This is a genomic window from Kitasatospora sp. NPDC101176, assembly GCF_044768035.1.
In the GTDB taxonomy this organism is placed as follows: Bacteria; Actinomycetota; Actinomycetes; order Streptomycetales; family Streptomycetaceae; genus Kitasatospora.
Window position 1 is genome coordinate 112557 of record NZ_JBIWPA010000003.1, and the last position, 94368, is coordinate 206924.

Below are 94368 nucleotides of genomic sequence, written 5' to 3' on the forward strand. Positions count from 1 at the left end.
TGTGGACGAACCAGTGGGTGCCGACCCCGCCGGCGTGCTCCTGGTACCAGCTGACGTCGGCGTTGGCGTACCGGCCGCGGTTGTAGGCGTGGTCGAGGTCGACGTGCTCGTGGGACTCGTGGCCGTTCACGGCGGAGCGGCTGACGGTGACGCGCACCCCGCCGACCGAGCGCAGCAGGGCCCGGACCTCCTCGGGCACCGGGACGGGCCAGGCGTCCATCCGGGCGTCGTCGATGCCCGGGTCGAGGGCCACCAGCCCGCCGGAGGCCTCGGCCAGCCGGTGCAGGCGGGCCGCGGTCGCGGAGGCGGTCGCGGTCGCGGAGGCGGTGCCCACGGCGGGTGCGGTGGCGGTGGTCGTGGTGGTCTGGTCGGTCATGCGGTCGGCCCCCCGGTTCGTTCGGTATCGGGGTCGAACCTACTCCGGCCGTACGACACCGCGGACCCCGGTCCTGCCGCGGCCCGCGTCAGCTCCCGGTGGCGCGGTCCTCGACGAAGGTCTTGAAGCGGCGCAGGTCACCGCGCACCTGGCGGTCGAGCACGCCCAGCTTGTCGGCGGCCTTCTCGGCCAGGCCGGTGGGGTGGAAGACCATGGTCATCCGCACCCGGGTGCGGTCCGCGCCGAGCGCCTCGAAGTCGACCGTTCCGGTGTGCTTCACGCTCTCGCCGGTGGTGCGCCAGGCGACCCGCGCATCGGGCACCCGCTCGACGATCTCGGTGTCGAACTCCCGGGCCAGACCGGCGATCTTGGTCCGCCAGTGGGCGTGCTGGTCGTCCAGCTGCCGGACCTCCTCCACGCCCTCCATGAACTCGGGGAACTCCTCGAAGGTCGCCCACTGGTCGTAGACGACGCGGACCGGCACGTCCACGTCGATCGACTCCTCCACCATGCTCATCGCCGCACCTCTTCACGTTCGTCCGGGCCGGACCGGGGCGGGCCGCATCGGCCCTCCGGGCGGCCCGGTCGGCCCGGTCGTACGGGACCAGGGCCCCGGGGCCGCGGACGGCGCCGCCCCTGCCAATCTGGGCCCTGCGCCGGGAGGCGGCAACCGGCGCGCCCGGCCCCCGGCCCGATCGGCCCGCCCCGGCGCCCGCCGGTGCCCCTGTGCGGTGAACCGGCCGAGGTCCGGGCCGCCGGACGGCCCGGTCAGTATGCCCGCGCCGGCCGCCCCGGACCCCCGCGGAACGGCCCGCCTAAGGTGCCGCGACGCTCGGCACCGCGGACGGAGCGCAGCCGCCAGCGCTCACCGGGCGCTCGCCGTGGGCCGGACGACGAGCTCGTTGACGTCGACCTGCCGGGGCCGGGAGACGGCGTAGGCGATGGCGTCCGCGACGGCGGACGCGGGCAGGGCCACGGCGCGGTAGGCCCGCATGGCCTCCCGGGCGGTGGGGTCGGCGATGCCGTCGGCGAGTTCGGACTCCGTCACACCCGGGGAGACGAGGGTGACCCGGATGTCCCCGCCGCACTCCTGGCGCAGCCCTTCGGTGATCGCGCGCACGGCGAACTTGGTGGCGCAGTAGACGGCGGCGGTGGGAGACACCTCGTACGCGCCGACGGACGCGACGTTCACCAGGTGCCCGCCGCCCTGGGCCCGCATCACGGGCAGCGCGGCGGCGATGCCGTGCAGGACTCCCCGCAGGTTCACGTCGATCATGCGGTCCCACTCGTCGGTCCGCAGCGCCTCCAGGGGCGAGAGCGGCATCACCCCGGCGTTGTTGACCAGCACGTCCACCCGGCCGTAGCGGCTGCGGGCCTCGGACACGAAGGCCCGGACGTCGGCGGCGTCCGTGACGTCCAGGCGCCGGAACGCCGCGGTGGCGCCCGCGGCTTCGAGCTCGTCGGCGAGCGAGGCGAGGCGGTCGGTGCGCCGGGCGCCGAGGAGCAGGCGGTGGCCGTCGGCGGCGAGGCGGCGCGCGGTGGCCTCCCCGATCCCGCTGCTCGCCCCGGTGACCAGGACGACCTTGTCCCTGTCCTGCGTCATGCCTGCTTCTCCTCTCGGTGGAGCACGAGGTGTTCGTGGTGGAGGACCCCGTCGCGGATGTCGCCGGTGGCGGTGAACCCGGTGTCGTCGACGTAGTCGAGGTGGTGGCCGGTGAGCGTGTAGCGGCCCGTGTAGGCGTGGCGGCGCCCGCCGCGGGCCTCGTCGTAGCGGCCGTCGGCCCGCAGTTCCTGGCGGATGTACCCGTCCGCCGTCACCCAGGTGCCGACCGCGTCGACACCGCTCTGCCCGGTGCTGCCCGTCAAGGACGGACTCCCTTCGTCGCTGCGTGCGGAACCGTTCCGCACAACCGAGTCTGGGCACGCGGGGGACGACCGGCCAGGACGTGCCCCGCCTGGGTGCGGTGCACCCGGGCAGGGTCCGGAGACGGACCCTAGGGTGGGGGCGTGACGGACAACCAGCTGGGAGAGTTCCTGCGCGCCCGCCGTGCGGCGCTGCGGCCGCAGGACGCGGGTGTGGTGAGCCACGGGACGCGCAGGGTCGCCGGACTGCGCCGGGAGGAGGTCGCCGTCCTGGCCGGGGTGAACGCGGACTACTACACCCGCCTCGAACAGGGCCGGGAACGACACCCCTCGGCCCAGGTGATCGACGCGCTCGGCCGCGCCCTGCAGCTGGACCCGGACGGACACGCGCACCTGCACCGGGTGGCGGAGACGGTGCCGGGCCACCGGTTCGCCCACACCACGGACCTGGTCAGCCCCGCCCTGCACCAGCTGCTGGACGGCTACCCGGCCGCCCCGGCGTTCGTCGTCAACCGGACCCTGGACGTCCTGGCGGCCAACGCCCTGGCCGCGGCCCTGCACTCGCCCTTCGAGCGGATGGGCGACCTCGCCTCGATGGTCTTCCTCGACCCGGCGGGCCGGCGGTTCTACGAACGGTGGGGCCACACCGCCCAGGCCGTCGTCGGCCACCTGCGGCAGGCCGCCGGGCTCGACCCCGGCAGCCCCCGGCTGCGGGAACTCGTCCGCACCCTCACCGCGCACAGCACCGACTTCACCCGCCTGTGGGAGTCCCACACCGTACGCGGCAAGACCCAGGACGCCAAACACTTCCTGCACCCGGACGTCGGCCCGCTCACCCTCACCTACCAGGCCTTCGACGTGCGCGACGCACCCGGCCAGCAACTCGTCGTCTACCAGGCCGAACCCGGCAGCCCCAGCGCCCGGGCCCTCGCCCTGCTCGGCTCCCTCCACGCCACCTCGGCCCGGGCCGCCTCCGGGGAGGTCCGGGCCACCGCCGGGGAGGGCCAGGGCCGTTCGCATGGCTGACGAGTGCTTCGGGCACCCACGGCTCGCCGCCGTCTACGACGCCCTCGACCCCGACCGCACCGACCTGGACGCCTACCTGCTCATGGTGGAGGAGTTCGGTGCGCGCCGGGTGCTGGACATCGGCTGCGGCACCGGGGTGTTCGCCCTGCTGCTGGCCGGGCGCGGCATCGAGGTGACCGGGGTCGATCCGGCCGCGGCCTCCATCGACGTGGCCCGGGCCAAACCGGGCGCCGACCGGGTGCGCTGGATCCGCGGCGACGCCGACGATCTGCCGCCGCTGGAAGCCGACTTGGCGACGATGACCGCCAACGTGGCCCAGGCGATCACCGACCCGGCCGCCTGGCGACACACCCTGCGGGGAGCACGGGAGGCGCTGCGCCCCGGCGGGCGCCTGGTGTTCGAGACCCGCGATCCGGCGGCCCGGGCCTGGGAGGAGTGGACCCGGGGACGCTCCCACCGGGTCACCGAAGTCCCCGGCGCCGGCCGGGTGGAGAGCTGGGTGGAGCTGGTCGAGGTGCGCGGGCCGCTGGTGGCGTTCCGCTGGACGTACGTGTTCGGCGCGGACGGGCAGGTGCTGACCTCGGACTCGACGCTGCGCTTCCGGGAGCGGGCGGAGGTCGGACGGGACCTCGCCGCGGCCGGGTTCGTCCTGGAGGAGGTGCGCGGCGCCCCGGACCGGCCGGGACGGGAGCTGGTGTTCGTGGCCCGGCGCCCGTAGGCCCTGGTGGGGCGCGCGGCCCGGCTCCACAACCCCGGTCGCGCCGGGCGGGCCGACGCGCTTCCCCGGCGCCGCGAACGAGCGCCGCCGGGCGGCCCCGCCCGGGATAGCGTCCCGCCCATGACCACCTCTCCCGAGCACCCCGCGAAGCCCGCGGACCCCACCGATCCCGACGTCGCCCTCGTCCTGGCCGCCTACGCCGCCTACGCCCGGGGCGACATCGACACCGCCGTCGCCGACCTGCACCCCGACGTGGACTGGGTGGAGCCCGAGGAGTTCCCCAACGGGGGCGTGCACCGGGGCCGGGACGCCGTGCACAAGTACCTCACCGCCTCGTACGCGATGTGGGGCGAGATGCACTCGGAGCCGACCGCCTACCGGCGCGGTGAGGACGTCGTCATCGTCCACCACGTCCACGGCGTGCTCACCGACGGCAGCCCCCTGGACATCACCGCCGCCGACGTCTTCACCCTGCGCGACGGCCTGGTCGTCGCCATGCACGCCCACGCCGACCCGGCCGCGGTGCTGTAACCGCCTCGGGAGCATCCCGGCCGGATACCGACGCGGCGCCCGGCCGGGACGGACGGTCGACCGTCAGAGCGGGTCGAGGCGGGTGCGCAGGAGGCAGAACTCGTTGCCCTCCGGGTCGGCGAGGACGTGCCAGCTCTCGGTGCCGGTCTGGCCGATGTCGACGGGGCGGGCGCCGAGGGCGAGCAGGCGCTCGAGTTCGGCGTCCTGGTCGCGGTCGGTGGCGTTGACGTCGATATGCATCCGCAGTTTCCCGGTGCGCGGGTCCTCGCTCGGGCTGAACAGCAGGGTGGGGTGCGGGCCGCCGGGGACGGAGCCGGGCGGGCCGATCTCGATGCTTCCGTCGTCGTCCCGGTCGAGTTCGACGTAACCGAGGACCTCGCGCCAGAACGCGGCGAGCCGCTCGGGATCGGCGGCGTCGACGACCAGTTCACTGATGCGGCATGCCATGGGCCGTGAGTCTATGGCGTCGGGGGCGAGGAGGCCGGAAGCCGGCCCGGGTGGGTCCGCCCGGGCCGGCTTCCGGCGTGGTGCTCGCGGTGCGATCGGGATCGGGCCGCGGGGCGGCCCGCCGTCACGGCGCGAAGGCCCACCAGTGGCCCTGCACGAACTTGCAGTCGTAGACGCCCCACTTGCCCTTGGCCAGCACCCAGCTCTCGCACTGCTGGGCGGTGCCGAACGGGCCGTAGGGCGTCAGGCGCGGCGACGCGGCCGCCGCTGCCGACGCGCTGTGCGCCGCGGCCGGGGTCGCCGCGCCGGCGGTGGCGGTGGTGCCGGCCAGGGCGGCCAGGGTCAGCACCCCGGTCGCGGCGATCGCGGCGAACGTGTTCCTCATTGCCAACCTCCCTGGATTTCCTGTTCGCCCTTCCGGCGGAACAGGGGGCCTCGGCGCGAATTCCTCCGCATTCGGGCGTCACCAAGAGGCTTTCAATGAACCGGAGTTCGGCGCAATGCGCGGCGAGTGTTCCTCGGGTGACGGGTGAGGTTTATTTGAGGGGGCGTCAAGCGCATTTCCGGAAAGAGCGGTTGGGGGAATCGGGGCGTCCCGCCGACCTCAGGGGTGGGCGAAGAGGGTGCTGGCGAGGGCGACGTGGACGGCGGTGCCGCCGAGGATGCTCAGGACGGCGTTGCGCCGCCACAGGTGCAGGCCCAGGGTGGCGGCCAGGGCGAGCAGGGTGGGGGCGGCCCGGCCGGGGCTGGTGAGGGGGAGGTCGCGCAGGGCGTAGACGGTGAGGATCACCATCACGCCGACCGGCATCCGGGCGCTCAGGTAGTGGAGCACGGCGCTGGCCCGCAGCGGGGCGAGGGCGGCGAAGGGGAGCGCGCGCAGGCCCCAGGTGACGGCGACGGACACGCCGATGGCGGCGAGCAGGTAGGTCGTGTCAGGCACGGGTCGGCTCCTTCGCGGCGGGGGCGCGGTGCCCGGCGACGGGGCGGGGTCCGGCGGGACTGCGACGACCGGCGAGGGCGCGGCGGGCCAGCAGGGCGGCGGTGAACAGTGCGGTGGCGGCCAGCAGCATCTGGCCGGGCAGGACGAAGCGCGCGGCGAGGGCGCAGACCAGGGCCAGGGCCGGGGTGGGGATGTCGCGCCGGGCGCGGAAGGCGTCGACGGCCAGGACGACGAACAGGGCGGTGAGCGCGAAGTCGAGGCCGACGAGCTTCGCCGGCACCAGCGCCCCGAAGAGGGCTCCGGCGGTGCCGCCGGCGACCCAGTAGGCCTGGCAGAGCACCTGGAGCCAGATGATGCGCCGCCCGCTCCAGGAGCGCGCCTGCTCGCCGGTGGTCAGGGCGTAGGCCTCGTCGGTCATGGCGAAGGTGCTGTACGCCCGGCCGAAGCGGCCGCCGACCCGGTGCAGGGGGAAGGAGAGGGCGTAGAAGACGTGCCGGAAGTTCACCAGGAACGCGGTCAGGGCGATCTGGGCGAGCGGGGTGACCGCGACGACCAGCCCGATCAGCAGGAATTCCAGCGACCCGGCGTAGACCAGCGCGGTGAAGGCGGTGGCCCACCACCAGCTCAGGCCCGCGTGGGCGACCAGCACGCCGAAGGCGATGCCGAGCGGGAACAGGCCCAGGCCGACGGAGCTGGAGTCCCGGAGCGCGGCGGCCAGGTCCGCCCGGGCGCTCGGCGCGGCGGTGATCGGCTGGTCGGTGTGCGGCTCGTCAGCGTGCGGTCCGGGGGTGTGCGGTCCGGCGGCGGGAGGGGGTGGCGGAACGGGACGGGTGAGCGTCCCGCCTGGTGCGGAATCCATGAGAGAAATTCTAGGACGAATTCCGGGTAATATGGTTTCCAATGATTGCCCGGGAGTAGCACTGTGAGCAACAAAGAAATGCTGGACGGCATCGATCGTGAAATCTTGTTCCACCTGCGCCAGGACGGCCGGCTGACCAACGTCGAACTGGCCAAGCGGGTCGGCCTCACCCCGCCGCCGTGCCTGCGCCGGGTGAAGCGGCTGGAGGAGGCCGGGATCATCGCCGGCTACCGGGCCCGGATCGACCCGGCGGCGGCCGGACGGGGCTTCGACGTGGTGGTCGCGGTCGAGATCGGCGTCAACGACCTCCAGACGGTGGAGGAGTTCGAGTCCACGGTGGCCTCCTACGAGGAGGTGGTCGAGTTCCGCCGGCTCTTCGGCCGCCCCGACTACTTCGTCCGGGTCGCGGTCGCCGACCACGCCGCCTACGAGAGCTTCCTCACCGCCCGGCTGATGGGGCTGCCGGGCGTCGCCCGGGTGGACTCCCACCTGACCATGAAGATCATCAAGGGCGACGGCTGACCGGGGCCCTTGAGCAGGCGTGTCCTGACTGTTCGTCACGATCCCTGCGGATCGATACGGGTCATGCCGACCGCGCCGACGACCGCGCGCGGGACTTCCCCGGGGGAAGGAGGCAACCGCCGGGCCGCCCAGGGTGTCTCCCCTCCTGACGATGCACAGCCAGGCCGGGCGCGGGTGACCGGTCGGCCGTCCCGACGATCCGGGGGGATCCATGCGCTCTCGTTCCCTGTCGACGGTTCCGCTCGCCGCACTGCTGGCCGGGCTCGGCCTGACGGCCTGCGGCTCGGGTGCCGGCCCCGGTGCCGCAGCCGGCCCGCCGAAGGCCGAAGGGGCCGCTCCGGTATCCGGCGCCGCGGTGCCGGCCGCTCCGCTCGCGGGCCAGTCCACGACCACGGCCTCCGCCGCGCCCGCCTCACCCACCCCGGTCTCCGCCCCTACCGCCGCTCCTTCGTCCGCCCCTACGGCCACGGCGCCGACGGCCGACGGCGCCCCGCAGGACGGCGAGTGCCGCGCCGAGGAGCTGCGGTGGACGCTCACCCGGCTCACCGCCACCGCCGACCACGACCCGGCGAACGCCGAACTCGTCGCCCTCAACTCCGGCTCCCACGGCTGCACGCTGGCCGGCTACCCGAAGCTCGAGTTCCACCTGGGCAAGGGGCCGCAGGCCACCGGGGCCGGCAGGGGCGGCCCCGTCGCGCTGGCGCTGGGCCCCGGCAAGCGGGCGGTGTTCGCCCTGCGCTACTCGGAGATGAACGGCAAGGGGCCGGACAGCGGGAACTGCAACCCGCTGGTGACCGCCGGCGCCGCCGAGGTGACCGCACCGGGCGGGGGCGCCGAGGTCCGCGTCCCGGTGGTGGACCAGGCCGGCAAGCCGGCCCGGGTCACCGTCTGCGGCCAGGAGGTCCGGCTCGGCCCGCCCGTCGCCCGGTAGGCGCCCCGCCCGTCGCCCGCCCTGGGTCGAACGGGCCGGCGGCGGACGGGCGGGCCCCGCCGGGCGGTGGGGGAGGTCGCTCGGCGGGGCCCGGCGCGGCCCGGGGGCCACGCGGTCAGGTGGTCGGGTGGCCGGGCGCCCGGGACCGGGCGGGCGGCCGGGACCGGTCGGGGCGCCGGCCGGTCAGGCGGCGGGGCGGTCGGCCGGGGTGTCGGGGATCCAGGAGCCGTGGATGCCGCCGGGCACCCGGTGCGGCAGGTGGACGGCGGCGACCCGGTCGAGGCCGCAGGCGTCGAGGACCAGCAGCTGCGAGGCGTCCTGCTTGAGGTCGGAGACGACGGTGAGCAGGTAGCCGTCGTCCTCGCGGGTGGCCCCGGCGGCGGGGACGAAGACCGCCTCGCCGGGCAGCCGGGCGTCGCCGATCTGGTGGATGCGGCGGGCGCCGGTGGAGCGGTCGTACTTGACCACGCCGTAGCCGCCGAAGCCCTGCTCGTCGGGGAAGGAGACGGCGTACTGGTAGCGGTTCTCGACGCCCTGGTACTGCTCGTTGAGGGTCGGGAACTCCACCGCCAGGTCGTCGATGATCTGCTCGTCGACGGTGCCGGCCACCGGGTCGATCACCCAGCGGCGGGTGAAGGAGCGGGTGTTGGGCTCGGTGCCGCGCCCGGGGGCGCCGACCCACCAGTTCCAGGAGAGCCGGAAGCCCTCGCGGTCGACGGTCGGGCCCTCCAGGACGATGCGGCCCCGGCCGTCCTCGTAGGCGTTGGAGACGTGCAGCATGTTGCCGGGCTCGATGGAGAACCACCGCACGTGCCGGGCGCCGTCCTCGCCGCGGGGCATCACGCCGATACGGGCGGGCTGGTCGTCGCGCCAGGCGTAGGGGATGCCGGAGTGCTCCTGCGGGTCGAAGGTGACGTTGCCCTCGATGAAGACGACGTGGCGGCGGGTGAGGGCGAAGTCGTGCTTGAGGGCGGCGCTCGCGCCGGGGACCTCGGCGCTGTGGACGAGCTGCCCCTTGGCGTCGACGACGTGGTGGACGAGGTACGGCGGGACCGGCGAGGAGCCGAAGAAGTGCAGCTCGCCGGTGACCGGGTCCTCCTTGGGGTGGGCGGTCATCGCGGTGCGCAGCTTGCCGTCGAAGTCGTAGGCGCCGACGGTCTCCAGCTCCGGGGTGAGTTCGAAGGGGAGGTTGGCCTCGCAGAGGGCGAGCAGGCGGCCGGCGTGCTCGATGACGTGGGTGCCGGCGGTGCTGGCGGTGAGGTCGGGGCCGGTCTCGGTCATGTAGGGGGCGCCGTCGAGGGCGGGGGTGTGGACCCAGCGGTTGCGGTACCACTCGGCGCGGCCGGCGCGCAGGCGGATGCCGTGGACCATGCCGCTGCCCTTGAACCAGTGGGTGGGGGTGATGCCGGGCTTGGGGTTGTGGCCGTTGCGCAGCAGTCGGCCGGTGAGCTCGGGCGGCAGGGTGCCCTCGACGGTCAGGTCGGTGGCGGTGACCTCGTCGACGAGGGGGGTGTAGTGGCCGGTCAGGTAGGGCTTGCCGGTGGTCATGACGGGTCTCTTCCTTCGGGTGGAGTGATCGGGCGTCAGATTGCTTGCTGTGGTGATGGCTTGGTGTTTCCGGTGAGGATCCAGGCGAGGGCGGCGGTGGCGGCCAGCAGGGCGGCCGAGGCGGTGAAGGCGGCGCGGTAGCCGGCGGTGAGGGCCTCCAGGTGGGGGGTGCGGGTGGCGGCGTGGGCGGTGACGGAGCCGGCGAGGGTGGCCAGGGCGGCCAGTCCGATGGCGCCGCCGACCTGGCGGGTGGTGTTGACCAGTCCGCCGGCCAGTCCGGTGTCCTGGGGTGGCAGGCCCCCGACGGCGAAGGCGGTGAGCTGGACGAAGGCGGTGCTCAGGCCGAGTCCGACGAGGACGCTCGGGCCCAGGACGTCGGTGAGGTAGCCGCCGTGGGCGTCGATGCGGGACAGCCACAGCAGGCCGGCGGCCTCGGTGGCCAGGGCGGCGGTGACCGTCGCCCTGGCGCCGATCCGGCGGGACAGTCGCGGGGCGAGCGCGGAGCCGAGCATGTTGGCGGCGGCGAGCGGGAGTTGGCCGGCTCCGGTGAGCAGCGGGCCGGATCCGAGGACCTGTTGCTGGTACAGCGGCAGGAAGAAGAACAGGGCGATCCAGACGGATCCCAGCAGGGCCATCAGGAGGTTGCCGGCGGCCACCCGGCCGGTGGCGAGCAGGCGCGGCGGGATCAGCGGGTCCGGTCCGCCGCGGGTTCGGCGCAGCTGGAGGGCGGCGAAGGCGGCGAGGAGGGTGGCGGCGGCGCCGAGGGCGGCCAGGACCGGGATGTCGCTCCAGCCGGCGGCGCGGGCGGTGGTCAGGCCCCAGACGAGGCAGGTCAGGGCGAGGGTGACGGTGGCGGTGCCGAGCAGGTCGAGGCGGCCGGCGCGGCGGTCGGCGGTGCGCGGTAGGAGGGCCACGGTGGCGGCGAGGACCAGCAGGGTGCCGAGGGCGACGCAGTGGAAGATCCACGGCCAGCCCCAGGCCTGGGTGAGGGCGCCGCCCAGCAGGACGCCGCCCGCTCCCCCGGCGCCGGAGACGGCGCCCCAGACGCCGAGGGCGCGGCCGCGCCCGGGGCCGGGCGGGAAGAGGTCCATGGTCAGGGCGAGCGCGGCGGGGGCGACGGCGGCGGCGCCGAGGCCCTGGACGGCCCGGGCGGCGATCAGGGCGGCGGGGGTGGTGGCGAGGCCCGCGGCGAGCGAGGCGGCCGCGAACAGGGCGAGGCCGGTGGTGAGTACCCGGCGGCGGCCGAGCAGGTCGGCGGCCCGCCCACCGGCCAGGAGCAGGGCGCCGAAGGCCAGGCCGTAGGCGTTGACGACCCAGGTGGTGCCGGTGTCGGAGAGGCCGACGCCGGTGCGGATCCGGGGCAGGGCCACGTTCACGATCGAGGTGGCGAGCATGACGGTGAACTGGGCCGCGGCGAGCACCGCGAGCGCGGCCCCCGGCCGCCGGGCGCCGTCCGCCCTGCGGATGGACGGTACCCGGCGGATGGACGGCGCCCGGGGGGCCGGGGGTTCGCCGGGGGCGGCGGCGGTGCGCCCCGGCGGTGTGCGGTGGGGGGTCATGACGGACACCCTGGTGCGAGGCGGTGTCCACTCTCCAGGCCCGGCGGGGGCGGGGACTGTCCACTGCTGTCCGCGGCTGTCCACCGGGCACGCCGGCCGGCGCGGCCCCGCTCCCCCGCGGCCGCGCCGGACCCGCCGGACCCGCCGGACCCGTCGTCACCGCGTCCCGTGCAGCTCCCGGCGCCACAGGGCCTCGCAGAGCAGGTCCAGCCCCTGGCGCAGGTGGCGCCGGTAGGTGCCGTACGGGAGGCCGAGGCGGCGGGCGGCGGCCTCCTGGGTCGGGGCGCCGGAGAAGTGGCCCGCCGTCAGGGCCTCGCGGGCGCGCACGCCGCGCGGGTCGGCGGCGAGGTCGTCGACGGCCCGGCGCAGCAGGGCGCGCAGTTCCTCGGCGGGGTCGGCGAGGTCGGCGGCCAGGCGGGTGCGGGTCAGGGCGCAGGCGGCGAAGGCGGACGGGTCGCGCCAGTGGGCCAGTGCCTCGCGCACGGCCTGGTCGAAGGCGCTGCGGGAGAGGGCGGAGGGGCCGGGCCGGGCGGGGGTGTCGGTGGCGTCGAGGAAGCGGCCGAGCCAGGCCTCGACGCCCTCCTCGCGCCAGTCGACGCCGAACACGCCGTAGGTGTGCTCGCCGACGAGCGGCCGGGCCCCGGTGTCCTCCAGGGTGCCCTTGACGCGTTCGGCCCAGGTGTCGGCGTCGCGCCAGACGGCGAAGCCGTAGGCGCGGCCGTGGGCCCGGGCGGCCTCGGCCTGGGCGCGGGAGCTGCTGAGGTCGATGACGCGCGAGGGGACCTGGTACTGCTCGGGGTAGACGGTGAAGCGGCTGACGCCGATGTGTTCGCCGGGGCGGACGGGTGCGGTGGCCTCGGTGTGGGCCCAGGCGGCCGCGACGACGGGGTCGGTGGCCAGGTCGAGGGGGTCGGCGGGGGCCGGCAGGACGAGGCGGGCGGTGAACGCGACGGCCTGGCCCGTGCTGACGCGGCGGTAGACGCTGAAGGCCTGCGGCTGGCGGCGCATCCAGTAGTGGGCCAGTTCGGCGGAGGCGGGGCCCTCGGTCCGTTCGGCCATCCGCAGCACGGCGTCGGTGTCCTCGGGGCGCAGGGGGCAGTCGTGCACCTCGTCCTCGCGGGACCAGGTGCGCAGCCGGGCGAGGACGGGGCTCTCGCGGAAGAGGTAGAACAGCTCGTCGGTGACGGTCCGGACGCGTTCCTCGGGGGCTTCGCGCAGCAGGCGCAGGTATTCCTGGGCGAGGCGTCGGCGGATCGTCTCGAAGGCGTTGGGGGCGCGCCAGCGCAGGTCGGCGGTGAGGGTTTCGCGGGCGGCGTCGTGCGGGTGCAGGCCGCGGGGGGTGGATTCCATGAAGGGCAGGTCGCGCAGCCAGCCGAAGAGGGGGTGGGCGTCCTCGTCGGGCAGGACGGCGGAGAGCAGTTCCTCGGAGGTGGCGTGGGCCTGGGCGGCGACTTCCAGGGCGCGGCGGTGGGCGGCCGTCGGGACTTCGCCGATCAGGCCGGTGAGCAGGGTGCGCAGGAGGTCGGCGGAGGGGGCCCAGACCTCCTCCCGGTTCCAGCCGGTGGAGCCGGCGGCCGCGGCGAGGGAGAGGGCGAGCGGGTTGCCGCCGGCGAAGCCGAGGACGCGTTCGCGCAGTTCGGGCCGGACCCGGGCGGTGGTGAGCAGGCTGCGGGCCTGGTCGTCGGAGAAGGGCTGCAGTTCGCGGACGTCGAGCAGGCCGGCCCAGGCGGGGTCGGCGGTCCACTGGGGCTGGGGTGGGAGGCGGCCGGCGAGGACGACCAGGGTGTCGTCGGCGGCGCGGGGCAGGAAGCGCTGCCACAGCCAGGTCTCCAGCCACTGGCAGTGTTCGAAGGAGTCGACGAGGAGGACGGTGCCGGGGGTGTCGAGGAAGCCGGCGGCCGCGTGTTCGAAGTCGGCCGGGTCGCGGCTGACGAAGCGTCCGTCGAGTTCGAGGAGCGGGCGGCCCGCGGTGCGGGCGCGGTCGGCGAGGGTGCGCAGCAGGGCGGACTTGCCGATGCCGCCGGGGCCGAAGGCGTAGAACGCGAAGGGTGCGTGCGGGTCCCCGGCCAGGGCGCGGGTGAAGCGGCCGAGTTCCTCCTCACGGCCGATGAAGGCCTGGGCCCGGGTCCTGCTCAGTCTCTCTCCCACGGACGCCACGCGGGCTCCCTCCCCTGGTGCGGCCCGGGCTGGTCCGCCCGGGGTCCCCGTCGGTCCGGCCGGGCGGGGGCCGACGCGTGCACGGGGTGCGGGTGCGTGGCGGCGCGGGCGGTTTCGGCCGTCCTGATCGGCATGCACCTGCCCGGATTGAAGCACCGGGCCGGGGCGGCCCCGGAGCCGGGCCCGGCGTCGGGGCGGGGCCGCGACCTGCGGGGAGCGGGGCCGGCACGGCCGGCGTGCCGGCCCCGCTCGAACTGACGGACCGTCAAGGACGGTTCCGGGCAGGGGTCAGCCGGTGGCGCGCTGGGCGGCGTAGCGCTCGGCGGCGTCCGCGAGCCCGCGCACGCGCCAGTCGTCCTCGCCGCCGTGGTGGTCGGCGATGGCCCTTCGGGCGGACTCGAGGTCGCCGCCCAGCAGTTCGCAGACGATCACCAGGGAGTCGGCGGTCCCCGTGTGCCGCTCGGAGGTGTGCCGCAGGACGGCGTCCAGGCCCTCCTCGGCCAGCACCGGCCGCAGTTCGCCGATCAGCGGCGCCAGCCAGCGGGCGCGCAGCAGGACGACGGACGCGGGCCGTCGGGGGGCGCGCGGGGAAGCCGAACGCCACGCCAGGGTCCGCACTCCAGTTCCACCCACTTGGCGGACGGCGCGGACTGGTTGTCGGTCATCGCAGATCGATAGCGGTGCAGCATCTCATCGCTGAACACGTCGCGCCGGTGCTTGGTCACGAAGGGCAAATGAATGTGCACCATCGAAACGAAGGCCTTGCTCGCCTGTAGTCAGTTTCGGGTGCCATGGAGCGGACGATACGATCGCGGTCGTGCAGCTCAGGTACAACTATCGGGTGTATCCCACGTCTGGTCAGCGCATGGCGTTGGCAAGGGCGTTCGGTTGTGCCCGCGTGGTGTACAACGACGGCCTTCGGGCGCGTCAGGAAGCCCACGCTGCGGGGCTTCCGTACATCAGGGACACCGACCTGCAGAAACAGGTCCTCACCGCGGCGAAGCGCACTGAGGATCGGGCATGGCTGGCGGAGGTGTCATCGGTGGTGTTGGTGCAGTCCCTGCGGGACCTGCACACCTCCTACCGGAACTTCTTCTCCTCGGTCACCGGCAAGCGCAAGGGCCGAAGATCGCACCGCCGCGCTTCAGGTCCAAGCGGGACAGCCGGCAGTCGATCCGGCTCACCGTCAACGGCTTCCGCCTGCGGGACAACGGCCTCTGTACGTGGCGAAGATCGGCAACCTCGAAGTCCGCTGGTCGAGGCCGCTTCCGGCCACGCCGACCTCGGTCACGGTCACCAAGGACGCCGCGGACCGGTACTGGGCCAGCTTCGTCGTGGAGACCGCGCCGCATACCACCGCCGACCTGGACTTCGGAGGTGATCTGGACGCCGAGACCGGGATCGACCTCGGGCTCACTCACTTCGCCGTCCTGTCCGACGGGAAGAAGATCGACGCGCCGAAGTTCCTGCGTCAAGCCGAGCGCAAGCTCAAGCGGATGCAGCAGGCCCTGAGCCGGTGCGCGAAAGGCAGCAACAACCGGGCTAAGGCCCGCAGGAAGGTCGCGCGCCAGCACGCCCGCGTAGCCGACCGACGCCGGGATTGGCACCACAAGGAATCCACGCGACTCGTACGCGACAACCAAGCCCTGTACGTGGAAGACCTCGCCGTCTCGGGCCTCGCCCGGACCAACCTCGCCAAGTCCGTGCACGACGCCGGATGGTCACAGTTCCTCATGATGCTGGAGTACAAAGCCGTCAAAAACGGCCGCTACTTCGGCCGCATCGGCCGCTTCGAGCCGACCTCCCAGATCTGCTCGGCCTGCGGGATCAAGGACGGCCCCAAGCCCCTCTCGATCCGGCACTGGACCTGCGAGCGCTGTCGCACTACCCACGACCGCGACGTCAACGCCGCACGTAACATCCTGGCCGCCGGACGGGTGGACAGGCTAAACGCCTCGCAGAGCGCAGGTAAGACCGGCCCCGTTCCGGCGCAGCGCGTTGAAGCAGGAACCCACCGAGACGGCCAAACGACCGTGGTAGGAATCTCAGCCCGCTAAGGCCGAGAGGACGTCAAGTGGTGTTCGAAGTACCGGTGCGGCCCGTGCGCCGCGGCGTCGCCGTCCGTGGCGGGGACGCCCTCGGCCCACGGCGTGGCCTCGATCTTGGTGCGCAGGACGGCGAAGCCGGCCCGGGCCAGCCGCTCGGCGGTGCGGGCGGTCTCCGCGGCCGTCTCCTCCAGGGTGCCGCGGGCGCGCAGGGTGAGCATCGGCTGGGAGGGCGCCGCGCCCCGGGCCAGCAGGATGTGGGTGAACTTCAGGCCGTGGTCGGCGGCCCACGCGGCCAGCTCCTCGGCGGCGCCCGGCCCCACGGTCAGGTGCACCTCGAAGTCACCCCGTAGGCCGGGCGGGTCCGACGGGTCGTTACGGCGCTGGTCAGGACAGGTGGCGAGCATGGGCAGCATGCTGGCAGGCCCCTGTGACAACGCCCCCGCCGGGGCCACCGGCGCCCCGGCGCCCGGCCGGTCCCGCTCGGCGGCGACGGGCTCGTCCGTGCACCACCCGGGGCCGGTCCGGGCGCGGGGCCGCTCCCCCGGGCCTTCCCCCGCCGTCCGGCCCCTCGCATCGGGGCGTGCCGGCCCCGGCAGGGACACCTGCCGCGGCCCCTGGGACACGCCGACGGTTGCGGCGGTTCCGGGCCATCCGGTCGGTGTACGGATCCATAGGGGTCACCCGTCTTGCCGGGGCCCGGGGCGGGTGTTTGCGTCGGATCCATGACCGGACGTCGAGTCACGGATCCGAGGGAACAGCGCAGAAGGAGAATCCTCTTGCTCAGTGTCAAGCAGGCCGCCGCCGTCACCGCCGCAGCCGTCGCCGCCGCCGGTGTGCTGGCGACCGCCCCCGCCGCCTCGGCCGCGGGCGCCGCGGTCCAGGGTCGGCCGGTGGTGGCCGAGAACGTCCGCTTCTTCAACGAGGACACGAACGGAGCGCTGGACGCCAGCACGTTCGGACCCGTCGCCGTCACCTGGGAGGCCAACGGCGGGGCCTTCCAGGACTGGCTCCTGCACCCGTCCCCCCGGGGCTACCTGATCGAGAGCGTGGGCAGGCACGGCAGCTGCCTCCAGGCGCCGGCCAACCCGGGCGACCCGATCCCGGTGGTCAAGTGCAACCCGAACGTCCCGACCCAGCAGTGGGCCTTCAACCGGGTCGGCGACAGGGTCGTCATCGGCGAGATGCTGGACGAGAACTACGTCATCGAGGCGACCACCACCGGCAACGCGGTGGTGAAGAGCTTCCGCGACGACAACCCGCGCCAGCTGTGGGACATCACCCCCTCCTGAGGCGGCTGCGGGAACACGGCAGGGCCTGGCACCGGTTCAGGTGCCGGCCCGTTCCGGCCGCCGACCGCGGGGAAGCAGCCGCTGTTCGATCCGTGATCCAGGCCGTGTCCTGCGACCCCTCCCCCGCTGGTGCGCAGGAAGTCGGCCGGGCCGACTTCCTGCGCACCGGCTTCCGGCTGGCTCCTGCCCCTCCGGGCGCGAAGGCGCCGTCACGCCCGCCCCTCCGAGCCGCGCTCGCGAACACGGGCCCAACCCCCACGGGCGGTGGGCAAATAGGCCGAAAAGGGGTCAGGGGTGAGAAGGATCACCTGCGGGATCCGCGCAGCGGGGCGATGCGGGCCCGGGCCCGGCAGGACTGGTCGGGGGCCGTCGCGGCACGGGCGCAGGGCCCGTCCGCTTCGGGACCTTGGTCACGAATCCGCCCGACCTTCGGCCCGGTGGCGCCCCCTCCCCACCCGGGCAACCGTGGACGGTCGCCCGGTGTGACCGGGCGACGGCGCCACCCGCCGGGCGGTGCCGTTCCCTGCCGTCTACCCGGCGCACGCCGTGCGGGAGCACACCGTGCGCTCCGGAGGACCCAAGACCCATGTCCAGCACCATCGACAACGCCCCGTATACCGCCTTCCACCGCAGGCTGGCCCTGGCCTGCTCCGGTGGACCGCTGCTCGACGGCTACATCCTGAGCATCGTCGGCGTCGCCCTCATCGGGATGCGCCCCGAGCTCGGCCTCTCCACCGCCGAGGTCAGCCTGATCGGCGCCGCCGCCCTGGTCGGCATGTTCGTCGGCGGCGCGCTCTTCGGCGTGCTGACCGACCGCATCGGCCGGGAGGTGATGTACACCGCCGACCTGCTCGTCATGGTCGTCTGCTCGGTGCTCTCCTTCTGGGTGGACACGGTGTGGGCGATCGCCCTGCTGCGCTTCGTGCTCGGCATGGCCGTGGCCGCCGACTACCCCATCGCGACCTCGCTGCTCGCCGAGTGGCTGCCGGCCAAGCACCGCGGGCGGCTGCTCGGTCAGCAGATCGTCGCCTGGTACGCGGGCTCCGTCCTCGCCTACGTGACGGGCTACGCCTTCCTGCGCCTGGCCGGCCCGGGCAGCTGGCGCTGGATGCTGGCCAGCTCCACCGTGCTGTGCGTCGTCTTCCTGGTGATCCGCCGCGGCTCGCCGGAGTCCCCGCGCTGGCTGGCCGCCAACGGGCGGGTCGGTGACGCCGTGCACGTGGTCGAGAAGCACCTCGGGGTGCGGGTGGACGGCCGGGAGCTGATGCCCGACCCCGCACAGGCCTCCGGGCCCGGCGGGCTGCGCCTGCTGATGACCCCGCCCTACCGGCGCCGCACCCTGTTCTGCGGCCTGTTCTTCCTCTGCCAGGTCGGCCCGCTCTTCGCGATGCTCACCTTCGGCCCGCAGATCCTCTCCTCGTTCGGCATGCCGGGCGGCACGGTGATGGACACCCTGGGCACCGGCCTGATCAGCCTGGTCTTCCTGCTCGGCTGCTACCCGGCGCTGCGTCTGATCGACACCCGGGGCCGACGGCCGGTGATCATCTGGTCGTTCGCCCTGATGACCGTCCCGCTCGCCCTGCTGGGCGTGTGGCCCTCCGCCCCCGCCGCCGTCGCGCTGACCGCGCTGTGCGCCTACGCCTTCCTGTGCGGCGGGCCGAACGTGCTCGACTGGACCTACCCCAACGAGCTGTTCCCCACCGAGATCCGGGCCACCGCCGTCGGCGTCGCCACCTCGGTGAGCCGGATCGGCGCGGCCGTCGGCACCTACCTGCTGCCGCTGTCCCTGACCGGGCTGGGCACCGGCCCGACCATGCTGATCGCGGCCGGGACGACGGCCCTGGGCCTGCTGGTGTGCGTGCTGTGGGCCGAGGAGACCCGCGGCACCGCCCTGGGCGCGGCTCCGGCCGCAGCTGCCGCCGGAGCCACCGGGGCCGCGGCGGCTGGTGCACGGGCGGCCGGAGTTCCGGCGCAGCGCGTGGCGCAGTCCGTGCGCTGACGCCCGCGCTCCGGCCCCCGGCCCTCATCCGAGGAGCCCCAGGCGTCCGCCCCCGAGATCCGCCCCCGGTGTCCGTCCACGATGGACGGGCACCGGGGGCGGATGCTTTCGGCCATACCCTTGCGAAGACAGTCGTCGCGGAGATAGTCTGCGCGTAGAGCAAATCGGGAACAGGCGAGAGGGGCACGACCATGTGGAGCCACGAGTACACCGGTGAGACGACCGCGACGCCGCAGGCGGTCTGGGCGGTCCTGAAGGACATCGACGGCTGGGCCCGCTGGGACACCTCGATGGAGTCGGTCTCCCTGCTGGGGGCGTTCGAGGTCGGCGGCAAGGTGTCGATGACGCCCACCGGCCAGGAGCCGATCGTCTCGGTGATCACCGACATCCAGGACGGCGTCCGCTACGCCGACGAGACGGAGTTCGAGGGCGTCGTCCTACGGTTCAGCCACACGCTGAGCCCCAGGGGCGAGGGCGGCACCCGGGTGGTGCACCGGCTGGAGATCTCCGGCCCGCAGGCCGACGGGGTCGGTCCGGAGCTGGGGCCCGCCATCACCGAGGACTTCCCGCAGGCGATGGCCGCCCTGCTCGCCCACGCCGCCGCCCACACCCCCGGCGCCGGCGCGGACGGCGTCGCGGTCGGCGCCACGGACGGCGGCACCCGGTGAGCGAGGCGCCGACCACCGCGGACGGCGGGCCCGACAGCCCGGGCTTCTGGCTCTGGCACGCCACGCTGCGCTGGCAGCGCGAGATCGCCGCCGCGCTGGCGCCGTTCGACCTGACCCACGCCCAGTTCGTGCTGCTGGCCTGCGCGTGGTGGCTCAACGGGCGCGGCGAGGTGCCCAACCAGCAGGAGCTGGCCCGACAGGCGGGCACCGACGTGAAGATGACCTCCCAGCTGGTCCGCAAGCTGGAGGCGAAGGGGCTGCTGGACCGGGAGACCGACCCGCAGGACACCCGGGCCCGCCGGCTGCGGATCACGGCGCGCGGCACGGAGCTGGCCCGCTCCGCCGTCGTCGCCGTCGAGGAGGTCGACGCGGCGTTCTTCGGCCCCGCCGGGCGGGCCGCCGGCCTGGACGGACGCACGGTGACCTCGCTGCTGCGGCACCTGGCCGGGCCGGGCGGGCCGCGGTAGCCGCACGCGCTTCCCGGCCGGGCACCGGGGGCCGGCCGGGAGCCCAGTCCGGGCACGGCTATTGACTACCAGTCCAACAGTGGCGATTCTCGTCACAACCGAGTGCGCGGTTCATGACATCCGGCCCGGACGGGCCGGTCCGCACGTCCCGGACGGTGCCCGGTGCCCGTCCGCGCCACCCCCTCACCTCGGACACGGGTGGTGACCCCTTGCACCGACTCCCCCACGGCAGGCGCGGATTAGCCGCGCTCCTGGCCGCCCTCCTGACCCTGGCCGCCATGGTGCTCGCCGCACCGGCACCCGCCGCACCCGGCGACAACGGCTGGTGGAACCCGACCGCACGGCCCTCGCCCGACTCCCGGATCAACGTCACCGGTGAGCCCTTCCGCGGCACCGACGACCAGGGCAAGGTCCGCGGCTTCGTCGACGCGCACGACCACATCATGGCCAACGAGGCGTTCGGCGGCCGCCTCATCTGCGGCAAGTCCTTCTCCGAAGCGGGCATCGCGGACGCCCTGCAGGACTGCCCCGAGCACTACCCCGACGGCTCGCTCGCCATCTTCGACCTCATCACCAAGGGCGGCGACGGCAAGCACGACCCGGTCGGCTGGCCCACCTTCAAGGACTGGCCGGCCCACGACTCGCTCACCCACCAGCAGAACTACTACGCGTGGATCGAACGGGCCTGGCGCGGCGGCCAGCGCGTCCTGGTCAACGACCTCGTCACCAACGGGGTCATCTGCTCGGTCTACTTCTTCAAGGACCGCAGCTGCGACGAGATGACCTCCATCCGCCTCCAGGCGCAGAAGACGTACGACCTGCAGGCCTACGTCGACTCGATGTACGGCGGGCCCGGCAAGGGCTGGTTCCGCATCGTCACCGACAGCGCGCAGGCCCGCGAGGTCGTCAAGCAGGGCAAACTCGCCGTCGTCCTCGGCGTGGAGACCTCCGAGCCCTTCGGCTGCAAGCAGATCCTCGACGTCGCCCAGTGCAGCAAGGCCGACATCGACCGCGGCCTGGACGAGCTGTACGGGCTGGGCGTGCGCAGCATGTTCCTCTGCCACAAGTTCGACAACGCGCTGTGCGGGGTGCGCTTCGACGAGGGCGCGCTCGGGACGGCCATCAACGTCGGCCAGTTCCTCTCCACCGGCACCTTCTGGAAGACCGAGAAGTGCGCCGGGCCGCAGCACGACAACCCGATCGGGCTCGCCCCCACGCCCGCGGTGCAGCAGCAGCTCCCCGCCGGGGTCGCGGTGCCCTCCTACGCCGGCGACGCGCAGTGCAACAGCCGCGGGCTCACCGAGCTCGGCGAGTACGCGGTGCGCGGGCTGATGAAACGCAAGATGATGCTCGAGGTCGACCACATGAGCGTCAAGGCGGCCGACCGCTCGTTCTCCATCCTGGAGTCCGAGTCCTACCCGGGCGTGATCTCCTCGCACAGCTGGATGGACCTCGACTGGATCGAGCGGGTCTACAAGCTCGGCGGCTTCGTCGCCCAGTACATGAACGGCGCCGGGGCGTTCAGCGCGGAGGCCAAGCGCACCGACGCGCTGCGCGACAAGTACCACGTGGGCTACGGCTACGGCACGGACATGAACGGCGTCGGCGGCTGGCCCGGGCCGCGCGGGGCGGACACCGCCAACCCGGTGCGCTACCCGTTCCGCAGCCAGGACGGCGGCTCCCTCATCGACCGCCAGACCGCCGGCTCGCGCACCTGGGACATCAACACCGACGGCGCCGCGCACTACGGCCTCGTCCCGGACTGGCTGGAGGACATCCGGCAGGTCGGCGGCCAGGACGTGCTGGACGACCTGTTCCGCGGCGCCGAGTCCTACCTCACCACCTGGGGGGCCTCGGAGCAGCACCGGTCCTCCGTGAACCTGGCCGCCGGCCACCCGGCCGCGGCCAGCACCACCGAGTGGTGGAACCCGTTCGTCAGCTACGCGCCCGGCCGGGCCGTGGACGGCGACACCGGCACCCGCTGGGCCAGCGAGTGGAGCGACGACCAGTGGCTCCAGGTCGACCTCGGCGCCACCACCCTGGTCGGGCGGGTCACGCTGGACTGGGAACGCGCCTACGGGCGGGCCTACCGGATCGAGGTATCCACCGACGGCGGCACCTGGCGCACGGCCTGGTCCACCACCACCGGGGGCGGCGGCCCGGAGACCGCCCGCTTCGCCGGCGTCCCGGCCCGCTACGTCCGCGTCCACGGGGTGCAGCGCGGCACCCAGTGGGGGTACTCGCTGCACGAGGTCGGCGTCTACAGCGCGTAGGCGCCGCCGTAGTGAGTGTCCCGTGCCCGGGGCGGGACCCCGGGCACGGGACACTTCGGTGCGCCGGGTCCGGGACTTGGCGGGCCGAGGAGCACCGCCGGAATCGTGGACCGCGGTGTCCACCGCCCGGCCCGGCCGGAGGTGTCAGGGAGTGATTGCGTACTCGGTGAACTGGCCGCAGGCCTGGAACCCGAGCCGGCGGTAGACGGGTTCTCCGTCCGGGGACGCCTGCAGGACGGCGGTGCGGTAGCCCGCGTCGTGGGCCGCGTGCAGGGCTGCCAGGGTGACGGCCCCCGCCGTATCCGCGGCGGCGGTCGGAGGCGGGGGTGGCGGTGTCGTAGATCCCGGTGACACCCGCGCAGAGGAAGACCTCGGCCGAGCGGACGGCTCGTCCGTCCACGTATCCGACGAGGTAGCGCGCCGGGCAGTCGGGGGCCAGGGCTCCGTCGGCCGCATCGGCGAAGAAGCGGCCGACCGTGGCGGCCGGCGGATCCCGGGTCGCGGCCAGGACCACCGCGCAGTCGGCGAGTTGTCCGGGGGTGTGGTGGCGGGGCCGACCCACCAGGAGAAGGGCCGGCCCGTCGCGGTCAGCGTCCGGAGCGTCTCCGCTACCCGGCCGGGAGCGGTGGCGTCGGTGAAGCGCGCAGCCGCCACGATGTTGAACGTGTCGTCGTCGAGTCCGCCGTCGGCGACCACGAGATCGGGCGCATCGGTGGCGGTCGCGTTCTTCCTGCGGCGGTGCAGGGGGCAGGCGCGTTCGGCCAGGTTCCGCTCCATCCTGCCCAGCAGGCCGGAAGCCTCGTGCACACCCTGTTCCGTCTCGCCCACGTCCGACACGATCTCATCCGCAGGAGATCTTTCCGGCTTGCCGCGGCACTGGTGGGCGGGGTTGCGTCCACCAGCGCCGCGGCCTGGCCGGGTGGCGTCCCGTCAGGTGGCGTGGAGGGCGAGGGTCGGGGAGAGGCGTGCGGCGCGGACGGCCGGGTAGAGGCCGGCGAGGCTGCCGATGGCGAGGGTGGAGGCGAAGCCGCCGGTGACGGCCCAGAGGGGGACGGTCCACGGGGTGTGGGAGGCGGTGGCGTACAGGAGTGTGGCCCCCGACCCGAGGACGATCCCCGCGATCCCGCCCAGGCCGGAGAGCAGCAGTGACTCGGTGACGAACTGGATGCGGATCTGGCCCTTGGTGGCCCCCAGGGAGCGGCGCAGTCCGATCTCGTGGCGGCGTTCGAGCACAGAGATGATCATGGTGTTGGCGACGCCGACGCCGCCGACGAGCAGGGCCACGCCGCCCAGGCCGAGCAGGAGGCTGTTGAAGGCGCTCTCGGTGGCGGCCTTGGCCTGCAGGGCGGAGGAGGGGTTACTGACGCCGACGTTCTGCGGGTTCTCCGGGTTGGCGGTGCGCGCCAGCAGGGCGCGTACGCTCTCGACGCTGCCGTCGGTGGAGCGTTCGTACAGGGCGGTCGGGTGACCGTCGAAGCCCAGGAGCTGCCCGGCCGCGTCCCAGCCGACCAGGGCCGAGCGTTCGATCTCGGGTGCCAGGGGCATCCGGTCGAGGATGCCGATGACGGTGAAGTAGCGGTCGCCGATGTAGACCTGCCGGCCGGGGGTGGTGATACCCAGGCGCTGGGCGGCCACCTGGCCCAGGACGACGGTGGGGTACCGGCCGGTGGCCTGGTTGAACCAGGTGCCGGCGTGCAGTGTGCCGCGCAGGGTAGCCAGCAGGTCCTGGTCGGCGGCCTTGACCGCGATGCCGCCGGTGTCGGTCGCCGGGATCCTGTCGCTGCGGCGGACCGGCTGTGGCAGGTCCGCGGTGGCCCCGACGTGTTCGACGCCGTCGATGCGGCCGACCATGGCGGCGGATCCGACGGGCAGGCGGGTGTCCTGGCCGGCGATCATCGCCTGCCCGGGGGTGACGACGAGCATGTTGGTGCCCAGGCGGTCGAGCTGTTGCAGGAGCTGGGCCTTGCTGGAGGCGGAGATGCCGACGACGGCGATCATGGTGGCGATGCCCAGCGCGATGCCCAGCGCGGAGAGGATGACGCGCATGGGGCGTCCGCGCAGTCCGGCGGAGCCGGTGTGGAGGACGTCGCGCGGGCCCAGGCGTGCGGCGGACAGCGGCTTCGCGGCGGTCTTGCCGGTGCGGCCGGTGGCGGGCGGAAGGGAGGCGGCGGTCGGACTCATGCTGAAGGGTTCCTGGTGTCGGCGACGACACGTCCGTCGCGTATGCGGACCTGCCGGGGCAGGCTGTCGGCGATCTGCGTGTCGTGGGTGATCACCGCGATGGTCGTGCCCTGGCGGTTGAGCTCGTGCAGCAGGGCGAGGACGGTCTGTCCGGTGGCGGAGTCCAGCGCGCCGGTGGGTTCGTCGGCCAGGAGCAGGTCGGGTTCGCCGGCCAGCGCGCGGGCGATGGCGACGCGTTGTTTCTGGCCGCCGGAGAGCTGGTGCGGCCGGTGGTCCGCGCGGTCGGCCAGGCCCACGCGCGCCAGTGCGGTCTGGGCGCGCCTGCGGCGCTGGGCGCGGGAGAGACCGCTGTAGAGCAGCCCTTCGGCGACGTTGTCGCGGGCGCTCATGCCCGGGACGAGGTGGAAGGCCTGGAAGACGAAGCCGATGTGCCGGGCGCGCAAGGCCGACAGCCGACGGTCCGTCAAGGAGGCCAGGTCGTGGCCGGCGATGACCACACGGCCGGTGGTGGGGCGGTCCAGGGTGCCCATGATGTGCAGCATGGTGGATTTGCCCGATCCCGACGGGCCGACGATCGCCAGCAGTTCGCCGGCGTGGATCCTGAGGTTCACTCCTTGCAGTGCGGTGAACCCGCCCGGGTATGACCGGGTGACCTGCGCCAGGTCGACGACGGCCTCCGGTCGGCCGACGGGCGGGTGAGCGGCCGTGCCGGTGTCCACGACGATGGGGGTGGGGTGCGTCATGTGCCGGGCACCTGGACCTTCTGGCCCTCGTGGATACCGTCGCCGGTGATCTCGACCCGGCCGCCGGCGAACAGGCCGGTGGTGACCGGCACGGTGGTGGGCGACGCGTCCCCGCCCTCGACCACCTCGACGCCGTAGCCGCCGGCGGGGAGCGCGAGCAGGGCGTTGACCGGTACGGACAGCACCCCGCTGCGAGTCTCGCCGCTGAACGCGACGCTGACCGGGGCCCCGTCCAACTCGGCCGCCTTCTTCGGATCGTCCAGGGCCACCTGCACGTCGACGGTGGCCGAGCCCGAACCGCTGCCGCCACCGCTTCCCTTGCCCCCGCCGGGGTCCGGAACGGATGCGACGGTCCCCACCTCCGCCACGCTGCCCGGCACGGTGCTGCCGTCCGGAAGCGTGATGGTGACCTTGGCGCCCTGAACCGCCAGCGACTGCTGGGCCACCGGCATCTTCACCGTCACCTGCCGCACGGCGCCCGACACCGACAGCACCTCGCCGGAGGCGGCTCCACCCACCGTGGCCTTGAGCGACGTCACCCGCACCGCTCCGTCCTGCACCTTCACCGCGGCCGGGGACACCGTGCCGGTCTGCGGCACCTTCAGGTCCTTCTGCCAGCGGATGACCGCCGCCCGGGTGGCGGCGGAGAAGTGCGCGTTCGCGTTCAACCCGCGGCCGTACCCGAGCTGGACCAGGTTGTCGTTCAGCACCTTCACGTCGGGACCGTCCGACACCCCCTCGGACAGGGTCCGCCACAGCGGGGTGCCGCCGTAGAAGAGCACGACCGGCGCACCGTCGACTGCGTACAACTGCTTTCCCCGGTCGACCTGTTGACCGACCGACGGCAGCCACGTCACCACACCCGAGCCCGAACCGGAGCCCGAACCCGAACCGCCCGCCCCGCCGCCCGCGTCCGCGCCGCCCCCGCCGACACCGGCGAACACCTGCCGCGGGGCCCCGAACCCCAGCGTCCCGTCGACGTTCACCGAGGCCTTCAGGTCCCCCCGGACCACGGGCTGCGACTGCACCTTCGCCTGGGGAGCCACCGGTGCGGCGTTCCCGCCCCAGTCCGTGCACATCGCGCCGACGCCCGCGCCCAGCACGCCCACCGTCACCAACCCGCACACCCACAACCGCCAGCGGGGACCACTCCGACCCTCCCGCGCATCGGCCCCGTCCGCCGGGCCCTCGTCCGCGGCGCCCGCCCCCACCGGGCCCACGTCCGGGTAGGCGCCCGCGGCCGGACAGGTCACCTGGTCCGGACAGGTGGCCTGGTCCGGACAGGTGGCCTGGTCCGGACAAGTGGCCTGGTCCGGGTAGGTGGCCACGTCCGGGTGCACGCCCTGGTCCTGCGGCACCACGACCGTCCCGCCGTCCCAGCCCCCGCTCGTCCCGCTCCCCCCACTCACCGACCCGCTCCCGACCCTGCGCCCGCGCCGCACTTCTGCATGGCCTTGGCCGTCTGTGGGTCACCGAGGTTCCCGGGCAGGCCCAGGGCCTCGCCGGGCTTCGGGTCGGCCACGTTCAGCCCCTCGCCGCGCAGGCACTGGGCGAGCTTGAGCTGCTGGTCCTGGTTCTGGGCCTGTGTCCCGGAGCCCGCGGACCCCTGGTCCGGCAGGTACTGCTTGCACGCGTCGGCGGCCTTCTGGAACGCCGCCTTGTCGAACTGCCCCGGGCCGGTCTGCATGCTTCCGTCGGCCTTGGGGTCGGGCATGTTGATCCCGTTCTGACGCATGCACCCCGCGTACTTGACCGCAGCGTCCTGGACGGTTCCCCCCGAGGAGCCCCCGCCCTGGGCGGCGGGTGACGAGGCCCCGCCCGAAGCGCTCCCACCGCCTCCCGCCCCGCACGCAGTGATCAGGAACGCCGCGCTCAGCACGCCCGCCGACGCGATGCCTATCCGTGTTCCGCGGCTCACCCGACGCGACGACTGGGTACTGGTGCGCATGAGACAGGTCCTCTCCACAGGCGGCGGCCCGTTGCCGCCACGCCTGCACCAGTGGACCGAACCGGAGGTTTCGCCGGCGTCTCCCCGCCCCTTATCCGTTCCCTACCGCCCGTCCGGCGGCTGAGCCCTCACCCGGGATCCGGGGGCGGTCCCGGCCCGAGAACACAGCGGAGCGGCAATCGGCGGACGCCGCCTGCTACACGGCGCATGGGGAGACACCGAGATCATGGCCGCGAGTCCAGGCCGGCACGCAGACGCACCACCACCTCCCCTGATCAGAGGGCGAGCCAGTCCGATGAGGCGCCCGCCCCTGCCCGATCGGTCAACCGAATGGATGACCCTCTTGCTCCTGCACGAGGCGGACCCTGGACAGGGAAGAGAGCAATCTTAGCCGGGAGTGATCATCTCGTGAGCCCTTTACAGCATCAGTCCGTAGGCAGCTGAGAAGCAAGAAACTCGAGCCCACCGGCACCAGTGACGTCTCTGCGGCCGCCAGGCCCGACGGCCACGCCCCTGGCAGAGTCCGAGTTCCGGACTCCTCACTACCCGCGACCGAAAGGGGAAGCCGTCCGCCGCAGCGTCTGATTTCCCCGCCTGGCGTGCGTCACCCCAGGCATCCGGAAACCCACAAGTCGGGTTCTCGGCCCCCTGTGGAATCAAAACCTCAGGAAGGGCTAGTTATTCACTACTAGGGAGCGACGACAATGAAGTGGAACGACCTGTATATCGCTGGCACCGGTGCATGTCTTCCAGGTGTCACGACTGTCAGAGAAGCGCTTGAAAGCGGGGCCTACGACGAGAGATCGGCTCGTATCAGCGGCCACTTGTCCGTCACGGTGGCCGGTGCCGGGGACACTGCGCCAGGAATGGCGGTCAAAGCAGGCAATCAGGCTCTGCAGCGCAGCGGCTATCGGCGGACCGAGGTCGGCGCCGTGCTGCACTCCGTCCTATTTCACAACGGGATCGACGTCTGGAACTCCGGGTCTTACATCCAGAACGGTATAGCCGCCCCCGGATGCTTCTCCGCAGAAGTCCGTTCCGGGTCCAACGGTGGACTCGTAGCCGTAGAGCTCGCCGCCGCCTACCTCGCCGCCCACCCCGAGGCTGCGGTCGCCGTCTGCACCGCGGGTGACGTATGGGCGGATCCCTCGTTCGATCGTTGGCGCTCCGATCGCGTGCTGTTCGGCGACGGCGCCGCAGCCATGGCCCTCTCCCGACAGGGTGGATTCGCCCGAATCATCTCTATGGCCACCTACTCGGAGCCCGGCCTGGAGGCCATCCACCGGGGCGACGAGCCCTTCGGCCCTTACCGGTTCACCGCGGATCACCGAATCGACCTGAACCGCCGTCGCCAGGAGTTCATGGGCAAAGCAGACAAGGATGACGTGTGGAAACTGCTCGAGCAGGGTCTGCAGAAGTCCGCGAGACAGGCCCTGGGGGAGGCTGATGCAACGATACGAGACATGGACATCCTGGTGACCCCTCACCTGGGTGAAGAGATGACCATCCGCCAATGTCTGCAACCGTTGGGTGAAGAAGACCTGGGAAGAACGGCGTGGGAATTCTCCCGCAGAACCGGGCATCTCGGCCCGGCCGACCAGCTTGCAGGGTTCAACTATCTCGCAGAAAAAGGTGTCCTCGCTCCGGGCACCCGGGTACTACTCGTCGGAATCGGTGGCGGATTTACCTGGACGTGCGCTGTCGTGGAGGTCATGGTCAATCCCCTCGGGGCGACCAGCTGGCACGATCCACGCGCAAAAATTCGCTTCCCGTGATCACCACAACCCGTCGTTAGGGAGTCGCGATGCCTGTCGGTATCATCGGCACCGGGGGATACGCTCCCAGCACCGTCATCGACAATTATCAAATAAGCGAGTGGTCCGGAGCGAGCCCTGAATGGATAGCCTCGCGCACAGGGATCAACGCCAGGCGGTACTGCCCTCCGGGAATGAGTACCTCGCAGATGGCCGCCCATGCCGTCGAGGACCTTTTCGCAAATTCGACTGACGGGCGGATGAATATCGGCCTGACGATTCTTGCGACGTCAACCCCGGATCAGCCACAGCCCGCCACTGCCGTTCGAATGAGAGGCACGCCGGCTTTCGATGTCAATGTCGGCTGCTCAGGCTTCCTCCATGCAGTCGACGCGGCCCGTTGCATGATCCGAAAGCAGCTGGACAGCACGGCCTTGGTGATCGGTACCGACCTGCACTCCCCTGCTGTCAACCGCACTGATCGACGCATCGCGCCACTGTTCGGGGACGCCGCCGGAGCAGTGCTACTGGCGAATGTAACCGAGGGCTACGGTATCCATACGATCAAACTCCAAGCCGATGCAGATGGCGACGAACTCGCCGGGGCCAGGGTAGGCGGCACCCGAGAAGCGGCGGACGGCAGACACCGCGGGAAGGGGCGCCATCTATTCCGGCCGCAAGGCAGGGCAGTAGAGGAGTACGCCAGAACAGCCGTTCCGCAGGCAGTCGATGATGTACTACGAGAAGTGGCGTGGAGCGCGGGCGACATTGACCGAGCCTTCCTTCATCAGGGAAGCACTCGGATGATAGAAATTCTAGCAACCGAAAGTGGGATTAATATGAACCGCATCCCACTCTCCGCCCCGCCATTCGGGAGCACCGGAGCAGCATCGATCCCTTTCACTTTGGCAGAAGAAAATCGCCGCCGCCCCATCGAGCAGGGAGAGCGAATTCCGCTGGCCTCAGTGGGAGGCGGAACGACGACCACAGCAGCAGTTCTGACCTGGTTCTAGAGGGCGCAACGGTGAGAGCATGAAGATAGCCATGGCGGTTCTGGGGAGTCGCGGCGATATTCAGCCGATGGCACTTCTCGGAAGTGAACTGGCCGCCCGCGGCCACGAGGTCTCGCTCTCTACCCCACCGGATCTGACGGATTTCGGAGAGGCGCTGGGACTAGCGACTTTCCCGATGGGGCAGCCGGCGCAGGATTTCCTGCGATCCAGCGAGGGGCAGCGCTGGCTGTCGCACGCGACTGATCGGCGTGAATATATGGCAGGCCTGCTGGCATACAAGAGAGCATCTGCCAACTCCCTGATATCCGTTCTTTCCTCGCAGGTCCGTGGAGCCGACATTGTCGTCTCAGGCCTGAGCACCGAACTTGAAGCAGCATGCATGGCCGAAGCACAAAACATTCCATTGGCGTGCGTCCACCACTCCCCGGTGCGGCCCAATCGGAGCTATCCATCCCCACTCTTTCATCAATACAGATACCCTTCCCCAGTCAACCTGTACACGCACTGGCTGGCTGACCAAACCGAGAGGCGTTTCGGATCCGGGTACATGGCAGAAGTGCGGCGGAGAATAGGACTCCCAGAATTTACAGGCAGTCCAAGCGAAATTGTGTCTCGAATGTCCGCCCTTGATATTCAGGCCTACAGCCAACAGCTGGTCGGACGACTTCACCACTGGGGGGATAACCGCCCATTCGCCGGATTCATCCGACCGTCCCGAGAGCAACAGACCTTTCTCTCGACAACCGAAGACAACACCAACTTCCTGAGTTGGCTTGATGCAGACGAACCGCCCGCGTACTTCGGATTCGGCAGTATGCCCGTCCAAGATCTTCCGGCTCTTCTGAGGCTAGTTAATGAGGTGAGCAAAAGACTCGGAATACGCGCTTTGGTGGGCGCTGGCTGGAGCGCTACCGAAGACCCCTGGGAGTCACTGGTAGATCCAGCCAGGATACAAGTCGTAGGCAGAATTAATCATGAGGCGGTACTACCGCGCTGTCAGTTTGCCGTGCATCACGGTGGTGCCGGAACCACCGAAGTGTCGATACGTTCGGGGCTACCGACAATTATCTGCCCCGTCGCCTTCGACCAACCCTTCTGGGGAAGACGTCTGGAGCAGCTGAAGGTGGGCCGAATGATTCCGCTCAGTGAATTGGCCATCGATAACCTACTGCGAGCGATCAGGAAGGTAAATACCCCTGAAGCTCACTCGCGAGTCCTTCGGCTAGCAAAGTCACTCTCAAGCGAGGACGGGCGTTCCGCCGCCGCCGACCACCTGGAGACCCTCGTCTAGACCGTATCTCGCTGTTCAACTTCGTTTACTACTATCACCACCAGGAGAAGTCATGTGGATCCTCGGCCTCAATGCACCTCCCACCGGCTGGCACGACACTTCGGCTTGCCTCGTCGACGAACACGGTCGCGTATTTGCTTTCTGTGAAGAGGAGCGCGTGAACCGGCATCGTCATTCCCTGCACCGCGCACCGTCGGGAGCCGCCGAAGCCTGCCTGAGGCAGGCTGGACTGACTGCTGACGACATCAGCGTCGTCGCTGTGGGATGGGACAGCGAACAGCTTTACCCTGGGAGATTTGCCAACGATCGGGAATTCCTTGCGGAAGCTGTGGGGCTCACCCTTGGGAGTCACCTTCCAGAGGTGGTGCGCGTTCCGCACCACCAGGCTCATGCAGCCTCCGCTTTCTACGCCTCCGGCTTCTCCGAAGCTGGTGTCCTTGTAGTTGACGGCAACGGAGAGAACGAGTCCACCTCTATCTGGCGTTTCCGGAACGGGGAAGAACCGCGTTGCGAGCGTACCTGGGGGCGCACAGCTTCTTTGGGCTACGCGTATGATGCAGCTTCGACGTGGCTCGGATTTTCGTTCCTCAACGCTGGTAAGACCATGGGCCTCGCGGCGTACGGTCGAGCTTCGGAAGTAGATGTCGAACCGCTGGTAAGCATTGACGCGGACGGATATCGTCTCGCGGTGGCCCCCCTGACCGGCGAGCGGGATCGGGCAACCGCTTCTGATATCAAGGAAGAGTATGACGCCGTATCACGGCTGTGGCGTGCCGAGTACAATCGCATCGCCGGAGGGTCAGCGCCTACTCTGCCGGAGGCCATGATCGCCCAGGATGCGAGAGCGGTGCGTGTCGCTTATGCCGCGCAGCGAACCATCGAGGAGGCTGTGCGACACCTGGCGAAGATGACGCGGCAGATCACCGGTATCGACAGTTTGTGCCTGAGTGGTGGGGTGTCACTCAACTGCAGCACCAACGGTACTCTTGACGGGCCGCTGTATGTACCGCCAGTGCCACACGATGCGGGCGTGGCATTGGGTGCTGCGTGGACGGTGCGTCCTCCGCAGGAACAGACGGAGCCGCTCAGCCCCTACCTCGGCCGGGATGTGACTGACGGAACCGTCGGCAGCCACGGTGACCGTGCTCTTGATACCACCGGACTTCTCTCGTACCAGGCCGATGCGGACAAGGTTGCATCCCTCCTGATAGATGGCGCTGTCGGTGCTGTCGCGGTTGGTCGTGCAGAGATCGGCCCGCGTGCCTTGTGCCATCGATCGATCATTGCCGTGCCGAACACCAAGGAAATTCATTCGCGCGTCAACTCGATCAAGAACCGGGAGCAATGGCGGCCTTTTGCCGGGGTGACCCATCGCGAATATGCCGAACAGCTCTGGGAGTATCAGGAAAATCTGAGTCGGTACATGCTGGGCGCTGCCCGAGTCACCGAGGAGGGACACCGGGTCGCCCCAGGCGTGGTCCATGTGGACGGCACAACGCGCCCGCAGGTCATCGGGGACGAGGCGCCGTTTGTTGCCGGTGTCCTGGACTCGTTGGATGCCCAGGGCGTGCCGCCGGTGCTGCTGAATACTTCTTTCAACGATCGAGGCCAGCCGATTGTCGATCTGGCCGATGATGCACTGGCAGCATTTCGGTCGATGGACCTCGACTTCCTGGTCCTCGGAGACCGGCTGCTGCAGAAGAAGTCGAAGAACTAACCGACAGGTGTCGTCACGCTAAAGGCTGTCTCGTAACTCCGTGGGCTGGGCGGCGTTGGTCTGGGTGCGCAGTTGCTGTCGGCGGAGCGTCGTGAGCTCATCGAGGTGTTCACCGGGCTGCGCCCGGCCCAGTTCAGGCGTCTGGTCCAGGCGGTGAAGTACCGCGGCGGGCGGGTGCTGGATCCGTCCAAGCCCGGCCGCCCGTGAACCCTATCCCTGGAGGACCGCGTGTTGCTGGTCGCGGTGTACTACCGGACGAACCTGACGATGCGCCAGCTCGCGCCGCTGTTCGGCGTCTCGCCGGCGGCCGCCCACCGGATCGTCGACCGGCACAGCCCGTTCCTGGCCCTGGCACGGACCCGCCGACACCCGACTGCCGACGAGGTGGTCATCGTCGACGGGACCCTGGTCCCGACCCACGACCGCAGTGTGGCCGCCCCATCGAAGAACTACCAGCACTCGGCGAACCTGCAGATCCTCATCGACGCGCACACCCGCGTCGTCCTGGCCGTGGGCCGACCCGTGCGCGGCAACCGCAACGACTGCCAGGCGTTCGCCGACTCCGGCGTCGACGCCGCCTGCGGCGACGCGATCGTGCTGGCCGACGGTGCCTACCGCGGCACCGGCACGCTCATCCCGCATCGCCGCAAGCCCGGCCAGGACCTGTCCGACTGGCAGAAGGACGCCAACCGCTCCCACCTCAGGGTGCGGGCACGGGTCGAACACGCCATCTCCCGCATGAAGAACTGGAAGATCCTCCGCAACTGCCGACGCAAGGGCCTGGCCGTCTACTGGGCAGCCAGCGGCATCGCCCGCATGCACAACCTCGCCCTCGCCGGCTGAGGCCAGACCCCATGGCCACACCCGTTGCCTCACCCTGCCAGCCGAGTTACGAGACAGCCTTTAGCCGAAGCCGGTTCAAAGTTCCCGACGAATGGAACTCTGGCGCACTCACGGTCATGTGGGAACTAATATGCCATGTCGCCTGCTGTCGCTGGCATTCTCTTGTGGCGTCTGCCGCGCGGATCCGGGCGGCAGACGCCACGGGCCGCGTGCGATGGCGGTGATGTAGTGCCGCGGGCGCCAGGGGCGGTCCCGAGCCGCTCTGCCACCGGCCACATCGCCCTGTCTGACTTGTGGTCAGCGCAGGGTCGGCAGGGAGCGGTAGCAGCCGAAGGAGTCCTTGGTGGACTCGACCATGACGTCACCGGTCCGCGGGCCGACGACGCCGTCCTGCTCCAGCGAGGCCCACTTCTGGATGGCCACGACCGCGCCGTAGGTGTCCGGGCCGAACCGGCCGTCCACGGCGATCTCCTTGTACCCGGTCTGGTAGTGCAGGGAGTTGGACGTCTGCTGGACGCACTTGACGCTGGCGTACGTGTTCGCCTTGCCGTAACCGACCCAGAGCGATGCGGAGTTGGGTATCGCCTGGGCGGTGCCGCCCAGCAGGCCGGCGGTGACGAGCCCGGTCGTGGCGAGCAGGAACGCGCCGCGGCGCGCGGTGGAGTTGCGGTTCAAGAAGGGCCCCCGTAGGTCGATCGGTCGGGAAGACGAAAGATCGTCAGGGTCCGCACCATACAACGGCCCACCGACACTCACCTGCCGTTTTCCCGGCGGGGCCAGGGAGCGGTCACCCGTTCCCCGTTCCCGGCGCAGGCTGCTCGCGATGGCCCGTGGGGTGGCCACCGCGAGATCGATCCCAGTGGACCGCGGGCGGCCGGTCGGGCGCTATCCGGAAACGGCGGACGGCCCCGCCGTTTCCGGCCAGCCGGTGCCGGCCGGCCCGGCGCGCTCACAGGCTCGCGAGCAGCGCGGAGAGCGGGGCGGGCACCCGGTCGGGGGCGAGGGCGCCGGCGAGGAGGCCGCCGTAGCGGATCTTGCGGCCCTTCTTCGTGCCGAGGAAGCGGCGCAGCCGGTCCTGCGGGGGGCGGTCGCGCTGTGCGGGCTGGCGCACGAAGGTCCGCCAGCCCGGGAGGTCGCCCTCCGCGCGCAGGACCTCCTCGACGCCGGCCACGCCCAGGGCGCGGATGAGTTCGTCCTCCAGGTCCGCCGCGCAGACGAAGACCGCCTTCTCGCCTGCGGCGCCGGCCTGGTCGAGGGCGCGGTCGTAGAAGCGCTGCTCGCCCTCGTCGCAGAGGCCGACCAGGCGCAGCCCCAGCCCGGACGGGCCGAGCAGGGCGGCGTAGCGGCCCACGCTCATCGCCCCGCCCATCGGCTGGACGCACACCCCCTCGGCGGGCAGGTCCCGGCCGGTGAGCGAGGCCAGCGCCTCGACGGCCGCGAGGTCGCTCGGGCCCTCCAGCAGCACCACGGTCCGCACCCCCAGCAGCCCGGCCAGTTCCCGCGCGGGTTCGCCGGGGCCGCCCGACGCCCAGCCCGCCACCGCGTCCCGCAACGCCTGCATGTCCACCATGGGCTGATTCTGCAGCTGACCGGGCGGCACCGGCACCGCCTTTTCCGTCCGCCGGGGCCCGTCGGCTGTCGGTGGCGTGTGGGAGGGTGCGGTCCACGGGGCTGCGGGGACGGGGGCGCGATGGGGTACGTGGGCGGGGTCTGGCGGCTGGTGCAGGGCGGGGAGCCGCTCGGCGGGATCGTGGTCGACGACGCCGACTTCCCGTGGCTGCACGGTCGTTTCGTCCCGACGGAGGCGTTCGCGCGGGTGCGGCCGTGGTTCGACGAGTGCCTCGACCTGCTGGAGGCCGAGCAGTTCGAGCGCTTCGACGACTGCTACGACCGCATCGCCGCCGCCCTCTCCCTGGTGTCCCCGTCGGGCCCGGTCCCGGAGTTCCTCCTGCACGTCCGGGACTCCCGCGCCTGGTTCCGCTGGAGCGACACCCCCTTCGGCCCCGCCTGACCCGGCTGGACGTCAGGGCAGGGTGGCCGTCCCCCAGGTCGCTACGATCTGCGCATGACCGATCACGAGACGGAATTCCGGTCCCTCGACGGCACCCAGCTCTTCGGCACGATCAGCAGCCCGCCCTCCCGGGCTCCCGTCGGCACTGCCGTCCTGGTGCACGGCTCCGGCGTCACCCGCGAGGAGGGCGGGTTCTTCACCCGGCTCGCCCACGGCCTCGCCGAGCGCGGGATCACCAGCCTTCGGTTCGACCTGCGCGCCCACGGCCTCAGTGCCGGCCTGGAGGCGGAGCTGACGATCGCCGCCGTCACCAACGACATCCGCGCGGCCTCGGACCACCTGGGCGAGCACACCGACCGGTCCGGCCCGCTTCACGTGATCGCCGCGTCGTTCTCCGGCGGCGCCGCGTGCCTGCACGCGGCGCACCGCCCCGGGAGCGTGGACCGACTCGTGCTGCTCAACCCCCGCCTGGACTACAAGGAGCGGTACGTCACATCCCGGCCGGGCTGGAACGACGACTACCTCTCACCCGGGGCGGCGGATCTCCTGGACCGACAGGGGTTCACCGAGAAGTCGCCGTTCGAACTCAACCGCGCGCTGCTCAACGAGGTGTTCCACCTGGATACCCCGGCCATCCTCGCCTCGGTCATGGCGCCCGTGCTGCTGGTCCACGGCACGAAGGACACGTTCGTGCCGATCGAGTCGACGCACCGGCACCGCCCGATGTTCGGCGGCCCCACCGAGCTGCTTCAACTCGACGGCGCGCAGCACGGGTTCGCGGTCCACGACGACCCCGGATACCTCGACCCGCAGTCGCGGGCGTGGCAGGCCGAGGTCATCACCCGTGTGGGCTCGTTCCTGACTCCTTGACCGGCGGAGGCGAGCACCAGCTGGTCGAAGAGGACGCCGACCGCCGGGCGCCTCCGGTGCGGAGCGAGCATCTGCGCAGTACGGTCCAGCTCGGCGAGGGCCTGCCCGAAGCGTGCCCCAGTGGCCAGTTGCAGCGCTTCCAGTGCGGCCGCAGCAGACTCGTCCGGTTCCCCGGCTTCAGCGAGAGCGCCCGAGAGCTGTGCCCCGAAGAACGCCCGGTCCCGTCGCGCGAAGTCGCCACGGGCAAGGTACTCACGGAACAACTCCACCGCGCGCTCCGGTTGACGGGCTTCGCGGAAGCAGATCGCTGACTGCACCATCAACCGCTCTGCCGTGTACGAGTCTCCGAGCGGGCCCGTACAGGTCACTGCCCCGGCGACCTGCCCGGCCGTGTCGAGGGCTGCGTGCGCCCGGTCCAGGGTGCCTACGATCTCGTCCGATGTCGCACCGGTCAGCGCGAGCGCGCGCGCTTCCTGTTGAAGTGCCTCCGCTCTGGGCCGGGGAGGCAACGTCCAGGGGCCCCGGGTGGCGGCACTGGCGAGATCTAGCATCCGCCCCGGGTCAGTGCGGTCGGCGGCCTGAGCCTGACGTAGCAAGACGTACGCGTGCATCGGCCCGTCTCCGGTCAGGGTCGCCCATTCCTTCGACTGGCTGTGCCAGTAGATGGTCTCGTGCGCCGGAGAACCTGCGTCCCGGTGAAGCCAGGCGGCGAGTTCCGCTGCCCGGGCACCGAGGTTCAGCAGCTCCTTCCGGATGTCTTCGGGGGCTTCCCTGGCGGAGTGGTTGATCGCCGCGAGAATGCCGAGCGATCTCGGCAGAGCCAGTCGGGGCCCGATGACCCCGTCCGTGTGGGCTGTCTCGTCCAGCGCGGCCCGCAGGTGTTCCACAAGTCGGTGGTCGGCGTAGCGACGGGCGTCCCGCTCGGCGGCGGTGATGTGGTCGAGAGCCGCCAGGCCGAGCACGGGCTTGGTTCCGGCCGCCAGCAGACCTCCCAGGAATGTGCGACGGAGCACGCTCCCCCCTTCCTCGTGCCGACCCTGCCTGCAAGTGTCGGCGTGCAGGGCCCGGCCCTCTGCCGAACGGGTCGGACGGACGAACCCGAGGTCTTCCAACGGCAGGCCGAACATCATGTCCAGAATCCGGCGGGCATCCCGGTTGGGCCACGTGGGTTTGTTCGACTCCCACCGCCGCACCTGTCGAACCGAGATCCTGGCCCGCTCGCCGCAATCGCGGGCGGTGGCGTCGTACGCCTCGGCGAATTCCTCCTGCGTGCGCCAGCCATGCTCGGACCTGGCTTTGACCAATCGCCAGTTTCCGTACTTGTCATTGGACATGACCACCCCCGAAGGCCTCTACCGTAGCCATCGAGTTCCACTGAGGGCGGTCGCTGACACCCCTGCACGCTGATGTGTCCTGCGATGTGTCCTCTGGTCCGGCCTCGTCCGATCGCCGGATCCGCGGTGAACTGGTCAACCAGCGACCCTGTTGGGACAGGCGCCGCACCAGGCCCGGGGCCCTGCGGGGTTGCGCCAGTCACCCGTCACGGGAAATACGACCGGCACCCCTGACAGGAAACCGTCTCGCAGGAAGGTCAGACCCCTGATCGAACAGGTCACCACCACGGAGGACGACGCAGCCATGGTCGAGCTCGGCGACGCCGCCGAGCTGACCGAGGGCCAGGGCGGCGGCAGCAGCGAGGACAAGCGCCGCGCCTACAACTGCTGATCCCTGCAGGTGGGGCGCCTCGATCGGCGCCCCACCTCGTCGTCCTGGCCCCCTCCCCCCGAAGGAGACGACGTGATTTTCGGCGGACACAGCACGGCGCACGGCCTCCGGCCGCAGGGCGCCGCCCCCGTGCACCCCGGCGCGTCCACCTGGTGCCTCGGCACCGGTCCTGCCTGCACGGCCACCAGCCCCGACGGTCGACGCCACGTAGTGATCCTGGGCCTGTGTGGCGCATCCGACTTCGAACTGCGATGTCTGGCCGGAGCCACCACGCCCTGCGACATCGAGTGGCGGTGGCCCGGCACCTATGCGGTCGTCGAGGAGAGCCTCGCCGCAATCATCGTCCACACCGATCCGAGCGCCGCATTCCCGGTGTACGCGACCCGCTGGTCCAACGGATGGGCTTGGTCCACCTAGACACGGTTGTTGGCCGCCCTGACCAGTGCCGACGTCGATGCACAGCGCCTTGCCTGCGCGGTCTTCCTTCCGTCCGTTCCCGCTCTCGCCGGGGCTCGCACGTTCTTCACCGGCGTCGAACAGCTGCTCCCCGGCGCCCGCATCGAGCTACCGGCTGATGGCAGCCCACTGCGGACAACCCCACGGTGGCGCCCTGACCAGACAACCGAAGGCCCACCGCACCAGCGCCTGCGGGCCGCACTCACCGCCGCCGTCTCCCTGCGGGCCGACACCGACCCGGGCCTGTCCTGCGACCTGTCCGGCGGCCTCGACTCCACCAGCGTGACCGTACTCGCTGCCACCACGCTGCCCCCAGGCCACGCTGTGAACGCGGTGACCGTCCATCCCGTCGGTGACGAGTCCGGCGCCGATCTGCGCTACGCGCGCCTGGCTGCCGCAGCCCACAGTGCCGGGATCACCCACCACCTGATGCCACTCACCGCAGAGCATCTGCCCTACAGCGCGATCACCGATGTCCCAGCGACCGACGAACCCGCCCCGTCCACCCTCACCCGGGCGCGGCTCACCGGCCAGTTCCGGTGGATGACCGCCACCTTCGGCACCACCACCCACCTGACCGGCGACGGTGGCGACTCCGTCCTGTTCCAGCCCCCCATCCACCTGGCCGACCTGGTCCGCAGCCGTCGGCCCTGTCGGCTGCTCAGCGAGGCTCTCGGCTGGGCTCGGCTACGACACCGGCCGGCCGCCCCCATCCTGCGCGACGCCCAGGCCGCGGCCCGCACCAGTCGGCGCCAGGCCCTTACCGATCTCGCCCACACTGTCGGCACCGTCGGCGGCCGCAATGACCACGGCGCGGTCCGCTGGTTCTCCCTGTTGCCCTTCCCGGCGTGGGCCGACCCGTCCGGGCGGCATCTGCTGGCCGCCGCCGCTACTACCGCTGCTCTCACCCCGGACGCGCACGCCCACGTCGACGCGTCGGTACGGACCCTGGTGGACGAGATCCGCGAAGTGGCCCGCACCGCCGCGGCGGACTCTGTCATGGCCGCCGCACAGGGCATCACCCTGCACAACCCGTTTCTCGACCCGACCGTGGTCGACGCGGTCCTGCGGACCCCACTCGACGACCGGCCACCCGTCCATGCGTACAAGCCGATGCTCGGTCGGGCCCTCGCCGACGTGCTGCCCCCGGCCATCGCCGCCCGCACCACGAAAGGCAGCTTCGACGCCGACCACTACGCCGGGATGCGCGCTAACCTCCCCACCCTGCTCGACCTCGCCGACGGCCACCTCGCCTCCCTCGGCCTGCTCGACCCCACCCGGTTTCGCACCGCGCTCCGGCGGGCCGCCGCCGGCATCCCCGGCCCGCTCGCCACTATCGAACAGGCACTGGCCGCCGAAGCGTGGCTGACCGCCCACCGTCGCGACCCGGTGCCCGCGTGGGAACAGCAGGGGGTGGGAACCGCGTGACCACTGTGCCCCGCTACGGTTTCGCCCATCGTCAGGTCCGCGCCCTCGACTTCGGCCACGTCGTGGTCCTGATCGACTACCGCACGGGCCGCGTGCAGTGCCTGCTCCCGGCCGCCGCTTCCCGGTGGCACGAGGCCGCCCGAACCGGCACCACCGAACCGCTCGGTGACACCCTGGCCCGGCAGCTGTTCGCCGCTACGCTGCTGGTGCCTGCTCCCGCGCCTGCACCGTGGCCTCGGCCACGGGCGGCGCGAACAGCGGCCGCGAGCTGGGGAAGCGCCGAACACGCCGCCGGCACTACCCGGCCCCACCAGATGCCCGCAGCGGCCGTGCTCGGTGCCGGTGCCGCCTTGGCCTCCGTCTTCGCCGCGAAACATGCCGGGAGCCCAGCCCGCGCCATGCACCGCGTCACCGAGGCCGTACGCCTGGCAGCGTCAACGGTTCGCCGCGACGCCACCCCCGCCGAGGCGCACGCCGCCGTCGCCGCCATCCGTCGGGCAGCCTGGTACTCACCGGGCCGGACCGCCTGCCTGGAACAGTCCGCCGCCGCCGTCCTGCTGCTCGCCGGCCGACGGCGTGGCATCACCTGGTGCCACGGCGTGGCCGCCGACCCGGTGCGCCTCCACGCGTGGGTCCAGACTGGGGACGGGACGGCCGTCTCCGAACCGGACTCGACCGCCGCCTACACGCCCGCCCTCACCATCGGAGGCCGCCATCAGCAGCAGCCATGACTCCGTCCTGTGGCTGGCCGACGGTCCCTGCGGCCTCGGCCCCTACCGAGCCGACCTGGTCGAAACGTACTGGCGGTGGGAGCAGGACCCCGCGCTGCTGGTCGGCTACGGCCGCCAGCAGCCCGAGTCGCTGGAAGCCCGCACCGAGGGTATGCAGCACCAGCTACGCGGCGACAACATCCGTTTCACCGTCTACGACCTGACCGGCGACACGCCGGTCCCGGCCGGGGTGGCCACTCTGCTACCCGATCACTCCGTCCGCACCGCCGAGTACGTGGTCATGCTCGCCCCCGAGGCGCGTGGTCAGGGCATCGGCACCGCCACCACCCGCCTGGTCCTCGACTACGGCTTCCACGTCACCAACCTGCGCATGATCTGGCTCAAGGTGCTCGCGCCCAACCTCAGTGCGGTACGGGCGTACGAGAAGGCGGGGTTCCACCGCAGCGGCGCACTCCGCCAGGCCGGGTACTGGCTCGGCCAGGTGTGCGACGAATTGATCATGGATGCCCTGGCGGCCGAGTTCACCGGCCCTTCCGTGGTCGCGAAGGCCCTCGGATCCTGACCCTCATCGAGGAGGAGCAGCCGGTGGCCGGCCGGGAGCCGAGCCGCCCCAGTCGCCCGGGCCTGGTCCGACGAGCCCGGGGCCCGGGCCTCTTGTGAACTCCAGGGTGCTACGCGGGCCGGGCCGCCATGGTGGTGGCCGGGGTGGGGACCGGGGGGCGGGTGGGGCTGGGGAGGGTGGCCCTGCGGGCGTGCAGGAGGGTGGCGCCGAGGGGCAGGGGGGTGCGGTCGAGGAGTTCGAGGCCGGCGTCGGCGAGCAGGCGGGCGTAGTGGTCGGCGCGGCGTTCGCGGCCGCCGGTGTTGCACCGCATGTGGAGGTCCCAGGCGGTGGCCAGGGAGGTGGAGGCGTCGACGGGCAGGACGCGTTCGACGATGAGCAGGTCGGCGTGGGCGGGCATGGCGCGGGCGCAGTGGCGCAGGATCTCGCGGCAGCGCGCGTCGTCCCAGTCGTGCAGGACGCGGGAGAGCAGGTAGAGGTCGGCGCCCGCGGGGACGTCGGCGAAGTCGCCGCAGCGGTAGGTGCAGCGGTCGCCGCAGCCGGCCGCGTCGAGGGCTAGGCGGGCGGCCTCGACGACGTGGGGGCGTTCGAGCAGGACGCCGTGCAGGTGGGGGTGGGCGGTCAGGATGCGTCCGAGGAGTTCGCCGTTGCCGCCGGCGATGTCGACGACGGTCCTGGGGGCGGGTGAGCGGCCGGCGGCGGTGACGGCCGGGTGGGCGGGGACGGGTTCGAACATGCGGGAGCTCGCGGCCATGGACCGGTCGAAGAGGTCGGCGAGTTCCGGGTCCCGGGCGAAGTGGTCGAAGTGGTTCTCGCCGAAGAGGTGGTCGAAGGCGGCTTCGCCGGTGCGCACGGTGTGTTCCAGTGCGGCGAAGGACTGGTAGAAGGGGCCGCCGTACATCAGGGCCAGTGCCCGCATCGAGTCCGGGGTGTCGGTGCGCAGCAGGGCGCCGAGGTCGGTGAGGCGGAAGCCGTCGCCGTCGGGGGTGACGACGTCGAGCATGGCGAGGTAGTGCAGGAGGGTGTCGAGGGTGTCGGGGTGGGTGCCGGTGTGCCGGGCGAGGGTGGCGGTGGTGGTGGCGGTGCGGGGGTTCAGGGCGTCGGCGAGGCCGAGGCGGGCGCAGACGGCGAGGGCCTGGGTGGTCCAGGCGCCGGTGAGCAGGTGCAGGAGGGTTTCGGCGGGCTGGTGGGCGTGGTGGCGGGCGAGGTGGGTGGCGAGGATGTCGGGGTGTTCGCCGCGGACGTGGAGTTCGAGGCGGCGGTGGGCGGCCTTGGCGTCGGCGGGGGTGGTGAAGTAGAGGACGGTGGCGTCCTCGTGGGGGTTGTAGCCGCCGCCGTCGGGGGTGGCGTCGTGCCGGGCGAGGAGTGCGCACAGGCCGCGCAGGACCAGCGGGTCGGGGTGTTCGACTTCGAGGGCGAGGTGGGCCTCGTGCTGGTGGGTGCGTTCGTGGGCGGCGATGCGGGTCAGCGGGGAGCCGGGCGGGACGGTCAGGGCGAAGACCTCGACCTCGCGGGTTTCGCGGCCGGGGCCGAGGACGGCGGGGCGCAGGATCCTGACGTCGAGTTCGGCGGGGTCGTGGTGGTGGCGCCGGGCGAGGCGGTCGCGGACGACGACGCTGGGGATGGGGGGCGTGTCGAAGGCCATGCCGCAGGCGGCGAGTTGGGCGTGCAGGGTGGGCTGGTCGGGCGGGAAGACGAGCAGGGCGGCGTGGGCGAGGCGGCAGTGGGCGGCCAGGGCCCACAGTTCGGGGCCGTCGAGGCCGGGGAGCAGGAGCGGGAGCAGGGCGGCGGTGTCCTGTTCCCGGACGAAGGCGGCGGTCTGGCGCAGGCGGGTCTCGTCGTCGGGGGGTGTCGTCGTCATGGCGGGGCGTCCTCGGTGCGGAGTGCGGAGTGCGGAGTGCGGGGGTGGTGCGGGGGTGCGGCGGTGTTGGCGGTCTTGGGGGGAGGGGCGGGCGGTTCAGACGCCGACGTAGTTCTCGGCGAACCAGTCCTGGTGGGTGCGGGAGGTGCGCAGCGAGGCGAGGCGGGAGCGGCGCAGGGATTCGTGGAAGAACGATTCGCCGTGCGGCGGGCCGGGCTCGGCGTGCAGCAGCCGGATCATCCAGAGGGAGAAGTCCTGGGCCCGCCAGATGTGGGTCAGGGCCTGGGCCGAGTAGCGGTCGAGGGCGCCGCGGTCGCCGTGGGCGAGGGTGTCGGTGAGGGCGTCGGCGAGGAGTTCGGCTTCCAGGACGGCGAGGTTGGCGCCCTTGGCGGCGGAGGGGCTGATCAGGCTGGCGGCGTCGCCGGCCAGCAGGAGCGAGCCGTGGCGCAGCGGCTGGACGACGTCGGATTCCAGGTCGACGACGGTGCGGTGGACGATCGGGCCGTGGTGCAGGGGGCCGTGGTCGGCGGCGCGCATCCGGGTGTCGAGTTCGTGCTGGATGCGGTCCTCGGTCCAGGCGTCGGCGGGGGTGCCGCGCTCGTACTGCAGGTAGTAGCGGGTGACGTGGGGGGTGCGGGCCATGTGGCCGGCGAAGCCGTGGGGGTGCAGGGCGTAGCCGACGGCGTCGAGGCTGGGCGGTGCCTGGGCGAGCAGGCCGAGCCAGGTGATGCCGTGGTCGCGGTGGTGGCGGGCGGTGCCGGGGGGCAGGGAGCGGCGGGCGGCGCCGTGGCGGCCGTCGCAGCCGGCGACGTAGCGGGCCTGCCAGTGGTCGGGGCGGCCGTCGGCGTCGCGCACGGTGACGGTGGGGCGGGTGCTGTGCGGGTCGGGAACGGCGAGGGCCTCGGTCTCGAAGTGGATGCGGCCGCCGGCGTCGAGGTAGTGGGTGAGCAGGTCGGTGACCAGGTCCTGTTGGGGGTAGACGGTGTGCTGTTCGCCCTGGCCGAGGGTGGCGTAGTCGAGGCGGAAGCGGCCGTCGTCGGTGCGGAACTCGCAGGTGCCGTGCCGGTGGCCGCGCCGGCGCAGGCCGTCGGCGAGGCCGTGGCGTTCCAGGGTGCGCACGGTGGCGGGGGCGAGGAAGCCGGCGCGGGCGCGGGTCTGGACGTGGGCGCGGGTGGTGCGTTCGAGGACGGCGCAGTCGACGCCGTTGCGGTGGAGGAGGTTGGCGAGGAGGAGTCCGGCGGGCCCGGCGCCGAGGATGACGACGTCGGCGGTGTTCCGGGGTGCTGGGGTGTTCTGACGTTGCGTCACAGGGAGTGGATCATAATCGGCGCGAAATACATCGAAGTGCAGAAATCACCCGAAGCAGTGAATAGGATGATTTCCTTCGCGGTCCCGGGGTGTCTGGACCCGGCTCCGATGGCGCCTCAGAGCACGAATTCGACCAGGCCCGCGACCAGCCCGACGGCGATGCCCAGCGCCGCCACCCCGCCCAGCCCGACGAAGAGGCCGACCACCAGGGCCCCGCCGTCCGGGGTCCTGCCGCGCCAGGCGCCGATCAGCAGCCAGCCGGCGGGGGCCGCGCCCAGCGCGAGGATCACGGCCGCCACGATGCCCGCTTTCACCGCGGGCGAGGAGGAGGGCTCGTAGGCCACGCCGCCCGCCAGTCGCGCCGTGAGCCGGGCGCCGGCCGGGTGTTCGCCGGTCGCGCCCTTCAGCAGGATCGGCCGGGCCTGCTCCGGCGGGGCGCCGGCGGGCGTGAAGCGGCCGACGCAGTCGGTGCCGTCGTCGCCCCCCTCGCTGTCGTACGCGTCGTAGCAGCGCTCCACCAGCACCACGCCGTCCGCGGGCCCCAGGCCCATGGCCGCCGCCATCCGGTCCGCGGCGGCCCACCAGGCCAGTGACGCCGCGCCCGCCAGGAACGCCGCCGCCAGTACGGCCGCCGCCGCCCGCGCCATCGTCCGCCCCATGCCCCGCCCCTCCCGCACGCCCGCTCCCCCGCACCGCTCCCCTGCCCGGTGGAGGCGGGCCGGAATCAGCTTCCGGAGAGGGTGGCGATCAGGCCGCCCTCCGAGCACCTCGGGCCCGGACTCCGCGACGAGGGGGCGGGCGCACCGCCCCTCCCCTCCCCGTTGCCGCGGCCCACGGGTCGTGTGAGAGAGTCGGCGGCCCGGAGGTGAGGAGAGGGCGATGGACGGGAGCGCGGCAGTGGCCGGGACCGGCGGCGGCCGGGTCCTGGTGGTGGACGACGACGCGGCGATCCGGCGCACCCTGGAGCGCGGCCTGCGGTTGAGCGGGTTCACCGTCGCGCTGGCCGAGGACGGCGAGAGCGCGCTCGCCGTGATGCTGCCGGCCGCACCGGACGTCCTGGTGCTCGACGTGTCGATGCCCGGCATCAGCGGCGCCGAGGTGTGCCGCACGCTGCGCGCCCGCGGCGACGACGTCCCGGTGCTGATGCTCTCCGCCCTGGACGAGCCCGCCGACCGGGTGGCCGGCCTGCAGGCCGGGGCGGACGACTACCTGGTGAAGCCCTTCGCCCTGGAGGAGCTGGTGCTGCGGCTGCGTGCCCTGCTGCGCCGCCGCCCGCCGCAGCCCGCCGACCGGGTCGCGGCCGGGCCGCTGCTGATCGACCCCGGGACCCGGCAGGCCCTCCTCGACGGCGAGGAACTGCGGCTCACCCGGCGGGAGTTCGAGCTACTCACCCAGCTGGCCAGGAACGCCGGGCTGGTGCTCTCCCGCGAACTGCTGCTGGAACGGGTCTGGGGCTACGACTTCGAGGTCCGCAGCGACGCCGTGGACACCTTCGTCAGCTACCTGCGGCGCAAGACCGAGGCCGGCGGCCGCCCCCGGCTGATCCACACCGTCCGGGGCGTGGGCTTCGTGCTGCGCGCGCCCGGCGGGAACGGGTAGCGGCCCCCGTGAGGCTCTCCACCCGGATCGCCCTGTGGGCCGCCGCCGTGGTGCCGCTGCTGGTGGTGCTGGCCGGACTGCTCCTGCTGCCGCTGGTCGGGCGCGACCTGCGCCACCAGCAGGACACCCGGCTGGGCGACCGGGCCGCGGCCGTCCTGCCGGGCGTGCGCGCCCTGGTGGCCGCCGACACCAAGGGGCGGCCCAAGGTCGAGCAGAACCAGCAGCGCAAGGTCCTGGACGCCGCCCTGGACTCGGGCGTGCGGGTCGCCGCCGCGGACGGCACCGTCCTGCTGTCCGTCGGCCCGCAGCCCGCCGACCCGCAGGCCTTCCCCACCGCCCCGGGCGGCCCGGCCACCGTCCACGACCAGGGCGGCGCCTGGCGGGTGCTGACCGTCCGGATCTCCGGCACCGGGGCCAACGGCGGCAGCGGCACCCTGTGGGTGGTCGCACCCGCCGGGCAGGCCGACACCCAGACGGCGGCGGTGCGCCGCCGGGTGCTGCTGGTGGCGGCCGTCGCCGCGCCGGTCGCCGCCCTGATCGGCTTCGCCCTCGCCGAACGCGCCACCGCGCCGCTGCGCAGGCTCAGCCGCCGGGCGGCGCAGCTCGACCCGGCCGCGCCCCCGGCCGCCGGTGACGGGCCTGCCGCCGATGGGAGTCCCGGCGCCGGCGGCGGACCGGTCGGCGCGCAGTTCACCGCGGAGCGCAGCGGCACCGTCGAGGTCGACGAACTCGGTGCCGCCCTGGCCCTGTTGCTCTCCCGCTACGACGAGCAGGCGCGGCGCACCGCGCAGGCTCTGGACACCGCGCGCTCGTTCTCCTCCGCCGCCTCGCACGAGCTGCGCACGCCGCTGATGAGCCTGCGCACCAACCTGGACGTGCTGGCCGCGCATCCGGACCTCGCGCCCGGCGAACGGGCCGAGGTGGTGGCCGAGTTGCGCGAGGACCACGCCCGGCTGCTGGACCTGCTGACCGCGCTCGGCATGCTCGCCCGGGGCGACCTGGTGGAGGCCGACTCCTTCGGCTGGGTCGACCTGCCGGACCTCGTCGACGCGGCCGCCGCCGAGGCCCGGCGCCGCCACCCGGAGGCCGTCCTCACCGTGGACGTCCCGGCGGAGCTGCGGGTGTTCGGGTGGGAGTCCGGGCTGCGGATCATGCTGGCCAACCTGCTCGGCAACGCCGCCGTGCACGGGCGCGTCGGCACGGATCCGGCCCGGGTGGCGGTCCGCCTGACGGCGGCCGGCGCGCTCGCGGTGCTGACCGTCGACGACGCCGGGCCCGGGGTCGCGCCGGGCGAGCGGGAGGCGGTCTTCCACCGCTTCCACCGACGCCGCGACAGCCCCGGGTCGGGGCTCGGGCTCACCCTGGTCGCCCAGCAGGCGGCGCTGCACCGGGGCGGCGTGCGAATCACGACGCCGCCGGACGGGGCCGGGTGCCGGGTGGAGGTCGGCCTGCCGCTGCCGGTCAGCGAGGCGCCGACCGTGGAGCTGCCGGGGCGGCGGGACTGGATCTCGGGCGAGCAGCACTGAGCGACGGCGGCGGCCGGGCTTCGGGCGCCCGCCGAGCCGCCGAGCCGCCGAGCCGCTGTGGGCGTTCCACAGGGAATCCACAAGAAGCCGTCCTACGCTCCCGGTCGTCCGGCGCCCCCGGCCGCACGTCGGGGGGTCGCCGGGTCTGGACGCTCGTCCGTGACCGGCGCGCTGCGCGCCGCGCCCGCGGACGCAACGGAAGAAGGAAGGGACTCCCATGCTCGTCAACCGCATGCCCGTCGCCCGCCGGGCCGCCGCCCTCGGCGCCCTCGCGCTGGCCGGCTCGCTGCTGGCCGTCGCCCCCGCCCAGGCCGCCGGCTCCGGATCCTCGGCCTCCGGTGCCCCGACCGCCAAGGCGGCGCCCACCGGCGACGGCGCCAAGGGCATCTGCAAGCGGCTGCCGAAGACCGAGGAGCGGGTCACCAAGGCGCTCGCCCGGCTGGGCGGCGACGCGACGGTGGTCGGCTCGGTCTCCCGGCTGCAGCAGCGGGTCACCAACGCCAAGACCGCCGGCCACACCGAGATCGAGACGCTCCTGAACGACCGGCTGACCGCCCGCAAGGCCCTGGTCACCACGCTGCAGACCCGTCAGAACGACCTCAAGTCCGTGGCGACCTGGTGCGCCGCCAACGGCGAGGGCGGCTCCAAGTGACCCGCCGCCCGGCCACCGTGCTGGCCACCCTCGTCCTCGCGGGGACGGCCCTGCTGACCGGCTGCGGGCCCTCGGGCTCCGGCGCGGGCGCCGACAAGGGCGCCGGTGCCGCCGACAGCGGACAGGTCCAGGACATGCAGCACAAGCTCGACGCCGCGGAGAGCGCCGCGGCCCAGGCGGATGCGGACACGGCGGCCGACAACGGCTGACCGGGCGGGCGCCCCGGCCGCGCCCCGGACCGGGGTCGGATCCGGGGCGCGGTGCCGGGGCACGGTGCTCTCCGCGGCGTCGGGGGTCAGAGCCCGAAGTGCCGCACGGCGCGCTCGGCCACCACGTCCGGTTCCAGGTGCGTGTTGTCGATCCGCAGGTGCGCCCCGGGGAGGTGGGCGAAGTCGTCGACCGAGTTGAGGCGGTACCTGGCGTCCATGCCGACCAGGTTGTCGTCGGACCACGCCAGGTCGCGCTTGGAGGCCTTCTCCGCCAGCCGGGACTCACCCGCGTTGCGCTCCAGGCGGACGTCCTGGTCGGCGGAGAGCTCCAGGAACAGCACCCGCGCGCCGCGCTCGCGGAACGGGGCCGCATAGCGCTCGACGAGCGCGGCGTCCTCGGGGTCGTCGAAGTCCCACACCAGGGTGAACACCAGGCCCGGCAGGTCGCTGGCGGCGGCCTCGGCGAAGATCTGCTCGCGGAAGCCGTGGTTGAGGCGCTGGAACTGCGGCGACTGGTAGTCGAACAGCCTCAGCAGCGGCTCGATGGTCAGGTGGTTGTGGAAGAGCTTGAACCCGGTGCGTTCGGCGATGGCGCCGCCCACGGTCATCTTCCCCACCGCGGCCGGGCCGATGACGAAGAGCAGGGTCGGGCAGGTGCTGTCGGACATCGGGACAGCATAGGCACCGTCATGATCTTGGTCGACCACCGGACCCCGGTCAGCGCCGTGACCGGGTCCGGCAGGTGCGATCAGCCGCGGACGGGGACGGGGTTGCCGGGGGTGTCCAGCCAGGCGGTGTGGCGGTCGGGGGTGACGGTGAGGCCGAAGCGCCCGTGTCCGGGTCGGCCGCGCTCGTCCCACCAGCGGTAGGCGGCTTCCACCTCGTCCCACAGACGGCGCGGGCCGGATTGGTACACCTCGTACTCGGTGCGGTCCGGCGCGTAGTCGGCGGACGCCCACGACCGTTTGTCGCGGCTGTAGACCCACAGCGTGTACGCGCCGTCGTCGTAGCGCTCGGCGCGCCAGAACGCCCCGGGAACCGCGAGGCCGATGACGAACTGCCGGAACCACTCGCCGGTGTCCCAGGGGGACAGCGCCGTGGTGCTCCGCACACCGTCGGCCGGCCACTCCACGCCGTGCAGGTACTCCTCGAACAGCGGCCTCTCGGTGCGCTGTTGCCGCAGCCGCATGAACGCGGACCCGCCGGTGAAGCGGCCGACCGCCCCGGTCCCGTCGTCGTTCACGGTCAGCCGGACGATCTGTTCCCCGCCGTACTCGGTGCCGAACGGGGCGACGATCACCGCCCCGGGGGCCGACTGCTCCAGCCACGCCGCGGGGATCTCCAGCAGGGAGCACGTGGCGATGATGCGATCGTAGGGGGCGCCCTGCGGCCAGCCCGCCCGGCCGTCGCCCTCGACCACGGTCGGCGCGAGTCCGGCCCGGCTCAGGTTCTCCCGGGCACCCCGGGCGACGTCCGGGTCGTACTCGACGCTCACCACGTTGGCGTCTCCGAGCCGCCGGGCCAGCAGGCCCGCGTTCCACCCGGTGCCCGTGCCGATCTCCAGCACCCGGTCCCCCGGACGCACGTCCAGGTCGCGGAGCATGGAGACGACCATCGTGGGCATGGAGTTGGACGAACTCGGGGTGACCCCGAGGCCGTCCCCGTCGTGGTCGCCGTCGTCCCACTGCGTGGTCAGCGGGATGTCCGAGTAGACCGCCCTGTGCCACGCCTCGGGGTCCTTCGAGCGGTGGACCACGGGGTTCTGCCGGGTGCCGTCCGCGATGCCCGGCCAGATGCGGTCCGGGACGAACCGCTCGCGGGGCACGGCCTCGAAGGAAGGGAGCCAGTCCGATGGAAGTGCGCCGCCGGCCACCAGCGCGGAGGCGAGCCGCCGGGGGCCCGCCTCCTCGTGCGTCTCTCCGGTCACCGGCTACCTACCGCCCGCCGGGTTCTGGCCGTCCGAGGTGTTGCCGCCCTCGTCCGAGCCGCCACCGCCGTGCCCGGAACCCTTGTTGCTGTCGTCCTGCTGCTTGCCGCCGTCACCGGAACCGGTGCCGCCACCACGCTTGCCCATGCTGGTACCTCCGTGCTGATCGTGCCCGGCGGACGGACGCCCGCCGGGTCGTACTGCCCGTCCCGGCCGCGCTTCCCCAGGCCGGCGGGGACGGGCGACCATGGGACCCAGGGGCACCTCTCCGGACTCCTCCGGTGTGGGGACCGGGCGGGGCTCGGACGGCCGCGCGCGGGCGGGGCCACGGGTGCGCGAGCAATCGCGCGAACGGGTTGACCGGCCTCACGTCCCCGGCGTCCCTCCGGGGATGCCTGCGCGGTGCCCTGGTCACTCACCGGCCACCCCCGAAGCGGTGCACTCCCCGTCCTCGATGTGCCGGGCACGATTGCGCGCGAGCATCCGCCCGATCGTCGGGTGCTCGTCCTGCGGGTACTGCGCCTCGGCCCGGTCGAAGTACGCGCACCCCGGGCACTCATCGGTGTCCGGCGGCGGTACCTCGGGCGGGCTGACGGCGATCTCGCGAAGGCTCACCACGCGTCCCTGTCCGGACACACATCCATGCCGCAGGTGCAGGGCTGCCACTCCCGCAGGATTCCGACCCGGTCCGGGGCGGAATCCGCGGCAACGCGGTCGGCTTCCGCCGGTTCCTGTAGATCCGTCGTCTGCGACATTGGCCGTGGCTCCCGTCTCCATCCCTGATTCGTAGTCAGAACAGTAGGGAGTGTGACCAAATCACGGCCACGAAGTTCTATGAGATTCCACGCGAGATGACGGGGTCACCCAAGCAGTGCAGTCGCCGACGTGATCAACTCTCGGGCAGCGGCACCATGGACCGCCAGCCCGGCCAGTTCACCGAAGGTCTCGGCGTAAAGCTCGATCTCGCCAGGCTGGGTGATCGTGAGATACCCGGAGACCAGTTCAACGTTGACCTGGGCGTTGTCGAAGATCCAGAACCCCTCGGCCGGCCAGCGCACTCGGTCCGGCCGCATCGGCACAACTCCCAGGCTGACGTTGGGAAGTGATCCGACCGTGGTCAGGTGGTGCAACTGGTCGCGCATCACGCCACTGCCACCGATACCGCAGCGCAAGACTGACTCCTCGACCAGGAAGGCGAACCGACGATCGCCCTCGTACAACACGTGCTGGCGCTCCATGCGGGCAGCGACAGCCGCCTGAACGTCGTCAACCAGCCCCCGGCGCTGCTGGATCGCCTGAAGCGCCGCCGTCGTATACCCCGGCGTCTGGACCAGTCCGGGGACCAACCACGACGAGTAGGAGCGGAACCGGCGAGTTCGCTCGTACAGTGGCAGCCGAGCCTCCTGCGCGGCCTTGAGGCCCGCGCGCTCCAAACGCCGCCACTCGATGAACGTGCCTTCCGCAGCCCGCAGGGACGCGACCAAGTCCGCTGCGCGCTCCTCCGCACCACAAGCGCGGCACCACTCCCGGATGTCATCCTCCGAGGGCGGCGTGCGGGCGTTCAGCAGGCGGGAGACCTTGGACGGGTACCACCCGCACGCAGCCGCCAACTCCCGCCCTGTCAGCCCAGCGTCCCGCTGGATCTCGCCGAGCCTGTCAGCGAGATTCTGCCGAGCACGCTGGACGCTTGAAGATGCCGAGACAGCCATGAACTGCTACCGATCAGACGGGACGGTACTCCGCGTGGGGAGTCGCCCGTTCCCAAGCCGTTTCGTAGGCCGCCAGGTACCGCTTGGCCAACTCCGGATCGGTCCGGACCTCCATCTTCGCCTCGGCCCACTGTCCGTCGCCCGTGAAGTGGTGCAGGATCACCACCTCGTCGTCCATCACCCAGCCGTCCAGGCCGGGCAGCAGAAGGTCACCGGCGCGGGAACGCGGCAGCCACCGCACATCCTCGCCCGCCGCGACGTTCGGGAACGTCACGTCGTACTCGTACCGGATGTAGTCGGTGACCGGCTCAGAGACCACGCGCAGGCGCCGCACAACGACCCCTCGGCCGGTCGCCTCGGCGACGACGTCCAGCCAGGATCGCCACCAGGACTCACGGTCGGCGGGATCGAGCCGCTTGCCATTCCGCCAGGCGATGAATTCCGGGTCGTCCAGCATGTAGCTGTCCCGCATCTCCAGGTGAACCGCAGAGCGCTGGGCCTTCGCCAACTGCTCACGAACCGCTGTTGCCACCGCTGTTGTCCTCGCCCTCGGGCCGGGGGATGAACTGGATCATGTTGGCGGGCAGCCGGATCATGAACTCGTGGTCCGGGATGTCCGTGGTGTGACCGGGGATCGAGCCGACCTCCTGCGCGGCCCTGATGTCGTCCTCGCTGGCCTTGTACGACTGGATGAGCAGGTCACCGGTCTCCGTATCCCGCCAGATGGTCGGGGAGCCGTCGTCCGGGGTGTTCGGGTAGATCCCCAGGAACTCTAGAGCCATGACTGCCTCCGATGCCGATCAGGTTCTACGTAGTTCCAAGGATGCTGGTCCGACGTGGGCCTGTCAGGCGAACGCCCCGGCCGCCCAGCGCCGGCTGGGCTGCCGGCAGTCAGATGCGTTTGTCCCAGAGAGGAGCAATTGATGCTGTGGTCCGCCGTGCGACTGTGGGCATCGGCTGCGTGGCATCACCCGCAGGACCGAGTTCGGGACATGCCGTCCCCCAAGTACTTATCCAATCCCGAAGGGACCGCGCGGTCAGCGTGCGGCGCGGTGGACGTGCAGGGCCCACAGGGCGAGCGGGAGCTGCAGCGGCAGGCGGGCGGCCGCCAGGTGGCGCCAGGGGGCCGGGCGGTGGCGCCAGTCGCGGGCCATCTTGACGTTCGCCGGGAAGACGGCGGCGAACAGCCCGGCGGCGGCCAGCGCGCCCGCCGCCCTGGTGCGCGGGGCGAGGACGGCGGCGCCGACGGCGAGTTCGGCCGCGCCGCTGGCGTGGGTCCACGCCCGGGGGCTGCCGGGCAGGGCCCGGGGCACGATGGCGTCGAAGGGGCGGGGCGCGGCGAAGTGGGCGATCCCCGCGGAGACCAGCAGGGCGCCCAGGAGGCGGGCGGGCGTCTGGGACGCCGTCTCGTGCGTCACTGCCGTCGGTTCCGTCACTGCCGCTCCTTCGGGTGCGGCACCGCGGTGGGGCGCGGCGCCTTGGTTACCGAACAGTAGCGGTGCGGGCGCCCGATGCGAAGAGGGGGACGGACGGCGGTTCCGGGCCGGGTCAGGCGGCGGGCAGGCGGGTGCGCAGCCGGTTCCGGTCGGGCTTGCCCGCGGCGGTGAGGGGGATGGCGGGCAGCAGGTGGAGGGCGTGCGGGGCGTAGAGGCGGCCCCTGCGGGTGGTGACGAACTCCTGCAGCTCGCCCAGGGTGGGCCGGCGGCCGGGAGCGGGGACCACGGCGGCGTGGACGTGCTCGGCCCGGTCGGCGTCCCGGGCGCCGAAGACCACGCACTGGGCGACGTCCGGGTGGCTGAGCAGCAGTTCCTCGACCTCGGCCGGGTAGACGTGGCCGCCGACGACCACGATCATCTCCTTGATCCGGTCGACGACGTAGAGGTAGCCGTCCTCGTCGAGGTAGCCGACGTCGCCGGTGTGCACCCAGCCGTCGCGCAGGACTTCGGCGGTCAGCTCGGGCCGCTTCCAGTAGCCGGTCATCACGTACGGCGAGCGCACCTGGACCTCGCCGGGCTCGCCGGCGGGCAGGGTGGCGCCGTCGGCGTCCCGGACGGCGATCTCCACGCCGGGCAGGGCCCGGCCGACCGTCAGGTGGCCGCCGCGGCCGGTGCGTTCCTGGTCGCCGGGGAGCGTCTGGGTGATGTGCTGGGTCTCGGCCTGCCCGTAGTAGCCGTAGAGGACGGGCCCCAGGGTGCGGGCGGCCTGGCGCAGCCTGGCCGGGGAGGCGGCGGTGCCGCCGTAGGTGATGCGGCGCAGGCTGGACAGGTCGGTGCTGGGCAGGTCGGGGTGGTCGAGCAGCCGGTAGAGCAGCGGCGGCAGCAGCCAGGTGTGGGTGATGCGTTCGCGTGCGATGGTGGCGAGCACGTCGGCGGGGTCGAAGCCGTGCTGCAGGACGACGGTGCCGCCCTGGTGGAGGGTCAGGTCGGTGAAGATGCCGGCGAGGTGGGCGAGCGAGGTGCAGGCCAGGTAGCGGGGCGGGTCGCCGGCGCCGGTGAGGGGCTGGTCGAGGACCTGGCGGTAGGCGCCGTGGGTGGTGCGGATGCCCTTGGGGATTCCGGTGGTGCCGCCGGTGTGGCGGATGCACCAGTCGTCGTCGGGGCCGGCCGGGCCGTCGAACGGGTGGGTGGGGCGCTGGGCGGCCGCGGCGAGGACGTCCTCGGCGGCGCCGCCCGGGCCCAGGCAGAGCAGCTGCGGGGTGCCGGGGATCTGCTGCAACTCCTTTGCGGTGTCGTGGCGTTGTCCGTCGGCCAGGAGGAGGGAGCAGTCCGTGCCGGCCATGATGCGGGCCATCGTCGAGGAGCTCATGCCCTCGTAGAGGCTGACCACCCGGGCGCCGGCCAGGTTGGCGGCGTAGCGGGCGGCGAGGGCCTCGGCGGTGTTGCCGGTGAGCAGGGTGACGGTGGCGCCGCGGCGCACGCCGCGCTCGGCGAGTTCGGCGGCGAGGCGGTGGACCTGGTCGTGCAGGTCGGCCGCGGTGACGACGCTCCCTTCGGCGGTGGTGACGGCCGGGCGGTGCGGGTCGGCGGCCAGGGCGGCGAGGAGGGCCTCGACGTAGCCGCGGGTGCGCGGGGCGGCCGGGCTCGGGCGGTCCGGGCTGCTCGGGTCGGGGCCGTGCGGGCCGGGTGTGGTGTGCGTGGAGGTGCGGGGCCGGGTCATCGTTGGTCTCCCCCTCGTCGTCGAGGAACCGGTGGGCGCCTTCGACGCTAACGCCGCCCGCTCATGCCTTCCACGACCTGTTCCGGCATGTGCTCATGCCTCCTCGGGCATGAGGGCCCCGCCCGGCACGTCGCCTCTGTCGGGCGGCACCTCTCTTCCGGGCGTGAAGTGCTCGACCGCCAGGCGGCGGAAGTCCTGGGCGGCCGGGGAGAGATAGGCGTCCCGGCGCCAGACCAGGGCCAGCGTCCGGTGGCAGTGCGCGGCGTCCAGGCGCAGCCAGACCACCGGGCCGTCCTCGCCGAGGGCGCGCCGGGCGACCTCGGGCATCAGGCCGACGCCGAGTCCGGCGCGGACCAGCTCCGAGGTGGCGGCCGCCTCGTCGCCTTCGCAGACCACCTGCGGGGTGAGCCCCTCGCGGGCGAACAGCCTTTCCAGCAGGGCGCGTTGCCAGTGCCCGGCGCGGGTGCTGACGAAGTCCTCGTCGGCCAGTTCGGCCACCGTGACGCTCTCGCGGCCGGCCAGCCGGTGCCCGGGCGGCACGGCCAGCAGCACCTCCTCGCGCAGCAGCTCCACGGCGCACAGGTCGGGGCCCGCCAGCGGCTGGGAGGCGAGCGCGAAGTCGACCTCGGCGGAGCGCAGGTGGCGGCGCATCGTGCCCACCGGAGCCTGGAACAGGTGCACCCGTACCCCGGGGCGGTGGGCGCGGAAGGCGGCCAGCGCCCCGGCCAGCTGCGGCAGGGTCTCGGCGGCGACGGCCAGGCGGCCCGGTCCGGCGACAGCGGCGTCGGTCATCTCCCGTCGGGCGTCGTCGAGTTCGGTCAGCACCCGGTCGACCCTGCGCAGGAACGCGGCGCCGTGCTCGTTGAGCCGGATCCGCCGGCCCTGGCGGTCGAACAGCGGCAGGCCGAGCTCGGACTCGAGCCGGATGATGGTGCGGCTCACCGACGGCTGGGCGACCCGCAGTTCCTCCGCGGCACGGCTGATGTGCTGGTGGCGGGCGACGGTCTGGAAGTAGCGCAGGGACAGCAGATCCATAGCCGGTAGTGTCGCCGGATCCGCGGCCCGGCCGGGGGTCGGGGCCCTCGCCGAATCTCGCCGGATTGCACCGTGGGACCGCCGCCGGGCCGCCGCACCCTTCCCCCCTGCCACCGGGCCCCGGCCCGCAGTCCGTAGCCCGGACCGCGCCCGACCTGGGGGCCACGCGGCCGCGCCACTGCGCCGTCCGGATGCCCGGAGTGGGCCGTGGGAGTGCGGGATGGCGGCAAACGGGGGTGGGACGTGTGCGGAGCACTGCGAGTGGGCGGGGCGGTGGCGAGAATGGGCCGCGGGGGCCGGGAGACGAACGGAGTCGCTGGTGAAGGTGGTGCCGGCCGGCCTCGTCGCGCTGCTCGCCGTCCTCGCCCCGGCCGCGGGCCCGGTCCCGGCGGCGCTCCCCGCCGTGTCGGCGGTCGCGGCCCGGGCGGACACCCCGTCACCCTCCCCCTCGACACCGCCCGCACCGTCGACCTCGCCTGCGACCCCGGCCCCGACGTCGCCTTCGGACACCGGGTCCGGCACCCGGCAGCCGGCCCTCGGGCTGGTCCCGGCCCGCGCGCCGCAGCTGGGGACGGTGCAGGTGACGGTGTCCGGGTTCGGTGCCTGCCGGACCTCCAAGGTCAAGCGCCCGATCACCGTCGTGGTGACCTGGGACGACCCGGCCGGGATCCTCACCGACCTCACGGTCGACGGCGACGCGCAGGTCTCCGGCACCGTCAAGGTCCCGTCCGGGGCCGGGGCCGGCCCGCACACGGTGACGGCGTCCTGCCAGAGCGCGGCCACGAGGGCCGACGCGACCGCCGTCCTCACCGTCGCACCCGCCACCCTGACGGCCGATCCGCCGCAGGGCGCGGCCGGCTCGCGCACCACCGTGACCGGCACCGGCTTCGCCTGCCCCGCCGGCGACACCGCCGCCCTGACCTGGGACGGCACGCCGCTGCCCGACCCGGGGCGGCCCGACGGCGGCGGGGGCTTCGCCACGGCCGTCACCGTGCCCCGCGACGCGGCCGCAGGCGACCACGACGTACGGGCCGCCTGCGGGTCGGAGGCGGGCATCGCGGCCACCGCCCGCGTCCGCGTCCGGGCCGTCGCACCGACCCCGCCCGTCACCCCGACCCCGCCGGGGCCGACCCCCCGCGAGCCCGACGGGACGTCCACCGCGACCCCCGGCACCGCGCTCTCGCTGTCCGGCCCGACGGACGGCTGCCCGCGGGGCGGCGGTCCGCCGTGGGTCGTGCTCTCCTGGGACGGCGGCCCCAGGTCGCACCCGATCCAGGCCGACGGCTCGGGCCGGGTCCACGCCCGCGCCACCATCCCGCCGGACGCACCCCTGGGCCCGCACACCATCACGGTGGAGTGCGCGGACACCCACGCCGTCACCCAGACCGTCCCGGTCCTCGTCGCCCGGCAGGTCCCGCAGCCGGGGTCGGACCGCACGACCTGGATCGTGCTCGGCGCCGCCCTCGCCACCGCCGCCCTCGCGGCGCTCGCGCTGCGGCACCTGGTCCGCGGGCGCCGCCCGGCCGGCGCACCGTCCGGCACGCCCTCCGGCACGTCCGGCACGCCGGGCCGGGTGACGGCCGAGATCGGCGCCCGGTGGGACATGGAGACGAAGCTGACCGAGACCGAGCGGGGCGGGGACACCCGGACGGGTCGGGTCGTCCGACTGGAACCGCGCCCGGACCCGGGCCGGCAGAGCCTCGAGGAACCGCCCGACGACCGAGGGAGCACCCCGTGACGACCGTCGCGACGGACGACCCGTACGCCCTGGGGACCTTCCTGGGGGCGGTGGAGCCGTTCGCCGACTCGCTGCACCGCGAGGGGGCGCTGCAGGCCCTGTCCGGCCTGGGCCGGCCGCTGGCCCGGGCCGCCGAGCAGGAGGTCGCCAGCGTCGTCCAGGGCTTCCTGGGGCTGGACATGATCGACCTGCTGGCCGGCGGCTGGCGCACCCACGCGGCGCTCGCCGCCGCCGCGCGCAGCACCTGCGCGGCCCCGGGCAGCGAGGAGGTCGTGGCACTGCTGGACCACCGGATCCGCTCGGTCCACCACCCCAGCGTCAAGGTGCTGGTCGACGGGGTGTCGGTCGGCACCCTCGCGGTGGACATCGAGGTGGAGTTCGACCTCAGCGGGATCATCGCCGTGGTGCGCGGGGGCCGGCTGGTGGCCGTGCGGGCGGGCTCCTGCACCGCCAAGGCCGGGGTGGCCGTCGAGCGGATCCCGGTGGCCGGCCGGCAGGGGCACTTCGACCTGCCCGGTGGGGTGCGCTTCCGCCGCGGCGTCGTGCTGCGCCGCTGCGCGGACCCGCCCGGCTGACCCGCGCCCCGCCCGCCGGATCAGCCAGCCGTGTGCCCTCGCCGGGTCGAACCGGCCGGTGCCCGGGCACCGGACCGCAGGAGCTGCGAGCATGGAACGCGTCCCCGCCCCCTCGCCCGCGATCCGGAGTGGTGCTGCCGTGAGTCCCGTCCCGCCGGCCCCCTCCGTGCTCCACCCGATGCCGGAGCACCCGCGCGTGGTCCTCCTGAAGCCGCTGGTGACGTCCCCGCTGATCGAGGTCGGCGACTACTCCTACTACGACGATCCGGACGCGGCGACGGAGTTCGAGACCCGCAACGTCCTCCACCACTACGGTCCGGAGAAACTGGTCATCGGAAGGTTCTGCGCGCTGGCCACCGGGGTGCGGTTCCTCATGAACGGGGCCAACCACCGCATGGACGGCCCGTCGACCTTCCCCTTCCCCGTCATGGGCGGCAGCTGGGCCGAGCACGTCGACCTGATCACCGCGCTGCCCACCCGCGGGGACACCGTGGTCGGCAACGACGTCTGGCTCGGCCACGGCGCCCTGGTGATGCCCGGGGTGCGCATCGGCCACGGCGCCGTCGTCGCCTCCGGTTCCGTCGTCGTCGACGACGTGCCCGACTACGGCATCGTCGGCGGCAACCCGGCCCGGCTCATCCGCACCCGCTTCAGCGGGCCCGACGTCACCCGGCTGCTCGCCCTGGCCTGGTGGGACTGGCCGGTCGAGCACCTCACGCGGCACCTGCGCACCGTCATGTCCGGCACCGTCGAGGAGCTCGAAGCCGCCGCACCGGGCAGGTGAGGGAGCGGCGGGGTCCGGTTTGAGTACGCGTACTCAGGTGCGCCGGGGCCAGGCGGCGAACACTGGTGGACGGCTCATCCGACCGTCGGAGGATCAGGATCCGTCATGCTCAGCCGTACCGCCGCCCTGCTCGTCCCCGCCTTCGGGCCCCTGCGGATCACCACCGACCCCGGCGCCGACCTCGCGCCCGGGAGCATCGTCGCCGCCAACCACACCTCGCTCGGCGACCCGGCCGTCGTCCTCGCCGCCCTGCACCGGCTCGGCGCCCGGCCGGTGGTCCTCGCCACGGCCGGCCTGTGGCGGGTGCCGGTGCTCGGCCGCCTGCTGCGCCACGACGGCCACATCCCCGTGCACCGCGGCACCGCGCACGCGGCCGACGCCCTGGACCGGGCCGCCGAGGCGCTCGCCGCCGGGCGGATCGTGCTGATCTACGGCGAGGGCGGCCTGCCCCGGCGCCTCGACTCCGGCGAGCAGCCGCCCCGCCCGTTCCGCAGTGGCCTGGCCCGCCTCGCGACGGCCACCGGCGCGCCCGTCGTCCCGCTCGGGCAGGCCGGCTCCCGGCGCCTGACCTCCGGCGGGGCGCTCAAGCAGCTCGCCGGCCTGGCCACCGCCCCCGTCCGCCGCCCGGCCCTGCACGTCCACCTCGGCGCCCCGCTGCGGCTGACCGGTGACCCGGCCGCCGCCACCGCCACCGCCCACGCCGCGGTCACCGCCGCCTGGCACCACGCCGCCGACCGGGCCGCCGACCGGGTGACCGACCGCGCCGCCGCCTGACGGGGCCGTCGACCCCCCGGGCGGTCCGGCGGGATGACGGCGGGTCGGATGTCAGTGCCTCGTGGCACAGTGCCGGGCATGAGGAGCACGACCACGGATCCCCTGGACGGCCTGGACGCGATCGACTGGGCCGGCCTCGACCACGCCTACGGCGGGGCGGGCGACGTACCGGGGCTGCTGCGCGCCCTGTGCGGGCCCGAGGAGCACGAACGCGGCCGGGCGCTCGGCGCCCTGTACGGCAACATCTTCCACCAGGGCAGCCGCTACCCGGCCTCGGCCGTCGCGGTGCCCTTCCTGGCCCGGCTGGCCGTGGACTCCGCACTGCCCGGCCGGGCCGAAGTCCTCGGCCTGCTGGCCTCGTTGGCGATCGGCTACGACGAGGCGCACCTGCCCGCGGGGGTGGCGATCGCACAGTGGCGCCACGAGCGGGCCGAACTGGCGGCGAAGGACGGGGCGGCGGTCCTCGCCGAGCTCGACGCCTGGGTCGCCGCGGCCCCCGACGAGGGCGAGCGCCGCGTCCGGGAGTTCCGGCGCCGCACGTTCGACCCCGACGAGCACCTGCGCTCGGTGGACGCGGAGCTCGGCGCCTACGACGCCGTCCGCACCGAGGTGCCGCGGCTGGCCGCACTGCTGGCGGACGGGGACGCGGGCGTGCGCGCGGCGACGGCGTACCTGCTGGCCTGGTTCCCCGAGCAGGCCCCGCACACGCTGCCGCTCCTGCTCGCCCTGCTGGACGCCCACGGCTCCGGGGGCGAAGGAGCCGGGGGGCCGGACTCCTCCGTCGCCGCCACCGCCCTGGTCGCCGTCGGGCTGCTCGGCGACGCCCCGCTCGTGCCGCGTCTGCGCCCCTTCCTGGCCTCCCCCGACGGGCTGCTGCGCTGGGCGGCCGCCGTCGCCCTCGCCCGCCTCACGAGCACCCCCACGGCCACCGGCACGCCAGCAGCCGGTACCGGAACGGCCGACCGGGGCCTCGGGGCGGCGGTGCTCACCGAGCTGACGGCCGCCGAGGCCGCGCCCCCGGAGCCCGGCGCGCCCGGCGTCGCCTTCCACGAGGGGGACCTGCGCGGCTACGCCGCCGCCTCGCTCACCCTGCTCGCCGCCGACCACCCCGACGAGGCCCTGGACGCGGTCGTCGACGGCCTGGCCAGGACCTCGGGCCCCGCGGCCTTCGCCGTCACCGCGGCGGCCCTGCGCCTGGCGTTCGGCCCGCCGCGCCCCGGGCCGCTGCCGCCCTTCTCCGAGCTGGACGAACGCCGCCGGCGCCTGGTCCGCACCCTGGCCGGCCTCGACGAACCCACCTGGCGGTGGGGCAACTTCCTGGAGATCCTGAGGGCCTGGGGGCTGCCGCAGGACCGCCCCGCGATACGGGCCTACGCCGGCCTACCCGCCGCCTGACGGCCCTGCCCCGCCCGCCCGTCCACCCGAGGAGCGAGCACCGATGACGACACCTTCCCCCGGGGAGGCCGGGATGCGGACGGACCTGCGCCCAACCACTGCCGTCGTGGCCGGCCTGGTCCGCGGCGTGCGGGACGACCAGCTGACCGCCCCCACCCCCTGCGGCCCGCTGACCGTCGGCGAACTGCTGGACCACCTCGCCGGCCTCAGCGAGGCGTTCCACGACGCCGCGGCCAAGACCGTCCGGGCCGACGGCGGCGGGGCCCGCGTGCCGGACGCCACCCGGCTGGACCGGGACTGGCGCGAGAGCCTGCCCGCCCGGCTCGCCGCCCTGGCGGAGGCCTGGCAGCCCGCCGGGGCCTGGACGGGCACCGCGACGGTGGGCGGCGGCGAGATGCCGGCCGAGGTCGCGGGGGCCGCCGCGATCGACGAGGTGCTCGTCCACGGCTGGGACCTCGCGGTGGCCACCGGGCAGCGCTTCCCCGGCGACCTGCCGGCCCTCGCCCCGGCGATCGGCTCCGCCACGGCCTGGGTGCGCACGGTCGCCGAGGCCCACCCGGACGGCCTCCCCGGCCTGTTCGGCCCGCCCGTCGCCGCGTCCGCCGCCACCCCGATGGAGCGCCTGCTCACCCTGACCGGTCGCGCCCCCTCCTGGAGCCCGCCCCCGGCCGCCTGACGGCCCGGCCCCTGGCACCCGGCCCCTGACGGCCCGGCCCCTGGCACCCCGCCCTGCGGCAGCCGGCCTTCCCACAGGCGGTCAGGTGTTGCGACGGGCCGACTCGTTCTCCTGGGCGAGACGGCGCAGGGCGAGCAGGGCGGGTTCGAAGAGGATGGTGCGCAGCAGGGCGCTCTCGGCCTGGTCGAGGGGGTCGGCGTCGGGGTCGAGCTGGTCGAGGTCGAGGGCGGCGGTGCGTTCGGCGAGGGCGGCGTAGCCGCGCAGGGCGTCCGGGGAGACCTCCTCGCCGAGGGAGCGCAGGGTCTCCAGGGTCTCGCCGAGGACGGCGCGGGCGGGGGCGTGTGCGGAGACCTCCCAGCCGAGTCCGTCGATCAGGGCGTCCACCTCGGCGGCGCCGGGGGCGGGGGCCGGTGGTGGCGCGTCCTCGTCGGCCGGGCGGGCGCCGACGACGAGTCCGAGGACCTGGTGGCGTTCCCCCGCGTGGGCGGCGGCCGCGCCGAGGATCTCCTTGGTGGCGCTGACGCTCAGTCCGCGCAGGCCGATCAGCGCGCGCACCAGGCGCAGGCGGCGCAGGTGGGTCTCGTCGTACTCGGCCTGGGTGGCGGCGGTGGCGCGGCCGGGCGGCAGCAGGCCCTCGCGCAGGTAGTACTTGATGGTCGCGGTCGGGACTGCGCTGCGGCGGCTCAGTTCGGAGATGCGCACTGCTGCACCGGCCTTCCTCTGGCTTCGTCGTCTCGGGGCGCGTTCTCCCCTGGCTTTTGGATACCGGTACTGTCTAACATAGATAGTGCCACTACCCAATGTGGCGCCGACCCCTCCCCGAGGAGCGACAGCCATGCCCACGCTGCCCTGGACCGCCCCGAACCCGGCAACCCCCGGCACCTCGGCGATCGTCATGGCCTCCCGGTTCGAGGTCCGGTCGCTGTCCGACGTCCCGCGCTTCTTCGCCCGGTCGATGACCGTCTGGCGCCAGCTGCGCCGCTCCCCCGGCGCCCTCGGCGGCTCCCTGATCGCCCGCCCGCTGCGCCGGACCTTCTACACCCTGTCCGCCTGGGAGAGCCGCGAGGCCCTCGACGCCTTCGCCGCCGCCGAACCCCACCGCAGCGTGATGCGGGGCCTGCGCGGCACCATGCGGGAGTCCACCTTCACCTTCTGGCAGACCCCCGTCGAGCAGCTCCCGATCTCCTGGGCCGACGCCCACGGCCGCCTCGACGCCCAGCGCGCGGCGGGTGGCGTCGACGGGGACGCCGCGGGGACGTCCTGAGCGGCGACGCCCCGTAGGCCGCCCCCGCCGGCCGCGCGCCACCCGCGGCCGGTGTGTCACGGCCCGTACGGGGCCGGCGCCCCGGGCACACTGACGGCGTGCCCGCCGATCCCACCCGGAGCCAGGTCCGCATCAGCCTGGTGATGTCCGCCCTGACCGTGAGCGCGGGCGCGGTCGACGCCGTCACCTTCCTCGGCCTCGGGCACGCCTTCGCCGCCCTGGCCACCGGAAACGTCCTGCTGCTCGGCTTCGGGGCCGCGCAGACCGCCGGAATCCCGGTCGCCCGCCCCGCCGAGGCGGTGGCCTCCTTCGTGATCGGGGCCGCGGCCGCCAACACCGTCATCGCCCGGGCCAGCGGGCGGGGGCGGCGCTGGCTCGTCCTGGTCCTCGCCGCCGAGGCCGCGGCCCTCGCCGCCGCCGGCGGCTACGCCACCGCGGTCGGCGGCACCGGTGCACTGCCCGGCGGCGCCGAGGCCCTCGTCGCCGCGCTGGTCGCGGGCGCCATGGGGTGGCGCAGCCGCGGAATGCTGGAGGCCGGGGTCCCCGAGATGCCGACCACGGTCGCGCAGATCACCCTGGTCAAGCTGCTGGCGGACGTGCTGTCGATCCACACCGCGCCGTCCCCGCGCCTGGTCCTCGTCCGGGCCCGGCGCAGCGCCACCGTCCTCGGGATGTTCGTCGGCGGGGCGCTCGGCGCGCTGCTGCTGCGGTCGGGCGCCGGGCCCGCGCTGCTCGCCGTCGCCGCCTTCGAGGCGTGCGTGACCGCCGTGTACTTCCGCGCCACCCGGTTCCGGCCGCAGCCGGTCCGGGCCTGACGCCCGGTCACGGGTCGGCGGCCGCGGCGCCGCCGGGGAGCCGGCCGGGATCCGGCGCAGCGGGCGGACGGGTGGACGGGCGCAGCGGGCGGGACAGTCGGGACGGACGGATCCGTGACGGTCACGGTGAACTCCTCGGCTGCACGGCGCCGTTCACACCGGCGTCCGGGCGGCCCGCCCCGGGCGCCGTGCCCGGGCGGCGGCCCGGCAGATCGACGGTCTGCCCGTGGAGTGCGGGCGGGGAGGGTGTCCGGCTCCGCTGCCGAACACCCTCCCCGCGTACGCGGCCCCGGCCGCCGGGCCCTACCGGTACAGGTCGGCGAGGAGCAGGTTGGGGTCGGTGCGGGTGAAGTAGGCCGCGCTGGGGACGTAGACCGTCCCGCCGCGCACCGCCACCGAGGTCGGGTTGGACAGGCCGTCGGCGCCGGTCAGGACGGTGTGGTGGCTGCCGTCCGCCGTCACCTCGACGGCCTCGTTCGGCGCGTTCAGGGCGGCGATCAGGTCGTCGCCGTGCCCGGTGAAGGCGAAGTCGTCGATGCCGTCGAGGCCGGCGGCGTGGACGCGGGCGGGCGCGGCCGAGCCGTCCCGGCGGACGGGGATGCGCAGCAGCTCGCCGGTGTCGGTGTTGCCGACCCAGACGGCGTGGTGGTGCACCTTCAGGCCGTTGGCGCCGAACGCGGTGACGGGCTTGAGCAGCGCGTCGTCGGACCAGGTCGTCGCGGGGCCGCCGGCCGCCGGTACCGCGTAGACCACGCCGAGCGCGGAGTCGGCGGTGTAGAGGCGGCCCTCGTGCTCGTCGAGGGCCAGGCCGTTGGGGAAGCCGGTGACGGGCAGGGCGGCGATCCGCTCGGGCGTCCCGCCCGGGCACAGCCGCCAGATGCCGTGCAGGTCGTCGGTGCCGGTGGCGTAGCCGAAGTAGAGGGTGCCGTCGTGGGCGCGGGCGATGCCGGTGACGATCGCGGCGCCCAGGAGCGGGGTGTTCGGGTGGGCGGGGGCGGGCAGGGTGGCGAGGACGGTGAGGGCCCCGGCCGGGTCGACCCGGGCGATCTGGCGGGCGAAGGACAGGGTGAGGTCGGCGGAGCCGTCGGGTTCGAGGGCGATGTTCTCCGGCTGCTGACCCTGGGCCAGGTCGAAGTGGGCGATGATCCGCGGGTCGGACAGCGGTGGGGCGACGGCGACGGCCGGGGTGGCGGCCACCAGGGCCAGGGCGGCGCAGGCCGCGGCGGCGGCAGCGGCGCGTCCTGCGGCGCGCGGGCGCCGGGCGGTTCGGGTCTGACGGGGCATGGTCTCTCCTCTGCGGGTCGGCGATGGCCGGGTGCCCGTCGAGGAGAGCACGCCTGACGCTGCGTCACCGCGCCCCGGCGGCGCACCCGCCGCAGCGTCCCCCGGTCGGCGGGGTGGTCAGGGCGCCGGCAGGACGGTGACGGCGCAGATCACGTCGGGGCCGCTGCAGGGGTCGCCCGGAGCATGGACGGACGGGGTTCGGACGGGCGGGATGCGGACGGCCGGGGTGGCCGGCGGGGCCGGCTGCGGGGTGCTCTCGGCGCCGTCGTCGAGGAGCAGCACCCCGGCGCCGCCCCCGGCCACCAGGACCGCCCAGGTCACGGCCGCACCCCGCTGCCACCGCTGCACGCGCCCCCGTTCACCGCCCCTGCCATGACCGCCGCCACCGTGGCGGGCCCCCGTCCCCGGGCACGCGCCCGGCGGCCGGGGCGGCGGGATCGGCAGGCCCCCGCCGGGCCCCCGGTCGGGCGGCCCGGATGCGGGGGGTGAAAAATCGCACCGCCACCCGCTCTAGTTCGTCCGCGTCCCTCTGTGGTGGGATGTGCCGTCACGGGTTGATGACCGCTGGTGGGGGTGTGTGGTGAGGAGTGGAAGGCTGCTCGGCCTGGACGGGGACGCGGTGCGGCTCGCCGCCGTGGGCCTGGTTCGTCTGGGTACGCAGGAGTGGCAGGACGGGGCCTCGGGGGCGCCGGGCTGGCTGGGGCGGGTGCGGGCGGCCTCGTTCGCGGACGCGTGGCTGGCCTTCGGCGGCTCGGCCGCGCCCGGGCTCCGGGTGCCCGCGGGAGAGGTGCTGCGCTCGGTGGCCTACCGGGCGGGCGAGCTGGTCCTGCGGGCCCGCCACGGGGACGGCGCGCAGGCGCTGGAGTGGCTGGGCAGACGCTCCGCCGAGGCCCGGGAGCAGGCCCGCCGGGAGGAGGTGGCGCACCCGGCCGAGCCGGCGGCGCTGGCCCTGGTCTGGCACGGCGTGCAGGCCGCCTGGGCCGAGGACGGGCCCGCCGCGGTGGCGGACCGGGAGGCCCACGGGCGGCGCATCGACGAGCGGGCCGAGGCGTACGTGCGCGAGCACCACCACCGCCAGGACGCCCTGGCGCTCATGCTGTCCTGCGCCCGGATCGCGGCGGCCGCGCTGGTCGACCTGTGCGACGGGGACCCGGGGCGGGCCGAACAGTGGCTGGAGGCGGAGGCCGCCCGGTCCATGCCGTGCGGCACCCCGGTGCCGCTGTGGGTGCCGGGCCGGCCCGGGCAGACCACCGGCTGAGACCCCGCGCCCCGGCCCGTACCCGGATCCTTACGCAGGCCCCGCACCGGGGCCGGGGCCGGACCGGTGGGGCGGCGGTGACGGGAGTGACGGCAGGTGACACCGTGACGGTCGGTGTGCGACGCTGCAGGACCGGCGCGCCGGGAAGCGCGCCACGAGGGGGAACCGGGGGGTTCACATGGGCCGCACACGCGGGCCCGGGGGCCGGCACGTGGCCGCGCTGCTGGTCGTCGCCGGACTGCTGACGGCCGCGGCGGCGCTGCGCCCCGAGGGCGGACTGCTGGGCACGGCGGCCACCGGGCCGGTGGGCGCCGTCGGCTTCGTGGTGCTGATCGGGATCGGCTGGGCCGCCCTGGTCGGACGGTTCGCCGTGCGCTTCCGCGAGGAGGTGCGCCACCTGGCCGGGCCGACGCCGCGGGCCGAACGGCTGCGGGAGGCCGCCATGGTCCTGCTGCCGCTGGCCGCCGCCGCGGTGCCGGTGCTGCTGCTGGTCCTGCACGGCCGCACCGCGCCCGCGGCACTCGACGCGCCCCAGCTGCCGCCGCCGCTGCCGCTCCCGGACCTCTCCCCGACCCCGACCCCGCCCCCGCCCCCGGTGAAGCCGGCGGACGACCCGGGGTTCGGCGTGCTGTTCGTGGTGCTGGTCGGCTCCCTGGCCCTGGCCGCGGTCGCCGCCTTCGTGTTCGTCCTCGTGCGGGCGCTGCGGCACCTGCGCATCCACCGCCGCCCGGCGACCCCGCCGCTGCCCACCGCGCCGGCCGGCCCCGAGGCCGCCCTCGCCGAGGCCGTCGCCTCCGGCCGCAGGGCGCTGGAGGGGGACGACGCCCGGGCGGCGGTGATCGCCTGCTACGCGGCGATGGAGGGCTCGCTGGCCGCCTCCGGACTGCCCCGGCAGGCCTGGGAGAGCCCGACGGAGCTGCTGGAGCGCGCCCTGTCCGACGACCGGGTCGACCCCGGCGCGGCCCGGGCGCTCACCGCACTGTTCCGGGAGGCCCGGTACTCGACCCACCCGATGGACGACGCCCGGGTGCGCCGGGCCCGCACCGCCCTGGACGCCATCGCCGCCCGGCTCGCGGCCACCGACCCGGCCGGGGCGGACGCCGCCCCCACCGCCGGGGCGGGCGCGACGGCGGCGGCGGACGCAGCGGGCGCACCGGGAGGGAACCGATGAGCGGCGAACCCACGATCGGACGCACCGGACACACCGGACGCACCGGAGAGGCCGGGCAGGCCGGAGCGGCCGGGCAGAACGGGCAGCCGGACGGCGGGGCCGAGGGCGGGATCGCCGTACCGGGCTCGGTGCGCCACAGCCTGCTCGAACTGGCCGTCCCCGCCGTCCTCGCCGAGGTCCTGTGCGCCCTGGTCGGCGGCTGGCCCGGCGCCGGGGCCGGGGCCGTGCTGCTGGCCGCCGCCGCCCTGCTCACCGCCCGCCACGTGGCCGGCGCGGGCACGACGGGTTCCCCCCTGCGCCGCCGGCCGCGGCAGCTGGAGGCCTACGAGCCCGGCCTCGGCGACTGGCGCTGGACCGTCGGCCAGGGCCTCGACCCGCAGGGCGACACCGCTCCGCTGCGCACCCGTCTCCAGCGGCTGTACGCCGTCCGGCTCGCGGAGGGCCACGGCGTGCACCTGCCGGCCGACCGCGAGCGGGCCGCCGAACTCCTCGGGCCCCGGCTGTGGCCGTGGATCGACCCCGCGGCGCCGGCCCCGGCCGGGCCCCTGCCGGCAGCGGTCCTGCGCGCCCTCGTCGACCGGCTCGAGTCGCTGTGACCTGAACCCGCCGGGGCCGGCGCCCCACGGACCCGGCCCCGGGCCCACCACCCACCGCATCGTTTCCGCAGGAGAGCCATGCCCGCCCCGTCCAGCCCTGCCGACACCACCGCAGCCACCGCCCCCGCCGGTCCCGGTCACCGGGAAACCGACCCCGGAGCCGCCCCCGAAGCCGCCCCGGGGGCCGCCCCCGTGCTCACCCCGCAGAAGGCCGGGGAGCTCGCCCGCGCCGTCGTCGCGGAGATCGAACGGGCCGTCGTCGGCAAGCCCGAGGCGCTGCGCCTGGTCATGCTCGGCGCCCTGGCCGGCGGGCACGTCCTGATCGAGGACCTGCCCGGACTCGGCAAGACCCTGCTGGCCCGCTCCTTCGCGACCGCCCTCGGCCTCGACTTCCGCCGGATCCAGTTCACCCCCGACCTGCTGCCCTCGGACGTCACCGGCGCCCCGTTCTACGAGCGCGGCACCGGCGAGATGGTGTTCCGGCCCGGCCCGCTGTTCACCCGGCTGCTGCTCGCCGACGAGATCAACCGGACCCCGCCCAAGACCCAGGCCGCCCTGCTGGAGGCGATGGCCGAGGGCCAGGTCTCCGTCGACGGCGTCACCCGCCGCCTGCCGGACCCGTTCCTGGTCATCGCCACCGCCAACCCGATCGAGTACGAGGGCACCTACGCCCTGCCCGAGGCCCAGCTCGACCGCTTCCTGCTGCGCGTGCGGATGGGCTACCTCTCCCCCGCCACCGAGGCGGCGATGCTGCGCGCCAGGATCGACCGGGCGGCCCCCGAACCGGTGCTGGAGACCGTCGTCGGACCGGCCGAACTCCTCGCCATGCGGGCCGCGGTGGAGCGGGTCGAGGTCGACGACGACCTGGTCGAGTACGTGATCGCCCTCGTCGACGCCACCCGCAAGGACCAGCAGATCCAGGTCGGCGCCTCGCCCCGCGGCGGCCTCGCGCTGATCCAACTGGCCCGCGCCCGCGCCATGCTGGAGGGCCGCGACTACCTCACCCCGGAGGACGTCAAGGCGCTCGCCGTCCCCGCCCTGGCCCACCGCATCACGCTCAAGCCGGAACTGTGGGTGCGCCAGATCGAGGCGGACGACGTGGTGGCGCGCCTGGTCGGCTCCGTCCCGGCACCGCAGACCCTGCCCCGCGCGGTCACCCCGTGAACCCGGACCGCCCCGGGAGCCCCGCCTCCGCAACGCCCGCCACAGCCGCCCCCGCCCCGGACCGCGCCACCCTGCGCGCCCAGGCGCTGGCCGCCGCCCGCAGCGCCCGGGCCCACGCCGCCGGCCTGCCCGACAGCCCGCCCCCGCCGCACTGGCGCGCCGGCGAGCAGACCCTGCGCCTGCTCACCGTCGCCACCGCCGCGGCCCTCGCCGCCCTGGCCACCGGCCACGCCTGGCTGCTCGCCCTGGCCGCCGCACCCGCCGTCCTGCTCGCCCTCGCCGCCCCCGGGCGCAGCCGCCCCACCCGGCTGTCCGCCGAGAGCACCACCCGGCCGGCGCGCTGCTTCGAGGGCGAGCCCGTCACCGTGCGGGTCGCCGTCCACCACGACGGGCGGATCGGCGCGCTGGAACCCGTCGTGGCCCTGGGCCCCGGCCTGTCCCTGGACGCCCTGACCGTCACCACCACCGGCGTCGACCTGGTCCTGCGCGCCGACAGCTGGGGCCGGCGCCACCTGGGCGTCCTCGACCTCGACGTGCCCGACGCCGGCGGCCTGACCCGCCGCACCCTGCGCACCGACCTCGGCACCGTCGACGTCTTCCCCGTCCCCGGCGCCGCCCACCTGACCCCGATCCCGGTGCGCCTGCCCGAGCGGATCGGCGAGCACACCACCGCGCACGAGGGCGCCGGCGTCGAGGTCGTCGGCGTGCGCCCCCACGTGCCCGGCGAGCGGCAGCGGCGCATCCACTGGCCGTCCACCACCCGCCGCGACGCCGTCCAGATCAACCAGTTCGCCGCCGAACGCGCCGCCGACGCCGTCGTCCTGCTGGACACCCTCGCCGACTTCCACGACGCCACCACCGGGCTGCGCAGCCTCGACGAGACCCTGCGCGCCGCCACCGGCCTGACCCGCGCCTACCTGCGCCGCCACGACCGCATCGGCCTGGTCGCCGTCGGCGGACAGCTGCGCCGGCTCACCGCCGCCGGCGGGGACCGGCAGTTCTACCGGATGGTCGAGAGCGTGCTGGAGGTCCGTCAGGACCGCCCCCGGCACGGCACCCTCCCGCCCCTGCCGCTCGCGGCCCTGCCCGCCCACGCCCTCGTCTACGCCTTCACCCCGCTCGCCGACCAGCGCATCCTCGACGTCCTCGGCCAGGTCCGCGAACGCGGCAACCCGCTCGTCGTGGTGGAGATCCCGGTCGGCGAACCGGCGACGCACCCCGACGACGAGACCGACGCCCTCGCGCTGCGCCTGTGGCACGCCGAACGCGAGGCGATGCGCGCCACCCTGCGCGGCCGCGGCATCCCGGTGGTGCGCCACACCCCGGGCCGGACGCTGGACCTCGCCCTCGCGCCGCTGCTGCGCCGCCGGATCACGGGAGCGGCCCGGTGAACGAGCCCACCAGCAGGCCCAGCAGCAGGCCCACCGGCCGGCCCGTCGGCAGGCCGGTGCACGGCCCGGCGGGCGGGCGGGCCCCGAAGCCGCCGGTGCGGCGCACGGTGGCCGCACCGGCCCCCCGCCCCCGCACCGGCCCGTCCACCGGGTGGAGCGGGTGGACCGACCGGGCCGCCTGGGCCCCGCGGCTCGAGTCCGCCGCGCTGCGCGGCACCGGCACCGCCCTCGCCCTCGCCGCCGCCAGCACCGGGGAGGGCACGCTGACCGCCCGGTTCGGGCCGATCGGCGTCGCGGCCGTCGCCGTCGGCGCGCTCTGGGCGGCCGTGCCCGCCCCGGAGGGAGCGGCCGCCCACCCGGTGACCTGGCCCGCGCGCCTGACGGCCGCCCGCACCACCCTCCTGCCCACCGCGGCCGTCCTGTTCGCCGCCCTCGGCGAGCCGCCGCTGTGGCGGGCGCTCGCGGTGACCGTCCTGCTCACCGGCTACCTGCTGCTGCTCGACGCGCTCGGCCCCCGGCGCCGCACCGTCCGCCCCTTCGCCGCGGCGGCCGCCGTCGGCGCCGCCCTGCTGGTCCTGCCGGTGGCCTTCGCCCCCACCGCGGCGGGCGAGTGGTCCCGGCCCCTCGCCCTGCTGGGCCTGGCCGCGGCGGCCTGCGGCGTGGCCGCGGCCCTGCGCCCCGACCGCACACCGGACCAGGCCCCGGACACCCCGACGGGACCATGACGCACCGGCGGCCCGGCGGCCGGACGGCGGTGGCGCACCGTCACCCGGGTGACGGACGGTCACCGGGGCGGCTTCCCCGCCGGCCCGCGACCGCACTGGCCGGCCCGGGAGGCGTTCCGGCGGTTCCGGGAGCGGCCCGTCACGCGGTCGGCGACGCCTGCTGCCGGTCGTAGTGCTCCTGGGCGGCGAGGAGCTCGTCCCCGTGCCGGCCGAACCACTGGATGAGTTCGGTCAGCGGCCCGGCCAGGCCGACGCCGAGTTCCGTCAGGGCGTAGGTGACCTGGGGAGGGACGGTGGGCGCGACCTCGCGGTCGACGAGCCCGGCCCGGACCAGGGCCTTGAGGTTCTGCGACAGCATCTTCTGGCTGATGCCGCCGACGCGTTGGTGCAGCTGCGCGAAGCGGTGCGGGCCGGTGACGAGGGCCGAGATGATCAGTGTCGCCCAGCGGCTCGTCGTCTGGTCCATGATCGGCCTGAGCGCGCACTTGTTGTCGAAGGTGTCGTGGGCCAGGAGTCGGGCGGCCGTCGCGACGTGCTGAGTTTCCATCACCTCATGAGCTTACAAAAAAGTAGGTACTTCCCTGCAGTAACCAGCTTTCCTACGGTGACTTCCGCAGGCACCAACGTTCGAGGAGTCACTGTGAGCAGCAACAACGCCCGTACGGCGATCGTCACGGGAGCGTCGAAGGGTCTCGGCGCGGGGATCGCCAAGACGCTGGCCCGGACCGGCGCCGCCGTCGTGGTGAACTACCGGGAGGACGCGACGGGCGCCGAGCGGGTCGTCGCGGACATCACCGCCGGGGGCGGCCGGGCGATCGCGGTCCGGGCGGACGTGGCCCGCGGCGGCGACGTGCGCGACCTGTTCGACCGTGCGCGCGAGGAGTACGGGCCGGTCGACGTGCTCGTGAACAACGCGGCCGTGGCCGCCTTCGCCCCGCTGTCGGCCATCACCGAGGAGGAGTTCCAGCGCGAGCTGACCACGAACCTGCTGGGCACCATCCTCACCACGCAGGCCCTGGCCGCGCAGGACGACGTCGACGCCGCGTCGATCATCAACGTCTCGACGGCCGGCACCCTCACCCACCCGCCGTACGCCTCGCTCTACGTCGCGTCCAAGAGCGCCGTCAACGCGTTCACCGTCGTGGCGGCCAAGGAGCTGGGCCCGCGCGGCATCCGGGTCAACGCGATCATGCCCGGGCCGTCGGACACCGAGGGCACCCGGGCCATGGGATTCCCCGGCTCCGCCCAGGAGGCGCAGGCGATCGCCGACACCCCGCTGGGCCGCACGGGCACCCCGGACGACTACGGCCCGCTGGTGGCCTTCCTGGCGTCCGAGGACGCGCGCTGGATCACCGGGGACGTCATCCTCGCCTCCGGCGGCCTGCGCTGACGCCCCGCCCGTCCGGTCACCGGCACCGGCCCTACAGGCGGGCGGGTGTGGGATTCAGGCTCGGTCACAGGTAGTCACAAGTTGTCGGGCGTTGCGGGCGGCACGGCCCCGGAGGTCCGGATCGGACGTGGGCCGGGTGGATGCCGGTAGCCCGGCCGGGCAGGGCGGGAGGAGCTGGTACTCCGATGGAGTGACCGTCCTTGGAGTGTGCGGTTGCGGCTGGAGACGGTTTCCGTGACGCAAGAAGGCACGCGGGTGGCCGTGGCCGCGTCACCTCCGGCGGCGCGTGGCGCCCTTCGGCGGTGACGGAGCTCTCGACGGGTGCAGCGGAACGTTGCAACGGCCGCCCGAAACCACCCGAATGGATTACTGTCGGACATCTGGTTCCGTGATGGACCGGCGACTTACCGTGACCGTGGGCCGATCCCCCGGTCCTTCCTGAAAGGTTCAGCCATGCGTCGTTCTGCCAAGCGCCTTCGCATCGCCACGGTCGCCGCCGTCAGCGCCGGAGCCCTCCTGTTCACCGTCCCCACCTCCGCCAGCGCCGCCACCGGCGAGTTCCTGTACAAGGTCGGCCCGGGCCTTCCCTACGGCCTGACCGACCCGCCGAGCGAGGAGTGTCTCAACCTGCCCGGCGCCACGGACGAGGAGCCGGGCCATTCGCCCAGGAACCTCACCCTCTCGACCGCCACCGTGTTCCTGGACTTCAACTGCGAGGGCGACGTCTACTACGTCATGAACCCCGGCAAGATCCTCGGTGTGCGCCTGAAGGTCCGTTCCGTCGTCTTCTCCTGACACCGGATCCAGCGAGCCCCGGGGCCACACGCTCGCCCGGACCACGACGGTTCGGCCAGAACGCCCGGCCGGGGCTTCCCCGGCCGGGCGTTCCGCTTGCGCGGCCGGCGGGGCTCGGCGGCGACGGGACCGACCCGGCCGGCCGCGACCGGGTTCAACGGTCACCCACGGCTTGGCGGGGCGAGGCTGCCAGGCGGATGGTGAAGGGCTGCAGCCGAAGCCTGAACGGTGGTGGGGCGAAGGGCGGAGGCCGGGGTTCGCGCCAGGTGCCGGGGACGGGGCGGGTGAGGCGGCGGGTCATCAGGGCGATGGAGGTCCAGGTGAGGTGGGCCTCGGCGTGGGAGGTGGTTCGTTCGTAGTCGCGGCGGTTTCTGCGGGCCCGCATCAGCCACGAAATGGACCCCTCCACGACCCACCTCCTGGGTTGCAGGACGAAGCCCTTGACCCTGGGCAGGTTGACGGTCTTGAGGGTGAGGTCATGGAGGCCACCGGCAACTACTGGAAGCCCTTCTTCTTCGGAGTCTCCGCACGGGTGATGCCGGAGGCCCTGATCGGCGGCGAGCGCAGCCCTCGCGCACTGGCCGACCTGGCCCGCGGGAGCCTGGTCAAGAAGCGCGATGCCCTCGCCGAGGCGCTCACCGGCCAGCTGAGAGGCGGAGGCGGGCCATCGCGGAGTAGGGCTCGGACACGGCGGAACCGCACCGCCTTTCGTCGGGTCACGGCCGTCGGCCCCGGCATCGTGGCACCCCGCACCGACGACGGGCCGGCCACCCCGCCGAGCCGGCCACCGCGGGGTGGTCGGCTCGGCGGGGTGGCCGGCCCGGATGTCCGGCCCGGAGATGGCCGGACGGCGGCTCAGGCGAGCAGGTCGGACTGCAGGGTGACGACCTGGCGGAAGGCCGCCGCGGGCACGCCGTCCGGGTTGGTCATGGTGATGACGGCCAGGACGTCGGAGGCGGAGAGGTAGGCGAGGCGGGCGGTCGGGGTGCCCTTGGCGCCGTTCACCGAGGTCTCCTTCGTCGACAGGTCGATGCCCGGGACGGCGTCCCAGCCCTCGCGGGCGGCGACCCGCACGCCGGGCAGGGCCTTGGGCAGGCTGTCCGAACGCAGCGAGGAGAAGACGTCCCAGGACTCGGCGGAGGAGCCGAAGCGCAGCAGCCGGATCTGGGTGCGGGTGCCGTCCGAGGCCGTCCACTCGCGGACGGTGGCCGCGCGGCAGGCGTCCTGCACCAGCAGGGCGCCCAGCGCGGCGGGGTTCTGCTGCTCGGCGAGGACGGCGTCGCAGGGCACCCAGTCGGCGGGCGCCGGGCCCGTCGCGGAGGGGGCGGGGGACGCCGTCGCGCTCGCCGACGCGCTCGCCGGGGCTGAGGCGGAGGCACCGGCGGAGGCGCTCGCGGACGGGCCGGCGGAGGGCGGCGCGCTCGGGGCGGGGAAGGTCGGGGCGGTCAGCGGGCCGCCGGCCTCCTTGGGGGTGGGCAGCAGCAGGTGGCGCAGGTCCGCCTGGTGCAGGCCCTTGCCCTTCGGGTCCGGGGCGCTCTTGCCGGCGGGCAGGGGCGGCAGCGCCAGCGGCGGGAAGGTGTAGCGGCCGTCGCTGGCGGTGGCCAGGCCGGGGATGTCGGTGCGCTCCGGGGCGGTGACGGCCAGGGCGGCGCCGGTGCCGGCGAGGGCGAACACCAGGGTGGCGGTGCTCCAGCGCAGCGCGGCCCGGCGACGGCGGGTGCGCCGGGCGAGGCGGGCCTCGCGCTCCTCGGGCGTCTCGGGGGCCGCGGGGGCCTGCGGGGCGGTGCCGATGACCTCGGAGGTGCCGAGGGGTGCGAGGGCCGGGGGCGGGGGCAGCTCGGACGGCGGCTGGGGCGACGGCTGCGGCGGGGTGGCGTGGTCGGTCATGCGGACGCTCCCGGGCTGGCGAGACGGTCGAGCTGCATCGTGAAGAGGGCGACGATCTTGTCCTTGGGCAGCGGTGCCACGCCCTCGGCGTTCATCACCACCAGGAGGTCGCCCTCGGCGGCCGAGCACTCCAGGTAGTCGATCGGCGCGGACGGCGGGGCCGGCATCAGGTAGCAGTGCGCCTCGGGGTGTCCCGGGACCTCCGGGCCGATCCGGAACAGGCCGGTGTCGCCGGTGAAGACCGCGGTGTACTCGTTGAGCTTCTGCACCTCCTGCTGGTTGAACTGGCGCAGCTTCAGGCCGATGACCAGGTCGTCGCCGCTGGTGCGGTAGGTGCGCACGCCGGTGGCCTTGACGTGCAGGCCGTCCCAGTAGGAGCGGAGCTTGTCGCGCTTGTCCTTGGGGATCTGCTGGAGTTCGGCGTCCAGCTCGTCGGAGAGCTGCTCGGCGCCGAGCTCGGTGTCGTTGCCGTAGCCGCCCTGGTCGGGTCCCAGCTCGTAGCCGGCCGGGACGGGCAGCAGCAGGTCGCGCAGCGAACCGAAGTGGTTGCCGTTGGACTTGGCGCCGAACGGGGTCGCGGTGGGGCTGGGGGCGGCGGGCGCGGCGGACGGCCCGGCGGCGACGGCCGGGGCCGGGTCGTCGTACTGGGTCTTGATGATGCCGATGCCGATGGCCACGCCGGCCAGGGCCGCCGCGGCGGTCGCGGCGCCCGCGCGCAGCAGGCGGCGGGAGGCGGGGCGGGCGGCGGCCGGGTGCTGCTCGGCGGCACCGGCCTGCTCAACGGCGGCCGGGTGCTGCTCGGCCGCGGGCTCGACGGCGGGCGCGGCGGCCGGGGCCTGCACGGGGTGCTCGGCCCCGGTCACGGTGTTCTCGGTCATGCCAGTCGCTCCCACTGCTGCTTGGCGAGGTCCTTCACGACGTCGGGGTTCACCGGCTTGGTGCCGAAGACCTCGACCGACATCAGCACCGTGCCGCGCTGGGCGACGGCGACGCCGTAGTAGTACTGGTCGGTGGTCTCGGCCCAGCGGCTGGGCTGGTCCTCCACCTTGTAACCGCCGTTGGCGCCGTCGGCGAACGACAGGAGGTGGGAGAGGGAGGCGCGGAGCTTCGCCTCGCTCGCGTTCTCCGGCGCGTACTGGATCAGCGAGACCCGGTACTTGACGTCGTCCTTCTTCCAGTCGACCTCGGCCGCGCGCCGGAAGCCGCGCGAGTTGAGGTCCTTGAACTCGCGCACGGAGTTGCCGGCGCGCTCGGCGAGTTCGCCGACCGACACCCAGGACGGCTTGTCCGGGTAGTCGCCCCAGGGGCCGCTGCCCTGCGGGGCGCTCATCAGCAGCTTCAGCAGGTCACCGTCGATGGCCAGCGGCCGGGGCTGCTCGGCGGCGAAGGCGGTCGGGTCGACCACGGCGGCCGGGTAGGACGGGCGGGCGACCTGCAGCGGCGGCAGCGGCGTGGGCGGGCGCTGCGCCTGCACGGCGTAGCCGACGCCGCCGCCGGCCAGGGTGCCCAGCACCAGGCCGCACACCGTCAGCAGGACGGGGCGGGGGCGGCGCGGGGCGCGGGGCGCCTGCTCGGGGGCGGGCGCCGCGAAGTCGGGGGCGAGCGGCGGCCCGGCCCAGGGCGATGCGGGCGGCGCGGGGGGCCCGGCCGGCGGTGCGGCGGGTGCGGCCGTCGGGGCGGCGGCGGGCGTCTCGGCGGACGGGGCGGCCCAGGGCGACGCTGCGGGCGTGGGCGGCGCGGCCGGCGGTGCGGCGGGCGCGGCCGGTGCGGGCGCGGCGCCGGGCGACGGCTCCGCGGGTTCGGTGGTCACGAGGTGGCTCCAGAGGAGGGAAAGAAGGGGGTGGCGTCAGGGGTGGACGGGCGGCGGCGCGGGCTCAGCCGCCGGCGAGCCACTCGCGCTGGCGCTTCATCAGAGTGTTCAGCAGCCCCTTGTCGGGCGTTCCCTTGACCTCGACGTCGATCGTGTACTGGACGTCGCCCTGGCTGGAGATGCCGGTCATCGAGCCGGTGAACGCCTGCTGCCTGGGCTTCTTGACGTAGCCGTGGGCGTTCGGGTCGCCGTCGATGTCGATCGGGTCCTGCGACTTGACGGTGTATCCCTTGACGAACTCGGTGGCCATCGCGGTGGAGCTGAAGCGCAGCAGGGTGACCGTCACCTCGGCCTTGCCGTCGGCCGTGCGGTACATCCGGGAGGCGCCCTCCTTGTACCCGTACGAGCCGAGGATGTCCATGATGCCGTCCTGCTTGCCGAACAGGTCCGCGACGTCGTCGTTGGTCATGGTCATCCCGTCCGCGGGCCCGTAGGACTCGCCGCCGTCGGGGATGGGGAGCAGGAAGTAGCGCAGGTCGCCCTCGTGCTTGCCGCCGCTGACGGTGCCCTTGACGGTGCTGGCCGGCTTGGGCGTGGTCGGGACGGCGGTCGGCACCGGGACCGGCACCGCGGAGGGCGTCGGGCTCGCGCTCGCGGTCGGCGAGGCGCTCGCCGTGGCGGCGGCCGTGGCGGGCGGCGCGGCAGCGGCCGGGCGGGCGTCCGGCTTGCCGACGGCGACGGTCACCGCGGCGCTGGTCGCCGTAACGGCGAGCAGGCCGGCGGTGGCGAGCGCGACGCCGACGGCGCGCGGCAGGCGGCGGGCGGGCGCGGGCGCGGGCGCGACCGCGGGCAGCGGCTCGGCTGCGGCCGGCGGCTCGGCCCCGGCGGCCGGCGGCTCGACGGGAACGACCGGTGCGGCCGACGGGGCCGGCTGAGCCGGTGCGGCCGACGGGGCCGGAACCGACGGCTCGGCGGCGGCGCTTTCGTTTTCGGGCGCGGACAAGGAACTCCCCCGGGGAAAAGTGGAATGGCGCGTGCGGGCCCTCGCGAGAGCCACTCCCCCTGCCGAGGCTCTCCGGACCGCCCGTCACGCGGCTCAGCAGGAATTATGAGAGTTCGTTGACAACACTGCCAACAAAATGAATCGCCGCACTCCCCCCCAATGACCGATGAATCGGACACGCCGTGATCCAACCGCAATGGGCGCCCGCCGGGGCGGCTCCCCCCGGCGGTTCCCAGCAGCGGTTCCTCAGCGGGGCGGGCGGGTCCGGCCGGTCTCCAGGTCCGCGGCCGCGGCGTCGAGGATGCCCCGGAAGACGTGGCCGATGACGGGCCCGGCGACCCGCCGGGCGAGCACCGGGCCGAGGACGGGGACGGGCAGCGCGAAGCCCGTCGTCCAGATCACCAGGGTGCCGCCGGGGACCTCCTGGAAGGTCATCCGGCCGGAGTCGTGCCGGGCCGGCGGGAAGCTGCGGTCGACGGTGTAGTCGAAGGCGTGCGGTGCGCGGTAGGCGGTGATCCGCTCCTCGAACCAGCCGATCAGCCAGGTGTGCCGCCGCACCGCGCCCACCCCGTAGGGCGCGCCCGCGCCGGGCCGGGCCAGCCGGGCCCGCAGCACGTACGGGGAGCGGGTGTAGTGGGTGGTGGTGGCGCACCAGTCGAACACCTCGGTGATCGGTGCCTCGATGACCCGTCGCACGGTCACGGTCTCCACGGTCACGGTCTCCACGGTGGCTTTCCCTTCCTCCGGTCCGTCGGCGCGGCAGGCGGCCGCGCCCCTCGTCACCGTGAGGACCGGACGGGGGGCGGGAACGTGACATCGGGGGCGGGCGGGCGGGTCGGCCGGTGACCGGTGCCGGGTCGGCGGGGCTGCGGGGCGGGTGCCCGTCAGGGTGCGGTGGCGTCCAGGAGGCCGGCGGCCGCAGTCAGGGTGGGGCCCAGCGGCCGGTCGAGGCGCACGGCGGCGAGCTCGTCGGCGCGGGTGGCGCCCTGGTTGACGATGGCGACGGGGATCCGCTCCCGGGCGGCGTGGCGCACGAAGCGCAGCCCCGACAGGACGCTGAGCGAGGAGCCGAGGACGATCAACGAGCTTGCGGCGCCGACCAGTTCGTAGCACTGCTCGACCCGGGGCGCCGGGACGCTCTCGCCGAAGAAGACCACGTCGGGTTTGAGGACTCCCCCGCACACCCGGCACGGCGCCACCTGGAAGGCGTCCACCGCCTCCTGCGGCAGGTGGGCGTCGCCGTCCGGGCGCAGCACGGCCCCGGCGGTGCGGAAGCCCGCGTTCAGCTCCTCCAGGCGCTGGTCGAGCTCCGCCCTGGCGGTGGTGTGCCGGCAGTCGAGGCAGACGACCCGGTCGAGCCGGCCGTGCAGTTCGACGGCCGCGCCGGTGCCGGCGGCGCGGTGCAGGCCGTCGACGTTCTGGGTGATGACCGCCGTGACGCGGCCGGTGCGGCGCAGGTGCTCCACGGCGTGGTGGCCGGCGTTGGGCCGGGCCCGGGCGATGGCCGGCCAGCCGGTGTGGCTGCGGGCCCAGTAGCGGCGGCGGGCGGCCTCGCCTGCGGTGAACTCCTGGTACGTCATCGGGGTGGCGGTGCGGCGGCGGCCGGTGGCGCCCCGGTAGTCGGGGATGCCCGACTCGGTGGACAGGCCGGCCCCGCTCAGGACCACCGCGCCGCGGTCGGCCAGCAGCCGCACCAGGGCCTCCAGGCCGGGCCCGTCGGCGCGGTCTTCCTGCTCTGCCCGGCCGGCGTGGCCGGTCCGGTCGGCGTGGTCGGTGTCGGGGGTGCCGGGCGTGCCCATGCTGTCGAGCGTAGTGCGCCGCCACGGCGTTCGGGGGCCTGCTCGGGGGCCTGTCGGGGGCCTGCTCGGAGCCCCGGCCGGGCCCCCGGCCGGGGTGCCGGTCCGCGCGGGGGCGGCGGGTCGCGGGGCGTGAGAGGCTCGGGCGCATGGAGCAGCGCGTACTGGGCCGGACGGGCCGGAGTGTGTCGGTGGTGGGTCTGGGCACCTGGCAGCTGGGGGCCGACTGGGGCGAGGTGCGGGAGGAGGACGCCCTCGCCGTGCTGGACGCCTCGGTGGCGGCCGGGGTCACCCTCTTCGACACCGCCGACGTCTACGGCGACGGGCGCAGCGAGCGCCTGATCGGCCGCTACCTGCGGGAGCGGCCGGACGCGGGGGTGTTCGTCGCCACCAAGTTCGGGCGCCGGGTGGAGCAGCGGCCGGAGCACTACCGGCTGGCGAACTTCCGGGACTGGGCGGACCGTTCGCGGGTCAATCTGGGGGTCGAGCGGCTGGACCTGGTGCAGCTGCACTGCCCGCCGACGCCGGTCTACTCCTCGGACGAGGTGTTCGACGCCCTGGACACGCTGGTCGCCGAGGAGCGGATCGCCGCGTACGGGGTCAGCGTGGAGACCTGTGCGGAGGCGCTGACCGCGATCGCCCGTCCGGGGGTGGCGAGCGTGCAGATCATCCTGAACGCGTTCCGGCTCAAGCCGCTGGAGGAGGTGCTGCCGGCGGCCGCGGCGGCGGGGGTGGGGATCCTGGCGCGGGTGCCGCTGGCGTCGGGGCTGCTGTCGGGCCGCTACACCGAGCGGACGGTGTTCGCCCCGGACGACCACCGCACCTACAACCGTCACGGCAAGTCCTTCGACCAGGGCGAGACCTTCTCCGGGGTGGACTTCGCGACGGGTGTGGCCGCGGCGGCCGACTTCGCGGCGCTGGCGCCCGAGGGGGCGAGCCCGGCGCAGACGGCGCTGCGCTGGGTCGTCCAGCAGCCGGGCGTCACCTCGGTGATCCCCGGGGCCCGCAACGTGGCGCAGGCGGGGGCGAACGCGGCGGCGGCCGAGCTGGCGCCGCTGCCGCAGGACGTGCTGGAGGCCGTGCGGGGGCTGTACGACCGGCGGATCCGGGCGCAGGTGCACGACCGCTGGTGATCGGGCCGCCCCGCGCCCGCCGGGCCGCCCGGCGGGCGCGGGGTGGACGCGGGGCGGGTGGGCCGTCGGGTGGTCCGTGGGTGTGACGATGTCGCGGATCGGTCACCGGTCGGGAGCGGAAACCGGTCGCGGGGTGGGTCGGCGCCGGTGGGCGGGAAGAGGACGGGAGAGGGGTCCGCAGGGGGGAGGGGTCGGGGGTGGGGCGGGAGGCTTCCGGCCGCTGGAGCGCGTTCCAGCGGCTGTGCGCGGCGGGGGTGGTGGCGGCCGTGACGGTGCTGGGGGTGGCGGCCGCGCCGGTGGTGTGGGCGGAGTCGCAGGACGCGCCGGGCGACCGGCGGGGGTGGCTGGTGGTCTGCGGCGTGGCCCTGCTGGCGGGCGTCGCCGCCTCGGTGCCGCTGGGCCGCCGGGTCACGGCGGCCGACTACGCGGCCTCCGTCGTGGGGGTGGTGCTGCTGCTGGCGGTGGCCCTGGGCACCGTGTTCGCGGCCGCCCAGGCCACCCACGCGATCGGGCTGCGGCTGCACGAGCCGCGCGTGGTGGCGGCCACCGTGACCGACTGCCGCACCACCGGCCGGGAGCTGGACGACCAGGGGCAGGGCCACGACGTGTACGGCTGCACGTACCACTGGAGCGTCGACGACCGGGAGTCCAGCGAACGGCGGCCGACCCACGAGCTCCTCCCGGACGGCCACCGCACCCGGGTCTGGGTCGACGGCGACCGGATGATCACCGAGAAGCCGGGCCTGCTGGCGATCCCGTTCTGGGTCGTCCTGACCCTGGCCGGCCTCCTCGGCACCCTCGCCTTCGCCGCCAACCTGGCCGCCCGCGTCCGCGACCTGGGCCTGCTGTCGCCGCCGTAGGCGGCTGATACGTCCCGGAGCCGGGTGACCGACGGGCCGGGGATAATCGCGGGTATGACGTCGCCTGCTTCCGCCGACAGCCGTTCCGGGCAGCTGGCCGCCCGGCTCCCGGAATCCCTCGAGGAACTGGAGGGCCCGGCGACCGGCAGGGTCGACCTTCCGTTGCACCTCGCGTGGTCGGGCCTTCGCACCTTCGACCTGGCACAGCCGCGGCAGCGGATGGGGCTGTACCGGATCGTGCTGAACGAGGGCATGCACGAGGACCTCGTCCACTTCCTGGACGCCGGTCTGCTGGTGCAGCAGTGGCCCGTGCTGAGGACCCTGATCGGCCCGACCGTCCGCGCGGTGTGGGAGGGCGCCTTCGCCGACCTTGCAGTGGCGGCGGCCCGGGCCACCGCCGCATGAGGCTGCCCCCGCTCCACCGCCGCCTGCTGGCCGACGTCCTCGCCGTCGGCACCCCGTACCGGCTCGTGCTGACCGGCGGCTACGCCGTCCAGGCCCACGGGATGGCCGACCGGATCAGCCAGGACCTCGACGTCGCCACCGAGCACCCTGCCGGGATGCAGGAGATCGCCGCAGCGCTCACCGACGGCTTGGTCGACCGCGGGTGCACGAGGTCGAGGTCGTCCCCCTGTCCGGCCGTCTGGTCGTCACCGACCCGGCCACCGGCGAGAGCTGCGAGGTCGATGTCCTCAAGGAACACCTCTGGAAGCCCGCCGTCCAGCTGGAGTTCGGCCCCGTCCTGCACGTCGACGACGTCGTCGGCACCAAGATGCGCGCCCTCGCCGACCGCGGCTACGCACGTGACCTGATCGACGTCCAGGCCGCCGCCCGCTGGTTCAGTCACCGCGACCTGGAGGACCTCGGCCGCCGCCACGCCCGCGACGCCTTCGACCTCGCCGAGCTTCGCGACCGTTTGGCCGGCGCGGACTGGATCGACGACGCCGAATTCGCCGCCTACGACCTTGACGACGACGCGATCGCCGACCTGCGGCTCTGGGCGCAGCAGTGGGTGGACGATCTGGACCAGCGCCTGGCCGCCGAGGGCGACGTCGAGGACCGGTGAACCGGTCGTACGCGAGGAGACCTGACGGGGGCCTCTCCGCCAACCTGGCCGCCCGCGTCCGCGACCTGGGCCTGCTGTCGCCGCCGTAGGGGTGGGGGTGGGGTCTGACAGCATCCTGGGGGTGGAGATCGGGGTGGGGCCGGAGTTGGTGGTGGGGGACGGGTACGCGGTGTACCGGGGGCCGTTGGCGGACAGTGTGTTCCACCGGCACGCCGCGTTCCAGGTGGCCGTGGCGGTGGGCGGGGGCCCGGTGAGCGTGACGGACGGGGCCGGGGTGCGGCACCGGGGGGACGCGGTGGTGGTGGCGCCGATGGTGCGGCACCGGATGGCGCCGTCCCGGTCGGTGCTGGCGTTCTTCGTGGATCCGCACTGCGCGTTCGCGGACCGGCTGCGGGCGGGGTCCGGGGCGGGTGTGACGGTGGCGCCGCGGTGGCGGGGGCTGACGGAGGCCGATCTGCGGGCGGCCGGGGCGCTGCCGTCGGCCGAGGTGGATCCGCGGCTGTGGGCGGCGATGCAGGCGCTGGCGGACGACCGGGTGCCGCTGTCGGGGCTGGCCGCCCTGGTCGGGTTGTCGCCGCAGCGTCTGCGGGCCCTGGCGCAGCGGCAGTTGGGGCTGCCGCTGGCGCGGTGGCGGATCTGGCGGCGGCTGGCGCGGGCGGTCGGGGTGCTGGGTGGGGGCGGGACGCTGGCGGAGGCCGCGCTGGCGGGCGGTTTCGCGGATCAGGCGCATTTCGGGCGCCGGATGCGGGAGATGACGGGGTTGACGCCGTCGGAGGTGCTGCCGGCGCTGCGCGGGCCGGGTGCGGGCGCCGGAACGGGGGCGCGGGGCGCGGCCGTTCCGGCGCCGCGTCGGGTGCGGCGGGTGCGCCCGGCAGGTCAGGCGCGGCGGGCGACGTAGACGGAGAGCGAGCCGGTGACGGTCGGGACGGTCTCGGCCTCGCGCACGCCCCGGAAGCCCGCGTCGGCGATCAGGCGGGGCAGGATGCCGTCGGCGTTGGGCTGGGTGTCCTCCTTGCCGTCGGCGAGTTGGACGATGCGGAAGGCCAGGCGCATGGCCGTGGTGCGCTGGCGGCCGTAGTCGGCGAGGACCAGCTTGCCGCCGGGGCGCAGCACGGTGTGCATGGCGGCGAGGACGGCCCGTTTCATCGGGACGGGGCACTGGTGGAGGACGAGGCTGGAGACGGCGGTGTCGGCCGTTGCGGGGCCGACGATGTCGGCGAGGTCGTCGCCCATGCCGGTGTGCCAGGTCGGTGCGGCGCCTACGGCGGCGGCCTTGCGGCGGGCGAGGTCGAGGGCTGCGGGGTCGGGGTCGACGCCGATGACGCGGGCCTGCGGTTCGACGCGGGCGAGGAGGGCGGCCAGGGAGCCGGTGCCGCAGCCGACGTCGACGATGACGTCGTCGGGGCGCGGGGCGATGTGCATGGCGAGGAGGCTGCGCCAGAGCCGTTCGCGGGTGAGGGAGACGATCGGGTCGTAGAGGCGCAGGGGGGCGAGGCGGCCGGCGGCGGGGGTGTAGGCGGGCTGGGTCATGCGGGCAGTGTCGGGTGGGTGCGGGGGTGGCGTCTTGTACGAATCGCTCGTGCTGCGGGGCGGGTTGGGGGATTCCGGGGTTGCGCCGGCCGCCGTCCGCCGTCCGCCGTCCGCCGTCCGCCACCCCCAACCATAAGCAGTCAATCGACATATGACGGAGAGTGTCCTATCGTGGACATCGGCGGGGCCGCCGCAGCGGTGTGCCGCCGCCTTCCGCTTCCGACCCCGCGAGAGGACCGCCCGTGCTCCGCCGTACCCGCACGCCGCACGCGTTCGGCGCCGCCACCGCCGCCGCCGTGGTGCTGGCGCTGGCCGCGCCGCCCGCCCTGGCGCTGCCCGCCGACGCCTCCCCCGATCCGGTGCCCGCCCTGGTGGCCGGTCAGGACACCGCCGCCCCGCAGCTGGTCACCGGCCTGTCCGAGCCGGCCGCCGGCGCCCCGGCCGACGCCGCCCGCGCCCACCTGGCGGCCCACCCCGACCGCTACCGGGTCGACCCCGGGGAGCTGGTGGAGGCCGGCTCCGAGCGCGACGCGGACGGCCGGCGCACCGTCAGGTTCGAGCAGCGCCACGGCGGGATACCGGTGTTCGGCGCGCAGTACCTGGTGCACCTGACCGGCGAGGGCGCCGCGCAGCGGGTCGAGTCGGTCGGCGGGAAGTACTTCACCGGCCTGAGCGCCCCGACCACCGCCACCGTCCCGGACGCCGCCCTGCGGGAGCTGGCGCTCGGCGCGGTGCAGGACGCGCGGGCCCGGGCGGGCGCCACCGCCGAGGACCGGGGGGCGGTCGTGCTGCCCGGCGGCGCCGGCCGGCTGGCCCGGCACTTCACCGTGCGCACCACCGACCCGGCCAGCGGCGACCGGGCGGCCCGCGAGGTGTACGTGGACGCCGTCGCCGGGGTGGTCGCCCTCGCCTACGACGCCCGCACCCCCTCCCCCGCCGGAGCCTCCCCCACCGGGGACGCCGCCCCCTCCCCCGGCGGCGACCCGCAGCCCGCCACGGGCACCACCCCGGACGTCCACGGCAACGCCGTCAAGGTGAACGCGGTCCGCCTGCCGGACGGCGGCTACCGGCTCACCGACCTCACCCGGCACTCCGTCATCACCACCTACGACGCGGCCGGGCGGGACGCGGACGACTTCGTGGGCCCCCTGCCCGCCGACGCCGTCCCGGTGGCCTCCCCCGGCCCGGACTTCCCGGCCGCCACCGGCACCAGCGGGGCCACCGACGCCCACCTGGGCGCCGGCACCGTGTACGACTTCTACCGCGACCGGCTGGGCCGCGACGGCCTGGACGGCAAGGGCGGCCCGATCGTCTCCGTGGTCAACGTGACCAGCGGCGGCAAGCCGTACGCCAACGCCTACTGGGACGGGACCAAGATGGTCTACGGCTCGGGCGGCGGGGCGTACTTCCCGTTCTCGGCGGCGCTCGACGTCACCGGGCACGAGATGACCCACGGCGTCGTCGCGCACACCGCCAACCTGACCTACCTCGGCCAGTCCGGCGCGATGGACGAGGCCCTCGCCGACTACTTCGGCAACGCCATCGAGGTGACCGCCCGCGGCCTGTCCATGAACGACCCGAAGGCGGCGCTGCTCGGCGAGGACAAGTGCCGCACCGGCACCCCGCAGGCCTGCGCGGACCGCCACCTGGACGACCACCGCACCACCGTCGCCGACTACCTCGGCGCCACGGGCGCGCTCGACAACGGCGGGGTGCACCTCAACTCCCCCGTCTTCGCCGGCGCCCTGTGGGACATCCGGCGCACCCTCGACCCGCTCACCGCCGACCGGGTCGTCTACCGGGCGCTCGCCGACTACCTCACCCCGCTCGACGACTTCGTCGACGGACGTGACGCGGTGCTCGCCGCCGGCCGCTCGCTCGGCCTCAGCCGCGCCCAACTGCGCACCGTGGCCGCCGCGTTCGACGCGCACGGGATCAAGGCCGGCTGGCAGCACCGGATCGGCACGGACAGCCGCACGCTGCTGCCCGACGTCTCCGGCTCGATGAGCCTGCCCGCCGCCGCCGACGGGCACTGGGTGGCGATGGGCCCCATCTCCGGCCGGACCGACCGGAACGCCCTGTACACCGGCCCGACCACCGGCCGCACCGCCCCCGTCCGGCTCAGCCCGGACGACGGCCGCTACCACAGCTACGCCGCCACCGACGGCGCCGGCGCCGTCTGGATCGCGGTCGGCACCGACGCCCGGGGCTGGGGCCAGGAGGTGCTGACCGCACCGCTGACCGGCGCCGGCCCGGTGCGCAGCCTGTTCCACTCGGCCACCCAGCAGCCCGGCGGGGTGCAGGTCTCCGGCCGCGACGTCGCCTTCCTGGTGCGCGACGCCGGGCGCACCGGCGTCCGGCTGTCCCGCGACGGGGCCCCGGCCGTCGAGATCCCGCTGCCCGAGGGCCACAGCGCGTCGGACCTGACCCTGCGGGACGGCCTCCTCGGCTGGACGGAGTCCTGGCACGAGGGTGAGCAGCAGGTCACCGCGCCGACCGTCTACTCGATCGCCGCCGGCCGGGTCACCGCGCAGTACACCGCGCACTCCGGCGCCGGCGCCCGGCCGAGCGAGGCCTACGGCACCCGGCTGGCCGGCGGGCGGCTGCTGTGGGTGGACATCCCGCTCGGGGACGCCGGTGCGCACGGCTCGATCCGCTCCGGCGCCCTGGACGGCTCGGGCACCAGCGAGGTGCTGTCCGGTGACACGCCGAACGCCCCCACGCGCGGCTCCCTCATCACCGCCTCCGACCAGGCCGTCACCTACCGGGTCGTCCCGCACTCGCTGCTGGGCCCCGCCCCGGCCGGCGGCTGGACCAACGCCGCGCTGCCCAAGCTGTGGCAGGTCCCGCTCGCCGGCGGCGCCCCGCAGCGCGTCTCCTGCGACCGCGGCGACCAGGACCAGCCCGCGGCCGACCAGGGCACCCGGGTGGTCTGGCTGGACGCCACCGGCGGCGGCCCCGACCTGGTGGTCCGCGACCGCCCGGCGGTCACCTGCTGACCACCGCTCACCTGTCGGCCGGCCACCGACCGCCTACCGAGCATCTGCCGACCATCTGAAACCCTGCCCGCCCGGCCCCGGGGCGGGGCAGGACGGCCCGGTGCGGACCGGCTCACAGCCAGCCGCGCCGGGCCGCCTGCACGCCCGCCTGGAAGCGGGTGGTGGCGCCCAGCTGGGCCAGCAGCGCGGAGACCCGGCGCACCACCGTGCGCCGGCCCAGGCCCAGCCGGCGGGCGATGGCGTCGTCGGTGGCGCCGCTGGCCATCAGGGTGAGGATGCGGCGGTCCCGGTCGTCGATCTGCAGGCCGACGCCGTCCACCGTGGCCGGGACGGCCAGGCGCCACAGCGTCTCGAACACCGCGGCCAGCGCCCGCAGCAGGGCGGAGGGGCGGATCAGCAGGGACACCACTCCCGGGCGCCCGTCGGCGGGCAGCGTGACGATCGCGAGGTCGTCGTCGCCCAGGGCCAGTTTGAGCGGCGGATCGTCCAGCGTGCGGGCCTGCTCCCCCGCCTCGATCATGCGCGCCATGTTGGGGCCGGCGACCGGGTCGTCGAAGGCGCAGCCGTGGTAGATCGAGCGGTAGGCCACCCCGGCGGCCATCCGCTGGCGCTGCAGCACCTCCTGGTCGAGGTAGAAGGCCGTACTGCCGGAGTACGGCGGCACGTCGATCACCCGTATCTGGTGGCGGGCGGCCAGTTGCAGCCGCCGGCTGGCCGCCAGCACCTGGGCGCGGTCCTCGACCACCTCCAAGGCGCCGTAGGTGCCGGCGTCGCGCCGGGCGAAGCGGTAGAGGCGTTCCAGTTCGGCGCCGGCCCGGCGGGCGGTGGCCTGGCGCAGGGCGTCGCTCTGCAGCACCGCCTCGACGATCCGGCCGGGCGGCAGCGCCTCCCAGCCGTGGTCGTGGTCCCTGCCGACGTCACGCCCCCGGCCGGAGTCGTGGCCATCGGCGGTGGCGGAGTGGCCGGCGACGGCGGATCGGTCGGCGGCGGAGCGGTCGAAGGCCACCACGACGCCCTCCTCGGCGAGCCCCCTGAGCACGGCCAGGACGGCGCCCTCCTCCAGGCCCGCCCTGGCCGCCAGTTCCGCGGCCCGCGCCTGCGGATGGCCGACCAGGCAGCGGTAGACCCGGCCGCGTTCGGATTCGGGATCGAGCACGTCGTGCACGAGACCCCCCGTGTTTCGTCGTGTGCGGAGCGTACGGACCGCCGGAGGCTACCCGCGCCGGTGGCGCACATGCGCCAGTGGCCCAACTGGGCCGCCGGGCGCTCTGGCGTCCGGCGAGACGATCTCGCCAGAGTTGTCGGCGTCCAGACATTTGCGGGAGCGGCGGCGGCAACGGCAGCGGCGGCACTCGCGGCGCAGCACCCCCCAGCCAAGGACGGCCCATGACCCCTGCCCGGCCCCCGTTCCCCCTGCCCGGACGCACCCGGCCGAAGTCCACCGCCTCCAGCACCCCGGCCGGAGGCGGCCCGCACCGGCGCGCCCGTGCGGCGCTCACCGCCCTGGCCGCCTGCCTGCTCCTGCTGCTGCCGGCCGCACCCGCCGCCCTCGCCGCACCCGACGCCCCGCCGCCGCTGCACGACGGCTTCGGGCTCACCCAGGTCGGCACCGCCACCGGCAGCGCCACCAACTTCGTGATCACCGTGACCACCCCCCAGGTCGCCGGGCAGCACACCGTCCGGATCCTGCTGCCCGCCGGCTACGCGGCCGAGCCGACCAGGCGCTACCCCGTCCTGTACTTCCTGCACGGCGCCTCGGACAACCCGAGCGACCCGGCCCTGGCCTACCCGGCCCTCACCGCAGCCAGGTCGATGATCACCGTCATCCCGGACGGCGGGCTGCGCGGCTGGTACACCGACTGGCTCGACCAGAACACCGCCGCCGGGGCGCAGAACTGGGAGACCTTCCACCTGAACCAGGTCGTCCCGTTCGTCGACGCCAACCTGCGCACCCTCACCGGGCGCGGCAGCCGGGCCGTCGGCGGCCTGTCGATGGGCGGCTTCGGCGCCCTGCACTACGCCCAGGACCGCCCCGACCTGTTCGGCCAGGTCCTCACCATGTCCGGCGCCGACGACCTGTCCGTCGACGAGATGATCATCCGCGGCGCCGTGGTCGCCACCCTCACCAACGCCGGCACCGTGCTGTGCGGCCCCAGCGACGGCCGGCCCTGCGGCCTCGACTTCGGCCCCACCGTGTCCAGCGACGCCGTCTTCGGCTCCCCCTACCCGGTGTTCAACGCCGACTGGCGCTGGAACGCCGCCGACCCGGTCTCCCGGCTGGGCCTGCTCGCCGACACCGGCATCGCCGTCTACACCGGCAACGGCAACGGCAACGCCGGCGACATGGAGTTCTGGGCCGAGGGCACCGCCAAGCGCCTCAAGGACCGCCTGGACGCCCTGCGGCTGCCCCACCACTACGTCGACTACGGCAACGGCGCCGCCTGGGGCCCCGCCTGCAACGGCGGCCACAGCCCCGGCTGCTGGGCGCAGGACCTCGTGGACTACGTCCCGCGCCTGGAGGCGGCCTTCGCCGCAGCCGCCTGACCTGCAGGCACGCAGACCCGCAGGCCCACCGACCGACCTTCCAACCCTCTCCCCCGCCTCCGGCGACACCCCCGGACGCACCCCGACGAAAGGACCCCGCCCCCGTGCCCTCCACCGCGACCCCGAGCCGCCCGGCCACCCGGCTGCGCCTGCTCGCCGCCCTCCTGGTGGCCTGCTGCGCCGCCCTGGGCCTGACGGCCGCCCCGTTCGCGACCGCCCGGGCCGCCGCCGCCCCGGCCGCGGCCTGCAGCTCACCCCAGCAGTGCCTGACCATCAAGTCCCTGAGCAACGGGCGCCAGCTCGACGTCCAGAACGGCAACACCGGCGACGGCGCCTACGTCGTCACCAACTCCGCGCCCGGCTACCACCAGTCCTGGCGGCTGAGCGTCGACCCGTCCGACTACTCCTTCACCATCGTCAACAACGACACCGGCAAGTGCATCGACCTGGCCTTCTTCACCCCCGCCCTGCGCCAGCAGACCTGCGCCGGACAGGCCAGCCAGCGCTGGTTCCTGCAGCCCGTCGCCGGCTCCGCCGACGCGTTCATGATCCGCCACCAGGGCGACAACACCTGCCTGGACCTGCTGCTCGGCGCCCAGTACGACGACGCCTGGACCGACCAGTACACCTGCAACGGCACCGTCAACCAGCAGTGGTCCACCGGCTTCCCCGCGGCCGCCCGCAGCCTCGCCCTGGACCACGCCGCCAAGCAGTGCCAGAAGGACCCGGGCTCCTGCTCCTGGGCCCTGAAGAGCGAGGCCCCCGCCGCGCCGCTGCCCAGGATCTGCGTCTCCTCCGTCTGGTTCAACAACACCAGCAGCGCCGCCCAGCAGAACTTCGCCGTCACCAGCATGAGCGGCTGGTCCAGCAGCATCGGCGGCCAGATCGGATCGGAGATCGGCGGCACGGCCGGGGAGGTGTTCAAGGCGGCGGTCACCACCAGCGTCAACTACACCAACGTGTGGCAGGGCTCGACCACCGTCAACAACAGCGTCACCGTCAACGTCCCGCCGCAGCAGTACGGTTGGGTCACCCTGGCCGAACTCGCCCGCAAGGTCACCGGTACCTGGACCTTCGACGCCCGCGGCATCCCGTGGAGCGCCGAGGACACCATCACCATCCCGCTCACCTCCGACCCCAGCGGCGGCGCCACCCTCTACATCGCGAACACCAGCCCCACCTTCACCACCTGCGCCTGACGCCCCAGCTCCACCCCGGCCGCCGCCCGGCCCCGCCGGGCGGCGGCCGGGACGTGCCGCGGACCGCCCCGGGATCAGAGACGCTCGATGGTGACCTTGGTGATGACGACGTCCTCGACGGGGCGCTCGTCGGCGGTGGGGGTGGAGGCGATGGCGTCGACGACGGCCTTGGAGGCGGCGTCAGCGACCTGGCCGAAGATGGTGTGGCGGCGGTTGAGATGGGCGGGGGTGCCCACGGTGATGAAGAACTGGGAGCCGTTGGTGCCCGGGCCGGCGTTGGCCATCGCGAGCAGGTAGGGCTTGGTGAAGTGCAGTTCGGGGTGGAACTCGTCGGCGAAGGCGTAGCCGGGGCCCCCGGTGCCGGTGCCGGTGGGGTCGCCGCCCTGGATCATGAACCCGGCGATCACGCGGTGGAAGGACGTGCCGTCGTAGTACGGGCCGCTGCCCGGCTCGCCGGTGCGCGGGTCGGTGTACTCGCGGGTGCCCTCGGCGAGTTCGACGAAGTTGCGGACCGTCTTGGGCGCGTGGAACTGCAGCAGCTCCAGCCGGATCGGGCCCAGCGTGGTGTCCAGGGTCGCGAACAGGCCCTTGGCCATGGCGGACTCCTTCGGTTCGGGTGATCGGTGTCGTCGGCATCCTGGCACACGCCGCGCCCCCGGCCGCACGGGCGGCCGGGGGCGTCGGGCGACGTCAGCCGACGTCAGGGCGTCGCAGGAGCGCCGGGGTGTCAGTCCTCGGCGGGGCGGCGGCGGGAGACGGCGACGAGCGCCGCGCCCACGGCGCCCAGCGCGGCGGCGCCGCCGGCCTCCCAGCCGAGGCCCTCGGTGCCGGTGGCGGCCAGCTGGCCGGGGCGGACCTCGGCCGCGGCGGCCGTCGTGCCGGCCGTGGTCGTGCCGGTGGCGCCTGCCGCGGTGTCCGCCGTGGTGCCGGTCGTGGTGGTGAGCGCGGCGGGCCGGGCGGCGGGGGCCGCGGGCTGCTGCTGCTCGGCGGGCCGGGTCGGCTGCGGGGCGGGGGTGTTCGCGGCGGCCTCGTCGGCGGCGCGGGCGGTGGCCCAGCCCGCCTTGAGGAACGCGTTGACGGCCGCGTCGTCGCCGTCCAGGGCCGCGAGGGCGGGCCTCGCAGCGGGTCAGCATGCCGTCGTCGAAGGTCCTGGCCGTACTTGGCGACGAAGACCAGGTGGGCGCGGAGTTGTAGACGACGTGGCGTCTTCGGCGGATGTCGGTGTTCGGCTTCCGGCGTGGTGACGCAGGCCAGGTGTGGGATGGTGATCGCGTTGACCTGGAGGGGGGTGGGCCGGATGATCCGCGCGTACAAGTTCCTCATGCGGCCCACCGTGGGCCAGGAACAGGCTCTCGCCGAGATGCTGCAGGATCACTGCTCGCTCTACAACGGGGCCTTGCAGGAACGGCGCGACGCCTACCGGCACATGTCGAAGACGAGCGTTACGTATGGGATGCAGTCCGCCCAGCTCAAGGCCATCCGCGCACTCGACCCGGAGCGTCAGGGACGTTGGTCGTTCAGCTCTCAGCAGGCGACGCTTCGCCGTCTTGACAAGTCGTTCGCGGCGTTCTTCCGCCGGGTCAAGGCCGGTGAGACACCCGGCTACCCGCGCTTTCGCGCAGGCAACCGGTTCAACACCGTGGAGTTCCCGAAGGACGGTGACGGCTGCCGCTGGGACTCCGCCCCGCACGACCCCATGACCCGTGTGCGACTGCAAGGCGTCGGCCACGTCAAGGTGCACCGGCACCGGGCCGTGGTCGGCACGGTCAAGACGATCAGCGTGAAGCGCGAAGGCCGCAGGTGGTTCGTTGTGTTGACCGCCGAACAGGACCGGCCAGAACCGCTGCCCGCGACCGGCAGCGCTGTCGGCATCGACATGGGCATAGCCAACTTCCTCGCCGACTCCGACGGCGGGTTCGTATCCAATCCGCGCCACGGACGCAGCAATCCGGCGAAGCTCCAAGCCGCACAGCAAGCCCTTGCCCGCTTCCCCCGCGTCTCCAGAGACAAGCGCAGCGCCAACCACCGCCGGGCTGTGGAGAAGGTCGCCAGGCTGCACGGCAAGGTCCGCCGCCGGCGACTCGACCACGCACACAAGACCGCCCTCCACCTGGTGCGTGCGCACGACTTCATCGCGCACGAGAAGCTGTCGATCACCACCATGGTCCGCACGGTCAAGCCGAAGCCCGACCCCGACCAGCCGGGCGCCTTCCTGCCCAACGGGGCAGCGGCGAAGACGGGCCTCAACCGTTCGATCTCGGACGCCGGATGGG

95 protein-coding genes and 4 pseudogenes (1 of these 99 cut by a window edge) are annotated in these 94368 nt (G+C 74.0%); 52 read left to right on the top strand and 47 right to left on the bottom strand.

Annotated elements, in window-relative coordinates; all coding sequences use genetic code 11:
- From ACIRS1_RS05685 to ACIRS1_RS05700, 4 genes are all read right to left on the bottom strand, one after another.
- A protein-coding gene (locus tag ACIRS1_RS05685; RefSeq protein ID WP_402837076.1) for an SMI1/KNR4 family protein crosses the window boundary here: on the bottom strand, nucleotides 1–376 show its start. The gene continues 467 nt to the left of window position 1, outside the view; the window shows 376 of its 843 coding nt (coding positions 1–376); the start codon lies at nucleotides 374–376; its stop codon lies off the left edge, out of view.
- Between the two features lie 88 nt (nucleotides 377–464).
- Nucleotides 465–893: an SRPBCC family protein gene (locus tag ACIRS1_RS05690; RefSeq protein WP_387902414.1), complete on the bottom strand. Its 429-nt coding sequence runs from the start codon at nucleotides 891–893 to the stop codon at nucleotides 465–467.
- A 348-nt stretch (nucleotides 894–1241) separates the two neighbouring features.
- Entirely contained in the window at nucleotides 1242–1979 is a 738-nt protein-coding gene (locus ACIRS1_RS05695; protein ID WP_402837078.1) for an SDR family oxidoreductase, read from the bottom strand.
- Complete coding sequence (locus ACIRS1_RS05700) at nucleotides 1976–2242, bottom strand: Atu4866 domain-containing protein (protein ID WP_402837080.1); 267 nt, start codon at nucleotides 2240–2242, stop codon at nucleotides 1976–1978. The genes ACIRS1_RS05695 and ACIRS1_RS05700 overlap by 4 nt, the downstream gene beginning before the upstream one ends.
- 141 nt (nucleotides 2243–2383) lie before the next feature.
- Here ACIRS1_RS05700 and ACIRS1_RS05705 point away from each other — a divergent pair, with 141 nt between their 5' ends.
- The 3 genes from ACIRS1_RS05705 (at nucleotide 2384) to ACIRS1_RS05715 (ending at nucleotide 4514) form a co-directional block, all read left to right on the top strand.
- Nucleotides 2384–3265 carry a helix-turn-helix transcriptional regulator gene (locus tag ACIRS1_RS05705; RefSeq protein ID WP_402837082.1) on the top strand — a complete coding sequence of 294 codons (882 nt, stop codon included), beginning with the start codon at nucleotides 2384–2386 and terminating at the stop codon, nucleotides 3263–3265.
- Nucleotides 3258–3983 carry a class I SAM-dependent methyltransferase gene (locus tag ACIRS1_RS05710; protein WP_402837084.1) on the top strand — a complete coding sequence of 242 codons (726 nt, stop codon included), beginning with the start codon at nucleotides 3258–3260 and terminating at the stop codon, nucleotides 3981–3983. Before ACIRS1_RS05705 ends, ACIRS1_RS05710 begins: the two co-directional genes overlap by 8 nt.
- A 120-nt stretch (nucleotides 3984–4103) precedes the next feature.
- On the top strand, nucleotides 4104–4514 hold the full coding sequence (locus ACIRS1_RS05715; protein WP_402837086.1) for a nuclear transport factor 2 family protein: 411 nt from the start codon (nucleotides 4104–4106) through the stop codon (nucleotides 4512–4514).
- A 63-nt stretch (nucleotides 4515–4577) separates the two neighbouring features.
- Here the strand turns inward: ACIRS1_RS05715 and ACIRS1_RS05720 are convergent, their stop codons facing one another.
- The 4 genes from ACIRS1_RS05720 to ACIRS1_RS05735 all read right to left on the bottom strand — a co-directional run bounded on the left by ACIRS1_RS05720 (nucleotide 4578) and on the right by ACIRS1_RS05735 (nucleotide 6760).
- A complete protein-coding gene (locus tag ACIRS1_RS05720) occupies nucleotides 4578–4961 on the bottom strand; it encodes a VOC family protein (protein ID WP_402837088.1) in 384 nt (127 codons plus the stop codon).
- Between the two features lie 124 nt (nucleotides 4962–5085).
- Nucleotides 5086–5346, bottom strand: coding sequence for a hypothetical protein (locus ACIRS1_RS05725; RefSeq protein ID WP_402837090.1), 261 nt, complete (start codon nucleotides 5344–5346; stop codon nucleotides 5086–5088).
- A 219-nt stretch (nucleotides 5347–5565) separates the two neighbouring features.
- Nucleotides 5566–5901: a branched-chain amino acid transporter permease gene (locus ACIRS1_RS05730; RefSeq protein ID WP_402837092.1), complete on the bottom strand. Its 336-nt coding sequence runs from the start codon at nucleotides 5899–5901 to the stop codon at nucleotides 5566–5568.
- The gene (locus ACIRS1_RS05735; protein WP_402837094.1) at nucleotides 5894–6760 is read right to left on the bottom strand and encodes an AzlC family ABC transporter permease; all 867 of its coding nucleotides are present in this window, start codon (nucleotides 6758–6760) and stop codon (nucleotides 5894–5896) included. Before ACIRS1_RS05735 ends, ACIRS1_RS05730 begins: the two co-directional genes overlap by 8 nt.
- Nucleotides 6761–6838: 78 nt before the next feature.
- On the opposite strand from ACIRS1_RS05735, the gene ACIRS1_RS05740 reads away from it, so the two are divergent.
- Together ACIRS1_RS05740 and ACIRS1_RS05745 are read left to right on the top strand one after the other, a co-directional pair.
- Nucleotides 6839–7282, top strand: coding sequence for an Lrp/AsnC family transcriptional regulator (locus tag ACIRS1_RS05740; protein ID WP_402837733.1), 444 nt, complete (start codon nucleotides 6839–6841; stop codon nucleotides 7280–7282).
- A 211-nt stretch (nucleotides 7283–7493) separates the two neighbouring features.
- Complete coding sequence (locus tag ACIRS1_RS05745) at nucleotides 7494–8213, top strand: DUF4232 domain-containing protein (protein WP_402837096.1); 720 nt, start codon at nucleotides 7494–7496, stop codon at nucleotides 8211–8213.
- A gap of 183 nt (nucleotides 8214–8396) precedes the next feature.
- Here the strand turns inward: ACIRS1_RS05745 and ACIRS1_RS05750 are convergent, their stop codons facing one another.
- The 4 genes from ACIRS1_RS05750 to ACIRS1_RS05765 form a co-directional block, all read right to left on the bottom strand.
- On the bottom strand, nucleotides 8397–9761 hold the full coding sequence (locus ACIRS1_RS05750) for a carotenoid oxygenase family protein (protein WP_402837098.1): 1365 nt from the start codon (nucleotides 9759–9761) through the stop codon (nucleotides 8397–8399).
- A 35-nt stretch (nucleotides 9762–9796) separates the two neighbouring features.
- Complete coding sequence (locus ACIRS1_RS05755) at nucleotides 9797–11320, bottom strand: MFS transporter (RefSeq protein WP_402837100.1); 1524 nt, start codon at nucleotides 11318–11320, stop codon at nucleotides 9797–9799.
- 156 nt (nucleotides 11321–11476) lie between these two features.
- On the bottom strand, nucleotides 11477–13468 hold the full coding sequence (locus tag ACIRS1_RS05760; RefSeq protein WP_402837102.1) for an ATP-binding protein: 1992 nt from the start codon (nucleotides 13466–13468) through the stop codon (nucleotides 11477–11479).
- Between the two features lie 297 nt (nucleotides 13469–13765).
- Nucleotides 13766–14095 carry a hypothetical protein gene (locus ACIRS1_RS05765; RefSeq protein WP_402837104.1) on the bottom strand — a complete coding sequence of 110 codons (330 nt, stop codon included), beginning with the start codon at nucleotides 14093–14095 and terminating at the stop codon, nucleotides 13766–13768.
- 199 nt (nucleotides 14096–14294) lie between these two features.
- On the opposite strand from ACIRS1_RS05765, the pseudogene ACIRS1_RS05770 reads away from it, so the two are divergent.
- Nucleotides 14295–15534: pseudogene (locus tag ACIRS1_RS05770) on the top strand (RNA-guided endonuclease InsQ/TnpB family protein).
- On the opposite strand, the gene ACIRS1_RS05775 reads toward ACIRS1_RS05770, so the two are convergent.
- A complete protein-coding gene (locus tag ACIRS1_RS05775) occupies nucleotides 15531–15938 on the bottom strand; it encodes a hypothetical protein (RefSeq protein ID WP_402837106.1) in 408 nt (135 codons plus the stop codon). The pseudogene ACIRS1_RS05770 and the gene ACIRS1_RS05775 overlap by 4 nt on opposite strands.
- 363 nt (nucleotides 15939–16301) lie before the next feature.
- Here ACIRS1_RS05775 and ACIRS1_RS05780 point away from each other — a divergent pair, with 363 nt between their 5' ends.
- The 5 genes from ACIRS1_RS05780 (at nucleotide 16302) to ACIRS1_RS05800 (ending at nucleotide 22221) form a co-directional block, all read left to right on the top strand.
- Nucleotides 16302–16814, top strand: a complete 513-nt coding sequence (locus ACIRS1_RS05780) for a ricin-type beta-trefoil lectin domain protein (protein WP_402837108.1) — start codon at nucleotides 16302–16304, stop codon at nucleotides 16812–16814.
- A 586-nt stretch (nucleotides 16815–17400) separates the two neighbouring features.
- Entirely contained in the window at nucleotides 17401–18813 is a 1413-nt protein-coding gene (locus ACIRS1_RS05785; RefSeq protein ID WP_402837109.1) for an MFS transporter, read from the top strand.
- A 191-nt stretch (nucleotides 18814–19004) separates the two neighbouring features.
- Nucleotides 19005–19481 (top strand): SRPBCC family protein, encoded by a 477-nt coding sequence (locus ACIRS1_RS05790; protein WP_402837111.1) that lies wholly within the window; start codon nucleotides 19005–19007, stop codon nucleotides 19479–19481.
- Nucleotides 19478–19948: a MarR family winged helix-turn-helix transcriptional regulator gene (locus tag ACIRS1_RS05795; protein WP_402837113.1), complete on the top strand. Its 471-nt coding sequence runs from the start codon at nucleotides 19478–19480 to the stop codon at nucleotides 19946–19948. The genes ACIRS1_RS05790 and ACIRS1_RS05795 overlap by 4 nt, the downstream gene beginning before the upstream one ends.
- 278 nt (nucleotides 19949–20226) lie before the next feature.
- The gene (locus ACIRS1_RS05800) at nucleotides 20227–22221 is read left to right on the top strand and encodes a discoidin domain-containing protein (protein WP_402837115.1); all 1995 of its coding nucleotides are present in this window, start codon (nucleotides 20227–20229) and stop codon (nucleotides 22219–22221) included.
- Between the two features lie 144 nt (nucleotides 22222–22365).
- On the opposite strand, the pseudogene ACIRS1_RS05805 reads toward ACIRS1_RS05800, so the two are convergent.
- From ACIRS1_RS05805 to ACIRS1_RS05825, 5 genes and pseudogenes are all read right to left on the bottom strand, one after another.
- Nucleotides 22366–22998, bottom strand: a pseudogene (locus ACIRS1_RS05805) (GNAT family N-acetyltransferase).
- Nucleotides 22999–23151: 153 nt separating this feature from the next.
- Complete coding sequence (locus ACIRS1_RS05810) at nucleotides 23152–24402, bottom strand: ABC transporter permease (protein ID WP_402837117.1); 1251 nt, start codon at nucleotides 24400–24402, stop codon at nucleotides 23152–23154.
- Complete coding sequence (locus ACIRS1_RS05815) at nucleotides 24399–25145, bottom strand: ABC transporter ATP-binding protein (RefSeq protein ID WP_402837119.1); 747 nt, start codon at nucleotides 25143–25145, stop codon at nucleotides 24399–24401. The genes ACIRS1_RS05810 and ACIRS1_RS05815 overlap by 4 nt, the downstream gene beginning before the upstream one ends.
- Nucleotides 25142–26554: a peptidoglycan-binding protein gene (locus tag ACIRS1_RS05820; protein ID WP_402837121.1), complete on the bottom strand. Its 1413-nt coding sequence runs from the start codon at nucleotides 26552–26554 to the stop codon at nucleotides 25142–25144. Before ACIRS1_RS05820 ends, ACIRS1_RS05815 begins: the two co-directional genes overlap by 4 nt.
- Nucleotides 26551–26880, bottom strand: coding sequence for a hypothetical protein (locus tag ACIRS1_RS05825; RefSeq protein ID WP_402837123.1), 330 nt, complete (start codon nucleotides 26878–26880; stop codon nucleotides 26551–26553). Before ACIRS1_RS05825 ends, ACIRS1_RS05820 begins: the two co-directional genes overlap by 4 nt.
- Nucleotides 26881–27797: 917 nt before the next feature.
- Between ACIRS1_RS05825 and ACIRS1_RS05830 the strand changes: the two genes are divergently transcribed.
- The 5 genes and pseudogenes from ACIRS1_RS05830 (at nucleotide 27798) to ACIRS1_RS05850 (ending at nucleotide 33711) form a co-directional block, all read left to right on the top strand.
- Nucleotides 27798–28868 (top strand): ketoacyl-ACP synthase III family protein, encoded by a 1071-nt coding sequence (locus tag ACIRS1_RS05830; protein ID WP_402837125.1) that lies wholly within the window; start codon nucleotides 27798–27800, stop codon nucleotides 28866–28868.
- Between the two features lie 173 nt (nucleotides 28869–29041).
- Entirely contained in the window at nucleotides 29042–29860 is an 819-nt protein-coding gene (locus ACIRS1_RS05835; protein ID WP_402837127.1) for a 3-oxoacyl-ACP synthase III family protein, read from the top strand.
- 19 nt (nucleotides 29861–29879) lie between these two features.
- Nucleotides 29880–31151, top strand: coding sequence for a glycosyltransferase (locus tag ACIRS1_RS05840; RefSeq protein ID WP_402837129.1), 1272 nt, complete (start codon nucleotides 29880–29882; stop codon nucleotides 31149–31151).
- A gap of 52 nt (nucleotides 31152–31203) precedes the next feature.
- Nucleotides 31204–32868: a carbamoyltransferase C-terminal domain-containing protein gene (locus tag ACIRS1_RS05845; protein WP_402837131.1), complete on the top strand. Its 1665-nt coding sequence runs from the start codon at nucleotides 31204–31206 to the stop codon at nucleotides 32866–32868.
- A gap of 60 nt (nucleotides 32869–32928) precedes the next feature.
- Nucleotides 32929–33711 (top strand): annotated as a pseudogene (locus tag ACIRS1_RS05850) (transposase).
- Between the two features lie 297 nt (nucleotides 33712–34008).
- Here the strand turns inward: ACIRS1_RS05850 and ACIRS1_RS05855 are convergent.
- Together ACIRS1_RS05855 and ACIRS1_RS05860 are read right to left on the bottom strand one after the other, a co-directional pair.
- Nucleotides 34009–34386, bottom strand: a complete 378-nt coding sequence (locus ACIRS1_RS05855; protein WP_402837133.1) for a peptidoglycan-binding protein — start codon at nucleotides 34384–34386, stop codon at nucleotides 34009–34011.
- A 274-nt stretch (nucleotides 34387–34660) separates the two neighbouring features.
- On the bottom strand, nucleotides 34661–35281 hold the full coding sequence (locus tag ACIRS1_RS05860) for a TOPRIM nucleotidyl transferase/hydrolase domain-containing protein (protein WP_402837135.1): 621 nt from the start codon (nucleotides 35279–35281) through the stop codon (nucleotides 34661–34663).
- Between the two features lie 120 nt (nucleotides 35282–35401).
- On the opposite strand from ACIRS1_RS05860, the gene ACIRS1_RS05865 reads away from it, so the two are divergent.
- From ACIRS1_RS05865 to ACIRS1_RS05895, 7 genes are all read left to right on the top strand, one after another.
- Nucleotides 35402–35722, top strand: a complete 321-nt coding sequence (locus ACIRS1_RS05865) for a hypothetical protein (RefSeq protein WP_402837137.1) — start codon at nucleotides 35402–35404, stop codon at nucleotides 35720–35722.
- 54 nt (nucleotides 35723–35776) lie between these two features.
- Nucleotides 35777–36592: an alpha/beta hydrolase gene (locus tag ACIRS1_RS05870; protein WP_402837139.1), complete on the top strand. Its 816-nt coding sequence runs from the start codon at nucleotides 35777–35779 to the stop codon at nucleotides 36590–36592.
- 1599 nt (nucleotides 36593–38191) lie between these two features.
- Nucleotides 38192–38317, top strand: coding sequence for an albusnodin family lasso peptide (locus ACIRS1_RS05875; protein ID WP_402837735.1), 126 nt, complete (start codon nucleotides 38192–38194; stop codon nucleotides 38315–38317).
- A 72-nt stretch (nucleotides 38318–38389) separates the two neighbouring features.
- Nucleotides 38390–38734: a hypothetical protein gene (locus ACIRS1_RS05880; RefSeq protein ID WP_402837141.1), complete on the top strand. Its 345-nt coding sequence runs from the start codon at nucleotides 38390–38392 to the stop codon at nucleotides 38732–38734.
- A 9-nt stretch (nucleotides 38735–38743) separates the two neighbouring features.
- Nucleotides 38744–40201, top strand: a complete 1458-nt coding sequence (locus tag ACIRS1_RS05885; protein ID WP_402837143.1) for an albusnodin/ikarugamycin family macrolactam cyclase — start codon at nucleotides 38744–38746, stop codon at nucleotides 40199–40201.
- The gene (locus ACIRS1_RS05890; protein ID WP_402837145.1) at nucleotides 40198–40932 is read left to right on the top strand and encodes a lasso peptide biosynthesis B2 protein; all 735 of its coding nucleotides are present in this window, start codon (nucleotides 40198–40200) and stop codon (nucleotides 40930–40932) included. The genes ACIRS1_RS05885 and ACIRS1_RS05890 overlap by 4 nt, the downstream gene beginning before the upstream one ends.
- 7 nt (nucleotides 40933–40939) lie before the next feature.
- Nucleotides 40940–41494 (top strand): GNAT family N-acetyltransferase, encoded by a 555-nt coding sequence (locus tag ACIRS1_RS05895; protein ID WP_402837737.1) that lies wholly within the window; start codon nucleotides 40940–40942, stop codon nucleotides 41492–41494.
- A gap of 109 nt (nucleotides 41495–41603) precedes the next feature.
- Here the strand turns inward: ACIRS1_RS05895 and ACIRS1_RS05900 are convergent, their stop codons facing one another.
- The 3 genes from ACIRS1_RS05900 to ACIRS1_RS05910 all read right to left on the bottom strand — a co-directional run bounded on the left by ACIRS1_RS05900 (nucleotide 41604) and on the right by ACIRS1_RS05910 (nucleotide 45319).
- Complete coding sequence (locus tag ACIRS1_RS05900; protein WP_402837147.1) at nucleotides 41604–43352, bottom strand: methyltransferase; 1749 nt, start codon at nucleotides 43350–43352, stop codon at nucleotides 41604–41606.
- A 96-nt stretch (nucleotides 43353–43448) separates the two neighbouring features.
- A complete protein-coding gene (locus ACIRS1_RS05905; protein WP_402837149.1) occupies nucleotides 43449–44660 on the bottom strand; it encodes a 4-hydroxybenzoate 3-monooxygenase in 1212 nt (403 codons plus the stop codon).
- 116 nt (nucleotides 44661–44776) lie between these two features.
- Complete coding sequence (locus ACIRS1_RS05910) at nucleotides 44777–45319, bottom strand: hypothetical protein (protein ID WP_402837151.1); 543 nt, start codon at nucleotides 45317–45319, stop codon at nucleotides 44777–44779.
- Nucleotides 45320–45539: 220 nt separating this feature from the next.
- On the opposite strand from ACIRS1_RS05910, the gene ACIRS1_RS05915 reads away from it, so the two are divergent.
- From ACIRS1_RS05915 to ACIRS1_RS05930, 4 genes are all read left to right on the top strand, one after another.
- On the top strand, nucleotides 45540–46259 hold the full coding sequence (locus tag ACIRS1_RS05915; RefSeq protein ID WP_402837153.1) for a response regulator transcription factor: 720 nt from the start codon (nucleotides 45540–45542) through the stop codon (nucleotides 46257–46259).
- Nucleotides 46260–46267: 8 nt separating this feature from the next.
- On the top strand, nucleotides 46268–47785 hold the full coding sequence (locus ACIRS1_RS05920; protein WP_387902490.1) for a sensor histidine kinase: 1518 nt from the start codon (nucleotides 46268–46270) through the stop codon (nucleotides 47783–47785).
- A 217-nt stretch (nucleotides 47786–48002) separates the two neighbouring features.
- Nucleotides 48003–48437 carry a hypothetical protein gene (locus ACIRS1_RS05925; protein ID WP_360210464.1) on the top strand — a complete coding sequence of 145 codons (435 nt, stop codon included), beginning with the start codon at nucleotides 48003–48005 and terminating at the stop codon, nucleotides 48435–48437.
- Nucleotides 48434–48646 carry a hypothetical protein gene (locus tag ACIRS1_RS05930; protein WP_402837157.1) on the top strand — a complete coding sequence of 71 codons (213 nt, stop codon included), beginning with the start codon at nucleotides 48434–48436 and terminating at the stop codon, nucleotides 48644–48646. Before ACIRS1_RS05925 ends, ACIRS1_RS05930 begins: the two co-directional genes overlap by 4 nt.
- A gap of 86 nt (nucleotides 48647–48732) precedes the next feature.
- Here ACIRS1_RS05930 and ACIRS1_RS05935 read toward each other — a convergent pair whose 3' ends face one another.
- The 10 genes from ACIRS1_RS05935 to ACIRS1_RS05980 all read right to left on the bottom strand — a co-directional run bounded on the left by ACIRS1_RS05935 (nucleotide 48733) and on the right by ACIRS1_RS05980 (nucleotide 56473).
- On the bottom strand, nucleotides 48733–49314 hold the full coding sequence (locus ACIRS1_RS05935) for a hypothetical protein (RefSeq protein WP_402837159.1): 582 nt from the start codon (nucleotides 49312–49314) through the stop codon (nucleotides 48733–48735).
- Between the two features lie 80 nt (nucleotides 49315–49394).
- On the bottom strand, nucleotides 49395–50573 hold the full coding sequence (locus ACIRS1_RS05940; RefSeq protein ID WP_402837160.1) for a methyltransferase domain-containing protein: 1179 nt from the start codon (nucleotides 50571–50573) through the stop codon (nucleotides 49395–49397).
- A 3-nt stretch (nucleotides 50574–50576) separates the two neighbouring features.
- A complete protein-coding gene (locus ACIRS1_RS05945; RefSeq protein WP_396317106.1) occupies nucleotides 50577–50720 on the bottom strand; it encodes a hypothetical protein in 144 nt (47 codons plus the stop codon).
- 264 nt (nucleotides 50721–50984) lie between these two features.
- A complete protein-coding gene (locus tag ACIRS1_RS05950) occupies nucleotides 50985–51188 on the bottom strand; it encodes a hypothetical protein (protein WP_402837162.1) in 204 nt (67 codons plus the stop codon).
- Nucleotides 51189–51433: 245 nt separating this feature from the next.
- Entirely contained in the window at nucleotides 51434–52282 is an 849-nt protein-coding gene (locus ACIRS1_RS05955; protein ID WP_402837164.1) for a helix-turn-helix domain-containing protein, read from the bottom strand.
- Between the two features lie 13 nt (nucleotides 52283–52295).
- The gene (locus ACIRS1_RS05960) at nucleotides 52296–52814 is read right to left on the bottom strand and encodes a DUF6879 family protein (protein ID WP_402837166.1); all 519 of its coding nucleotides are present in this window, start codon (nucleotides 52812–52814) and stop codon (nucleotides 52296–52298) included.
- Nucleotides 52795–53064 carry a hypothetical protein gene (locus ACIRS1_RS05965; RefSeq protein WP_402837168.1) on the bottom strand — a complete coding sequence of 90 codons (270 nt, stop codon included), beginning with the start codon at nucleotides 53062–53064 and terminating at the stop codon, nucleotides 52795–52797. Before ACIRS1_RS05965 ends, ACIRS1_RS05960 begins: the two co-directional genes overlap by 20 nt.
- A gap of 255 nt (nucleotides 53065–53319) precedes the next feature.
- Complete coding sequence (locus tag ACIRS1_RS05970; protein ID WP_402837170.1) at nucleotides 53320–53718, bottom strand: hypothetical protein; 399 nt, start codon at nucleotides 53716–53718, stop codon at nucleotides 53320–53322.
- 112 nt (nucleotides 53719–53830) lie between these two features.
- A complete protein-coding gene (locus ACIRS1_RS05975) occupies nucleotides 53831–55438 on the bottom strand; it encodes an AMP-binding protein (RefSeq protein ID WP_402837172.1) in 1608 nt (535 codons plus the stop codon).
- A 93-nt stretch (nucleotides 55439–55531) separates the two neighbouring features.
- Nucleotides 55532–56473, bottom strand: a complete 942-nt coding sequence (locus ACIRS1_RS05980) for a LysR family transcriptional regulator (protein WP_402837174.1) — start codon at nucleotides 56471–56473, stop codon at nucleotides 55532–55534.
- Nucleotides 56474–56792: 319 nt separating this feature from the next.
- On the opposite strand from ACIRS1_RS05980, the gene ACIRS1_RS05985 reads away from it, so the two are divergent.
- The 6 genes from ACIRS1_RS05985 to ACIRS1_RS06010 all read left to right on the top strand — a co-directional run bounded on the left by ACIRS1_RS05985 (nucleotide 56793) and on the right by ACIRS1_RS06010 (nucleotide 62415).
- Nucleotides 56793–58211 carry a hypothetical protein gene (locus tag ACIRS1_RS05985; RefSeq protein ID WP_402837176.1) on the top strand — a complete coding sequence of 473 codons (1419 nt, stop codon included), beginning with the start codon at nucleotides 56793–56795 and terminating at the stop codon, nucleotides 58209–58211.
- Entirely contained in the window at nucleotides 58208–58786 is a 579-nt protein-coding gene (locus ACIRS1_RS05990; RefSeq protein WP_402837178.1) for a hypothetical protein, read from the top strand. The genes ACIRS1_RS05985 and ACIRS1_RS05990 overlap by 4 nt, the downstream gene beginning before the upstream one ends.
- 178 nt (nucleotides 58787–58964) lie before the next feature.
- The gene (locus ACIRS1_RS05995) at nucleotides 58965–59570 is read left to right on the top strand and encodes a CatB-related O-acetyltransferase (protein ID WP_402837739.1); all 606 of its coding nucleotides are present in this window, start codon (nucleotides 58965–58967) and stop codon (nucleotides 59568–59570) included.
- Nucleotides 59571–59675: 105 nt separating this feature from the next.
- Nucleotides 59676–60344, top strand: a complete 669-nt coding sequence (locus ACIRS1_RS06000) for a lysophospholipid acyltransferase family protein (protein WP_402837180.1) — start codon at nucleotides 59676–59678, stop codon at nucleotides 60342–60344.
- A gap of 78 nt (nucleotides 60345–60422) precedes the next feature.
- Nucleotides 60423–61739, top strand: coding sequence for a hypothetical protein (locus ACIRS1_RS06005; RefSeq protein ID WP_402837182.1), 1317 nt, complete (start codon nucleotides 60423–60425; stop codon nucleotides 61737–61739).
- A 43-nt stretch (nucleotides 61740–61782) separates the two neighbouring features.
- Nucleotides 61783–62415, top strand: coding sequence for a TIGR03086 family metal-binding protein (locus ACIRS1_RS06010; RefSeq protein WP_402837184.1), 633 nt, complete (start codon nucleotides 61783–61785; stop codon nucleotides 62413–62415).
- Between the two features lie 81 nt (nucleotides 62416–62496).
- On the opposite strand, the gene ACIRS1_RS06015 is transcribed toward ACIRS1_RS06010, so the two are convergent.
- Nucleotides 62497–63117, bottom strand: a complete 621-nt coding sequence (locus ACIRS1_RS06015; protein WP_402837187.1) for a MerR family transcriptional regulator — start codon at nucleotides 63115–63117, stop codon at nucleotides 62497–62499.
- Between the two features lie 133 nt (nucleotides 63118–63250).
- Here ACIRS1_RS06015 and ACIRS1_RS06020 point away from each other — a divergent pair, with 133 nt between their 5' ends.
- Both ACIRS1_RS06020 and ACIRS1_RS06025 read left to right on the top strand, forming a co-directional pair.
- A complete protein-coding gene (locus tag ACIRS1_RS06020; protein WP_402837189.1) occupies nucleotides 63251–63679 on the top strand; it encodes a DUF3291 domain-containing protein in 429 nt (142 codons plus the stop codon).
- A gap of 98 nt (nucleotides 63680–63777) precedes the next feature.
- Nucleotides 63778–64494 carry a YoaK family protein gene (locus ACIRS1_RS06025; protein WP_402837190.1) on the top strand — a complete coding sequence of 239 codons (717 nt, stop codon included), beginning with the start codon at nucleotides 63778–63780 and terminating at the stop codon, nucleotides 64492–64494.
- A 303-nt stretch (nucleotides 64495–64797) separates the two neighbouring features.
- Here the strand turns inward: ACIRS1_RS06025 and ACIRS1_RS06030 are convergent, their stop codons facing one another.
- Both ACIRS1_RS06030 and ACIRS1_RS06035 read right to left on the bottom strand, forming a co-directional pair.
- Nucleotides 64798–65778, bottom strand: a complete 981-nt coding sequence (locus ACIRS1_RS06030) for a hypothetical protein (RefSeq protein WP_402837192.1) — start codon at nucleotides 65776–65778, stop codon at nucleotides 64798–64800.
- A gap of 117 nt (nucleotides 65779–65895) precedes the next feature.
- Complete coding sequence (locus ACIRS1_RS06035) at nucleotides 65896–66099, bottom strand: hypothetical protein (protein ID WP_402837194.1); 204 nt, start codon at nucleotides 66097–66099, stop codon at nucleotides 65896–65898.
- Between the two features lie 259 nt (nucleotides 66100–66358).
- Between ACIRS1_RS06035 and ACIRS1_RS06040 the strand changes: the two genes are divergently transcribed.
- The 6 genes from ACIRS1_RS06040 to ACIRS1_RS06065 all read left to right on the top strand — a co-directional run bounded on the left by ACIRS1_RS06040 (nucleotide 66359) and on the right by ACIRS1_RS06065 (nucleotide 72083).
- Nucleotides 66359–67036, top strand: coding sequence for a hypothetical protein (locus ACIRS1_RS06040; RefSeq protein ID WP_402837196.1), 678 nt, complete (start codon nucleotides 66359–66361; stop codon nucleotides 67034–67036).
- A gap of 178 nt (nucleotides 67037–67214) precedes the next feature.
- Nucleotides 67215–68207 (top strand): DUF4129 domain-containing protein, encoded by a 993-nt coding sequence (locus tag ACIRS1_RS06045; protein WP_402837198.1) that lies wholly within the window; start codon nucleotides 67215–67217, stop codon nucleotides 68205–68207.
- Nucleotides 68204–68803: a hypothetical protein gene (locus ACIRS1_RS06050; RefSeq protein ID WP_402837199.1), complete on the top strand. Its 600-nt coding sequence runs from the start codon at nucleotides 68204–68206 to the stop codon at nucleotides 68801–68803. Before ACIRS1_RS06045 ends, ACIRS1_RS06050 begins: the two co-directional genes overlap by 4 nt.
- Nucleotides 68804–68881: 78 nt before the next feature.
- Nucleotides 68882–69967, top strand: a complete 1086-nt coding sequence (locus ACIRS1_RS06055; protein WP_402837200.1) for an AAA family ATPase — start codon at nucleotides 68882–68884, stop codon at nucleotides 69965–69967.
- Nucleotides 69964–71358 (top strand): DUF58 domain-containing protein, encoded by a 1395-nt coding sequence (locus tag ACIRS1_RS06060; RefSeq protein ID WP_402837201.1) that lies wholly within the window; start codon nucleotides 69964–69966, stop codon nucleotides 71356–71358. The genes ACIRS1_RS06055 and ACIRS1_RS06060 overlap by 4 nt, the downstream gene beginning before the upstream one ends.
- Complete coding sequence (locus ACIRS1_RS06065; protein ID WP_402837202.1) at nucleotides 71355–72083, top strand: hypothetical protein; 729 nt, start codon at nucleotides 71355–71357, stop codon at nucleotides 72081–72083. Before ACIRS1_RS06060 ends, ACIRS1_RS06065 begins: the two co-directional genes overlap by 4 nt.
- Before the next feature lie 139 nt (nucleotides 72084–72222).
- Here ACIRS1_RS06065 and ACIRS1_RS06070 read toward each other — a convergent pair whose 3' ends face one another.
- Nucleotides 72223–72630: a winged helix-turn-helix transcriptional regulator gene (locus ACIRS1_RS06070; protein WP_402837203.1), complete on the bottom strand. Its 408-nt coding sequence runs from the start codon at nucleotides 72628–72630 to the stop codon at nucleotides 72223–72225.
- A gap of 93 nt (nucleotides 72631–72723) precedes the next feature.
- On the opposite strand from ACIRS1_RS06070, the gene ACIRS1_RS06075 reads away from it, so the two are divergent.
- Together ACIRS1_RS06075 and ACIRS1_RS06080 are read left to right on the top strand one after the other, a co-directional pair.
- Nucleotides 72724–73473 carry an SDR family oxidoreductase gene (locus ACIRS1_RS06075; RefSeq protein ID WP_402837204.1) on the top strand — a complete coding sequence of 250 codons (750 nt, stop codon included), beginning with the start codon at nucleotides 72724–72726 and terminating at the stop codon, nucleotides 73471–73473.
- Between the two features lie 453 nt (nucleotides 73474–73926).
- A complete protein-coding gene (locus ACIRS1_RS06080; protein WP_402837205.1) occupies nucleotides 73927–74268 on the top strand; it encodes a hypothetical protein in 342 nt (113 codons plus the stop codon).
- Between the two features lie 154 nt (nucleotides 74269–74422).
- Here ACIRS1_RS06080 and ACIRS1_RS06085 read toward each other — a convergent pair whose 3' ends face one another.
- The 7 genes from ACIRS1_RS06085 to ACIRS1_RS06115 all read right to left on the bottom strand — a co-directional run bounded on the left by ACIRS1_RS06085 (nucleotide 74423) and on the right by ACIRS1_RS06115 (nucleotide 80767).
- Entirely contained in the window at nucleotides 74423–74677 is a 255-nt protein-coding gene (locus ACIRS1_RS06085; protein ID WP_402837207.1) for a hypothetical protein, read from the bottom strand.
- A 446-nt stretch (nucleotides 74678–75123) separates the two neighbouring features.
- On the bottom strand, nucleotides 75124–76155 hold the full coding sequence (locus ACIRS1_RS06090; RefSeq protein WP_402837209.1) for a hypothetical protein: 1032 nt from the start codon (nucleotides 76153–76155) through the stop codon (nucleotides 75124–75126).
- Nucleotides 76152–77033: a hypothetical protein gene (locus ACIRS1_RS06095; protein WP_402837211.1), complete on the bottom strand. Its 882-nt coding sequence runs from the start codon at nucleotides 77031–77033 to the stop codon at nucleotides 76152–76154. Before ACIRS1_RS06095 ends, ACIRS1_RS06090 begins: the two co-directional genes overlap by 4 nt.
- Nucleotides 77030–77965: a hypothetical protein gene (locus ACIRS1_RS06100; protein ID WP_402837213.1), complete on the bottom strand. Its 936-nt coding sequence runs from the start codon at nucleotides 77963–77965 to the stop codon at nucleotides 77030–77032. Before ACIRS1_RS06100 ends, ACIRS1_RS06095 begins: the two co-directional genes overlap by 4 nt.
- Nucleotides 77966–78029: 64 nt before the next feature.
- Nucleotides 78030–78968 carry a hypothetical protein gene (locus ACIRS1_RS06105; protein ID WP_402837215.1) on the bottom strand — a complete coding sequence of 313 codons (939 nt, stop codon included), beginning with the start codon at nucleotides 78966–78968 and terminating at the stop codon, nucleotides 78030–78032.
- A gap of 246 nt (nucleotides 78969–79214) precedes the next feature.
- Entirely contained in the window at nucleotides 79215–79694 is a 480-nt protein-coding gene (locus ACIRS1_RS06110; RefSeq protein ID WP_402837217.1) for an SRPBCC family protein, read from the bottom strand.
- Nucleotides 79695–79852: 158 nt separating this feature from the next.
- Entirely contained in the window at nucleotides 79853–80767 is a 915-nt protein-coding gene (locus ACIRS1_RS06115; RefSeq protein ID WP_402837219.1) for an NAD-dependent protein deacetylase, read from the bottom strand.
- Nucleotides 80768–80913: 146 nt separating this feature from the next.
- Between ACIRS1_RS06115 and ACIRS1_RS06120 the strand changes: the two genes are divergently transcribed.
- The 5 genes and pseudogenes from ACIRS1_RS06120 to ACIRS1_RS06140 all read left to right on the top strand — a co-directional run bounded on the left by ACIRS1_RS06120 (nucleotide 80914) and on the right by ACIRS1_RS06140 (nucleotide 84721).
- A complete protein-coding gene (locus ACIRS1_RS06120) occupies nucleotides 80914–81897 on the top strand; it encodes an aldo/keto reductase (RefSeq protein WP_402837221.1) in 984 nt (327 codons plus the stop codon).
- Between the two features lie 197 nt (nucleotides 81898–82094).
- Entirely contained in the window at nucleotides 82095–82757 is a 663-nt protein-coding gene (locus ACIRS1_RS06125) for a hypothetical protein (protein ID WP_402837223.1), read from the top strand.
- A 54-nt stretch (nucleotides 82758–82811) separates the two neighbouring features.
- Nucleotides 82812–83162: a transcriptional regulator gene (locus ACIRS1_RS06130; RefSeq protein WP_402837225.1), complete on the top strand. Its 351-nt coding sequence runs from the start codon at nucleotides 82812–82814 to the stop codon at nucleotides 83160–83162.
- Nucleotides 83159–83823: pseudogene (locus ACIRS1_RS06135) on the top strand (nucleotidyl transferase AbiEii/AbiGii toxin family protein). Before ACIRS1_RS06130 ends, ACIRS1_RS06135 begins: the two are co-directional and overlap by 4 nt.
- A 97-nt stretch (nucleotides 83824–83920) precedes the next feature.
- Complete coding sequence (locus ACIRS1_RS06140; protein WP_402837227.1) at nucleotides 83921–84721, top strand: helix-turn-helix domain-containing protein; 801 nt, start codon at nucleotides 83921–83923, stop codon at nucleotides 84719–84721.
- Here ACIRS1_RS06140 and ACIRS1_RS06145 read toward each other — a convergent pair.
- Nucleotides 84700–85353, bottom strand: coding sequence for a class I SAM-dependent methyltransferase (locus tag ACIRS1_RS06145; protein WP_402837229.1), 654 nt, complete (start codon nucleotides 85351–85353; stop codon nucleotides 84700–84702). The genes ACIRS1_RS06140 and ACIRS1_RS06145 overlap by 22 nt on opposite strands.
- Nucleotides 85354–85595: 242 nt before the next feature.
- On the opposite strand from ACIRS1_RS06145, the gene ACIRS1_RS06150 reads away from it, so the two are divergent.
- Entirely contained in the window at nucleotides 85596–88352 is a 2757-nt protein-coding gene (locus ACIRS1_RS06150; protein WP_402837231.1) for a M4 family metallopeptidase, read from the top strand.
- 112 nt (nucleotides 88353–88464) lie between these two features.
- Here the strand turns inward: ACIRS1_RS06150 and ACIRS1_RS06155 are convergent, their stop codons facing one another.
- Nucleotides 88465–89508, bottom strand: coding sequence for a hypothetical protein (locus tag ACIRS1_RS06155; protein ID WP_402837233.1), 1044 nt, complete (start codon nucleotides 89506–89508; stop codon nucleotides 88465–88467).
- A gap of 230 nt (nucleotides 89509–89738) precedes the next feature.
- On the opposite strand from ACIRS1_RS06155, the gene ACIRS1_RS06160 reads away from it, so the two are divergent.
- On the top strand, nucleotides 89739–90896 hold the full coding sequence (locus ACIRS1_RS06160; RefSeq protein WP_402837235.1) for an alpha/beta hydrolase: 1158 nt from the start codon (nucleotides 89739–89741) through the stop codon (nucleotides 90894–90896).
- 104 nt (nucleotides 90897–91000) lie between these two features.
- On the top strand, nucleotides 91001–92095 hold the full coding sequence (locus ACIRS1_RS06165) for an RICIN domain-containing protein (protein WP_402837237.1): 1095 nt from the start codon (nucleotides 91001–91003) through the stop codon (nucleotides 92093–92095).
- Between the two features lie 74 nt (nucleotides 92096–92169).
- Here the strand turns inward: ACIRS1_RS06165 and ACIRS1_RS06170 are convergent, their stop codons facing one another.
- Nucleotides 92170–92691, bottom strand: a complete 522-nt coding sequence (locus tag ACIRS1_RS06170) for a peptidylprolyl isomerase (RefSeq protein WP_402837239.1) — start codon at nucleotides 92689–92691, stop codon at nucleotides 92170–92172.
- 701 nt (nucleotides 92692–93392) lie between these two features.
- Here ACIRS1_RS06170 and ACIRS1_RS06175 point away from each other — a divergent pair.
- On the top strand, nucleotides 93393–94368 hold a 976-nt coding region (locus tag ACIRS1_RS06175; RefSeq protein ID WP_402837741.1), incomplete at its 3' end, for an RNA-guided endonuclease InsQ/TnpB family protein.

Bases quoted from the DNA above. Each gene is read 5' to 3' on its own strand.
- ACIRS1_RS05690 (WP_387902414.1), bottom strand. From the start codon at position 893: ATGAGCATGGTGGAGGAGTCGATCGACGTGGACGTGCCGGTCCGCGTC.
- ACIRS1_RS05695 (WP_402837078.1), bottom strand. From the start codon at position 1,979: ATGACGCAGGACAGGGACAAGGTCGTCCTGGTCACCGGGGCGAGCAGC.
- ACIRS1_RS05710 (WP_402837084.1), top strand. From the start codon at position 3,258: ATGGCTGACGAGTGCTTCGGGCACCCACGGCTCGCCGCCGTCTACGAC.
- ACIRS1_RS05715 (WP_402837086.1), top strand. From the start codon at position 4,104: ATGACCACCTCTCCCGAGCACCCCGCGAAGCCCGCGGACCCCACCGAT.
- ACIRS1_RS05720 (WP_402837088.1), bottom strand. From the start codon at position 4,961: ATGGCATGCCGCATCAGTGAACTGGTCGTCGACGCCGCCGATCCCGAG.
- ACIRS1_RS05725 (WP_402837090.1), bottom strand. From the start codon at position 5,346: ATGAGGAACACGTTCGCCGCGATCGCCGCGACCGGGGTGCTGACCCTG.
- ACIRS1_RS05735 (WP_402837094.1), bottom strand. From the start codon at position 6,760: ATGGATTCCGCACCAGGCGGGACGCTCACCCGTCCCGTTCCGCCACCC.
- ACIRS1_RS05740 (WP_402837733.1), top strand. From the start codon at position 6,839: ATGCTGGACGGCATCGATCGTGAAATCTTGTTCCACCTGCGCCAGGAC.
- ACIRS1_RS05745 (WP_402837096.1), top strand. From the start codon at position 7,494: ATGCGCTCTCGTTCCCTGTCGACGGTTCCGCTCGCCGCACTGCTGGCC.
- ACIRS1_RS05750 (WP_402837098.1), bottom strand. From the start codon at position 9,761: ATGACCACCGGCAAGCCCTACCTGACCGGCCACTACACCCCCCTCGTC.
- ACIRS1_RS05755 (WP_402837100.1), bottom strand. From the start codon at position 11,320: ATGACCCCCCACCGCACACCGCCGGGGCGCACCGCCGCCGCCCCCGGC.
- ACIRS1_RS05775 (WP_402837106.1), bottom strand. From the start codon at position 15,938: ATGCTGCCCATGCTCGCCACCTGTCCTGACCAGCGCCGTAACGACCCG.
- ACIRS1_RS05785 (WP_402837109.1), top strand. From the start codon at position 17,401: ATGTCCAGCACCATCGACAACGCCCCGTATACCGCCTTCCACCGCAGG.
- ACIRS1_RS05790 (WP_402837111.1), top strand. From the start codon at position 19,005: ATGTGGAGCCACGAGTACACCGGTGAGACGACCGCGACGCCGCAGGCG.
- ACIRS1_RS05800 (WP_402837115.1), top strand. From the start codon at position 20,227: ATGGTGCTCGCCGCACCGGCACCCGCCGCACCCGGCGACAACGGCTGG.
- ACIRS1_RS05810 (WP_402837117.1), bottom strand. From the start codon at position 24,402: ATGAGTCCGACCGCCGCCTCCCTTCCGCCCGCCACCGGCCGCACCGGC.
- ACIRS1_RS05815 (WP_402837119.1), bottom strand. From the start codon at position 25,145: ATGACGCACCCCACCCCCATCGTCGTGGACACCGGCACGGCCGCTCAC.
- ACIRS1_RS05825 (WP_402837123.1), bottom strand. From the start codon at position 26,880: ATGCGTCAGAACGGGATCAACATGCCCGACCCCAAGGCCGACGGAAGC.
- ACIRS1_RS05830 (WP_402837125.1), top strand. From the start codon at position 27,798: ATGAAGTGGAACGACCTGTATATCGCTGGCACCGGTGCATGTCTTCCA.
- ACIRS1_RS05835 (WP_402837127.1), top strand. From the start codon at position 29,042: ATGAGTACCTCGCAGATGGCCGCCCATGCCGTCGAGGACCTTTTCGCA.
- ACIRS1_RS05840 (WP_402837129.1), top strand. From the start codon at position 29,880: ATGAAGATAGCCATGGCGGTTCTGGGGAGTCGCGGCGATATTCAGCCG.
- ACIRS1_RS05845 (WP_402837131.1), top strand. From the start codon at position 31,204: ATGTGGATCCTCGGCCTCAATGCACCTCCCACCGGCTGGCACGACACT.
- ACIRS1_RS05860 (WP_402837135.1), bottom strand. From the start codon at position 35,281: ATGGTGGACATGCAGGCGTTGCGGGACGCGGTGGCGGGCTGGGCGTCG.
- ACIRS1_RS05865 (WP_402837137.1), top strand. From the start codon at position 35,402: ATGGGGTACGTGGGCGGGGTCTGGCGGCTGGTGCAGGGCGGGGAGCCG.
- ACIRS1_RS05870 (WP_402837139.1), top strand. From the start codon at position 35,777: ATGACCGATCACGAGACGGAATTCCGGTCCCTCGACGGCACCCAGCTC.
- ACIRS1_RS05900 (WP_402837147.1), bottom strand. From the start codon at position 43,352: ATGACGACGACACCCCCCGACGACGAGACCCGCCTGCGCCAGACCGCC.
- ACIRS1_RS05910 (WP_402837151.1), bottom strand. From the start codon at position 45,319: ATGGGGCGGACGATGGCGCGGGCGGCGGCGGCCGTACTGGCGGCGGCG.
- ACIRS1_RS05915 (WP_402837153.1), top strand. From the start codon at position 45,540: ATGGACGGGAGCGCGGCAGTGGCCGGGACCGGCGGCGGCCGGGTCCTG.
- ACIRS1_RS05925 (WP_360210464.1), top strand. From the start codon at position 48,003: ATGCTCGTCAACCGCATGCCCGTCGCCCGCCGGGCCGCCGCCCTCGGC.
- ACIRS1_RS05935 (WP_402837159.1), bottom strand. From the start codon at position 49,314: ATGTCCGACAGCACCTGCCCGACCCTGCTCTTCGTCATCGGCCCGGCC.
- ACIRS1_RS05945 (WP_396317106.1), bottom strand. From the start codon at position 50,720: ATGGGCAAGCGTGGTGGCGGCACCGGTTCCGGTGACGGCGGCAAGCAG.
- ACIRS1_RS05955 (WP_402837164.1), bottom strand. From the start codon at position 52,282: ATGGCTGTCTCGGCATCTTCAAGCGTCCAGCGTGCTCGGCAGAATCTC.
- ACIRS1_RS05965 (WP_402837168.1), bottom strand. From the start codon at position 53,064: ATGGCTCTAGAGTTCCTGGGGATCTACCCGAACACCCCGGACGACGGC.
- ACIRS1_RS05975 (WP_402837172.1), bottom strand. From the start codon at position 55,438: ATGACCCGGCCCCGCACCTCCACGCACACCACACCCGGCCCGCACGGC.
- ACIRS1_RS05980 (WP_402837174.1), bottom strand. From the start codon at position 56,473: ATGGATCTGCTGTCCCTGCGCTACTTCCAGACCGTCGCCCGCCACCAG.
- ACIRS1_RS05995 (WP_402837739.1), top strand. From the start codon at position 58,965: ATGCCGGAGCACCCGCGCGTGGTCCTCCTGAAGCCGCTGGTGACGTCC.
- ACIRS1_RS06000 (WP_402837180.1), top strand. From the start codon at position 59,676: ATGCTCAGCCGTACCGCCGCCCTGCTCGTCCCCGCCTTCGGGCCCCTG.
- ACIRS1_RS06005 (WP_402837182.1), top strand. From the start codon at position 60,423: ATGAGGAGCACGACCACGGATCCCCTGGACGGCCTGGACGCGATCGAC.
- ACIRS1_RS06010 (WP_402837184.1), top strand. From the start codon at position 61,783: ATGACGACACCTTCCCCCGGGGAGGCCGGGATGCGGACGGACCTGCGC.
- ACIRS1_RS06020 (WP_402837189.1), top strand. From the start codon at position 63,251: ATGCCCACGCTGCCCTGGACCGCCCCGAACCCGGCAACCCCCGGCACC.
- ACIRS1_RS06030 (WP_402837192.1), bottom strand. From the start codon at position 65,778: ATGCCCCGTCAGACCCGAACCGCCCGGCGCCCGCGCGCCGCAGGACGC.
- ACIRS1_RS06045 (WP_402837198.1), top strand. From the start codon at position 67,215: ATGGGCCGCACACGCGGGCCCGGGGGCCGGCACGTGGCCGCGCTGCTG.
- ACIRS1_RS06050 (WP_402837199.1), top strand. From the start codon at position 68,204: ATGAGCGGCGAACCCACGATCGGACGCACCGGACACACCGGACGCACC.
- ACIRS1_RS06055 (WP_402837200.1), top strand. From the start codon at position 68,882: ATGCCCGCCCCGTCCAGCCCTGCCGACACCACCGCAGCCACCGCCCCC.
- ACIRS1_RS06070 (WP_402837203.1), bottom strand. From the start codon at position 72,630: ATGGAAACTCAGCACGTCGCGACGGCCGCCCGACTCCTGGCCCACGAC.
- ACIRS1_RS06080 (WP_402837205.1), top strand. From the start codon at position 73,927: ATGCGTCGTTCTGCCAAGCGCCTTCGCATCGCCACGGTCGCCGCCGTC.
- ACIRS1_RS06090 (WP_402837209.1), bottom strand. From the start codon at position 76,155: ATGACCGACCACGCCACCCCGCCGCAGCCGTCGCCCCAGCCGCCGTCC.
- ACIRS1_RS06095 (WP_402837211.1), bottom strand. From the start codon at position 77,033: ATGACCGAGAACACCGTGACCGGGGCCGAGCACCCCGTGCAGGCCCCG.
- ACIRS1_RS06115 (WP_402837219.1), bottom strand. From the start codon at position 80,767: ATGGGCACGCCCGGCACCCCCGACACCGACCACGCCGACCGGACCGGC.
- ACIRS1_RS06120 (WP_402837221.1), top strand. From the start codon at position 80,914: ATGGAGCAGCGCGTACTGGGCCGGACGGGCCGGAGTGTGTCGGTGGTG.
- ACIRS1_RS06130 (WP_402837225.1), top strand. From the start codon at position 82,812: ATGACGTCGCCTGCTTCCGCCGACAGCCGTTCCGGGCAGCTGGCCGCC.
- ACIRS1_RS06145 (WP_402837229.1), bottom strand. From the start codon at position 85,353: ATGACCCAGCCCGCCTACACCCCCGCCGCCGGCCGCCTCGCCCCCCTG.
- ACIRS1_RS06160 (WP_402837235.1), top strand. From the start codon at position 89,739: ATGACCCCTGCCCGGCCCCCGTTCCCCCTGCCCGGACGCACCCGGCCG.
- ACIRS1_RS06170 (WP_402837239.1), bottom strand. From the start codon at position 92,691: ATGGCCAAGGGCCTGTTCGCGACCCTGGACACCACGCTGGGCCCGATC.